Origin of the sequence: Sphingopyxis sp. LC363, from assembly GCF_000756385.1 — a bacterium.
In the GTDB taxonomy this organism is placed as follows: Bacteria; Pseudomonadota; Alphaproteobacteria; order Sphingomonadales; family Sphingomonadaceae; genus Sphingopyxis.
Genome location: NZ_JNFC01000009.1, coordinates 1 through 85847 on the forward strand (window position 1 = coordinate 1; position 85847 = coordinate 85847).

Genomic DNA, 85847 nt, shown 5'->3' on the forward strand with positions numbered 1-85847 from the left:
CTTTTGACGTATTCCTCGTTGGATATCCTTAGCGCGGTACGGCCGCAGAGTCGACGGTTACGGGAGACTTGGCCGCGACACTTACGGCCGGGATCGGCTGCTGCTGTGTTGGCGGAGGGCGTAGCCCGGAGCCAACACAGCAGCAGCCGATGGCCTTTCAAATTCTGGGGTGCAGGGGGTTGCGGGAGCGAGCCTTATGGAGATCCTCAACTTGTCGCGGGCCGGACGGCGCGGTTGAGAGCAGCATAGTTTCGAGCCGCCCTGTTGAGATAGTATCGCAAGCTACGCCAGTCGGAATGCCCAAGTTCTTCTGCGGCGTCGATCAAGATCTGGTGGTCATCGAACAGGATGTCGGAACTCCCCTTTGCCAATGCATACAGCCGGAAGACGACTTCCTCCGCAAAGCAGGCACGCAATCGATGGCCGCTACCCCGAACGTCAGCCACGACGAAGGCATCCTTGACGATATCTCCGACTGCCTTGGCGGTTAATCCATCTTTGGTTTTCAGCGACAGCCACAAATATCCGTGAAACACCGGCCCGGAAGACTGCACCTTGGCGCGTTCCGACCATATAAAGTCGAGGGTCTGGTGGAGTAGTTGAAACGGCACCTTGATTTCGCGGGTCTTTCCGCCCTTCTCTATGATCTCTGCGGTGACGAATGTGCGGCCGCTCTGACGGAAGCGTTCCACCGCGCCGCGCATCTCCGTACGAGATTTCGATGATGTGCCTGCGCGCGTAAAATGTTCGTTGGGCGCGAGAATGCCCTCGGCGACCAGCGACGCCCGCAAGCGTTCGATCGTCAACGAGGCAACGCCCGCACGACGTAAGCCCACGTCTCGCATCCAGCGTGCGATCAGCCAGTTCCTCGCGGCGAGATAGGGATTATCCGGACTGGAAAGCACATCCAGCACCTGTTCGACCGCATCATCCGACGGCGTCGGGCGGCCACCGTTTTTGGCTTTTGCGCTATAACCGAACGTCACCTTGCCTGTGCTGGGGTCAGATAAACGGGCATCCAGACGCGCAACATAGTTTGCCGCGCGCCATTCCTCATGGCCCTGCGAGTAGCTGTGTTCCTGAAGCAGGTAACGATGGAAGCGTGAGATTACGTCGAGGCAGCGCGACAGGCGGCGACGCGTTCTGGCTCCCGGGTTTCCGAGCCTCAGACGTTCGAGTTCCGTTCCTGTCCAGCTGACAATCGAGTCGAGGCTTATGCTGCTCGTCGCGGGTTGCCCGAGTACGAAGTCCCACCAGGCGCAGAGAATATAAGCCTCATCTTCAATACTTCCCGGCGCCAGATGGCGCTGAACGGCCTGGGCGCGCAAATAGTCGAAGATCGGTTCGACCAACGCCCCGCCAGGATCGAGAACGAGCGGGAATCGCGGTAGACGATGCTTTTGCAGCACAAAGTCTTCGGATGCCCGCACGATCCTGGTACGGCCTAAGCTGGCCTTCATCGGATCGGCACAATGCGGGCGAGCTCGGATCGCGCTTCCGCAAGTTGGGCCTGGGCGATCTCCTTCAACTGTCGCTCACGGGTCAGAGCTTGTCCCATAAGTCGGTGCTCGCTGGAGAGGACAGCCATTTGCTGGGCGAGCGCCTGGACCTCTCGTTTCAGAGACTGAAGTTCCGTGCCCGGTCGTTGTACGGGTTTCAAGAGCTTGGCCGCAACCGTATCAAAACGCGCGCGCAATTCTGGATAATGACCGGACGGGGCCGGAGCTGCCAAATTGGGATTCGACCAGGCGGTGAGCCCCCGTTCCATATCGACCCAACGGGCAAGTTCTGCTGGCCCGCGTGGGCAATATTCTCCCTCCGGAAGGCCTCCCTTCGCAGCCCAGGATTCGAGCAATTCAACTTTGCGCTGAAAGGATTCCCTGGCAGCAGATGGTTTCATTTCTGATCGACTCCATGGAAACGGGCCAGGTGATCTTCGGCCGCTTGCCGTCTTTCGGCCATCCTGGCTGCCAGCACTGTTCCCGGGCACATGAGGCAAGCGCTATTGGCGCTTTCTATCACCTTTTCCCAGTATCTCCTGTTCTCGGCCAACTGCACATTGTGCGGGCATCCGGCGCAGATCAGATCTTCAGCGTACCGTAAATCGGGACCTTGGCGTCGTTGTGCCTCCGGATTCTTTCTTCGGGCCGCAATCACACAGCCCGCCACGCTGAGGTCCTTTTCCGAGTTACCACACGCGCAATAGGAATGGCCCTGGCCATTCGGTTCCAGACTTTGCGCCCCCGCAAACTCAATGAGCAGTCGATCGAATGTCGGCCCGTCTGCACCGTAGTCGCCGACCTCGGCGCGTGCTTGCCAATCAGCCTTGAGACGTTGAAGGTCGTTCAGGATCCTTGTCCCGGCCCTGCCGCTGAGTTGCTCATGACCATCGAGTGCCCGACGATAGATCTCGAGACGGAAGTCGAGGCCGACCTCCTCGAATGTTCGCAGCCTCAGGTCTTCGCGTGCAAGCGCACGCCTGGCCTGTTCAAGGTCTGCTCGGGCATGGTCGACAAGCTTGAAGAAACCTCCGAACCGCGCTTCGGTGATGTACGAACGGGTGCTGTCCGGATCATAGTGGCAAAGATATTGGGATAGGGCGGTCAGCGAGCGGTCCCGATACCGATAATAATAGACGACCGCGAAAAACCGACGGAACTGGTGTGGAGCGAAGGACCAATAAGTGCCGTCGGGAAGCGCAGGCACCTTCATCTCCTCGGCAAAGGCCAGCAAGCCGCGGCTGATGTTGGGGGTCTGGACCGACGGGGCCCTGGCGAATGGGTTGTGTAACTGTAGCAGCCACCGTGATCCGGATTCCTTGCGTGCGGTTGCACTCAGCCACATCAATATCTCCACGGCTTTTGCTACCGCCGCCGGGGCCGGAATCCGCTCCCGACCGCGGACGCTTTTGGCGATGAAGGTCTTGAGCCAAAGCTCACCGCCATCATCCTCCAGGCAATCATCTCGTAAGCTGAGAATTTCCTCGATCCTTCTTGCCGAGAAGGCCGCGATGACGATCACGCACGCAGTGGGAAGCAGGCGCAGGAAGATATGGTGGAGGCTGGTCGTGACATTGTTGATAGCCGCGCCATCGAAATGGCCGATGCTGGGAATGCCCAGTGCTCCATCCTCGCGCACATGCTTGAGCGCCGGACTGTTCCAGATGTCGTGGACCAGTTTTGCACGACGCCATTTGCCAGGCTCGTTCCTGAACCCTCGCTCGGCATGACGGACGTCATCGACAAGTGTCTTCAGATCGTCGGCGTAAAACAATACCCATCGAAGTGCGCGATCAATGAGAAAACAGGTTTGGGTTGCCGGCGCGGTCGGGGTTTTGGAAAGCGGTGCACCGAGCTTCCTGGCTAACCGGGCGGAGTCGATCCTTCTGTTGAATGGTCTATATCCAATCGGATCATGTGTGAGTTCTTCCTGGAGGCGGCCAAGTCGTTCCCAAACGCGCATATAGCGATCTAAGGATTGCCCACAGAATGTCTGATCTCTCTTGCGATTGTTTACCCGGTTATGAAGACAGGGGGTGATTTTGAGGCCGTTCTCAACGGCCCAATCAGCAAAAATCTTCGCCGCATTGTCCGATAGCTGTTTGCTATATTCGAAACCGGCCAGCCTGCTGGCCGCTTCGACGGAGAAAGTATTCGGGTCACTTTGTTGAACAGGCGGAGCGCGGCCGGCATGACGACATCTTTTAACGGCTTCTCGCGCCGCAGCTTCAGATCGGATCAGTCCTTCCATGCCGGCGTGCTTCAGGCTGTCGCAAAACTCCTCGAACCAGGCCTGTGTCAGATCCGACATGCCAGGAAGCCCACACGCGGTGCGCCAACGAAGGAATGCAACGAACCCCGCATATTCCTCCCGGATGGTCGAGGCAGAGCGGACCCAGGCATTCGGCCCGGTAAGCGCGTAATAGACGTATTTCTTGGCGGTAAGGAGATCTCGCCATTCGGCGTAGTCCGTCAGGCGTCGGTCTGGTGCGATCAAGATGTCGAACCGGATCGTCGTGCTCGCGTGCCGGCGTATCGTCGGGTTGTCGAGCTCAACCAACCAGGCATTATCCTCGAGAGTGCCGTCCTTGAGCCAGAGCGGCCTCGGGTTTTGCAGGAACTCGCAAAAGGCGGCAGCACCTGCCTCGCGGGCGTGTCGTGGCGGTTGATGGACCCGGCTCACCATAACTCGATGGCCCGCACAGTGCCCGCCGTCAGGCCGGCATCGACTTCGGCCTCCATCATCCTGAGAGCGCGACGGTGATGGGAGGACCGCAACCGATCAAGAATGACTTCGCAGAGAGCCTGGAAATTCAGCCAGACCTCGGCCCATCTTGCAGGATTGTTCGCCTTGAACGCTTCCTCCTGCCGGCCAAGAGATCGTTGGAAAAGGACAAGCGCCCGGATGCTATCGTTGCTCGGCCGGAACTGCCGGAAATGACAAGTCGCGCATTTGTCGATGGCCATGCAGGGTCCTGTATCCTCGTTGTTGGACGTCTTGGGGGCCGTGCAGAGAAAGCCCAGGCCCGTGGTTCTGGCGTGGTCCAAGGCGCTCTCGTGCGTCATCGATGTTCCAAGGGTATCGGCCGCTCCTTCGATGGGTTCGATGAGGCCCGCTTCTAATGCGGCTAGGAATGTCCGCATTTTTGAGGCAAGAAGGGCTTTGAACCACGGACGGCTCAGATACCGCATGGTGGTGGCTGAGTTCTTGTGCTGAGCCAATCGCGCCGCGACCGTATGTTCGAAATTGGCGCGCGCCGCTTCCAGTTGAAGGACCGTGGGCCGGATCATCTGGCGACGTAGCGGTAGCCGGCCAATGACGGGGTGCTCGAAATTCTCGGCCAGCATCGCCTGCCAGTGGTGATCGATGGCAGCGGTTGTCATCGGACCGATACGGTTGCGGTCGGATTTATATCCAGGCACGATCCAGAGCTTATCGGCAGTGGGCAATTCGAGGTATCGGGCCGTTGCCCGAATGCGCTCCGACAGCTTCTGCCAGGCGCGGATCGCTTCGGCACCGCTGAGATCGCCGTCGTTGTGGCGGACGTCAATGTCGGCGCCTTCCCAAAGGGTGCCTTCCTGGATTTCGCCACGGGCGCGCAATTTTGCCGCGGCGACGGTGATGATCCGGACTTTGCCCCGGTGAATATCACCGATGAAGGGATCTGCGGCGAGCCGGTCACAGGTCGATACATTGAATGCGGTGTCGATCATGACGATGGTTTGCGCAGCGAGCAGCAACCGAACGTTGCCCTCAACGTGACTGACGGCTTCCGTCCAGCCACCGAGCGCCGTGCCATGGCAGCCCAGCATCGTATTCTTCCAGTCGTTGAAACTCCGTCGATGCGGTTCCGCCAGCGCGAGATAGCGCACCATGATGGCCATGCCTCGCTGTCTGGCATTGGCACGATTCTCGTCGGAGAGCGTGGCTCTTCGGACGTGAAGCGCGCTCAATTCCTGGAGGAGGTCCTCTGGTGTCCGCGGTGTCGGTAGATCCCGCGCTGCTGTGAAAGCCTGACCAGTTTCCCACTTGGCTATTCCGGCGCGCAGAGTACGCACGCAGATTGCCCGCAGCGCATAAAGTCGTTCATCGTTGAGACGGATGACTTCGCGCCAGTCGAGCTGGTCGTATTTCGGTCGTACCCACCCTTGTAGATCCGTCGGCAGTTCGACCTTGTTGAGTTCGCCGAATGATGGAATGTTCCGTCCCGTCAGTTGCCCCCGGGCAACGGGTGTAAATCTACCGGGATCGCTCCAGAGGCCGGCGCGGGACAGCCGCCGCAGGCAACTGACAACGGCTTCGAGGAGAGCTTTCCTGGAAAGCAGGTTGGTGTTGTTGATGATTTCGAAGCACTCGATGTCGCGTAACCGTGACGCCCAAGCCTCGCCCACCTCGTACATGAGCATTTTCGTCAAGCGCTCTGACCGCCCGAGCTGGATCGAATTGAAGAATAGGGCCTCTGCAGATTCTGCGCATATTTCGGCCCTCAGAGCCACCCAGCGGAGAAAGCGGACGAACGCCCGAAAATAACCCGCAGTTGTCGACGCGGTACAGCCGATGAATTGCTGCTCCCACGCAGACGCGAGGCGCTTGGCCGCCGCGGTGCCATAGAGCGGAACCACCACGGCGAAATCGAAAATCCTGCCGTCGACCTTGACTTCGAAGCTGTCCAACGTACCCTCCAATCAAGCCTGTGAGGATACATATCGAGTCGAGCAGATTCGCTAAGCGGCTGTGTTGATAGCGAAAATCTGATTCGATATCGATCGCAAAACGCCAAAATGCTCCTTGACTTCGAAGCTGTCCAACGTACCCTCCAATCAAGCCTGTGAGGATACATATCGAGTCGAGCAGATTCGCTAAGCGGCTGTGTTGATAGCGAAAATCTGATTCGATATCGATCGCAAAACGCCAAAATGCTCCTCGAACCAGGCTGGCGCGCCGATCGCGCGGTCCAAGGGCTCGGCCGAACCAATCGGACCAACCAGGCACAGCCTCCGATCTTTCGCCCGGTGACGACCGATTGCCGCGGAGAACGCCGTTTCATCTCGACGATCGCGCGTCGGCTCGATGCGCTCGGCGCGCTTACCCGGGGACAGCGCCAGACTGGCGGGCAAAATCTCTTCGATCCGATGGACAATCTCGAAAGCGACTATGCCAAAGATGCGCTGCTGACCTGGTATCGACTCTTGCATCACGGTAAGCTGAAGAGCGTCACATTCGGCGATTTCTGTCACCGTACCGGGCTGCGCCTCGAATATGAGGGTGAGCTGGTCGACAAGCTGCCGCCCATCCAGCGGTGGCTTAACCGCATTCTTGCCCTGCCGATTGCGATCCAGAATGCGATCTTTGACGAGTATCTCGGGCTTGTCGAAACTCGCATCGATACCGCGAAAAAGGCTGGCACCTTCGATGCCGGAGTCGAAACCATCCGCGCCGACAAGCTGACGATCGCCGACGAAATAATCCTCCGCGGCGGGGCGGACACCTCGACCTCGACACGGCTCCTCACTGTGGAGGCTGAGTGGCAGCGCGACGTGCGCTCGCTGGCGGATGTGTCCGCACTGGCCGATCGTTTCGGCAACCGGGCGCTGCGCTTGCGCAACGGCCGTTCGGGTAAGGTTGCGCTGCAGACGCCGGCACGGACGCGCGTTACCGATACGGGCGAGGCCGTGGCGACTTGGCAGCTCACACGGCCCGGGCATCGCCAATACATCACTGCCGGTGACCTCGAAGAGAGCATGTGGGAGCCCGCCGACTTCGGGACATTCGAAATATGCTGGAAGGCCGAGTGCGATGAACTCGTCCAGGAGCCGAACCGCGAACGCTTCTTCCTCGCGGTTGGCCGCTTGCTTCCAATCTGGAATCTGCTGGGCGATGATCCTGAAGTTCGTCGCCTCGTGACCGCCGACGGGCGTGCGCTGCTTGGGCGTATTGTCCCGCGCGGCGATGTGAATACATTGCTCGGCAAGCTCGGCATAACTGGCGCCATCAGTCTAACACCGGAAGAAATTGTTGCGGCCGCCTGGGAAGGCAAGACGGTGGCGATCGGCAACAACACCGGTTTGACGCTCCAGCGAAGACGCGTGAATGGGGAATCGCGCCTCGAGCTCAGCGGATTTGATCCCCGGTCTTTGCCGACGCTAAAGGCTCAAGGCTGTTTCACGGAGATCATCCAGTTCAAGACCCGAATGTTCATCCCGGTGTCACGAGCTGCCGACATTGTCTCGGCGCTCTCTGCTAAATGAACCAGCAATCCGAAGGTAGTCCAGGAAGCAGTGGCGGCCAACAATAGAGGCATATTGTCGGAGTCGTCCGCGGTAGTCCTTGAAATGTCAACGTGTCTTCATTTGATAGCATTATAGACTTACACCCCTGTAAATTGTTGAAGTGTCAAATCATGGCACTTTCCAGCAGGCTCTCTCGCAGGTATAATGCAAAAACTGCTTGCAGGACGGCTCGCCAGTGGGGATTAGGGCACCGGTCGCAACCTAACCAGGAAAAGTCAAATGAACGATGTTCCCCAGGACACGGGTGATCTTCTCACCCTCACCGCAGATATTGTTGCCGCGCATGTTGGGAACAATAGTGTCGCAATATCAGATCTTTCCCTTCTAATCACCAACGTGCATGCCGCACTCTCCGGACTATCGCATCCCGCTGAAAAGCCGGAAGAGCCGCTTGTGCCGGCGGCTTCAATTCGGTCGTCGGTGAAACCCGACTACATCGTATGTCTTGAAGACGGAAAGAAGCTTAAAATGCTTCGCCGACACCTTATGACTCATTATGGGCTGACGCCCGAAGACTATCGGGCAAAATGGGGCCTGCCTGCCGATTATCCGATGGTCGCACCAAGCTATGCCGAGAAGCGGCGGGTGCTGGCAAAAGAAATCGGGCTCGGCACGAAGGGACGGGGTGGCGGCCGTAAACCTGCGCGCGGTGCCGCCAAACCGGCTGCAAAGCGCGCCTGATCACCAATCTGGCTGGCGAGGCGGCCTATGGCGCAGCCTCGCCACCACTTCCTGCCATTCCGCCTCATCGCGCGGCCCAAATTCAACCGTCGGAGCTTCCGACGTTGCCCCGACCTCGACCGGTCGGCGCCGGCAGATAGTGCAGCGCATATGCTCGATGACGTCTGTCGGCCGACTATCCCATCGGTGAAGAGCAAACCAACGCCACAATATTCCGCCGTCCACGACGCCCTGATGGCCACAGAATCCGCATCGCACCGCGACATTTGAGCGGTTTCGCCTGATCTCTTCGAGCGATTCAAAACTCCCAGCCACACACTCTTCCATAGGGGGACAGCGCCAGCGCGCAATGACCCGCGCTGCGCGGAACTATGGCGCGCCTTTGGCACGCCAAGGATGAGAGGGGAGGGGGAAGGAAGGGGGCGAGGCCCCTTGGGAGTTAAGCCCATGAACCGGGTCTCGGTTGTCACCGGAGATTCATCATGCAGAACCAGCCGATTCCTTTCAACAAGCTCCGCCTCTCGCCGGCCAATGCCCGCAAAACCTTTACCCAAGCCGGTATCGATGCCCTCGCGGTTTCGATCGACGCATATGGACTTCTTCAACCGGTCATCGTCAGCCCGGCTACCGACAAGAAGTCGTTCTTCGACGTTCATGCGGGCGGCCGACGCTGGCGCGCGATCGCGCAGCTCATCAAGAGCGGCAAGCTGCCAAAGAATGCGATGGTCGATGCGCGTGTGTGCAATGACGAAGCCGCCGCGCTCGCCGAAGAGATCAGTTTGGCCGAGAACATCATCCGCGAAGCCATGTCTCCCGCCGATGAATGCCGCGGTTATCGAGCGGCCATGGACAAGGGCGAAAGCGAAGAAGAACTCGCGCGGCGCATGGGCGTCACGGTTCGTCACGTTCAGGGGCGCCTCCGCCTCGCCGATCTTGCAGAGCCGATCTTCGACGCCCTTGCCGAAGGGAAAATCACCCTCGACGTCGCCAAGGCTTACGGCAGCACCTCCGATCGGGACACCCAGCTCGCAGCCTGGAATGTTTTCAAGGATAGCTGGCAAGGCGACCAGCCGCACACGATCCGGCGCTATGTCAACGACAGCGCGATCGAGGCGAACAGCGCGGTTGCTAAACTGGTCGGTGAGGAGGAGTATCTCGCCGCCGGTGGCCGCATCGAACGTGACCTCTTCGCCGGCGAGGGCGAAGGTCAATGGCTTGATCGCCCGATCGCCGAAGACATCGCACGCAGGAAGCTCGAGCAAGCTGCAGACGCCATGGCCGTCGGCACACTGGGATGGGTTCGGGTTCTCCTAGCCCAGCATGTTCCCCATTCGGCGACCGAAGGCTTGCACGACTATTACATCCGGCGCGGCGAGCTGAGCGAAGAAGACCAGGCCCGCATGATCGCGATCGAAGAGCGTCTGCAGTCGATCGAAGAAGAACTGGAGGATGCAACCGATCCGGACGTGATTTCACGTCTCGAAGCGGAGAATGAAGCGCTGGACGCCGAGCACACCGAGATCGACAAACGCAGCTATGTCATTCCGGAAGACGAACGACCGCATGTTGGAAAGTTCGTGGTGCTCGCCAGCGATGGCACCCCGAAGGCGTCGCACCGCTACTTTTCGACGAAGGCCCTCAAGCGCGAAAAGCAGTCGCAAAAGGTCACCGGCGGCGGTGCTGACCGCGCTGCCCTGGAGGACGCTCTTCCCCGGTCGCTCGAGGAGCAGCTTGCCAAGGAACGGCGTGACGTGTTGGCGTTGCACATCGCCCATGATCCCGCACTCGCGCTCGATCTGACCATCTTCCGCCTCGCGCGGAAATTTACGGGCCACGCCGCTTACAACGACACGGGCGTCATGGTGACGATCGGCGAGCTCTTTGACCCCGCCGGCGTCCCCGCCGCCCATTCAACGGCCGCACAAGATGGCCTCGACGCGGTCCGCTCCGGTCTTCCGTGCGATTGGGCAGGCGCCGACGACAGTTTCAGCGCGTTCATGGCGTTCCGCGAACTCGACGAAACGGACAAGGCAGCATGGCTTGCGTTTGCCGTCAGTCAAAGCCTTCAGGCGAGCCTCGCCAGCGGCGATCGCGCTAACCGCTTCCAATCCGAGCTTGGCGCGCTGCTCGAAATCGATACCGCCGAACACTGGCGGCCGAGCGCGGATGTCTTCTTCGACAAGATCCGCAAGCCGCAGATTCTGTCGATCCTGGGCAAGCTCGATCCCGAGCTTCCGGGTCGCTACGCCAGCGAAAAGAAGGCCGCCCTATCGTCTGCGGCCGCAAAACTCTGCGCCGGCGAAGCCATCGTCACGCCTGAGGTGAAGGCGCGGGCGCAGAGCTGGATCCCGGACGTCATGATGTTTCGCGCTGCCGGGACCCCGGATGAACCGGAAGCGCCGCTGGTCGACGATGACAGCAGCGAAGAGCAACCTGCCATCGATGACGCTGATGACGAGCAAGCCGACGAGGCCAACCCTGCCGTGAACGAGGTCGACCAGACCGAGGCCATTTTGGCCGACGCAGCCTGAGGCATCGCTGGGCGGCGCGGAAGCAAGGGTCTCGACTTCCAGTTGGAAGCCTGCCTCCGCGCCGCTGTCGACATTCTGAAATTTCTCTATTGGAGTCAACAAGATGCCCGATTGTGCATTTGCATCGATCGTCATCGGCGGCCGCGTGTCCGCCGACGACTTTATCACGCTCTGTCATCTGATCGTCTGTGAGGGTCTTTCCCGCGAGGAGGATGGAGAGGAATTCTCGCCAGAACTTCGAAGTGAAGGCCAGCCACTTCGCCTGTTCGACCATCAAGCGATCGGCGGGCGTTTCGGCGCTCTGGAAGAATGGTGTGAGGATCGCGGCCTTCCGTTCACACGGACGTGCGCCGGCTATCCGGGAGGCTGGCGCGCCGAACGTGTCGTTTTCACGGGGCGCGGTCCCGTGGAAGATTATCCGGCGGACAACGATGGGAACGTCGTCGCTACCAGCGAGACTGTCAAAGCACATGAACACATCTCGACGCTGCGCGCCTGGTTCGCCGCCGCCGAATTCAAGATTCCCCCGCTGGTGATCACCTCCGAAGACGTCACGTCGCCCCGCGACATTTCCCGCGCGAGCGCGGGAAGGGAGGAAAGTGGGGGAGGAGGCGGCGAGCACCGCTCGCAGCTTCAGAAAGGACCAGCGACATGAAACCTCGTCACGATATCTATCAAACCATCACCGCCGAGCTAGCCGCTGCGATCGACGCCGGCGCCGGCCAGTGGCGTATGCCCTGGCACCATGACGGCGGGACGCTGATGCGGCCGACGAGTGCTGTCGGACGCGCTTATACCGGCATCAACCGCCTCGTCCTTTGGGCCTCTGCTGAAGCTCAAGGCTTTCAATCCGGCACCTGGGCAACCTACCGTCAGTGGACTGAGGTCGGCGCACAGGTGCGCCGCGGCGAAACCGGTACGCACGTCATTCTGTGGAAAAAGCAGGAGCGTGACGAACCCACGTCGGCGGATTCCGATGGCGAGGAACGCAGCGCCCGCTTCTTTGCTCGGAGCTTTGTCGTCTTCAACCAATCGCAGGTCGATGGCTCGCCCGAACGGACACTGGCAAGCGCACGGCCGATCGGCGAAACAGCCGCCTCTGCGAAACTGTTCCTCGAAAGCGTTGGCGTCCCTGTGCACTACGGCCCTTGGGACGCGTATTTTCGGCCCGATGAGGACCGCGTCTACATGCCCGACCGCGAAGCCTTCGACAGCGACGAAGGCTTCATTTCGACGCTCGGACATGAAATCGTTCATTCGACGGGAAGCGCGCAGCGCCTCGCCCGCGAAACGCTTCGGGACTATTTCAAGGATCGGACCATCCGGGCCCGCGAAGAGCTGGTTGCCGAGATCGGCGCCAGCTTCTTGATGGCCGACCTTGGTCTGGGCTATTCGCCAAGGGCGGATCACGCTGCTTATGTCTCGAGCTGGTTGACGGCGCTTGGCAACGACACGCGGGCGATCTTTCGCGCGGCCGCCGCGGCACAAGCGGCAACGGACTGGATCCACGCTCATGCCGCCTCAGCCCTCCCGATAGCGGCTTGATCGATGAGCGCGCCTTCACTTCGCACCCATCGGTTGCTCATCCTCGCCTGTTCCGCGACAAAGCGGCAAGATGACGGCTATATGCCCGCCATCGACCGCTATGACGGACCGCTTTGGCAAACGGTCCGTTGCCATGCGGGCGATCGCAAGATGCTGAAAATCACCGTGCTGTCCGCACGATATGGTTTCCTCGACTCCAGGTCGCCGATCCAGAACTACGGCACCCATTTTACTGGAGAGTTCGCGGATCGGATGATGGGCGGTGGACTGGGCCACGCTGGTCACGGCCGCCTCTTCCCTCAAGCCGGACAATTTCGGGATCGGCGCGGCTTGCGAGATGGCTTTGCTCAGGGCGCATGGCGATCGGCCTTTCACCGTTTTCCCCTTCGACTGGTATCAGTTTTAACACCAACTGCCGAACCTAACCTATGACCTAAAGCGTGGCGAGGCCATTGGAGGGTGTTTAGGCGTCGCGCACTCATGTCTGCCTATGACACAAAATCTACGGTTAGCGTTCAACGAACCGTAGATGCAGAGCGGGATAAACCCTATCCAAATAAGACGCCTACGCCGGGATCTCGACTCGTCACACGAGATGAGCAAGCGAATGGAATTGATGCTCAGCATAGCTGCTCATATTGGTATTGAAATGGTATATAACTGTGTTATTGTCGAGACAGGTTTGAAGAGGGGAGTGAGCAAAATGGGACGGATAAAAGGCGGATTCCTGCGTTGCGGGTCGGCGATAGCTTCAGCGATTGCGCTCATGTCAGCAAGTGCCGTGTTTGCGCAAGAAACCGATAGCACAACGAGCGAAGCGCGCGCGGAGACGGACATCATCGTCACCGGCACGCGTGTCCGTACGCCCGGCCTGACCTCCACCAGCCCGATCAGCGCGGTGGAGGGTGAGCAGATTTCGCTTCAACGGGCGGTCACGATCGAAGACTTCTCGGTCAAGATGCCGCAGCTCGCGGGCGGCGTGAACTCGACATCGGTGGGCAGCGACGCATTCGGCGCGCAGACCCTGGACCTGCGTAACCTCGGGCAGAACCGCACCCTCGTACTGATCAACGGAACGCGCGCCATTCCGTTCAGCTTCCGCAATGCGGTCGATGTCAACTCGATCCCGGCTCCCTTGCTCAAGCGCGTCGATGTGCTCACCGGCGGCGCTGCAGCGGTCTATGGCGCGGACGCCGTGGCAGGGGTCGTGAACTTCATCATCGATGATTCGTTTGAAGGGTGGCAGGCGAACGCAAATTATCGAGCGGTGTCGGGTGGAGCTTCGCAATTCGGTGGCCATGTGATGGGCGGCATGTCGCTCGGCGGCCGCGGCAATCTGGTGGTCTATGGCGAATACACCGAGCGCGACCCACTGCTGGCCGCGCACCGCGCCTTTGCGCGGCGCGGCGTGGCGACGTTGCCGATCGGCGGCAATTTCACCGACGTGGCGAGCGGTAGGACCTTTTCCTACGATGCGTTGGGCAATTTCACGCTGACGCCGCAATCGACCGACTACACCCCCGATTTCCTGCTCGTCCAGCCGTTGCGGCGCATCAACGCGAGCGCTTTTCTGAAATATGACGTGTTTGACAATGTCGAGCTCTATGGCCGCCTGATGTACTCCGACCTGCGGACGCGCGGCGGCAGCCGGTCGGGGCAGAATCCTCCGACCACAGGGGCCAATGGGATCAACGTCCAGATCGCCGAGAATAATCCATTCCTCGACCCCCAAGCGCGGGCGCGGCTGACCTTCGTCAACGGTTTCGCTACCGTCAACGTCCGGCGCTCGCTCGGCGAACTCGGTGTGACCTATGCGCAGAACAATCGCGAAACCATCCAGGGCCTGATCGGGCTACGTGGCAACATCACGCCTGCAATCAGCTGGGATGCCTATTATCAGCATGGCCAGTCCAAGGAATCGATCGTCGTCAAGGGCGACGGGACGCGGTCCGCCTTTGCCGGCCTAGCTAACACGACCGACATCTTCGGGCCGGGCGGTGACTTCACCAGCGTGCTGCGCGATTTCAATTTCGGCAACCGCAAACGCACGCAGCAGGTGGCATCCGCCTATGTTGCCGGCGATACGAGCGACTTCTTCGCTGGATGGGCAGGACCGATCGGCTTCACCGCAGGCTATGAATTCCGCCGAGAAACCGGCCGGTTTGTCTATGGCGCTGACCTCGGGACGTCGTTCAACCAGGGAACCGAATCGGCGCCGCTGGTTCCGCCCTTCGTCAAGGTGAACGAATTGTTCGGCGAACTAATCGTCCCCTTGCTGTCGGATTTACCGCTGGTCCAAAAGCTGACCGTCGAAGGCGCGTATCGTCGATCCTGGTATGAAAAATCGGTGGGCGCCGACCGGCGCTACGATACGAACAAGCTTGGCATCAACTGGATCGTCTCCGACGACCTACGGCTGCGCGGCACGCGCCAAACCGTCATTCGCGACGCCAATATTGGCGAATTCGCTAACCCAGTCTTTTCGATTCCCTTCGCTAATCTACGTACGGTTGCACGTCTTTTTCCGCGCTATGCCGGGGATCCGTGCGTGGGCGCGACCAATTCGGCGACGATCACGCAATGTACGGCGCAGGGATATCGGGGAGCCTATGATTCCAACAACCCCGCAAATCTGCAGGGCGGCTATTTCTTCGGTGGCAACGCGAACATCGAAGCCGAAAGGGGCAAAACTTACACGCTTGGCGGCGTCTTCACCCCGACCTTCCTGCGTGGTCTCAATCTTTCGGTGGACTGGTACAAGATCGATATTCGCAACGCGGTCGGCCAGATCCAACCCGTCGATGCGCTTACGAGCTGCTACATTACCGATCCAACGCCGGGCAATCCACTCTGCGCCGCAGTAACCAGGGATCCAACCACCGGTTACATCCTCAATGCCTTTGTCGATGATCGAAACCTTGCGCTTATCAAGCAGCAAGGCATCGACATCGACTTCCGTTATGGATTCGATCTCGATTTCGGTCCGCCGGAGAGCCGGCTCACCCTCGGCTATACGGCGAGCATCGTCACCAAATATTCGATCCAGCGTAACGCCGCGCTAACTCCCGTCGATTGCAAGGGAACCTATGGCGCTGCCTGTTCATCGGACCTTGTGACGCTGGTTGCACCAGATTTCCGGTCGCGCGCTACGATCACCTGGGACAGCAAGCCGTTGACGGTCCAGTTCGGATGGAAACGCATCGGATCGGTTCGCGATTCGACCGCGGGTAGCACCGGTCGGATTCCTGCTTATGATTATTTCGACCTGAACCTGGCGGTTCGTCCGCCCGTCGAGGGGCTGACCCTAGCCTTCGGGATCGACAATCTCTTTGACAAGAAGCCGCCGCTACCGGTCAATCCCGGGGCATACAATACATTCCCGGATACTTACGACGTGCTGGGAACCACCTTTGGCTTCTCCGTCACCCTAAGGCGGTGAGGGCGTGGAGTGGAGGCATTGTAGACACCTAGCCTCCATTCCACCAGGGCGAGTTGTCCAAGGCGCGGCGCATCAGACGATTTCTCAGGTCTGACGTCCGCGCCTCACCGCCATCCGGGGACATTATGCACACGTTACAATTTACTTCGCTGGATTGGTCGATTCTGATCGGATATGTCCTGATCCTCGCTATCGCCGGCTATGCCTCAACGCGGCGCAACATGCAGAATGCGGATGATTATTTTCTGGCCAGCCATCGCGCGCCAACATGGCTGGTTGCGGTGTCGGTTCTGTCGACCGTGCAATCGACAGCAACATTTCTGGGGGTCCCCGACAATAGCTTCAGGGGCAATTATACCTATCTGACGAGCGTGATCGGCGCGCTGATCGGCGCGTGGCTTGTTGCCGCCATCCTGATGCCGCGCTTTTATGCGATGGGCGCCACCACCGTCTATGAACTGCTCGAGGCCCGGTTCAGCCCGGCCGCTCGCCGAGCGGCAGGCGCCATGTATCTGGTCGGGCGGGTGTTTGCCAGTGGGGCGCGCCTCTATCTTGCTGCGATCGCCGTTTCGATGATCCTCTTCCTCGACGTCGCGCCCGAGCATATCATCATCGCCTCGTTTGTTTTGCTGGTCTTCGGCCTCGCCTTCACTTTTATGGGCGGCCTCAATTCTGTGATCTGGAGCGACCTGGTCCAAGTCGTGCTTTATGTCGGAGCGGCGATCTTCGTCGTCCTGTTCCTGCTGTCCAAGATTCCTGCGCCGGCCGCCGATATCTATACCGCGCTTGCGCATCCTCCCTCCGGAGCGAGCAAGTTGCAGGTCCTTGACTGGACGCTCGACCTCGGCACGCCCTTTTCGGTTCTGGCGGCAGTGACGGGGATGGTCCTGATCAACGCGGCGAATTCGGGTCTCGACCAAGATACGACGCAGCGCCTGCTCGCCTGCGATTCGGCGAAACAGGGCAGCCGCGCCCTCTACTGGTCCGTTCTGGCATCGATCCCCGTCATCCTGATCTTCCTCTTCATCGGCTCGCTGCTCTACATCTTCTATGAACGCCCCGACCTGATGGCGGCCATCCCGGGACAGATCGCGCCGACATTCCAGGGCGAAAAAATCACCGTTTTCATGAGCTTCATCCTGAGCGAAATCCCGCCCGGGTTGCGTGGGTTCGTAACGGTTGGCGTCATCGCCGCCGCCGCCATCAATTCGGGCCTGATCTCAATGGCCGCCGTAGCAATCAACGACTTCTACCGTCCTTTCATCGAGCGCAAGAGACCGCGCGACGAGCGTCACTTCATCCTCGCGGGGCGGCTTGCGACAGTTTTGCTGGGCGTCCTCCTCTTCCTGATGTCCATCGTCTGCTTCTATTGGCAGCGATACAGCGACATTCCCCTGCTCGAATTTGTCCTAGGAGTGATGGCATTCGCCTATTCAGGATTGCTAGGAGTCTATATAACAGCGGTGTTTTCAAAGCGCGGATCAACGGCGTCGGTCATCGCGGCCCTAGCGGTCGGCTTCATCGTCGTCATGCTGTTTCAACCGTTCACGATCGACGTGCTTGGCTTGCCCGAAGCACTAAAGAAAATCGCTTTCCCGTGGCACTTGTGCGTTGGCGTGACAGTTTCCACGCTGGTTTGCCTCATCGGCAACGCGAACAAGAAAGAGAGAAGCACAGATGCCGGGTACTGAAGCGATTGACCCACGTTATGCCGAAATCGACAATTGGCCGACGATCGACGCCGTGACCGCAATGATCGAGGGGCAACGAGAAGCGATCGAAGCCTTGAACAGCCAAGCGGATGCGATTGCCGCGGCGTGCGCAGCGGCCGCGCAGCGGCTTTTGTCTTCGCAAGGACGCCTGATCTATGTCGGCGCCGGGACATCCGGCCGCGTCGCGGTTCAGGACGGTGTCGAACTGACGCCTACCTTCGGCTGGCCGGAAGAGCGATTGCTGTATCTTCTGGCGGGCGGGCTCCCGGCACTCATCGAGAGCGCCGAAGGTGCCGAAGACGATGTTGCCGATGCCGAGAGGCAGATTGCCGAGCACGCCGTGAACGCGGCCGATGTCGTGGTAGCGGTGGCGGCGAGCGGGCGTACTCCGTTCACTTTGCGGGCAATCGAGGTTGCGCGGGCGCGCGGGGCGCTTACGATCGCGATCGCGAACAATGCATCGACGCCGATCCTCGAAGCCGCGCTGCACCCCATCTTGCTCGGCACCGGAAGCGAGATCATCAGCGGGTCGACGCGCATGAAGGCTGGCACGGCCCAGAAGGCCGCCGTCAACATCATCTCGACGACTATCATGCTGAAGCTCGGCAAGGTCTATCAGGGCCAGATGGTCGACATGATTGTCTCGAACGCGAAATTGCAGCGGCGGGCGGCCGGAATCGTACAGATGCTGACGAGTTGCTCCGAGGAAGAAGCCATGGCTGCCCTCAAACGGGGCGAAAACAGCATCTCCAAGGCGGTCCTCATCGCAAAAGGCAATACCCCCGAGGGGGCGGCAAAGCTTCTCGGAGACAACGGCGGAATATTGGGCAAGGCCATCGCAGCGCTCGGGGAGAAATGAAATGGCGCGATGTCGCAGAGCGATTTGACGGCATGCGCGGATCCTGACCGGCTGGTGCCATGACGCGATTGGCGCCCGCCCGCGACCTGCCGCTCGATTTCCTGCGGGGAGTCGATGTGATGCTGATGCTGCTGGTCAATTTCCTGGTGCCCGCGGCACCAGCGATCCTCCGGCACGCCGCCTGGCACGGCCTGACGCTAGCCGATATCGTCTTCCCGATATTTTTGTTCATTGTCGGCATCTCTGCATCGCTGGCTTTCGATGGACGTTTGCGGCGGCAGATGCCCTGGGGTGCGATTGCCCGGCGCGGGGCGTTGCTCTTCGCGATCGGCGTCGCGCTCAACTGGTGCCTGCGGCCTGGATTCGATTGGGATCAATTGCGGTGGGCAGGCGTGTTGCAGCGCATAGCCATCGTATATCTCGCTTGCGCGGTGATCGTCTCCGTCGGGCGCGGCGCGATCGTTCCGCTGGGACTGGGGCTGGCGATCATCGCCACTCACACATTCGTTCTGCTGAACATCGGTGCAGAAAATACTGTAGCCAGCCTCGCTCCCGGAGCGGGCATCAGCGGGTGGCTCGATCGGCAACTCCCGCCGGGATTGATATTGCGCGGCAGCTGGGATCCGGAGGGCATTTTGTCCACGCTGCCTTCCATGGCGAGCGGTTTCCTTGGCGTCGCGCTTGCGCGCTGGGCCAGCGCGCCGAGGCCCATCTGGCGCCTCGCGTTCGCCGGCATCCTCCTCGTGCTGACCGGGCTGCTGACGACGATCGTCATCCCGATCAACAAGGATTTGTGGACCGCGAGTTTCGTGCTTGTGACGTCGGGGATCGGCGCGTCGGGTTACGCTGCGGTTCGCGCCGCCTGGCCCGTGCTGCAGCCGCATGGGTGGGCGAAGCAGTTCGTCGCCGTGGGCCAGGCGGCGTTGACCATCTATGTGATCCATATGCTCCTGATCGCCCTGCTGCGCCTTCCGCCGGGCGGCGAGGACCGGCTCTGGGACAGCCTGCTCGCGGGGCTTCGGGCGTCCGGTCTGTCGGCCATGTGGGCGTCGGTGCTATTTGCCGTTCTTGCGGTAATTCTTTGCAGGTTGCTGCTGGCACCGCTTCAACGCCGCGGCCTTTTGCTGCGGGTGTAGGCGGGTCCGCATGACGCCGGCGTGGTCGTCGCGGGCCTGGCGGCTTTCGGCATCATGCTGCGAATATCTTGCCAGGATTGAAGATGCCCTCCGGATCGAGCGCCTGCTTGAGTTGCCGCATGATCTCGACGGAAGCCGTCCCGTTCTCGCGCAGCAGGGAGTCGCGCTTGCCCAAGCCGATCCCATGTTCACCCGTGCAGGTTCCGCCAACCGAGAGCGCGTGATCGATCATGGCATCGTTGATGACCGCCGCCTTTTGCCACGAGGGCTTGTCGTCGGGATGGAGAATGAAGAAGACGTGGAAATTCCCGTCGCCGACATGGCCCAGGATCGGAGCGAACAGCCCCGATGCTTCGATCATCGTTTCCGCACGCGAAATGGCTTCGGCCAATCGCGAAATGGGGACGCAAATGTCGGTGATCCAGGCTTGCGCCTCAGGAACCATTGACCGCGATGCCCAAAGCAGATGGTGCCGCGCCTTCCATAGCAAGTTCCGTTCCTCCGTCGCGGTCGCGGACCTGAGTGTCCCGCCGCCGTTGGCATCTCCCAGAACGCGAACGATTTCCAATTGCTCGGAGATGCTGGCGCCGGAACCGTGGAACTCCAGAAAGAGGGTTGGACATTCGGGGAGACCGAGATGGCTCTGGCGGTTGCACGCGATCATCGCGCGCGTGTCGAGAAGCTCCATGCGCGCGATGGCGATCCCAGATTGGATGGTCTGAATCACGGTATCGACCGCACCCTCTATGCTGGCGAAATCCCAGCTTGCGGAAACGATCTGTTCGGGTTGCCCATGAAGGCGCAGGGTCGCCTCCACGATTAGGCCCAAAGTGCCTTCGGATCCGGCGAAGAGATGAGTAAGGTCGTAGCCCGCCGCCGATTTGCGGGCCCGGGTCCCCGTCTGGATCAGATCGCCAGTTGCCGTAACGACCTTGAGGGCAAGCAGATTGTCGCGCATGTTGCCGTAACGTACAGTCGTCGTTCCGGACGCCCGGGTTGCGATCATCCCGCCGATGGTTGCGTTCGCCCCGGGATCGACCGGAAAAAAGAGACCTGTGGTGCGCAGCTCCTCGTTGAGCTGTTCGCGCGTTACGCCCGGCTGAACCACGACAAGTAGATCTTCCGGGGAAATCTCGACTATCTCGTTCATGCGCGAAAAATCTACGACGAGCGTGTCCGATGTGACGGCGGCCGCGTTCCCCTCGAGAGAAGTGCCGGCACCATAACCCACGATCGGGACGCCCTGCGCGGCAGCTGCGCGAACTAGCTGGCGAACCTCCTCGATCGACACGGGCTGTGCCACCAGTGCCGGAAGTTCGCCCGGATGGTGACCCTCGGTTTGCGTATAGGCGACGCGCGCGGTTTCAGCGGTGATCAGTCGGTCGCCAAGGAAATTCGAAAGCATGTCGCGCAGATGGGTCATGCCGCGAATATATCTGCCTTGCGGATCAAGGTAAACTGGTATTATACAGGTATTATAATGAACGCAGCCCGTCACCCCACCTCCACCCTGATGTTTTCCGAGGCCAGCGAGGCTGGCCAGATCGTGGCCAAGCAGTTGTCGGACAATGCTGTCTTGGCGAAGGAACTGGCGAAGCTGATACTGCGCCCCGCAACGCACACGATTTTCACCTGCGCCCGCGGCAGTTCGGATCACGCTGCCGCCTATGGGAAATTCCTGTTCGAGGCACATCTTCGCAAGACGGTATCGTCACACCCGCCATCGATGGGTTCGGTATACCGCGTACCGATGGAGCACATGGCGGGGCAGCCGTTTATCGTCGTGTCGCAGTCGGGTAAGAGCCCCGATCTGCTTGCGTCCGCCGAGGTGGCGCGAGAGGCCGGGGCGATCGTCATCGCGATGGTCAACGACGAAAGCGCACCGCTCGTACCTCTCGCCGACATCGTCATACCGCTCCGCGCGGGACCGGAGCGAAGCGTCGCAGCAACCAAAAGCTTCATTGCGACGCTTTCGGCCTTCGCCCAGATCATATCCGAATGCGCCGGCGGACAAGCCCTCGACCCCGTCATTGCTGCCCTGCCGGATCAGTTGTGCCAAGCTTGGGCCGTGTCATGGGACGAGGCTCTGGCACCTTTCTCGCAGGCACGCAGCCTCTTCGTCCTCGGGCGCGGCCCGTCATTCGGGATCGCACTCGAAGCGGCGTTGAAGTTCAAGGAAACATGCGGAATTCATGCAGAGGCTTTCAGCACGGCAGAGGTCGCGCACGGCCCGATGGCAGTGATCGATCGCAACTTCCCTATCCTGGTCTTCCCGCCGCTCGATGAAGCCCGGGCGGGGATGGACGCATTGCTTCGCCTGTTCCTCGAAAAAGAGGCAATCGTGGCTGGGGCCGGACCAGTCGGACATGGGGCCATCGAACTTCCCGTCGTCGCAGGCCTGCATCCTGTGACCGCGCCTATCACGATGATCCAGTCCTACTACCGCCTTGCCAACGCTCTTGCGATTGAACGAGGACTTGATCCCGACAGGCCGCCGTTGCTCAGGAAGGTTACCGAAACAATATGACTAGAAAGGCTTTGATCGGCGCGCGAATCCTCTCGGAAAGGGGATGGCGATCAGATCACGCATTGCTGATCGAGCGATCGGCGATCGTCGACATCGTACCCGATAGCGGCGTCCCGACCGACTTTGATCCAGTTCGCTTGGACGGCGGCATGCTCGTTCCCGGTTTTATCGATACGCAAGTGAACGGGGGTGGCGGCGTATTGTTCAACGAATCCCCGACGATCGACGGGATTAGGGCGATCACCGAGGCACACAGGGCATTCGGGACCACGGCCTTGCTTCCTACCCTCATCAGTGATGATTTCGACGTGATTGAGCGCGGGATAGCCGCAGTACGTGACGCTATCGCGATCGGGACCCCCGGCGTTCTGGGAATCCATATTGAAGGCCCCTTTCTGAACATTGAAAAGAAAGGCATTCACGACGCATCGAAAATCCGCAAGATGGATGAGCGGGCCGTGAATCTGCTTTCCTCGCTAGGTGCAGGAAAAACACTTGTGACCCTCGCGCCCGAAATGGTCGCTACCGGCCTGATCGCCGAATTGACGGCTCGGGGCGTCATTGTCTCTGCCGGACACACGCTGGCAACAAGCGAGGATATGGATCGCGCAATCAGCGAAGGGCTTCGGGCAATCACCCATTTGTTCAACGCTATGCCCCCGTTAGCTAGCCGGACGCCAGGAGTCGCAGGGGCTGGATTGGCGTCCCCGCTGATTTGTGGCGTGATAGTCGATGGCCACCATGTTCATCCGACCGCGCTGCGGGCCGCTTTCCGCGCGAAGGGTCCCGACGAATTGATGCTCGTAACGGACTCCATGCCGACGGTCGGCACCGATATCGATACATTCTTCCTTGGCGAGACCGAGATTTTTCGCAACGAAGGTGCACTGCGCTCGGCTGACGGAACCTTGGCCGGCTCCGACCTCGACATGGCTCGGGCCATTCGGAACGCTGTTTCGAACATGCACGTCGAACTTGCGGACGCTTGCAAGATGGCGAGCGCGACGCCGGCGGCTTTGCTGGGGCTGACCGGCACCTATGGATGCCTCGCGCCGCGCGCGCGCGCAGATATCGTGCACCTCTCCGAAGACATTGAGATCGTCCGGACCTGGATCGGCGGCGAGTAGCGAGCACCCTCCAGGCGGCCGACCTCACTTTAGGATTGCCAACGCCTCTTCCACTGCATCGGCAAGAGCGTCGACTTCATCCAGCGTGCTGTACATGGCGAACGATGCGCGGCAGGTCGAACTGAAGCCTAGCATTTGATGGAGCGGTTGAGTGCAGTGCGCGCCGGCACGGACGCAGATACCCTTGGCGTCCAGGATCGCCGCTATATCGTTCGCATGGGCGCCGGCAGAGGCGAACGTCAGAATTGGACCGGGCTTTTCGGCATCGCCGAAGACGGTGATGTTTGGAATAGCCGCGAATCGAGCCCGCGCGTGGCGACCAAGCGCTGCCTCGTGGGTAGCGATAGTCGTACGCCCCACGCCCTCGACATAGTCGAGGGCGGCGACAAGTCCGATCGCTTCCAGAATTGGCGGCGTCCCGGCCTCGAACTTGTGCGGCGCGGCAGCATATTCGACGTGATCGCGGCCGAAGGTTGCGACCATCTCGCCGCCGCCGAGCATCGGTGGCATGCGTTCGAGCCAGCCGGGCTTGGCATAGAGAGCCCCGATACCCGTCGGCCCATAAAGCTTGTGACCGGTGAGCGCATAGAAATCGACGTCGAGCGCCGAAACGTCGATTGCGTGATGTACCACGGCCTGGGTTCCATCTGCGAGCACAGGAACGCCCTTTTCATGGGCAAGCCGAACAATTGCCTCGAGCGGTGTCAATACCCCGAAAACATTCGACATGTGTGTGACCGCCACGAGCCGCGTGCGAGGCGTGATCGCGTCGGCGAAGGCGGTGGGATCGAGATTGCCGAAGGCGTCGGGATCGACCCAGCGCAAGACGATGCCGTGCCGCTCCCGAAGCAAATGCCACGGGACCAGATTGGCGTGATGGTCGAGCGAGGAAACAACGATCTCATCCCCCGGTGCAACGATAGCGGCAAAGGCTGACGCCACGAGATTGATCGCCTCGGTTGCAGATTTCGTAAAAATAATCTGCTCTGCGCCGGGAGCGTTCAAAAAGGACTGCAGCCGGGCCCGCGCGCCTTCGTAGCTCGCGGTCGCGAGGCCGCTAAGCCGGTGGGCTCCGCGATGGACATTGGCATAACGGGTGAAAGCGCCATCGGTCATGCTGTCCATCACGCAGCGCGGTTTTTGCGCCGACGCCGCATTGTCTAAATATATACCCGACAAACCCGCGATCAATGGGAAGTCGCTCCTGATCACATTGGGGTCCCAGACCTTCTGGACTGGCTCGGGGTGCAGCATCGCGAAACCTCCTTCAGATCCGTCCTTGCTCCACAAGCCTGTCGATGTCCCCCTTGGAATAGCCGAGCCACTCCTTTAGGATATCGCCACTATGCTCGCCGAGCCCAGGCGCACCGCGAATGATTTCGGTCGGCGTCCCCCACATTTTGAGAGCCGGCGCCTGAAATGGGACCGAGCCTGCGACGGCATGCGGCACGTCGACGATCTGCCGACGGTGAAGAACTTGGGGGTTCGTGACTGTCCGCCGTCAGCGCCAATGGCACAGATTTGAGGTTGTGATTTAAGGAGGATTTGGGCTTCGTCGTAGTGACGAAGGAACGAAGATGAAGCCCAAATCCTCCTTGAAAAAATCGGCGCCGAAGGCCCCAGCTGAGCGGGTGGTGAAGGACATACGGCGTGCGACGCGCCGGCACTTCTCTGCAGAGGACAAAATCAGGATCGTGCTGGAGGGGCTGCGCGGCGAAGACAGCATCGCCGAGCTGTGCCGCAAGGAAGGCATCGCCCAGAGCCTGTATTACACCTGGTCGAAGGAGTTCATGGAAGCGGGCAAGCGTCGTCTGGCCGGCGATACCGCCCGAGCTGCGACCACCGGCGAGGTGCACGACCTGCGCCGCGAAGCCCGTGCCCTGAAGGAATGCGTGGCCGACCTGACGCTGGAAAACCGTCTGCTCAAAAAAAGCATGATCGCGGATGGGGGCGACGAAGAATGAGGTATCCCGCATCTGAGAAGCTCGAGATCATCAGGATCGTCGAGCAGTCGCATCTGCCCGCCAAGCGGACGCTGGACCAGCTCGGCATCCCCCGCCGGACCTTCTATCGATGGTATGACCGCTACCTCGAAGGCGGGCCGGAGGCGCTGGAGGATCGGCCATCGGCGCCGAGCCGGGTGTGGAATCGCATCGGCAACGATATCCAGCAGCAGATCGTCGAGATGGCGCTGGACGAGTCCGAGCTATCGCCCCGCGAGTTGGCTGTGCGCTTTACCGACGAGAAGCGCTACTTCGTGTCGGAATCGACGGTTTACCGGCTTCTGAAAGCCCATGACCTGATCACCAGCCCGGCCTTCATCGTGATCAAGGCAGCCGATGCGTTCCACACCAAGACGACGCGGCCGAACGAGATGTGGCAGACCGACTTCACCTACTTCAAAATCATCGGTTGGGGCTGGGTGTATCTGTCGACCGTGCTCGACGACTTCTCCCGCTATGTCATCGCCTGGAAGCTTTGCACCACCATGCGCGCCGGGGACGTCACCGACACGCTGGAACTGGCGCTTGAAGCCTCGGGCTGTTCGTCAGCCAGGGTCGTGCAAAAGCCCAGGCTGCTCAGCGATAATGGTCCGAGCTACATCGCCGAGGAGCTGGCCCAATGGATCGGTGCCAACGGTATGAGCCATGTCCGCGGCGCCCCGATGCATCCCCAGACCCAAGGCAAGATCGAGCGCTGGCACCAGACCCTCAAGAACCGAATCCTGCTGGAAAATTACTTCCTGCCCGGCGATCTGGAGACCCGGATCGAGGCCTTCATCGACCACTATAATCACCGCCGATATCACGAAAGCCTCGGCAATGTGACGCCCGCCGACACCTACTTCGGCAGGGCTGACGCCATCATCCAACAGCGCGAAAGGATCAAACGGAAGACCATCGAACACCGACGCTTGCAGCACCGCAAGCTCGCCGCTTAATATCAACCCCAGGACGAGGCCCGCGCTCCGCTAATCTACGCCGCGATCTGCGCCAAATGTTCTGACGACGGACACTCCGTTCCGTCGCGCCGTTCGACTGCTTTCGCCCGTCGATCCGATGCGCCTAATACCAGATTGTAACCAATTTTGGTAGCAGCGCAATCCGACGGAAAAGCGGCGACATCGAGCGGGCCGCGATGGTCGCGCCCCGGGATAGATTCGACGCGCCAGAATGGCCGGAATGGAAGGCGGGTCGCATAATTGGCCCTTGTATTGCGATCTGGGGCCGGGCATCAGCATGGCAATGCGGGGCCCGAAAATTGATACAATAGTATTTGACCTTGACGGGACGCTTGTCGACACGGCTCCCGATCTCATTGCTGCGCTCAATCATTCGCTGGAAGTCCTTGGCCGGCCTACCGTCGAGCCGATGCTCGTGCGCCCCCTTGCCGGCCACGGCGCGCGCGCGCTGCTGGATGCAGGACTGACGCTTAGCGGAGATGCGCCGGAGGAACTGATCGCACGAGCCATTCCCGTATTCTTGGAACACTATGCCGACAATATTTGTACGTTTTCGGCACCCTATCCGGGACTGGAACTCGCGCTCGAAGAGTTGCGGATCGAGGGCTTCAGGCTCGCGATTTGCACCAATAAGCCGGAGGGACTTGCGAACCATCTGGTCGAAGCGCTCGGCTGGGCTGGTGTGTTCGACGCTATTATCGGTGGCGACACATTGCCTGTTCGAAAACCCGATCCACTACCGTTGCTCACCGCAATTACGCAGGCCAAAGGGGCCAAGGCCATCTATGTTGGAGATTCGGCGGTCGATGTAGCGACAGCGAGAGCCGCGGCGATGCCGTCGATTGCTGTCGGCTTCGGATTTTCCGACGTGTGCGCCAGCCAGCTTGGCGCGGATTTGCACATCGATCATTTCGACATGCTCCCCGCCGCCGTGCGGTCGATCATTGCACCCGCCACACTGATCGCACAGCGCGTGAGTCTCGACCTTGACTCCGGTCAGGCGACCGTCGCCGTCTGAGCCTTGTAGAGCTTTCCGGCCGTGGTGGGGCTGGGCGCGCCCGTCGTGTTCGGGAAGGTCACCGGCAACCCCCGAACCGAGCGCGCCGCGATAAATCCGATGGCTTCGGCTTCGATAAAATCTCCGCGCAACCCGAAATCGTCAGCGCTTTCACAAGCGCCAAGCACTTCTCGCAAGGCCTCCATTATGACGGGATTATGTCGCCCGCCACCGCAAATGATCCATAGTTCCGGTTGTTCGGGGAGCTGGCGTGCGCCCAGCGCCACGGAATTGGCGGTAAACGCGACCAACGTCGCCGCTGCGTCGGCGGCCGAGAGATCATCCACGATATCGAGCGGAAAGTCGTAGCGATCCAACGACTTCGGGCCTTCACGCTCGAAATAGGGATGCGCAAGTAAATGACTCAGCACTGCCTGATTGACCTCTCCGCTCGCGGCCAGCGCTCCGCCATCATCATATCGGCCAAGACCGCGCTTCTGGACCGTGAGATCGAGCATCCCATTGCCGGGCCCGGTATCGAGTGCGATGATTTGTTCATCGCTGCCAATGAACGTGAAATTCGCGACGCCGCCTACATTGAGAAAGGCGATTGGACCTGACTTCCCGATCTTCCGTGCCAGTGCGGCGTGATAGATGGGAACAAGAGGCGCGCCCTCTCCGCCAACGGCCATATCGGCCTGCCGAACGTCCGCGACAACGTCAACGCCGAGCGTATTGGCGATTCTTGCAGGGTCGCCAATCTGGATCGTCAACCCGCGGTCGGGCCGGTGAAGGACGGTTTGGCCGTGATAACCGATCAATTCGATCTTACCGGCCCCCGGTTTGGAGAGAAGTTCGCGCGCGCAGCGTACATGCGCGCTGACAATGATATCGTCAGCCTCCGCCAACAGTCTCGGTTCGGCCGTACCGGTCGCCACAAACTGTTCGGTGGCGTCTTTGACGATGGCGCGCTCTGCGGTCGAGAATGAGGTGAGGTGCGTCGGGCCGAAGTCGTCGATTGCTTCGCCATCGGAACTCAAAATGGCCGCATCAACGCCATCGAGCGATGTCCCGCTCATGAAACCAAGAATGCGCATCTCTCGTTCCCCTAACCGTAGTCGATGTTGCGCACCTGCTACCACTATGATACCACATCATCAAGCTGCGATATCGGTCGGCGCGCAGAAGGCCGGTCGCGCGTCTATTTAATGGAGCCGAGATGTTCAACGTCCGTTTGGCGGAGACTCGATCCGGAGCGGCAGCGAATGAGGATGTGGTCGGATATACGGACTTCGCGGCCTGGGTTATCGATGGCGCATCAGGCATTGGGGAGAACCTCGTCTCAGCTGTCAGCGATGCACAATGGTTCGCGCAGCGGGTCGATAGGGAACTCCGCGATCTACTGGCTAGCAAGCCGACGATGCCTTTCGAGGATTTGTTCGCGGCCGTCATACGTCACTGCCGGTCGTCCTATTCGACGCTGGCGCGGCGACCGCCCGCGGGGCGCCATGAACTGCCAAGCGCGGCGATAGCTTTTGTCCGCGCCCTGCCCGAAAAGGTTGAACTGGCAACACTCGGAGACTGCAGGATCGCCTACCGGTCCCTAGGCGGAGAAGAATTCGCCGAACATGGAGACGGCGGCAATATAGGCCCTTTCGAACACCGCACCAAGGCGTTGGCCCGATCGATCCTCGCCGAGCGACCTGAGATTTCGGCGGCCGAACTTTTCGAGGAATTGCGGCCACAACTCGTCCAAAATCGAGCCTTCATGAATGTCGATGGCGGCTATTGGGTGCTGGGTCTTCAAATGGAGGCAATCGAGCGCGCAGATCGCGCCGAACTGCCCGCCGGCGACTGGGCAATCGCGCTAGCAAGCGATGGTTTCCTGCGCCTCGCCGATATGTTCGCTCACCTTGGGGCCAGCGATCTGCTCTCAATCGAGAACCGCGCCGAATTCGAGAAATGCTATTCCGACCTTCGCAATCTCGAGCAAGTCGATGGGTCCCTTCGCCGCCACCCGCGCGCGAAAATTTCGGACGACGTCAGCTTCATAAGGATCGATGTGCATACCAATAGTGTGCCAAATGGTTGAAGCCGGCAACCTCAAGGTGCTATTGGACCTTTATCGGTCAGGCTGACGGGAACGAACAGGCGAAAATGCGATTGTTCCTCGGCCGCTTGCCGGATCGGAATATGTGCGGAAAGGACCAATAATGCGAGACAAGCTTGCCGGATTGAAGGAGAGCAACGCGCCTCTCTACCTTCAATTGGCGCGCAATCTTCGTGAGCACATCCAAAGCGGCGGCGTGGAACCGGGCGAGCCGCTCCCGTCCGAGCGCGAACTCTCGGAACGAATGGGCATGTCCCGGGTCACGATCCGAAAGGGCATCCAGAAGCTCATCGAGGAGGGCTTGCTCTTTCGTCGGCATGGTTCGGGAACATATGTCAGCGATCGTATCGAGGCGCGGGGTGCAATGCTAACGAGCTTTTCTGAAGATGCACGATCGAGAGGTGATGATCCTAGTGTCGTCTGGATGATGCGTAGCTACGCCAACGCCACCGACGAGGAGGCGGCCGCCTTGGAGATTCCGATCGCCACCAAGGTCGCAAGGCTCGCGCGTGTGCGCCTTGCGAATGGCGAACCGCTGGCGATAGAACATGCTGTCGTTCCCGCGGAGTTCCTCCCGGATTTGGATGCCGTGGGTGACTCGCTCTACGCAGCGCTTCAGAGTTCGGGGGTATTTCCTGTGTCCGGCACGCAGCGTATTCGGGCTGCCTTGGCCACTCCGACCGAAGCCGGGATGCTCTCGATTGCGCAGAGCTCGGAGATATTGCGCATTGAGCGCCTGACCCGTGATACGAAGGGTACGCCGGTTGAATTTACCAGGTCTGCGTATCGAGGCGATCGATATGAATTCGTCACTGACATCGCTGCCAGCACAGCGTCGGTGTCACGGCGCGATCCTGTTGGAATGCCGTGACGGAGTTTGAGGTGTGCCCACCACATCGCGCATATCTTGCTCGGTTCCGGGGCAGTTGATTCTCGATGGCGGCACGCCATCACCGGCCAGATGCTAAAGACCCGATGGGCAGGCCGGCGAGAATCAGGGCGCCGTCGAGCGCGTCGCCAAGCGGCGCACTCAGCTTCTCGACGACACGGGCGCGCAGCCATGGCTTGATCCGCGGTGCGAGTCCACCCATCAGCACGCAACGGCTCGCGCCCTTAGCGAATATCGTCTCGATGAAGCGCTCGATATGCTGCGCGGCGTCGCGAACGATCGACAGCGCAATCTCGTCACCTATCTCCGCATATTCCATCACCAGTGGGGCAAAGGCGGCATAATCGGCCGGCGCTGCATCGTCCATCCAAGCGATGACATTCGGGATAGCATGGTCGAACTGCTTGGTCACCGCCTGACTGAGCTGTGTCGGCCGTGTCCGTCCGTCGAGCGTGCGCAGGGCATGGCGGATTGCACTGAGACCCAACGCCGCACCGCTTCCTTCGTCTGAAATGGGAAAGCCGTAGCCGCCGATGCTTAAACTGTCCTCACCGCGCTTGATCAACCCGACGCTTCCGGTACCGAGGATCAAGATCGCACCATCGCCGCCCATATGTGCACCCAGATTGGCGATGATCGAGTCGCTGGTTAACTGAACATTGGCAAAGGGAAAATCGAGCGCCTGGATTTGCTGCTTCATCCCCATCCGATTGATGCCCGCAATTCCCATGCCGACCCGGACGCTCCCATAATCGCTGTCGGCGACACCACCATCCTTGAGCGCCTGGGTGCAGGCGTCGAGCAAGGATCTGTGCAGCGCGTCGAGCCCGATGCGCGTATTGGCGGGGCCGGCCTTCCCCGCACCCAATCGCAGGCCGTTCGCATCGACAAGCCTCGCTTTACTTGCGGTGCCGCCCGCGTCGATGCCTAGATATAAGACCATATTATCGACCCGCTGCCATTGTGATGGGAACCATGAAAGCTCAATCTAGCTACTGATAACAAATTCGCTACGTTATCTCCTGCTTTCCTCACTATGACTCCATGCGTGGATGGCCTCCTGGTCGCAAGAGCTTTTCTGCAGTGAAGACGGCGCGCACGCATCGACGAGGAGACCTGGGTCGGCATGGATGAACCCTGGCGGTGGAGTTCGCGGTTCAACCTGATAGTGCTCGATAGTCCTTTCTTTTCCATCTATATGACCTCGCGCACAAAACTACTGACAGGACCAAGCTCGGACGTCCTTCTTCGGCGTTGCGATCGCGATATCAGCCGCCAACTTCACACCCCGCGCCTCGGTACCTTCAACAATCTTGTCGACGATCGCTTCTATCTCGGCGGCCTCTGACATCCCGTTGGGAGTTCCTTCAGCTCGGCTTGCGGCTATCCTTGAGCACTCGAGGGGCATAACCGTCGCCCTGCCATGCCACCAACTCACGGAGGAGGCCCAGCGCCGATGAAGCCATGACATGCACCGCTAAGCACATCATCGTTTCGATTCAGCATCTCGACCGCAGCCTGCATAAGCCATTCTGCGGCCATCATCTTATCGACAATCGCCATCCAAGCCCCCTGGTGCGGAGTCTCAGTGGGCAGTTGATGTTCCCGCCACCTTTATTGGGGTCGAACCACTCTGCGCAATCTGCAGACAATCACCGGGTCGCCAAGTAAGATGCTCGACGCCTTGCGTCCGCATGAGCTGCTCGAGTGCCTCGTCATACCGCGGCTCAGGCAGGTTGTGTGCGAGATAGACCGCCGTTGCCTCCGCGCCGGTGTCGGTGAGGGTCAAGCTCGCGATCGGCATCTCGAGGCCGAGATTGACCCGCATCCCTTTCACGAAATGGCGCTTCTCTTCGATCGCTTGCGTGACCAGCATTCTCTCTTCGAGCCGCTCATAGGGGATCCATTCACGGGTGACCGGCATCACCGACATCTCGAATATCTGCGCGAGGCCTGACGCACCCATGGAAAAGCTCGCGGCCATGATCAAACTGCCGTCGCGATCGTCGGACCTCCAAAGCTCCTCTTCGGCCGCGAACCGCTTATGGAAGCGGCGCGCCATATCGGCATCCATGAGGAACGGTCGCTGAGGCATATGCTTGATCAGGATCTTCTCGCCATAGCGCGCACTCTCGATCGAACGGATCTCGCCGATCAGGATCATGATCCGGTCGGGCTCCGATCGGGCAATGGCCAGCTCCGCGTCCTGACGGCCCGCGATCGCGTCCTTGTCCTCAAGACGGAATGTCTCGGGCACGAACAGCCGCTGCGCGAGAGGGTCGCCCCGCACCTTGCAGCCGAGCGCTGCATTCAGGAGCTGCCGGCGAACAATGTACCAGTTGCGCTTGCCCGCCATGCGCGGATGCCAGTGGGTGAGCTGCGCTCGATCCCACAGGAAATGCAGCATCCCGCGCATCGACAGCCGCTGACCCGTCGCCTTCACATCGGGCTTGTCGTTCGTGAACGACGCCGGTGCCGCGCGCGCAGGACCCTTCGACAGCGGGAAGCCGAACTTGAGCGTTGTCACGCCATTGTCGATGTCGTCGACGATAGCGCTGCCGAGCACCTGGCCGAGCCCTGTCAGATGATCGGGCGCCTCATAATGATCGCAGTGCGGTGCGTGCCGCGGGCCCGTCCCGGGCCAGCGCGACAGCACATGCCCGCCATGTCGATGGGCAATATAGAGATCGAGCGCGATGTCGCGCCGGCAGAGGCAGCGTACCGCCTGCTTGAGCCTATAGGCTCGCGCCACCATCGCCTCGAACCCGTCTTCGCCTGCGGCCATTTCCCGGTCGAGTACATAGTAGCGCTGCATCGTCAGTCCTCCGGGAGCAATTCTGACGGCAGAAATGGCGTCCAATGTTCGCCGAGCTCGAAGTGATCGCTGAAAGTCGCCGGCGGTCCCTCTGGTCTTGTCGTCCAATAGGGATTGTCCGCCTTTGCCGGTGTCAGCCCTCGATCGTCAGCCTCGACCCAGAGCATCGCCCGAGCAGCCATCAACTTCTCGAGCTCGCCGAACGACGTCGCGACCGCGAGCGGATCGCGGCCCGCGACCGTATACCAGAGGCAGCGCTGGTAGTCGTCGCCGGCACGGCCGAGGATGCTCGCCAGTTGCGCCTTGCCGTCATTTTCGCCGCGAACGATCCGTTCCATTGCGGTGCTGAGCTCGATGACAGCGCGCAGTCCCGCGATCGGATCGATACCGATGCTCGCGCCCGCAAGCGCGCGCACTTCCCACGCCTGCGTGTCGTCATCGCGAATATCGTAAAGCGCCGCATCGACATCGATGCCTTCCAGCCATAGATCCTGCAGCGCCATAATATTCTCCTCGTTTCTCTGCCGAACACGATATGAAGATCGGCATCTTATCAATTGGATCGCATCTGCGAATCCCTAATTCGCATCCGGTCGCACTCGTTTTTTATCGTCCGCCTCCAGCCGCGCTCGCGCCCGTTCAAAGACCACCGGAATTTCGTTGAAGGCGTCCCAGCCCGCTAAACCGCAATAATCATAAAATGCCTGCTCAAGCGGTGTCACCAGTGCATGTCTGTCGTCGGCCGCAAAACCGATTACTGCGACCACCTCCGGGTCTCTGGCATCACTGCCCCCGATGTAGGGGTTCGGCGCATATGCGACGCGTGACTTCTCGATCACCTTCCGCCGAAAAATCTCGTAGACTGGCTCGATCGACTGTTCCCAATCCATATTCCCGATCTCGACCAGACGAGCCTCGAATGCCTTGCGTACCGTGTCCAGCTTGGCAACCTGGACACCAACGAGAGCTTCATAGGCGTCCTGTACAGCCGACCCATATTCGCTCCAATCGTCCTGGAGCGTTTCCCATCGCCTCTCGTCGTCGGCCATGTTCTTCAGGTGAGCCGAGATCGCGTCGCGCGCGATCTCGGATTTGCTGCGACCGGATTTTTTCGCGGCGGCGGCCAACTCCGCTTCATCCTCGCGCGAAAGCCGGACATTGAAAATCGTCATTCGCATCTCCCGATGACAAGTCGGCCATGCGTAAGACAGATTTGGAAGCCCTGCAAGTTTGTATTACGCCCTCCACGAATCGGCATCCGATGCACGGAAGGTGCGAAAATGACGGTGCGAATTTAGCCAGGGGCCTCGCCAAACTGGTCGCAGATCGTCCACATCGAGACGAGAGCGTCGGCAATGCACAATTCGACGGTGCTGACATCTACCCCGACGCATGTCGCAATCTGGCGATAACTCAAATCATGTACTCCGTTGAGGAGATAGACCGATCGCGCCAGCGGCCAAACGAGCTGGATCGCGAGCTTCACTTGGTCGCGGATGTCCGGCGCTGGGCCGATACTCTGCGCAAACGCGGGATAGTGCCTCAATCTGACGTGCAGCCAATAATTGCGCGCGATGCGGTGATGCAAGATCATCGACCTGCTGCCTTGCCTTCGCCGCCAACCAGGTGCGACCGAACCGCTATCAGCAACTGCGAGACCGCGGTTTTAGCCGCGCCGGCGTCAATCGTTCCGGCATCGATGTGACCACCCATCGCCGGCGATCGCCATCGTCCATATGGCGACAGCAACGGGACAATTCGCGCGAAGCTATCGGAATCGAATTGCAGCCCGCCGGCCTTCGCAAAGAAGTGAGCTTTGCCGACGTCCAGTCCGATCCGGCGGCGACAATCCTCGTCCGTCCAACCATCCGCCACGACACACGCCGTCAGGGCGAGCTGCGATGCAATGCCCAACTGATAGAGCAGGTCGCCGGCGCGAACGAATTCTCCCTTCGGGAAAAACGCTCTCGCATTCTGCAGCCGCCACCGCGCAGCTTTGTGTTTTTCATTGTCGAGCGAACTCGGTTCAGCCGAAAGAGAGATCACGCCGACCATACCCGCGGCGATCGGCAATCCGCCAACAAATGTCCGCCGTTCCATTTGGCGCCCTCCAAGCTACGCGCAAATCGTGCACAAAGGAACGATCAGGTTCGGGGCGGCGAAGTCACCCCCTGTAAATTGTTATTCGAATAAATGAGGGGTAACATGAGGGTGAAGTTACGTCGGTTTCGGGCCTTCATTCGAATTCCCGGCGGACCATTCTGACCGACCACAATGCATCAGCGACACAGCGTTCGACGGTCGCCACGTCGACGTCGACCGCGATCGCGATCACCCCATATGGCAGCTCGTCGACCCGGTGCATGAGAAACACACGCCGCGCGAACGGCCACAATAGATCCATCGCCAGATCCAGTTGATCCAGGACAGGCGGATCGGCGCCGAGCCGGCGAGCATATTGCGGATAGCGTTTCACGCGAATCCAGAGCCAATAGGCGCGCGACAAACTATGATGCCATTTCATCGCTCCGCCCCTTCGTTGCTTACCCCGGCGAGCCGGCGCCTCACCGTTCCTAGCAAGCCGTCAAGCGTAGCGGACACTCGAGACGTGTTGATCGTCTCGATCGCCGGTAGATCGGCCGCGAAAGGACCACGCCATTGCCCATAGGGCGAGAGCAGCCCGGCCAGCTCGAGCATGGCGGGATCACGATGATACAAGCCGGCCTCGTTCGCTATCGCCAATGCCTTGTCGACGAAGAGGCCGATCCGCTGCCGGCACCAATCGTCCGAAGCGCCAAGATCGAGCAAATATGCGCCGATGCCGAGCTGGGCCACGATCCCCGCCTGATAGAGAAGGTCGTGCGGATGCCGATATAGCCCCGCGGCTACGCCCCGGTAGAATTCCTCCGCTCGCTCGAAGCGATCGGCGCCGCGGCCTTGCAGTCCACGCCCCCCATCGCTCACACTGTCGTCGATCGGCAATATGCCGGTCAGCAAAAGTCCTCCGCCGGCGCGCACAAGGCCCCGGCGCGACAAGCTCGTTGTCACGATCATCGTCTTCATCCTGCTGTTGTTCGGCCGCTGCCCGGCGAGGGCCTCAAACGACCGAGGTCAATGAAATCAGACTTTTCGCTGTCGCGCTATACCCAGAAAGGGGGGTGTGTCTAACGTCAATAATACGGCTCCGCCGAAGCCTCACTGGCGCGAATATCCCCCGACATTTCGTCTGGAAAGTGCGGAATTCTGCGGCTGATGGATTGGGGGAGGGTGTTGATCGGAGAATTGGATCGCGGAAGTGCGGGCCACCGACCGGCATCCGCCGATCGGTAACCTGCTCTACTCGCTAGGGCCGCGATTCTGCGATCGCGACCAAGCTCGCCGTGCCCCTGCGGGTCTCGGCCCTTCGGGTAACGATCAGGGGCACGGGAAGATGGTCGGCCGCCTTTTGGCGCCCGCAGTCGTTTTCGAGGCCTCGCCACGCTATTCGCGTGCCGAGGCGCCAGGGTGCGCGCAAACCTGTCCCGCTCCCTTCTACGCCGCCTTTCAGGCTCCCGGCGTCGCATCCGGCGGCGCGCGGGGACGCGCCCTGCGGGCGCTCAAGCAGAAAACCGGCCCTGCGGGCCTACGGTTTCCACCGCTACGCGGCGGAGCCTCCGTTTTTCAGCTTGCCCCGCGTTATCCCCCGTCTGCTTCTTGGGGCCTGCGACGGCGGCTCCGAAGGGGATGGACAGGTGAGGGCATTGCATCGCTTCCCCCGACCATAGCGGAACCGGCCCTGGTCGGGCCGGGCGATCTTCGCTGTCCGCGCTCCCGCGCGTCTGTTTGTTGCTCCGGCTCACCAAAGAGGATCGCAATTTCGTCAAGAAAACAATGAGATAGACCGCTATCGATGCCGCCGTTATTAAGTAATTGTCAAGACGGCAACTCTGCTTTGACTTTCTGAAGAGGGGCATCGCCCTAAATTTATGGAGATACTTCATGGCTAATATTGGCAACCTCAAGAAGAATAGCGATGGCGTTTTCATCGGTCGTATCGATACCGTCGCCTTTTCCAACGTCGTCGCGCTGCGTCCGGTCATCAGCCAAAACGAAGCGGCGCCGAAATATGAGGTGATGGCGCTGACCCCGGCACGCACCTGGGCCAAGGTCGGCGCGATGTTCGAGCAGATCAAGAAGTCGACGGGAGAAGTCTTCTATCAGGGCCGCATCGACGATCCGAGCATGGCGAACCCGATGGACATTGCGCTGTGGCATGACCGCGAAGGGGGATTTGCCGTCCTTTGGAGCCGTCGCCGTCCGCGTCGTGAAATCCCCGCGGGTCAGGCCGAACAGGACCTGCCGCCCGTCGGGCAGAGTTCGGACGATGGGATCAGCGGCGACTCCGGTCTCGGCGACAGCACCGCACCCGACGCGCCGCAGGGAAGCAAGGGCAAGGGCGCAGCAGGGAAGGGGGGTGAAACCGCCGACAAGGCAACCGCCTAAATGAAGGAGGCCGGGAGAGGGTCTAGCTCTTCCGGCCTCTCATGGCTGAACATTGGTCAATGTCCGCTTCGATGCTTATCCATTTTCCGAAGCGGCGAACAGGAAATTTCATCATGGCCCGCTTCGATAACTTCGCCGACCTTGCAGAACATTACGCCAGCCTTACCAGCGCCGACGCCTTCGCGGGCGCTTTCACCAGCGAAATTGCCGCCAGCCAGCTTTCCATCCACGACGAACCCACGGCCGACGACTTGCCCGACGGCGATGCAGCGCGCGCCGTTGCTGCCCACGTCACCGGCGAGATTTTCAACCTCTTCGCCGATACGCGCCTTGCACCTGTCGCACCTCGCATCGCTTGGGGGATCGTCAACAGCTTCCACAAGGTGGCGCAGCAGCTTTCACGCCAAGAGGATGACGCCGCGCGCGAGCTTGGCGAGCTGGCGCGCATCATGGACCCTTCCGAAATCCACGCGGTGAAGGTCGAGGAGACGCAGCGCCTTTGCCAGTCGCTTCATGAAGCCGTCGCGGCGATCTGCGCGATGCGCGACCACGCCGCCGAGATTTACCGCGTCGAATGCGGCCAGCCTTGGTCCGCTACCACCGGCAGCCGAACGGGCCGCACCTTGACCGCCTCGCAGATCGACGCGCGCGACTTTCTCGCAGCGCGCGCGGTGGAAAAACGGGAAGCACACGCCCCGACTGGTCCGGTTGTCGTTTTGTCGGGCGGGCAGGACTGGACCGAGCATAAGGCGCTTTGGGATCGTCTGGACGCGATCAAGGCCCGCATTCCCGCGATGACGCTTGTCACGACTGCGCAGCACAAGGGCGCCGACGCCATCGGCGCCGCATGGGCCGCAGCGCGCGGGGTGCCGCTTGTCGCCTTCCGGCTCAATCGCCAGCTTGGCAACCGCGCCGCGTTCGAGCGTAACCGTTCTATTCAGCGATTGCTGCCAGTTGAAGCCGTTATTTGCGAAGGCAGCGGCGTCCAGATCAATCTCGCGCAGAATCTTCGCGCCGCTGGCGTCCCGCTCACCATCTTCAAACACGCAGATTTTGCGATCCGCGATCAGGCTCACGCCTGATCGCATTTCGCCCACCCGGAGAATTACGATGCGCCTCTATCTGACCAGCACTGGCGAATGGACGGGAAATCAAAGTGACGCAGCGGGCTTGGTCCGCGCGAACGGCGGGACCTGGGAACAGATCGACGTTCCGACCGACAAGCCGGGCCTGATTGCTTGGCTCACCCAGCAGTGGACGCGTTTTCCGACGATTGCGGCACCGTCGGCGCCGATAACGGCGCCGACCGAAACCGACGCGCAGCGAGCGGAAAGCCTCCGCCGGATCAGCATCGAGGAAGAGATTCAGAATTGCGACCTTCCCCACCTCGCAGTGCTCGCGGAAAATGTCGCTTGGCGCTTCCACGAACTGGCGCGGGCCTCGAAAGACGATTGACCCCAAAAACTGACGACATTCGATTTTCTTGATACACGGGCCGAAGGAGCCGAACCGATGAATGTAGAAATTCTCGCTCACCCCGAGTTGAAGTCCGCGCTTAACCGCCTGATAGACCTTGCGCGCGCCGACACCGGCCAATCGGCCCGCGTCACGAATTTTCTCCTCGCATGGTGGGACGGCGACCAGTGGGGAAACTTCCCGCTGACTGACCTGTTCGGCGTTGACCGGGACGTTGCCGCTGACATGGCTACCGTCTTTGCGTTTCTCGGTCAGCATGGCGGGGCCGTCTACATCGATGCTTTCGGCGACCAGTATCGCGGTCAGATGGCCGATCTGGTCGACCGTTGGCGCCCCGACTAGGGCGCCTGCCGTTCGCGGCGCCACTTCGTAATTTTCCCAGCCCTTATTGTCGCAGCAGCCGTGGGAGCATCCACCCCAGCGTGGCCGCGCTGCGTCGGATATCGTGTTATGCGCTTCACACCCCATCAGGGAATCTATGCCTACGAGCGGACGAACCGGAAATTGAAGGCGGCGGAACGCCGCCTGCGTCTGGATCGCGAGAAATTCCCGCTCTTCGCCGCCGAGATCGCCGAGAGCCAGCCCACACCGGAGGAATTGCTCGACGCGCGCGGCAGAGCATTCGTCGAGAACCAGCAAGCGAACCGCGATCGCGAGGCTCGAAACTGGTGGCGCGCGCGCGCCGAGCTGCGCGCGATCGCCGAACCGGATCGCGCCGCATTCATCCGCTATTGGGGTCGCTGCAAATGTCCCGGCAACGCGTGCTATTTGCTGACCTACATCAATATGTTTCGTGACGGCCGACTGATCGTTCACGAGGGCGAGGTACGTCCGCGTAGCGATGTCGAATGGGAGCGTGATCGCAAAGCCAAGATCGCGGCGATGTCGGACCTCGAACTGGACGTGATGATCCAGACGCACATCAGTCCGCTTCTTGCCGAATGGGGCCGCGAGGAACGTCGGCGCCGTGCGGAATTGAGCGCGGCCGTCCCGCCCGCGCGCTCCAGCTCGATGCGCCGCAAGCGGCGCGGCGTGCGGTGATGACCCCCCGCGCAGTTCCGCGATGTCATCTTGCTGAAGCACGACGGCGCCGAGCTGGTCGGGCGGCTGTTCGACTAGTCGTCGCCCGCAGTGGATCCCGGCGTAGAGGGCCGAGCCCTCATGCCGTGATCCAGCCCGCACACGGGCGGGGGTTGAATTCTCACATTCCGTAGATTACGTATGTTGGCGATTCCGATGATGATGATGACTTTCGAGACGATGAGAGCCGCAAGGTTCAGTTTGCCAGCATGACGATGAAGATGATGAGGGAATCATGGAACTGCCAATCGAAAAGGTCACTTCCAGTGAGGTTTCGAAGCGCTTCGGCTTCTATTACGACGAAGCCATGACGCACCCCATCGGGATCGAGCGCAACGGCGCCACCCGCGTCGTCATGTTGCCCGCGTCCGAATATGAACGCCTCGCGCGCCTCGACCATATCGCTGTCACGCCCGAGGAATTGAGTGATGAAGCAACCCGAAGCCTCCGGACCGCCACGGCGCGCCCCGAAGCCGTCGCCCTTAACGAGCTCATGGACTGAGCCGCTCCCCACTGACGTCATCCAGTACGTGTATCTCTGGCGCGCCGAAAAGGAGCGCGGGCTTGAGGACGGCCGCAAGATTCGGCCCTGCCTCGTTCTCAGCACGTTCCGGGCTCGGGGCCAGCTACGCGTCATCACCGCGCCGATAACGACGCGTAACTATGACCCTGGCCTCTCGATAGCGATCCCGCCCCGGGTGACGGAGCACCTGGGACTGGACGACCGTTCGCGGATCGTATGGAACGACCTCAACGAGTTCACCTGGGTTGGACCTGACGTACGAGGCGCAGCTGACGGCTCGCCCTTCATCGGCATCATGCCCGAGGCACTTTGGCGGCGGGTGCTCGATAATGTAATCAGCGCCCGCATCAATCCAACGCACCGCTCCGAATAGCCAGTCTGCCCGATACTGTCGAAGGCTGTCCGATGCGCTGCGTCGCGATCGGCGAAGATCAGCAATCCGGCCCGACGGGTTGGCCGCTGTGCCTCCGATGACCGTGCGGACCAAAGTGCGGCGGTTCCACTTTCGCCCCCATCGGGGATCGATGCGCCACCATAGGCAGGACCGTCCCGATCGATCTTCAGCGAGCGCGGCCAGCCTGAATGGCTCCCTGCAGCTCGCCTCCTTGGGCGGCCTCGTTGCTGTCTGACGCACGTAGACAGCTCGCCCGCCTTTCGCGGGACGGGTCTATCGACCCTCAAGCAGAAAACCAGCCCTTTGGGCCTACGGTTTCCACCGCTGCGCGGCGGAGCCTCCGTCTTTCAGCTTGCCCGCGGCGAGCGGCCGCCTCCTCGAAGTGCGTCAGCAACGACACCACCCAAGGAGACAAGCCATGAAACAGAAAGCCGACTTCATCATCACTGGCCGTATCGGAAAGATCGACGCCAAGGAGAAGGTCGCGCACATCGATGTCGCCACCAAATATCCCTACAAGGACAAGGATGACAACTGGAAGGATCGCACCGTCTGGAACCGCGTCACGCTCTTCAAGAAACAGCATGAACGCGTAACAGAAATCGGCGTCGGCGACCTGGTGACCTTCGAAGGTCGCGTTGGACAGAGCAGCTACGAGCGGAACGGCGTTCGCCACTATAACGTGGACCTGACCGTCAACGACTTCACCATCGAGCGCCGGAAGGGCGAACAGGCGACGACCACGAACGATACGCCGCCCGCTGAAGACGACGATCACGTTCCCTTCTGAACCTCTCGGGGCGGCTACGTCCGCCCCTTCAGTTTTCCCAGGAGACGCATCATGGAAACCGAACTCTACGACGATTATCGCGCGCTCGCATATGACGCAGGGATCAGATCGAGATGAATTTCGACGATCCCGACGAACAGCCAATGTTCGCCTTTGCCGAGAGTCTGGCAGTAAGGTCAGCCAACGGCGAAGATCTCCCGACGCCATTTAACGAACACCCATGTGTGGGCCGGCGACGACCGACCCTTTCGCTTTGCAAGCCGCGCGCCTGTGACCGCCTCGCTCACGGCGGGAAGGTGCCCGCCGGTTCGCATCGGCGGCACGCGGCCCTTCGCCATTTGCGCATCTCTCCGGGTATAGGCACGATCGCCTTCACTCGTTGCCTCGGTTTGCTCGCAACCAGCACATCGCCGATCGCCTCAGAGCGTGTCCAACTTCTCCGCGATCCTCTTTGCGCCATGCTTCTCGATCGCCTTCGCAATGGCCGTAGCTTCGCTTCGATCCATCCGGGCAATCTTCACCTTTCCCAGTGCGGCGAGAAGTACATCACGTCCCGCATCGCGCTCCGCTTCGCGGGCTCGGCGTTCCGCTTCCGTCACCCGCGCAAGTTCGGCTTCCAGCTCTGCGCGTCTCGCCGCAATCGCATCCAGATTGCCTTCGATTTTCTTCGCCCTTGGCATCGTTTTACTCCGCTTCAGCCTATCCAATCTTTGCGCACTGCTATCACGATACGGGCGATAATCCAGCACCGAAACAGGTACACGACGTCTGTCCGCGGCGTTACGAAATCGGACAGGGAATGGACACGGAAGGGTGCCGGTTTGACTCCCCGCCGGCGACAGAATGAGTTGCGTTTTGGGTTCACGCTTCGCGCTCCCAAAACGCAATGCGCTTGTTGGCGATCGGTCCAACAGGGCGTCGCGATCGATCGGTCATCCGACCAAGCGGATGATCCATATCGTGGTTCCAGCAGGCAACCTATTCGGCATCGTCAATCAAACGAGCGTTGCCGATTACGCTGCCCGCATGCGGACAAGCGATCAGCAAATGTCTGGCGGGGCTAGCGCCTCATGCAGGCCTGAACTCTCGTGCCCGAACCGGGCACGAATGTGCCCAGATTACAGGCAAGCTGACGGGCTATGCCCGGATTCCCTCCGATAAGCAGAATGAGAGACCCGCTTCGGGGATATCTCATTCTGAGATGCACACGGTATGCGGCAAGCCGCAATTCGCGAAGCTCAAAACCCAGCGGAAACGCAGGGAAATGTGAGGGTGCATAACGCACCCGAAGGGGTGCATGTGCCACCCTATATCGGGGTGCAATCGACACCCGCCAAAAGTGGCGAATTCCGGTCGGTTTGAAGACCTGATCGGGGTGCAAATTGCACCAGCAATTTCTGCGACTGTCGGCCAGCTTGACCCTAGTTCCGGTCGCTGATATCCGAGTTTCGCCTTTCGCAAGAACCCACCGCCTACCCCTGAGAGGGAGGGTGGTTTGGAATTTCATCGTCGTTCTGTTGCGCTCTCGCCTTCAGCTTGGCTTGCTCTAAACGAGCTCGCCAAGTCGGAAGGCATTACCAAGTCAGAGCTTGTCCGTCGCATCGTAAACAGCTTCCTGGCGGACCGGGATCGTCCCCAGTTCAATCCGCAACGGATGGCTATCATATGCGAGTATGTGCAGCTCGTTGCCGATGAATGGGTGAGGACGAACGCGCCTGATCGGCGTGACGAATTTCTCGCAATGGTGGATGCACGAATGGACCGTCACCATGACAGATAGGCCGTCACGCCCCCGCCATCCGCGCTCATGGTCAAGTCACGGCGAAGCCAATCGCAACTCTGGCAACTTCACCCGCGGTTCGCAGCTCATAGGGCATCAGTTCTCGATGTGGTGGCGCGGCGCGCGCGTGCCCTTGTTCGTCTGGTTCGGTCTGCTGGCCGCATTCACCTGGGTCAAACTGACACTCATTCTCGATGATTATGAGTTCCAGATGCTCGGCACCAAGGCGCTCGCGGCAACCTGGGACTTCATTGGCCTCGACGAAATGAAGCGCGCCAACGTCACGCTTCGTGACGGTAGCATCTATCCAACCTACATGGGCTATGTTCCCTATATCCCGGACGTGCAGGTTGCGTGGGCAAAGCTGATGAACGCCTTGTTCGGAAGCTTGTTCTTCGCGAGCGCCGGCGCCGGGGCTTTCGCGTTGTGGTTCATTCCGTGGGCACGCGATCGGGGAGAGTCCATTCTTGCCGATCACCACGAACGCGGCGTGGAGATCGTCGAGTATGACGTTCTCAAGATGATGCTCGATCGTCATAACCTTGACCGCGTTCGGACTCGCGCGAAGGAGGCGTTCCCCGATTTGACGCTCGCTCAGGTCGAAGCCTTGCCGCTTGCGGAGCGCAAGGCTGCGGGGGTCATCTTTCCGTACAAGATTGCGACGTTGCCGTTCCCTTATGGCTTCGAACAGAGCCATGTCATGCTCACGGGCACGACAGGCACGGGCAAGACCACGCTCATTCGCCAGCTCGTGGCGCAAGCGATAGAGCGGGGCGACCGGTGCGTGCTATTCGATCTTACCGGCCATTATATGGAAGCGTTCTACGACCCCGATCGGGACCATGTTCTGAACCTTAATGACGCGCGCTGCGAGTCATGGTCGCTGTTCAATGATTGCGAATCTCGCAGTGAATTCGTGAACGCCGCGACAGCACTTATTCCCGCCGACCATGGATCGGACGGAGGCTTTTGGGAGAAGGCCGCGCGTACCCTGTTTGTCGAAATGTGCGATAATCTGAAGAAGAAGGGGAAGGGAACGAACCGGCACCTCTCAGATGAACTGTTGAAGGCGAGCCTCAAGAAGATCTACGAAAGCCTAAAGGGCACGGTTGCCGATCCGCTCATTTCTCCCGACGCGGCAAAGATGGCGCAATCGATCCGGGCCGTGCTCAACGCCCATGCTGAAAGCATCCGCTTTCTGCCCGATAACGGTGAGCCGTTCTCCATCAAGAATTGGGTCGAACGCGACGATGGTAAAGCGTCGATCCTGTTCATCACGGCGCGATATGCCGATCTCGATATGTCGAAGTCGCTGCTGACGCTTTGGATGAATATCGCGATCAATACGATCATGACGCTCCCCCATTCGCGCCAACTTCGGACCTGGTACATCTTCGACGAATTGGCGGCGCTCCACAAGTTGCCGGCTCTTGAGCGCGGGCTTCAGACAGCACGCAGTTTCGGCGGCGCGTTCGTTCTTGGGCTCCACAATTTTGCCGGGCTCCGGGCCCCATATGGTGAGGATGGCGCCCGCAATATCATCAGTTTGACCAACACGAAGATCATGCTTCGCACCACCGATCGGGATACGGCCGAGGAATGCTCGCGCCTGATCGGGTTTCGCAAAGTTCGTACAATGGACGAATCCTACAGCTACGGCGCGCACCAAACTCGCGACGCGTCGACGATCTCGCCGACGACCAAAGAGGAAGCGCTGGTGATCGCCGATGACATCACCAGCCTTCCCAATCTCAACGCCTATGTTCGGTTTCCCGAGAAGTTTCCTGCGACTTTAGTGTCGTTCCCCTATGTCGGCTTTTCGCCGGTTGCCGAAGGGTTCATCAAGGCTCCGGCGCCGCCCGAGCTGGAGCCGATCGTAGAGGACGATAGTGAAGGCGATGGGGAAGAGGGGGGCGGTCAGGACATCGCGAACGACCGTCCCGAACCCGGAACCACTTTGGCGGCGGAATGGAGCGGCCGTCCCGAAGCCGCAGACCTGCAGGAGGGGCGCGGGATCCGCGCGCGCGACGTACTGGATGTTGGTCGTGGGAGTTCGGATAGTCGGTCGGATCTGATCGGGGAGCCAGTCAATCTGCATCCCGCCGGTTCATTGGCCAAGCGGTCGATCGACGACGTTGCGCCGAATGGTGCCATCCCTCGCAATGCGGCCACCGGCAGTAGCGGCCGGCAGGATGCGCTTTCCTATAAGGAGCGGCTTCGCGGCGCCAAGGATCCGACTGAAGAGCGAAGTGGCGAACTGGCCCGCCGCGAATCCCGGATGGACTTCGGGGAGAGTGAGCATCGCCGCGCCGGCGGTGCCGAGCTCGGCGCTGACGGCATGGCCCGCGGCAGCGACGACCTCGGCATGGACATGGATTGAGCGCGATGACGGTTTCGATCGGCAAAGTGCATTCCGCGGGAGGGGCCGCGGCCTACTTCGCGGCGGACAATTATTATACGGCCGAACAGTCGGAAGCCGTGTCAGCCTGGGCGGGGGAGGGGTCGAAGGATCTCGGACTGTCTGGGACCGTCGATACCGCCACGTTCGAACGCATCCTGAACGGCGAGCTGCCTGACGGAAAGCAGATCGGCGATCCAGCGACACGCGTCAGCGGTCGCGACTTCACATTTTCGATGCCGAAGTCAGCCTCGCTCCTTGCGCTGGTTTCGGGCGACAAGCGGATCCTCGCCGCGCATATGGAAACAGTCAAACAGACGATGGCCTGGGCAGAGAAGAACCTCGCCGAAGCTCGCGTTCATGTTGACGGCAAGGATGTCGCTGTCCGCACCGGCAACCTGGTCTACGCGCTATTTCCGCATGACACGAGCCGGGCCACCGACCCGCAGAGCCATATCCATGCCGTCATCGCCAATCTGTCCCGGCTTCCCGAGCGATTCCGGAATCCCGATCGCGTCGACGAAAAGACCGGCGAAGACATCCGCGACGATGGCTGGCGCGCCTGGCACAACGGGACGATGTACAAGGCCAGCGCAACGCTCACCTCGATGGCAAACGCCATCCTCCGTGAGAAAGTCGAGGCGCTGGGCTATAAAACCGAGATCACGGGTAAACATGGCGCTTTCGAGCTTCTTGGCCCCAATGGGGAGAAGATCAACAAGGAAGCTCTCGATGGCTTCTCCAAGCGCGGTAACGACATAAAGGCAAAGGCCGAGGAGCTCGGCGTACATAGTCCGGAAGGCCGACGCGCCATCACGCAGCGCACGCGCGATCCGAAGATGGATGCCGGCGATCGCGCGGAACTTGCCGAGCGTTGGCGCGCCGAGGCGCGAGACTATCGCTACAATGGCGACCAGATTTACGCCATGGCTCTCGAGAGGTCGCGGGATCGCAGCTCTCCGATCGAACGCGGAATATTGGCCGTCAGCACCGCCATTCGGGATAGTCGCGACCGCCTTGTCGACTATCTGAAGCGGCCCGAGGATCCATTGGTCGATTCCGGCCTCGCCAAACTGACACGCACGCCGGCGACCGCCCGAACCCAATATGCAACCGCGAGCGCCATTCGCATTTTGGGCGAACGCGAAGCCGTCTTCAGCACGGCCGACGTCATAAAGACGGCTGTGGATCTTGGCGAGAAGGGTGTGACGCCCGAACGCATCGAGCGCCGGATCGCCGAGCTCGTCGAAAAGGGCGAGATCGTCCCCGAAACTTCGCAACGGCTCGACAAAGCGATCGACATGATCACGACGCGGGAGGCGATCGAGCAAGAGCGCCGCATATTGAAGGCGATGGACACAGGCGCCGGTGAAGCGCGCCCGCTCATGTCGGCCGACGTCGCTCGCGACCGTCTGCAGGAGCTCGCGGTCCCGCGCGAGCTCAACACCGAACAGCTCGCGGCCGCGATCCAGATCGTCTCATCTCCAGACCGCATCGTGCTCGTCCAGGGCCGTGCCGGCGCGGGCAAGTCGACCATGCTTCAGCCCGTCGCCAAGGCTGAGGCCATCGATGCCACAGCGCGATTGATAGGCGCCGAAGACGCCAAATCGATCCTGCTAACCGCCGATATGCGCGGCGATGCGCAGGCCCTCGCTTTCCAGAACAAGATGGTCGCGGATCTGAGAACAGACACCGGAATGGAAGCGCGCACCGTCGACAGCTTCATCTATTCGAACGAGAAGTTTCTGAATGGCGAGGCGTCGGCCGAAGCCTTCGCCGCGCGTAAGGCCGACCTCGCCGGCACCTATCTTATCCTCGACGAAGCATCGATGATCTCGAACGAGCGGATGGACAAGCTAACCGCGATCGCGAACCTGATGGAGGTCGGCCGCCTCGCCATCATCGGCGACCGCAAACAGCTCAACCCGATCGACGCGGGCAAGAGTTTCTCGGTCATGCAGGCGCGCGCCATCCAGGACCAGCTTCCGGTCAGCGAGGTCAACATAAACATGCGCCAGAAAACCGAAGACATGCGCTTGGTTGCCGATCTCGCCGATGCCGGCAACGTGCGCGGCGCGATCGCGATCCTGCGGGATCGCGTCATCGAGAGCAAAACCCGGATCGCCGACGCCGCCGGCGCCTGGCTCGCGCTGCCGGCAGACGAGCGGAACAAGACCACGCTCCTGCCTTCGAGCCGCGATGGACGTGCGGAGGCCAACCAGATCATTCAGGAGGGGCTGAAAGCCGAAGGCACGCTGAAAGGGGACGGGCGCGTATTCAATGTTCGAGAGACTCTGCAGCTCACCCGCGAGGAGTATCGCTACGCCCGCAACTGGAAGGCAGCGCAGTTCCTCGAAGTCGGGAGTCGCGATAATGGGCTAGGTCTACCGAAGGGCGATTATTATATCGAGCGCGTCTTCGAAAACGGCCGCGTCGAACTCCGCGACATGCGCGGGCGCAAGCACCGTGTCGAACCGTCCAAGATCGACCCTGGCGGCAAGCTTAATCGTCTGAAGCTCAGCAACGAAAAGCGCATCGAGGTTCACGAGGGCGAGCGCATCCGCTGGACTGACAGTGATAAGCGCGATGGACGCGGCATGATCAACGCGACGATCGCCAGCATCGAAAAGGTCGACCGGGACGGAATCGTTGTGAAACTCGCCGACGGCGAGGTCCGCGAGCTGAAGAACGCCGACCCGATGCTCAAGCGCATGGATCTCGCCTATGCGATCAACACGCATATGGCACAGGGCATCACGAACGAGGCCGTATTCTCGGTTATGGGAGCGGGCGAGACGAACCTATCCAACGCTCGCGCCTTTCTCGTCAATCATACGCGGCAGCAAATGGATGTCAGGCTGTTCACCGACGACAAGGTCAAACTGATACGTCAGCTCGAGAGCAACCGCGGCGACAAGACCTCCGCACTCGAGGCGATCGGCGAGCTGGCGGTGGAACGCATCCTGTCTGGTAAAGACGGGGTACGCGACACATCGACCGGGGAGGAGGCGGACAAGCCGACTCTCGCTGACCTCGAGCGCAAACTCGATCTCGGCAACAGCCTTGATGTCGCTGCCGCCGCCACAGCGGAAAAACCCGAAACCAAGGAGACGGATATGGGCGGTCCCAGCCCCGCCGAAGGAAAGGGTGCCGGAAGGCCCGTGGCTCCAGCGCCGCGCGAAGAGCCTCAACTCGATCGGTCGAAAGGGCTTGAGCTGTAAATGCGCCGATCGCTCTGCCTTGGCCACGCTCAATAGAATGTCGGCAATGACACTTTACCCGCCGGCAAAGTGTCATTGATGACAAAGTGTTCGATTTCTTGGATTGGGGATTCACTTTTCGTTCTAGATATGCATGATTCTTACATGCTTCAGAACCTTGCGCAGCACGGCGATAATGGGCCGCCAGTGAACATGCCGACCATGATGGAAGCGTTGGCGCAAAACTCAGCCCGCCCGCGCTATGCCTTCATGGTTCTAAACCTCATTGCGAGTATCGCCGGCCCGGATGGAAGGGCGGGGCCGCTAGTTGTCACCGATGGCACTGCGGCGACCATTCGGGATTGGCTTTGCGACGCTTTGGCTCCCATGGGCTCTCGCGATCCGCGTCGTCAGGCGCTAGCTGCCCGCGTGAAATCTGAACTTTGGAGCACTGGGCGCCTCCCCACCGACGCTGTTGCCGCGAAAACCATCATCGACGACGAGCTGCGGCAGCGCATTCGTACGGCGGGAAAGGCCAACGTCAGCCGCGCAGTCTCGGACCTCGTGCGCGCGGGACTGCTGCACCGGCATTATCAAGGCTATCGCGTCGACCATTACAATCGCGGCGCGCGGCGCCAGGCGGTCTACACCCTGTCGCGGGTTGCACGCGAATTGCTGCAAACGGCGAGGGTCCGTCATTCGACGATCGGCGCGCCCCATCAAGACAGTTTGCCGCTTTTTTCGTACGCTCGCTAGTTGAGGTCGTGGCAATTGCTCCGGGACCAAAAAATGGCCCTTCGCACTTGCAACATAAACTGACGCTTCCCATATGCCATTCGCCTTTCAGGCATCCTCTCCCAAAACTTTTCAGGGCCGGCGTAAGCTGGCCCTTCTTTTATCCGCGTTCTGCTCGCATTTTGCCTGGGAACAGAGCGCTGCTATAATTGATCACAAGCTAGAAATTTAACATAATCTTTATTATCGAACAATTATTTATCCCACATTTGACAGACTTTGGAAATTGTGGGATAACTCCTCATGGACACCCTTCGCACCTTCAGCGATGAGCAATCCCGGCTTCTCGTCAACCTCCGGCAACGATATGAAGCCTGGGTCGTAACCGAACGCGCCCGGGCCGCGCTGCCTTATGATTTGCGCCGCAAGACAGTGGGCGAATATGAATATCTCTATCAGATCCATGATCGCAGCGGAAACGGCAAGTCGCTCGGTCGCATGGACGCTGCGCGGGAAGCCGAGTTCCAAAAATATCGCCAGCAAAAGGCGGAGCTGAAAGAACGTGGCGCACTACTGAGCGCCAAACTTGCCGAAAGCGCCGCTCTGTACCGGGCTCTGCGACTTCCCCTGCTTTCCAGCGATGCCGGTCCCATTCTTCGAGAATGCGATCGTCGCGATCTTCTTGGCTCGCACCTCCTCGTCGTCGGCACCAACGCGATCGCGGCCTATATGATAGAGGCCAATGGCTTCATTCTCTTGCCCGACGAAACCGAAGACTTCGATCTCGCCTGGGTCGCCGCCGAGCAAGACAATTCCGAACAAACCGTCTGGCAGATGCTGAAGACCGTCGACCCGACCTTCACAATCAACAGCGAGCGTGATTTCCAAGCACGGAATGCCCGGGCGTATGAGGTCGAGCTGCTCGTAGCGCCGTCTCGTGCCGAAACACTGAGCGACCGCGATCAACCGCGGCCGATTCCTTTGGAAGAGCAGGAGTGGCTGCTGCTTGGTCGACCGGTCGATCAAGTCGTCGGCTGCCGCGATGGGTCCCCTGCCCGGATCGTAGCGCCGGACCCTCGATGGTTTGCGCTCCACAAACTCTGGATGTCAGAGCAGGCCAAGCGCAACCCTCTTAAGCGTCCGAAGGACCGTAAGCAGGGGCTGGCGCTGCTCGACGCCGTCGTCGAGGCCATGCCACATTATCCGCTCGATGAGGCATTCGAAGCGGCGATCCCGCCCGATTTGCAAGAAATTTTCGAGAATTGGCAGAAAAATACCACGGCTGGACGCAAGTCCAATTGGTGATGTGAGAGCGCCTTTCGGAAGAGGTTATGCGGCTTTGTTTACGTCGTCGATCAGCGCCTGAACCTTCCCAATCGGTGTTTCGTCAATTGGCCGGATCGTCTCGCCGCAACCTTGGCATTCGACCGTTCGCCGCAAGCGCAACGTCTTGTAAGTGAGGTTCAGCACGAAACCGCATGCCGGGCAGTTCGCCTGCGCCCTGATGTCGTCCAGTTCGTTCGCCATAGGTCATAATACCACACTGATGGTGCCCCGGCTACGCAGCGATGTCCTCAGCCTTTGGTGATCTCGTTTAATTGCTTCTTTTCGTCGGGTGAAAGCTCCCAACGCTCAACCGTGTCAGGCTCGGAAAATTCTGCACCGATGCTGCACGTCGTGTTCGACCCGAGAACCATATAATGGGAAACTAGCAATATCCGACGCTTATCCGAGAGATTTTTCTGAAAACTGGCGATAAACGTCGTGCCGTCGAGATAGTAAGAATATTCACTACCCTTGGCTGTCTTGACGATTTCTACGCCCTTTTCCTTCTTCTGCTCGAAGGCTCCGAAGTCCTTCACGAGCCAATCAGCCGTCCGCTCATGGATGGCTCTACAATCTTCCAACGACATCTTCTGGTCCGGGTCGTCGATCATCTCGCGCTCGTATTTGAGCGAGATGTCGGTCAGTTTGTCAAACCGGTTGAAGGACAGCGCGAGCGTGTATGGGATGCCATCCACACTGGTGTAGGAGATAAGATTATTGTCGGGCGTAAGATAGCAGCCGCGCACGGCTAGTTCGAGCAAGCACCCTTTGACGGCTGCTGGATTGAAGCGGCTCAAGCCGGTCAGCCCGGTCGATTCTGCGAACGACATTCCAAACTTCAAATTGCCGTAGCCACCGATCCCGGAAGGTTTTGCGTTTTCCGATTGGGCGGCTGGTGCCGTGGACCCACAAGCTGCAAGAGCAAGTGCGATAGGTAACAGCCAACGAAAGCGGCGCGCAAAGCCCGTCACTTCCAATCCAAGCCTGCCGTGTCGAAGGCGAATTGCTGGTTACCCTGCTGGTAGAATTCGGCTTCGATGATGACCTTCTTCGACTTTTTCAGGTTGGCAAGAAATCCGGATTCGTTGCTGAGGAACGCGATGTCCGAACTCCCGTCGCTGGCACCGTCGCAAGCATAGCGCTTGATAGGCTGATCGTCGAACTTCACCGACACATGACCATCGCTGTAGCTACGGCAGAGGATTTGCCCTTTATCGACAAGGAACATCACGTTCAGTCCGTCAGTCGGGCGCTTGCGAACTTCAATATATCCGCTGACCGTTCCATACGGGAATTGAAGGTTCACTTCGTTCGAACTGGTCAGGCGCGCCGTTTTCGTGACGGTCCCGCGCATTTCGTCCATCTGTTCGTTGTAGGTCCACTTCGACGGCAGCGCAGAGGGCGCTGCGTCCTCACCCTTCGCGCTCGGCTCTGTCGTGCTGGCGACTGGATCACTTGCCGCCATTGTGGTGCTTGCCTTCGGATCAGCAAACGAGCCGACAAGGATCAGCGAGACGATCGCAGCTATGGCGAAATGCCAACGCTTGAGGCTCCCAATGTAGGGTTTGAAAACCCCGACGACAGCCGCCAAGAAAATGATCGCAAAAAGTCCTGACACATCCGCCCCCGCGTGTTGAATTCATCACGGAGCATTACCCGGACAGGCGTTAAAGGGCAATTACGTCGGCGACACAGATGCCGATGATCTTACAACCAGAATAGCTGTGTCCCGACGTTAAGGGAGGATCGGGAGGCACGAACGTTCCGGGCACGTATGTTTCTACCCGTGTACAATCGGATTACATCTTCAGCGACAGAAGCTGTTCACCAATTGCTGCTAGGGCTGAGACTCATTCAGAGCCAGAAGGCCAAGGTAGTGACCAGCGCGACGGCTGACAGGAAGTTGGCGGCGAGCTTGTCGTAGCGTGTGGCGATCCGACGGAAGTCTTTGATCCGGCAGAAGGCATTTTCGATGAGGTGCCGGCTACGGTAGCGGTGCTGATCGTATCGGATGGCTCGCTTGCGGTTGCGGCGACCCGGAATGACGGGGCTGGTGCCATTCTCGCGCAAGGACGTCCGCAGCCGGTTTGCGTCGTAGCCCTTGTCGCCGAGCAGGTAGCGCATCGGTCCGGCGCGTTCGAGCAGTGCCGGTGCAGCCTTCACATCGCTGACATTGCCCGCCGTCAGCATAAGGGCATAGGGGCGGCCGAGAACGTCGGTCAGGGCATGGATCTTGGTTGTCCAGCCGCCGCGAGAACGACCGATCGCCTGCGTCTGGCGCCCCCTTTTCCACCAAAGGCCGAGCGCTGGGCTTTGATGTAGGTGCTATCGATCGCCGTGCTCTTCGTCACCGCACCCGCCCCTGCCAAGGCATCGAGCAACTTCGTCCAGAACCCCCGCCGCGACCAGCGGTTGAAGCGGTTGTAGACCGTCGTCGATGGTCCATAGTCTGCCGGACAGTCGCACCACCGGCAGCCGGATTTCAGTACATGAAGGATGCCCGAAATCACCCGCCGGTCATCGACCCGTCGCGCACCAGGCTGGTTCCGGGGCAAGTACGGCTCGATCGCCAGCCAAGCTTCGTCCGACAACCAGAATAAAGAACGCGACATCGTGAAGGGCCTCCCGCTGCGGTGAAGGCCCTTTGAATCAATACATACAAGCAATTTCAAGAGGCTGATTGGGTTTTAACCCTAGTGTGTGCCCATGATGGAACTTGCCGATCACGACCGAGCCTTTTGGGACGATGGCGAATGGGTCAGCTGGGACGAGATTAATCAGCAGATCGAATACAAGGAATGGCGGGCGAAATATCCAAACGCCGACATCTCCCTTGTCCCGATCTTCGAAAGCCTTCTCTCAACGGCATGTAGCTACAATGCCCACACCGGGAAGCATTTGCACGTCTACGGCGATATCGGCGAATTATACGGCGCGATCACCCACGGTATCCGGTTGAACCGAAACTACGCGCAAGGGTCCGACGGACGACTTGGCAACGACCTGATCGAAATCAAAACGATCACGCCGTTCAAGCGGACGGACACCGTTGAAATCAACATGGCGCGGAACTTCAGCAAGGTTCTGATCGTCCGCATCAACGACGAGTTCGATATCAGCGGGAAGCTGATCGACCGGAAATCACTCCCCAAGGCGAAGGGGAAAATCCGCGTAAGCTGGAGTGAGGTTTCCGGTCAAGCGATCATCTAGTCGAACACCATCTTCCGGGTGACAGACGTCGTTCCCAACGTCGCATAGGAACCGTCGTCCAATAGCTTGGCTAAGCCCACGCAGTTGAACCATTTGGCGCTGATGCCATTGTCCGCCAGATATTTGGTCACATACGCCTTCGACCAACCCTTGCTGGTCGATGCCAACCGGTTGCCGCGACCTACGATTGTCTCTTCCGGATTGCCGATGCCTATCGAAGAGCAACGGTAGGCGTCCGGTATGATCAACTTGTCGCCCTCGAAACCGATCCCGCTGATGTTGCCATCGTTCGGCAGGGTCTTCACTTCCCCCGCAGAGATGTCGATGGTCTGAGACATTTGCGCCGCATGAACGCATTCGTAGCCGTCTTTGATGGACCAGCAGCGGGTCAGCGCGTCAGAGAAGCCTCCGACGCCCGATTGCGCAACAAAGCTTCCATCCGCCATCTTCTCCCAAGTCACCTGCTTGCCAGCCGATGGCGGCATATCGACCGGGCGCGACAGGAAGTTCCAAGCGCCGTAACCGGTGGCGATGGTCGCGACGGCGGCTACGCCGATCCAAATCTTGCTCATTCAACTCCGTCCCTTTCCGAACCAACCATGGTGTCTTCTGCCGCTGTCGCCGCGATATTGTCCGCGCTTGCCAGCAACCCCAGTCTCATTCCGATCGAGCGATCCAAGCCAGCGCGAATGTCCGCGGCGGTGGTGCCAGTTAGTTCCGCAGCGGTAAGGCCGAGCAGTTTTATCATCAGCACCCGAAGTTTTGAGACATATGGCAGGAAGTCGCGATTTGCCCGATTGTTCGGCATCAGTGCTTCAATGGCGTCGAGCGCCCAAAGCGAGGTTACCCAGCATTCCATAAAGTCGACCGGCATTTCGCTATACTCTCGTGCCATCATGAGCCGCGAGATAGCTGGCGATTTACCGCCAAAGAATGCGACGAGCGCCCGTGCGACCAGTCGGGGCCATGACTGGGGTGCGCTCGAGCAATCGAGCCCCTTGGGGAGATCGTTGCAGCGCGCCTTGAAGAGCAGGAGCAGGATCCAATAGCGAAGACGGAGGACCTCGGCTGATCCGATGGCATCCCCGTCATCTTCGATTTCCTCTGCATAGGCCCAGATATAATATTCGAACTCTTTGGCATCTATTTTCCGACGCTCGACGGGTTCCGGGTTGACCGAAGCTAGCGCTGCGGACTCGACGTCGGCATCCGGCACGTCATCTATATCATCCGTTTCTTCGCCCATATCGAGCCAGCCGTCATCGTCGCGATCGGCGCTGGGCTCACTGCGCCCGGTCAACAGATTGAGGAAATCGCGAATGCTGTCGGTGTAGGTGCCCGCGAGACTATTGGCTCCGTTCCCACTCCCCCGCGCACTGCCTGGGCGCGCTTCGGTGAATTCCTCATAGCTGAGATTTGTGGGGTCCGCCGCCGCCCCGACTTCTTTCGGTTCTCGCGGGCGGGCGCTTGCGATCGCGGCACCCTCTTTGCTCTGCGAGAAATCGGCCCGGACCAGCGTTTCGAATGCTTCGTGCATCCATAGCTCAAAATCGGTTCCATCGGTGAATTGAGAAAGCGCACGAGCAACGCGGCCGCTGGCTGCTTCCCGGCGACTTTCTCTCAGCGCCTGACGGTGCGAAACATGGGCCGTCGTTGACACAAATTCGCCGCGGACAATGCGCGCAAAGAACAGCTTCTGCTGAAGTTCCGAGGTGATCGGCACTGCTAGTCGAGAGCCCGCGCTTGCAAAGGACGCCGCTGGAATGTCGTCTAGCAGTGCGCCGGCACGGTCTAGGAGCTGGATGATACCGTCTCCCGCATCGCCGATAGGTGGCTGCCAGAACAGGGAACCTTGATCCGTTTCAAAGGAGCCAGGACGCCGCGCCTCCAAGATCGCCAGCGGGATTTCAGGCAGGTCTTCGCGGTCCGCCAATTGGGAAAGCTCAAGCCGATCAGCGTCGATCCAGCGATCGAGGCCCAATGCTTTGACTGCGGTCCCCGCGGGCAGCCGCCGATAGACGCAGGCCTCCGCGTTGCTGCCGGCGCTACTAAGCGCCGCAGTCGTGCAATTCGCGCTCCCAAAAAGGATATGGTCATGATGCTTCGTCAGCGCGACGAAGACTTTCGCATGAGTGAAGCGCGAGTTCGGGGAATTGAGATCTACGAGCCGAACCTTTTTTGCGAAGGCAGCTTCGGCGGGGAATTCGTGGTGTTCGCTGTCGATAGGAAGGATGATTTCTTTGGGCGAGAGCTCCGCCGCCAATTCAGAAAGGGCGCTGAGGTTGCTATCCCAATAAGGGCTGACAACGAGCAGCTTCCGCACCTTCTCGTTGCCGATCCATTCCACAAACTGGTTCGAAATTCCGCGATCGGTTGATGAAGGAAGAAAGCCAATCGCAGAGCCGTCGTCGAGTTCCTTGAGCGGCGCTCCGACCGGCCCTTCCAGCCACGGCGCCCGTTCGCGTGCCCAGCGCAGCGCATCTCGTGCGGGCGACGCTTCCTCTGAAACTAAGGAGTTCAGATACTGCCAGATGGCGCGTAGGATTTCACGTTCGGGTCCATCTTCATTGCCAGACTCGATCTCGATGGCGATTTCCACGTTTCCGCCGAGGCCGGCGCCGGTGGCGTTGGCCGAGCTGACAAATGCCCTTCCCGTTTCGCGACCGAGTTGCAGAATGATCTTCGGGTGGAAGATGCCGTCACTCGCTGGTGGGCTATGGAGTGCGTAATCGCGGCCGAGCGCGACGGGCAATCTCGAGCCGTCGGTAAGCGCCATAGCCGCCATGCGATCGTCGGCCACCAAGAGAAGATTGTTGGCGCCGCTGGCCCTAAGCTGCGGCAGCAGGATTTCTTCAACCGCCGCGAATTCGACCGCGAATGTGGTTGTGATGGCACTATGAAAAGGCTTGCGGGGTCGACGGCCCAACCGTTCAGGTAGTTTCATGCGGCTGCCTCCAGCAAGGGAAGCGCGCGCGAAGTCGGACCATCTTCATTCAAGAGGTGAATGTCTTCAAGAAACTGGATCGCAGGCATAAGGCGAGGTGTCGTCGCGACCGGCTGATAGTTTTTGAGATAGATCAGTCGGCCGTCCCGTACCTCGAACAGGAAGGTATAATCTCGCTGCCGGCGCAGCTTCTGCATCGCAACCCAGCTATGACGTCGAACTACACGTTCGATCATATAGTCGGCGATCTTCTCGATGACGGTCTGATCTTCCTCCGAGGCCAGCCAGTTTAGCTCGGTGCGCAGAGAATGCGCCATGCCGCGGAGAGGAAAGCCTCGATTGATCCGGTCAGCGAGATCGGGACGGTCCAAGGTCCGTTGATGGAGCGCCGCCATGAGCTGAACGGCCGCCATCGCCTTCTCATCAGGGGCGCCGCGCCAGTTTGTAATCTGGTTCCAGGTCTCTCTAAAGTCGTAGGTCTCGCGGACATTCCTAGACCGGAATTCACGCCATGATCCGGCGAATCCCAGCTCGGATTGCGACGTGAGCTCGTCGACGACTTGCGCGCGGATTTCGAGAATCGGCAATCCGCCGTCGGCGGAATTGAGCAGCGAGAGGGCCCAAGCCAGCAGGGACGCGGCCGCCACCTGCATCAGGTCCTGACAGTTGTAGACTTCCCAGTTCAGTCGTTGAGCCTCAAGCTCGGCGGGCAGAGGATCCGCGGGCACATCGAAGAGGTGCCATCGGACATCTTCCGGTCCGGGAGCCGCTTCGATGGCGCGCGCTGTATGGAGGACGAGCCGCAGCGATGCGCTTCGACTGTGCGCGTTCTCCGAGGCAGTGTCACCTTCGGCGAAAAGGAGCATTTCGTAAAATTCGCGCTCGGCGCCGTCTTCGTCGATTTCGGACGGAGCAATTGGGCTAAGGCGCTCGAGTTCGCGAGCACTCACGCTGGCGTCGGCGATCTTCTTCCTGAGCAGCTTTGCGACGTCTGGGCCGATCGCATCGGCGAATAGGGTCGCGGCTCGCTTGCCGAGTTCGCGTGTGGCGACTTGGATGCCATGCTTATTGTAGGTGAAGAGCCCCATCTCTTCCATCTGGGAAAAATATGCGCCTCCGAAGACGCCAAGCGCTTGGCGCAAATATAGCTTCTGCGATCGATCGGTTGAAGCGGCGGCGGCGAAGTCGATGACCTTCTTGTCTACGGCGAGCCGGCCATTTGCCCATTCCGTTCCGCCGACACCCGTCTCTTCGGCATATGCGGCGACGAGGGCGTAGAGCGCCTCAGCTTTGCGGAGCCAGGTTCGCCATGCCTCGAAATCGTCGGACGCTCCGCTACGCGCATAGGTTTCGCTGACCCAGCAATAATAGCAGTAATAGCGCATTCTGAGGGTAACATTGCTGATACCCGGCAAAAGGGCTTGGTAGAGCAGCACGCCGCTATTTTGGATGCCTAGGGGGTCTAGGCCGCGCTTGTCAGCCTTCTCCGTCCACTGCGGTAATAGGTCCAAAATTTCCCCCTATTGAGGGCTCCAAGACTTGGTCCCCCTTATCGTATAAGACGTCTCGCGCGCCGTTTTCCGGAAGTTAGATCGAGACTGTGTAATCTGGCGTAGCGCCCCCAGACGCTGCCTCGACATATCGAATTTGGATCGCAGCGCCATGAAGATTTGCGCCGTTGCGGAACGATATCGAGCGCGACGGTGCGGCCAAAAGGTAGTGCTAGCCCGAAGTGAGGTCAGTTGGTGATTGCAAGCTCAATCAGGTTTCGGCTGATATCCCTTGAATGCGCGACGAGGCTGCGCGTGTGTTCGCGCAGCATGAGCTGCCCGATGATCCCTTCGACATAGGCCGGGTTGGTCTTGTCGATGACTTCCAGCGCAGTCTTGCATTTGTCAGGCGGGCATTGCTTGAGGGCCGATAGCACGTAGTCGGACCCAAAATGCTCAGCGACCGCGGCGAGATCGAACATGTCTCGCGGTTGGAGACTCCAACCGCGATAGAACACCTTTTTTGCAATAATTTCTGCCGGAGTTTCAAGCGCGACAGCGTGACCTCGTACATCGGTCGCTGCGGTCGGGTCGAGCAGGATATTGTCGCAGCAAATGAAGTCGATTTCGCCCAACTCCTCATATGCGAGCTTTAAGACATCCGTGCCGGCCTGATAGCTATCGGGAGCCCGTTCGAGTTTGATACCCTGTGTTTCCGGGTTCAAAAACGGTAAATATTGTGGATCGTCCAGAAACAGATCGATGTCGTGACTCTCCCGATGGTCGATCTGCAGCATGAGCGCAGTCCCGCCGCCAAAACTCCAACTGGGTGAAAAGCCGTTCGCTTCGTTGAAGTGCTTCAGGATATCGATTGCGAGATCGAAAAGGGCCGGCCATTCGCTTGGCCGCTTCTCGGGCACGGCGTCAGGCCGCCAGCGGCAATGCGTAACCCGAAAGCTGGGAGACTTGCTCAGCGACTTGGCTCGCTAGTTGCTCATCCACATTCATGGCCCACATGAACTGCTTCTGGACCTGAAGCGGAACTTCGGAGAAGAATGCGAAAACTGGCGCATTAAAGCTAATCGCGCTATCGGAATCGACGATCATAGCGGCAAGCTGATGTGCAGAAACAGCCGCCCCGTAAGGGGCGTTCACCGTAGTAAGCACTTGAGTTACAGCGTTTGCCATCATCCGACTCTTAACGCGACCCTCTCTGGATCGTTGCTCCTATATAGCTCTGAGCTGTTATCAAAACAAGAATGGCGGCTTTCCTGGGCAAACCCGGCTCAAATTCCGCTGCGTCGGAGCTTATCTGTAACCGCAAAACATGCAGAAACTTGCCGTTCTTGGGTGTTTCCTGTATGTTCGCATCGAAGGATTGGCCCATGAATGACGACGACAATTTCGCGAGGCGACTCTACGATCCGTCGCACCCGCTGTACGTTTCGTCAGCAGCGGAGGATGGACTCGCACGACTAACCAAGAACCGTGGCGACATGAAGGAGCTTGGGCCTTGGGGTGCGCGCCTCTTGTATGCCGGGCTGGCGGTAGTTGCCGCCTATTTCGGGTTCATCCTTGTCTTCGGAACACATTGACCACGGCCAGCGGTTAATTCCGCTGGCCGCGGGCGTCAGCGCTTGCGACCCTTCCCGCCACGCGGCTTTGGATCATGTTCGATGTGAAGATGATTGTTCGCCGGATTGTCGCGGAACGTCTCAAAATTGACGTCATAGTCCGGTCCGAGGCGTTCGCGAACATCGCGAGCCCACTGGCGGCCCTGCGCAATGCTGATGTCATTCCCGCGCAGATCAAGCCCCTTCCCTTCGGGATGCAAACTACCGCGAGAATGCTGACTGTCGCGGGCAGACGTTACGATGCGCTGCGGCAACCCGAGCGCGTGAGCCGAGGCAGCAGCGGCGGTCAACGCCGGCGCCATGCTCGAGTCCATTGAATTGAGATTTGCCCCGCCCTTAACGCCGAGGCCGGCGGCGGCGGCTACTCCTCCCAGATTTACCCGGTGCCCGCCGAGAGGCGCGTCCGCCGCGTTATCGAGCCCGAGCGCCCTCATCGCCGACGCCACGCCTGGCATGGTGCGGATGACCCACGAATCGTTCCGAGCCTCCGCCGTTGCACCCAGGCTGTCTGCCTGCCGCCGATCGCCGAGCAAGGTTGCCCTCATGCCGTGACCATATTCATCGAGGCGCGCGACGCTCCCATCGAGTCGACCGCTCACATTATCCTCGAGCGCTACGTCACGTGCCGTACCGGAAACATCGACCGCAGGGCCGCGCGCTGCGATCTCGGCCATACCGGCAGCGCCGATCGCGCGTATGTCGTCGGCGGTAGAGAACGAGGGTCCCACAATCGTGCCGGCAGGAGCGTCCGGAACCACGCCGAGGTCGCGGTGCATCTGATCAACGCGATCGTCCATGAACTGCTTCAGCAAAGCGTCTTGCGTCATCGCCTGCGTCGTCGTCATGTTGACCAGGCCCGGGTGATAGCTCTGATCGAGATGACGATTTTGCGGGTCCATCATTGCAGTTTGAGCATAGCGGACGAATTCCTGGCTCAAATTCTTGTTCAAGGCATAGCCGTCGCGCTCGAACTGCGAGAATTCGCTCGACCAACGCTGATACCGTTCTTCCGCGCGCGAAGCTTCCTCGCTGAGGCTTTGTGAGTGCCTCAGATCCTGCGATACTTCCTGCCCCAGACCACGGACCTGACTGTCGGTCGACGACGTGGTTGCACGATAGAAGCTCTCGCGCGCTTGCCGAGCAGCCTCCGAATTCGATTCCCTTTCAAGCCACTGATAGGCGTCAGTGTTTGCGTTCTGAGTTGAAACGCCCTGTTCTGTGTTCCTTCTGTCGCTCGAATTGCCGTCGATGCCGATCTTCCCATCGACTTGACCTGAGAGCGGCCCGCGTTTTCCACTTACCGCACCCGACGCACCAACTCCCGCCCTTCCGGTCAACACCGTATCACGAGCCAATTTATCCGCTTCGCTTTTCGTCATGCCAAATTGGGTCTGAAGCGTATTCGACCACTGTGACGAAAGATCTTGGACCTGAGCGATCGACGACTGCAGCGAGCGACCTTCTTCGGTTGTTGAGCTCGCCGACGTCTGCGCCGTGTCGAACAGCCGCGCCGATTCCGTGCGCGTCGTCGCCCAGCTATCGTTCGCCGCAACGCGCTTCTGCTCGACGACACCCGACCCTTGGCTAAGCCCCTTCTGCAGCTGCGACCCATAATCCTTGCTCGCCGAGATCGCGAAGCCAAGGTTCGAAATGCCCTGACTAGTGTCGTAAGCGAAACTTCCATCTTCGTTATAACGCATGAACGCGCCATCCCCGGCGCGCTGCTGGATGGTCGCGGCGCCAGTGCTGAAGCTCGGGGCTGTCGTGTACTGGTCCCGCTGCAGCGTGTTGACTTGCCGGTTCATCAGCGAAGCGTTGCCGTACGAATAATTGCCCGTGGTCGCTTCGGCCGCGGCCTGCTCAGCCGCATTCTGGCTTGGCGAGAGAAAGCTCGCGGAATGCGACGCGATCGCCATTGCGCCTTTCGCCATGCCGGCAGCGATGAACGGCACGGACATGATCATATAGCCGGCGAGCGCGCCGACGTCCTGGTTGACAGCCGAGATGCCGGAGAAGTTGGCGGCCGTCATCCCACCATTCGCGCCCCACGATGCAAGAGAATCCTGCCAACGCGACATGAAGATCATGTTCAAAATGACGAACAGCGGCCCCCAGGCAGCCAGATAGAAGAAGCCCGTGATATAGCCTTTGGCAACGGTCATGCCGTTGGTGGGCAGCAGCATCAGCAGGAACAGGATTGGGAAGAGCGAGTAGAAAACGACCGTCAGAACGATGTTCAGCAAGGGAACCCATTTCATCGCGCCCGACGCGATCGTCGAATAGGTATTGCGGGTCTGAATGTCCGCGCGAGTCTGCGCGAACGCATCGATCGAACCCTGCGCGGATCCGCTAGCAAAGCTGTCGCGCGCCTCCGTCAGCGCATTGATGAACATCGCCTGCCGAACGAGCTGACCGCTGCTCGAGCCCATTCCTGCGGCGTTCATATTACTGATGTCGTTGTTCAGGCGGGTCGACGCTTGCGCAACCGGAATGCCGGGGAAGAACTGAGCTGCAATTTTGGGAGCTGCGATGGCGTAGTAGTTGCTCCAGCCATTGCGAATGAAATTGTAGGCCGTCTCGCAGGTGACGATGCCCGATGTGCCATCGGGATAGATATACTGCTGCGAAAGCGCGACCGACCCCGGCCCCATCGCAGTGAGCAGATCCGAGGACTTCAGGGTGTCGTCATAGGTTTTGCGGCCGAGCAGGATGTCATAAAAGACGCACTGCTTGAAATGCTCGTTCAGGTTGGTCGCATAGACCGGATCGTCGATCCTCAGGCCCTGCGTAGCATCGAGCAACTTCGCGCCATAGATCATGCCTCCGGTCGAATAATTGAGCACTTGGGGCATGGCGAACACGGTCTCGGCGGCTCGCGTGAGATAATCGCCGATCTGGCTGGTGAAGCCGGCGACCAGGCCGAGGCCGACCGGAACATTGTCGACGACCGCCGCCGTCACGCCTGGGTTGGTGCGATCGGTAACTTTTACCGAGATCGTGGGCACCATGACGACCAAATACATCAGGGTCGCCTGCATGAACCATTTGAGGAGCGCCCGCGGATCCATATTCCACGCCGTGACGAGGAGCGCCCAGGTGAACGCCATGACCATGACAACGCGAATGAGGCCACGGTAACCACCGGAGCCTGACCACGACGCCACCGCGTTGAAGACGTTGACGAGATACTCCCCGCCCCCGACCGTGAACACCTCGATCATCGCACGCGCTCCTTCAGCCCGGAATCAGGGCCGCAAACCTTGCGCCGACAAAGCGCGGGAGAAATTCAGGGATGCCGCCATCCCCGGCGCCATGCGCGTCTGCAGGGTGCTTTCGATCATCATCGCGCGATCGACGATCTCAAAGGTCCGCGTCACGCGCTGGTTCACCGTGCTTTCGCGCTCGAACAGCCGCTGGCGCACGCGCGCAAGCTGTTCGTTGAACTGGCGCAAATTTTCGGAATCGGCTTGATTGCTGTTGTTCGACTGGCCCGAGGCCACCTGATCGAGCATCCGCTGGACGATCGAGTTGAGCAGGTCGATCGCGGTGACTTCGGCGAGCGAGTTGAGCTCGCCCGGCGACAGGTTGAAGCCCGAGGCCGCCTGTACGGCAACAACCTTGTAAAGCGGGATGCTGGCAACGCCGAGGAGGTTCTTCTCTTCGGTCGTCAGTGCCGCATTGCTCCGCACCTTGTCGCTCATCGACTGGATCAACATTGCAACACGAGGCCGCAATGCCGTAGCCCCAAGCGCCGGGATCGTCCGCTTGCCCGGATTGAGGCACTTGTCGGTTTCGTCACAGCCGAGGACGTCGATCTCCTTGTCGCCGTCAAGCAGCGCATCGAGGATCGCGGGATCGCCCTCCCCCCTATAGATGATCGGGAGCGGGTCGTTGTCCGATGGACGCTTGCCCACGACGATCGTGCCCGTAAGCGTCATGACGAGCTCGCGCATCTGCCGATCCGAGCTTTCAAGCGGCGATTGCTTGATCATGTCCCAGGCGTAGTTTTTCGGGCCCGGGGTCATTGCCGCAAGCGCCAGGTCGGTATTCGAATTGATCGTCGACGATCGCTCGCCGCCATTACCGCATCCGCGACGCGACTTTGCCCAGTCGGAGAAGCGCCCTGCAGACGTGCCGATCGACTGGCAAATTCGATCCTCCGCCGCGTCGACCTTCGGCCATACGGCGCCGACGGCCGCGGCGGCTGCCTCGCAGCTCTGCATGTTGAACTGGTTCACTTTGTTGGCGATGTCCTGCATCTGGTCGATCACGCCGCCGATTTGCGGACTGATGCTGTCGATTGCGAGCTTGAAGGCAAAGCCGATGGCGTTATTCGCGATCGCCTTCAGGTTGGCGACGAATTCCGACATGTTGATGAAGGAGAAGGAGCCCGAGAAGATGTCGATGCCGCCGCAGCCAGCACGGACTTTCGGAAGCTGGATGTTGGCGGGATAGACGCTCTTTTGCGGGAACCGGGCCCATACGGAGCCGAGCGAGTAATAGCCCGCGGACTGGCCCTGATAGGCCGTCGCCCCGGTAGCATTAGCCGACGCGCCCATATCGTTGAAGAAGTCGCTCATCTCGTCGCCAACGCCCGCCTGTGCCGGCGCCGCGGCTACGGAAAGCGCAATGATGCCAATCCCGATCCGGGAAACGGCCACGCGGATCCGCGCGATGAATTTGATGTCGACCATCAGAAGTCGCTCCCCACTTTGGTGCTCGTGAGCATGAAAATGCGTTCGGTGATTTCGTCGGCCGACAAGATGCCGGTGCCGATCGGTATCGGGCGACGAGTCACGGTGTCATAGAGCACCAGCGTCGGGGTGGCCTTGGTGGTGAGGCCCATCTTGGCGTGCTGCCCGACGTCGACGACGTAATTCGGGAATTCGCGGTTCGGTCCGCCGTCCATCGAGACGGCAACGACATTGAAGCCGCTGTTCATCGAAAGCGATTTCAGAATGGGTGCAAAGATCTCGCACGCGCCACAGCTCTGCGCGTAGAAATAGAAGATCCCGTAGCGTTTCGAGAGATTCCGGAGCGCCTGCTCCTGTTCAGCCTTGCGATTGTCGATCCAGGCGCGCTTGGCGAGCGTCGAAACGGGACGCTGAAGCGTATAGTCGAGCTCTGGGTTCTGCCACATCGACCGCTGCCAGACATCGGAGAACATCGAGGCCCGATCGAGCTGCTCGCGCTGGAAACGAATATAGGCTGTCACATTCACTTCCGACGGCTCGAGGATTGCCCGCGCCTTCAGCTCGTCGAGCTCCTTGGCGATCGCAGCCAGCCGTTCGCTCGCGGCTGTCGACGGCGGCGGCGGGGCATTCGGATTGGGTCGCGGTTTCGGTTTGTCGCAATAGAACCAAGTTCCGAGTTTGCGGGCGCCGCAGTAGAAGTCTTGGCTGGGAGAGGGCCTAGTCGCATCAGGAGAGCGATCTTCGACCGAAGATTGTGCTCGAATAGGTACGCCGGAAACGACGAGCAGTGCGCCGGCAAGAGCAATCGCGCTACGGATCGCCGTCTTCATCATTCTTCTCCGTTTTGAAAGGCTGCTTTGCCGCGATCGCAGCGCCGCCTTGGCGAGCGACGATTTGTGCATTTCGAGAACTTCGCGCCCGAGCGGGGTTGTCTGAACCTCGCGCTCCTCGCCTATGTGATCCACCGCTCTGACGAGGACCGAAAGCCGTCGGGATGGAATCATCTCGTCAATTTCCTCCCGGTCCATGCTGCTTATAATAGGCATCGATCTTCGCCTGGATGTCGCTCGCCATCTGCGCTTCATCGGGAAGCTTCACGGCTTCGAGGAAGTCCGCATAGATGTCGGAGAAATCCATCTTGCTGAGGTCGAGGCGCGAGAATTCGTCGACCGTGAAACCGGCGCATTGTCCTTCCTTGGGCTTCCCCCACGGCTTGTTGATTTGCGGCCGCCCCTGCTCCTGCAGGATCCGCGTCAACTTCGATTCAAAGCAACAATAGGCCTTCCGCTTCGTCTGGCAGACGCCGAGGAAGCTCGATGAACAATAGCTGCCGATCGAGACGCAAAGACCGAGGCGATCCTTTACGTCGAGCTGCTTTTCTTCATTCGAGCAAAGGAACGTGGTGAGAAACTGGGTGGCGACGCCTGCGAGCGCTGCAGGTCCGCCACTGAGCCCCGCCCAGGCGGCCGCCGCGGCGACGCCGCCGGAGAACAGGCCCGACACCTTACCAGCGCAGCAGTTGACCAAACCGAATACGGGCTTGTGACACGTCTCGCGCGTGCCCTTGAAAAGCCCCATCGTATCGGGATCGAATTCCTTGCCGACCTGATCGATCGCGCCCATCGCAACGAGCGCATCCTTGAATTCGTTCGAGGCTTCCTCCTCGATCTCGCTGCAGCTCCCGTTGATGCAATACATCGACCCGCCGCAGACATATTCCTTCACATCGGTCGGCGGAGAATTCGGAATCGGGCATTTGAAGGTGCGCTCGGTGACCTTGCAGGGGCCGTTCGGCTCCTCATCAAGGCACGTGTCCCGCACGTGACTGCATTTGGGATTTGACTCGAGCTCGGCGCACTCGCTCTGCCCCGCGCTCTCGCCGTAGCAGGTGCCATTCTGTTCGGTGGCGCCGGGCGGGCAGACCATCGTGACCCTCGCCGGCAGCGAGAGGGTCATTGAACAGGTCGTACCCGACAGCGTGTAATTCGCCGGGCAGCTATAGTTGGGCTGCGCCGGATAGGTCTTGGTGCAGGTCGTGCCCGAAAGGGTGAAGTCGGTCGGGCAGCTATAATTCGGGGTCGCAGGCTGCGTTTCCGTCTTGCTGCACATGTTGCCGCTGAGGCTGTACCCAGACGGGCAGGAATAGATCGGCGTCGCCGGCTGCGAGAGGACCGACTTGCACTTGTCCCCCTGAACTTCCCATCCGGTCGGACAGCTATATGTCACCTCCGCAGGCTGCGCGAGGTCGATCGTGCAAACCGAACCGGACAGCGAGCCGCCATTGGGGCAGCTATAGGTAACCGGCGCGCTCGTCTCATCGGTCCGCGAGCACGTCGTTCCCGAAAGATTATAGCCAGACGGGCAATAATAGACCGGGGTAGCAGACGTCGACGTGACGATCGTGCACGTCGTACCGTTGAGCGTGCCGCCACTCGGGCAAGTATGCGTGACCGTCGCCGGCAGCGAGCTGCTCGTATTACAGATGCTTCCGGCGAGCGTGCCGCCACTCGGACAGCTGTAAGTGACCGTCGCTGGGCTGCTCGAGCTCGTCTGGCACTGCGTGCCGTTAAGCGTCCCTCCGTTCGGACAGCTATAGCTTACGGTCCCCGGCGTCGCGGTCACCATCGTGCACATCGATCCCTCGACGACATAAGCGCCAGGGCAGGTATAATTGACCTTCGGGTGGAAGAAGCACTTCGTCCCGCTGTAACCCTGCGCTTTTCCTTCCTTATAGAAGCCGGTCCAGGTAGTCGGGCAGGTCTTGCCCGTCTTGGCGAAGCCGCAGTAGGGCGCATTTTCGAAGGTATAGAGATCCATCGGCAACGCCCAGCCACTGCACTGATAGACCGGCGTCCCCGGCGTCTGAGTCGTCGTCATGCAGTTGGTGCCGTTCGGCGTACCCCCGTTCGGGCAGCTATAGCTCGCTGTTGCGGCATAGCTCCCGGAGGTAACGCATTCGGTGCCCTGCAGCGTACCGCCGTTCGGACAGCTATAATTGGGTGTCGCGCCATAGCTTCCGGTTGCCGTGCAAGTCGTTCCGACGAGGGTATAGCCTGATGGACAGCTATAATTCGGAATCGCCGTATAGGTCCCGGTCTGGGTGCAGGTCGTGCCATTCAGATCGTAACCGGCAGGGCAGGTATAATCGACGTCAGCCGGCTGCGAGAGCGTGCGCGAACAGGTGGTGCCCGAAAGATTATACCCGGCGGGACAGCTATAGCTTGCCGTGGCGGCATAGGTCGATTTCGAGCGACAGGTTGTCCCTTCAAGGACGTAACCGGTGGGGCAGTTATAGTTCGGCGTCGCCGACTGCTCGAGCGTCCGCACGCAGCGATCGCCTTCGAGCATATAGTCAGCCGGGCAGCTATAGCCGGTAATCACCGCGGGCTCAGTCGTCGTGCGCGTGCAGTTCGTGCCCTGCAGGGTGAACCCGGCGGGGCAACTGTGGCTGGATACCGAAGCGGGCTGAGTCACGACGCATGTCGTTCCCTGCAGCACACCGCCGTCGGGGCACGTATAGGTAACGTCCGCAGGCTGGGTCAGCGTCTTCGTGCAGGTCCGACCGACAAGGGTATAGCCATCGGGGCAGCTCAGCTCCTCGACGCGATCGGGCGTCGTGACGGTGACGCCAACGTCGCACGTCGCGTCATAATAGTCCTGCTTCTCACCAACCTTTACTTCCTCGCAAGTGCCAGGCGTGTTGCTGATGTTCTCGCCGAGCTCGGAGCTCCCGGCGTTCTGATTGATCTCCTCGCCCTTCTTCATGATGTCTTCGAACGACGAAGGATCAACGGTCGCGCGATTGGCGTCCGCGCCCATCATGAATTCCCAGGCTTCGTTACCGACCGCATTGCCGCCCGCGGAATTGAGCGCCCCATCGTCGGTGCCGAAAAGGCTCGAAAGATCGCTCGGCGCCGTCGAATAGCCCGGAATGACGTCGCCGGTGACTTCCTGATCGGGAATCGAGGCGGCTCCCTCTTTCCCTGATTTGGCGAACGCTTCGCCATCCTTGCCGGCAGCCGAAATCTCTCCGGATGGCTGCGATGTTTGCGCCTGAACAACCGGGATAGGACCGACCACCATGGCGACCGCCGCGACGATCGCGACGAGTGAACGGCCCAAGCGCCGAACGCCGGCGCCAGCGACGCCTTCAGGTTCGATCGAAGTTGCTGGTCCAGAGCTGGCGTCGATCATGACCCCTGCCCTTTTTTCAGGCGCGCCAGCGCTTGGCCCGCGATCGCCGAACCGGGGCCACGACCGTCGACGAATGTCTCGAGTGCATATTCGAGCGGCACATTGCCGCTCATCCGATCATAGGGCGGCACGGACGTCCGGCAGTTGAACCCGTCACAAAGTTCGAATTCCGATGTCACGACGACGATCGCCGGCACCGCCGTCACGTCGAATGCGCGAAACAATCGCGGATCGATGCCGATGCTGCCGTAAGCATCCTGGTTGTCGACAACCTTCATGATCCCCTGTTGAAACGCCTTCATGGAATTCCCGGGGAAACCATTAAACACGACAGTGCCGCCTGCTTTCGCCGTATCGCGAATGAGCTGCTTCAGGCTTTGCTCCGGCATCGACAGCGATGCGAAAACGATGAGCTGAGGCGCGCCCTTGTCGCTGGCCTCAAGCTCTTTGGAGGCGGCCAGCATCTCGTCGAAATCTATCGCCCCGGTTGGCGCTCCCCCGAGCACAGCCTTATTCTCGCTGAGGTTGCGGTTCCCGCCGTCGGCCGCCTCGCGCGCATCGGCGCGCATTTCATCACCCCGGCGCGCCACTTCGCGGATGAGCGCCTCCGCGTCGGGATCGGCCGCTTCACCGCGGCTCAGGATATGCTGAATATCGAGGCCATCGACATTCTGCGCCAGCGCGATGCTGCCGCCGCAAGCCGCCAGCAGCACGGCCGCGGAAACAAATTTCCCTTTTCTGGAAAGGTTTTTCAAAGGACGCAGCAATTTCGCTTCCTCCACACGAGATAGCCCATGTCTTCGCCAACGGCGGGATAGGTGTTGCCGGAACCCGGCTTCATGTCGGAGGCGCCGATCGGCGGGCACGCCCAGCGGCCCTTGACCATCGGCGACGGCACCGTGGCCTGGAAGCGATATTGCTGCTTCTTCATGATCGGCATGATGTATTTGCCGCAGAGGCCTTTCTTGCCCATCGTGCCCCAGGCAATGCCTTGCCGGTGAAGCTTGAAGGCGAAGCGCGAGAGGGCCAGCCGGCTCGACTGGACGTGGCCGATGTGCCCCGAGATGTTTCCGTTCATCGGGTACATTGGCCCTAGGCAGCCCGCGCACCAGAAGAGCGGATCGAGCGGCAGCTTGCCGGTGGCGGCACCGCAGTCCGCCGCGCACGCCGTCTGCGCGAGCGGATTGGCGAAGAGCGCCACTTCCGGATTGATCAGCGCTGTCAGCGTATCATCCTGCCAGAGCGGGTCGATTTCAGTGACATAGGCGATGTCGAACGACGACTGCTCGAGGCAGGCCATGTCCGTCAAAATCTCCATCCAGTAGAGGAGCGGATAGACGTACCAATGGACATGCCATTTCGCGCCGCGATCGTGACCGTCGACACTATCGGCCGCGCGGCCGTGCCCAATGTTGAATCCCGGCGAGATCTTCTTGCCGCCGAGGCTGGCGAAGCACCACGGCTTCATTGTGACGTCCGCGAGCCTCACCGGCTCCCAAAAACCCATCGCAACGCCGATGCGCGGAAGCGGCGAGCCGCAAGCGCAGATCGGCAGATCGGGATTGTCGGTGTCGGGCCGATCGGACGGAAAAATCTTCAGCCCGCCAACCGAAAGGGGAAAGAGGCAAGACCAGCACACGTCGGTCACGGGGTTCACGAACTTGCCCGTGCACTTCCCTGGCGTGCCATCGATGCCGGCAGCGCTGGCAATAGCCGGCGCCGCCATTGCCACACCAGCGGCCGCGAGCGTCATGAACGCGGCCGACCGAAGTCGCCGCAGGCCCGACCGGAGCGAGGTGCGAATAAGGCCGATCATTTCCGCCCGACCCCGAGCGGAATTTCGGAAACCTTCATCGTCCTGCCATTCGGTTCCACGACCGCCGGCACCGCGCGGATCCCGAACCGCCCGACAAGAAATCCGCCCTGGTCGAAATAGAAGCGGCGCTGATGCAAGGTCATCGCGTCGAGCGGAGCGCCCTTCACCATGATGAGCTTCGCGGACTGATCATCGAACCGGCGCAAGGCCCAGCTCATTTGATCCTTGTCGTCGCCGTCGATGAAGACGAGCTTCTGGCGCACGGTCACGAAATCGAGCGGATTCACCCGCTGGCCCGCGCGGGCGATCACATTGCCCTTGTGATCGAGAATGTCCTGTTCAACGCGCATCGCCGGATCGAAGATCCAGCTCCGATCGCGCACCGCGAGGCTTATACCGGCGACGGGGCGTGGCCGACGAACACCGGCTTCGGTTTTGCGGGTCAACTCGGCATTCATCCGCTCGATGCCGCCGCTTGCTTCCAGCGTTCGAAGCTTCTGCTCGATAGTCCGCAGAAGATCCGGCTCGGAGATCCGGAATACGGCGCCCTGCTGACCATAATCCTTGGCGCTGGCGATCGGCGCCATGCCGATGATCGCCATTGCCACGACGAACGAAAGAGCCACGCGGTTCACAGCAACGACCACTTCGATACGCCGACAATCTGCCTGGCGCAGACAAACCCGATTGCAGCATAACGGCTGTCAAATCCGTCAGGATGGGGACTACCCATATAATAGCAGTCGTTCGGGATCACGCCTGTCGGCCCGGGCTCCAGTTCTTCGCCGGCAGACGACACGGGCTTGAGCTTTGCGACCAGCTGTTCCGACGGAGCTTCGTTGCCGGCGCCGGCGGCCCAGCTCACAACCACATCCGCTCCGCGATGCGTCACAATATCACCGGGCAGACCATAAACGATCTTGCCGAACACGGGCGGCTCGGCTCCAAAATGGGCATGGACGAGGGCATTGGACGGCGGCGCAAAAAACGCCACTTCGCCGCGCTTCACAGCCTTCCCGCGCTCGAAATAATAGGCCCAGTTCGGCAAGGAGGGCGAACGATTAATGAAGAACCCATGGCTCTGCGCGTAGGCGTCGAGCGACAACCACGCGCTCGTTCCTGCTACCAGGCCGACAGCAAACAGCGAATTTCGCAGCATGGGCGAGCGAATGCGTCCCATGATCTCACTGCCCGCCGCCGGGCAGCAGACCGCCGCCACCGAACACCGGATTCGCCGCTGGCGGCGCCTGCACCGGCGCTGTCGGCATCATTCCGGGCATCGCCGGTGCAGGCGCCGGCGCAGCGGTCGCTACGCGCGGCGGCGGGTTGCGCTTGATGAACTCGCCGACCGCCGCGCGGATCTCCGGTGTGATGTCGGGCATCGAGGCCGCTACAACTGCCTCGCTCACGACGATCGTCTCGCCGGCGGCCGCGCGCTCCTGAAGGGTGCGCTGCATGGCGGCCATGAAATGGCGCGTATCGGAATCAACCTGCTCGGGGCTCGCGCCCGATCGGGCCTCCGCCATGATGAAATCATTCGCCATCCCGGCGAGGCTGATCGACACGATCCGTCGTTCCTTCAGGATCATGAGCTCGCGCGTGGCCCATCCACCCCAGAGCAGTGCCGCGACAAGGGCGGTGCCGCCCGCAATTTGCCCCCATGAGAAGCCGGCGAAACCGCGGCGACGGGAAGGGGGCGCCGCCGCGGCCTCAGTCGGAGGAACGAGCGGTTCCCCGCCGATGGTCAAAGCCAGTTGCTCAGTCATTGGACATGTCCCCCTTGGATGTTGCGGTGCCCGAGAGCAGCGCAGCGCGCCGCGTGATGCAGAAGAACAGCACCAGACCGCCGAAGAGATACAAAAGGATCTCGGAGAATTCGGAGCGGCGCTCGCTGTCGGCCGCGAGATAGTGATTGGAGAGATTGGCCGTTTCGGCGAAAAACTGGTCGACGCTGAGATTGGCCATCAAGGCGAAGAAACCGAGCATCACCCCTGCAGCAGCAAGGCAATTGATCGCCAGCCAGCAACTGACCGAAACGAGCGAATAGGCGATGTCCTGGAACAACCGCCGAGGCGCGATAGCGGGCTTCCGCATCCGCGAGGTTGCCAGCGCCGTCATTCTGCAGCTTCCGCATAATCGGCGCGGACGCCCCGCTGTTCCTGCACCGATCCGGGGAAGGCGACTTCCTCGATCGCCTCCGCCATGCTCATGCCGGCGGCGGTCTTCGCGTCGATCGCGGCGAAGACCTGAGGGCTCGAGGAATAGAGCGTCGCCGAATAGGGATCGAGCACCAGACGGCCCATCGCGAGCATCTCGGGCCCCTTGATGAGCACGTCCGAATATTCGGTGCCATTTCGTTTCAGCGACCGCATCATCGCTTCGACCGCATCATTCATGTCGAAGCGGTCGAGCTTCTTGAAGTCCGCGATGGTCTCGGGCTTCTGCTGAAGGATCAGGAACCAGTCGCTGTTCTCGAGCGCCGCGATCGATCCTTCCGACTTGTAATAGTCGTTGAGCGATTGGGTGGCGGTGATGAGCGACGCGCCATATTTGCGGCAGGTTCGGGCGTAGGTCTCGACGAAATCGGCCATCGACCCGCCCTTTAGGAGCTGCCAAGCCTCGTCGAGCAGCAGTGCCTTGCGGGTGCTGCGATCCTTCCGCATCGCCTGGCTCGACAGGAACATGATGGCCGTCAGGACCACCGAACGCAGCTCTTCGCGCGCCGACAGGTCCGAGAGCTCGAACACGGTCAGATCGGCGCCGATCTTCAAGGTCGATTGCCCTGTGAAGAAGCGGCCATAGGTTCCGGCGCTGGAAAATGGTCGCATCGCGATCGCGAGCTCTTCGCCCTGGATATGCTGCCTTGCGATCAAGGCTTCGATCACCCCGTCGATCGAACCTTCGGCGCCATTCTTTTCCCATTCGGCGTTGACCGCGGCGTCGATCAGGCCGCGCTCGGTATCGTTGAGGCGGTCGATATGGCGACCCATCTGACCGATGATCGCCTTCAGCATGGCGATGCAATCGAGCCGATAATCTTCGTCGCGCTCCGCCTCCGCCGCGTCGATCATCGAGAAGGGATTGAGGCAGAAACCAGAGCTCATCGTGAACTCGACGAATGCGCCACCCTGCAGCTTGCAGCTATGCTCGAAGCTGCGGCCGTCATCGATCACGATGACCTTCGCGCCGGCGCCGACCAGCGCCGAGGTGATTTCCTGCAGGGCCACGGACTTGCCCGAGCCGGACTTGCCGAAGACCGCGACATTATGGTTGCCGGCGCTGTTCTCGAATGGCGACCAGAAGAAGGGCTGACCGCGGCGACCTAGGAGCAACAAATGGGGGATCGGCCCGCCATTATATTCGCCCTGCAGCGGCGCAATATTGGCAACCGTCGTGGTCAGCATCGTGCGGAAGCGTTTCAGCCGCTCAAAGTCCTTCGCGAGGCCGTTGGCCATCGTGAGCGGCATGACCGAGATCAGCCCCGCCATCTGCAAATAGCGTTCGTCCTGAAGCTCCCAACCCGCCGCCTTGTAGACCGCCTTGAGATTGCGTTCGTGCCGATCGCCCTCACCGTAAGGCGAGACGCTCATCACGCTGTAGAAGACGCGCACGAGCTTCTGTCCCTGCCGGAGCTGGTCCTGGACATATTCCCACTCGCGAGACTGGTCGCGGATTTGCGGAGTAAACTTCGCGCTCTGCGAATTCGCGAGGCTGGTGGTCCGCATGAACTTGAACGCCGCGCGCGACGTCGCCGCCTGTTCGTCGGGATAGGTGATGGTGAGCATCGTCGCCACCGGACAGGGCATCCGAAGCTTGTCGAAATAGGGATCGCCGATGAGCTTTACCGTGTCCCAAGGCGCCCAGCGCGGCGGGAGGTTGCGGATCGCGTAACAGCGAATGTCGAAGCGATCGGGCACGATCTCGCCGATGTCCGGCACGCCGTCCTGCAGCGCGCCGAGCGCGCGAAAACGCTCCGTTCGGATCAGGATGCGATTGGGATCGGTGACGATCTCCATATCGCGGCGCACCGCTTGGTCCGCGATCGGATCGAAGCGATTGTAATCAACGACATCTTCCCCCGACACTGTGGTTGGCGACGTCAGATCGTCGACGAGCTTCAGAAGGCCAACGGGATCGAGAATCTGCGCCTCGACGTCGATCGAGCGAAGCATCGACGCCATCGACTCCCGAAGGGTGATCAGCTCCTCGTCGCTGACCTTCGCGCCCTCCGGAACGCCAAGCGAAACGAAAACGCGGTGCGAACGGAGATGAAAGGGCGCGTCCGCCGACAGACTCGACCACACGCCGCCCTCGAGATAATCGGCGCGGTGCTGAGCAATCCGCTCATAGACGCCCTTCGCCATCTGGCGCGGGATGAACCATTGGACCATCCGTTCCGCGATGCGCGGACTCATCCATTGCAGGATCTGGATCGACGTCTTGTCCGGGATGCCTTCGGACAGAAACTGCGAAATGATCTCGCTCGTCCTGTCGTCGGCACCGACCAGCGGAGACACCTCGAGGATCCAGCCCCGCGATGCGCTGTTGTAATATAGTCCGTTCTTCTGGTCGAAGCTCCGATAGGGCAGCCAATCGGCGAACATCGGGATCGACGTCGACGGGACGGCCTTGTCGACCTTGCGCGGCCCGCCGAGCAGATCACCGAGCAGCTTGTCGAACCACCCCGCCATTACTGGCCATCCGGAGCGGGTTGAGCAGCCAGTGCAGGCGCAGACACGACCGCATGGTCGGCGGCTGCAGCGGCGGCTTCGCTTTCGGAGGGCGGCACCGCCACCGGCTCGGGACCCTTGCGACCAGCAGCCAGCCGGCGTTCAACTTCGGCTCGGAAATTTTCGCCTGAAACCGGCTTGCCCGACGTCGGTACCGACGCGCTCGCTATCTCGGCGGGCGCGGGCGCGCCCGCCGCGAGCTCGACCAGCGACAAGCGTGCCGGGGCCGAGGAAACCGAGGCCGCCAATCGGCGATCGTCGCTTGCTGCGCCGGCAAGCTGCGGTTCGACGTACACGACCGTTTCATCGCGCCAGCGACCGAACCGGTCGGTTCGCGCCGGCAGCACGACCTTCAACGACCCCGCCGAACGCGGCGCAGCGGGATCGGCGGTTACTGCACCGGCAACCGCACCCGATGCCACGCCGCCGGTCATCGAGGCGATCGCCTGGTCATCGATGTTCGATGTGGGCGAACAAATCCCGTCGGGCGCACGGCAAATGAAATTGCCTTTGACGTTGCCCCCCAGCGAGGCACACCCGCCGAGGCAAATGAGGCAAGCACCTGCAAGCAGACCCAAGCTACGCATGTCGTCAGCTCCTTCCGTTGCCGATTTCGAAAATCTGAACGCGCCTCGACCGAAGGGCCCGCAGCGCCATCGCTCCACCCGCCATGCTGGCGAACAGGATCATGCAAATCGCCAAGGCCTTGAAAAAGGCGAACATGAGAGCAAAGCGGCCAGCGGGTCCGAACTCCGCGAAGTAGGAATTGACGATGATGATCATCCCGACCTGGCTCGCGAGGAAGAGGACAAAGATCGCGCCGCCCAATCGATCGACCGGAGCCATCACCGGCCTCCCTTCAGCCAGGTCTCGAGGACCGCTCGCGGGCGATAGCCCTCGAGAACCGTTCCATCGGACCGGACGAGGACGGGCGTGCCGCTGAACCCGTTCGATCGGGCAAAATTCTCATTCGCATCGAGGCCGCTGGTGTCGCAGCTCGCCGGGGCCACTTCCGCGCCTGCATAGGCTGCCCTCAGGGCACGCGGCTTGTCCTTGGCGCAATAGACGCGATTGGACAGATCGCGCGTCCCGAGGGTCGAAATCGGCCGTTCGATCACCCGGACATTCATTTGCTCGAGCTCGTTCGCGAGCGCACGGCAGAAACCGCAATGAAGATCGGTGAAGATGGTGACGGGCGTGCCCGATGGATTACCCCAGACGATCGCGCCCGAGGCAGGCAGTTTCGAGAGGTCTACCTTCTGCGCGGCAGCCGGCGGCTGGGCCGCCCGTCCTGCAGGACCAGCCGCCGCCATCTGCGGGACCGGCGTTTCGCTTTCCTCCTCGAGACCAGCTTTCGCCGCACCACCGAGCAGCATGTCCGGATTCATCTCGAGCAGCTTTGCCGCCGTCAGGTCCTGACGCGACTCCATATCGTAGACGCGGCCGACGATCAGATACCGCGCGGTCCCGTCGACGTAGAACAATGTCTTGCCGGCAACGACCTCGCAGAGCCCCGCAACCTTGTCGCAGTCGATCTGCGAGACCTGCGTTTTCGGGAGGCGAGTCTTGAGGAGCGCCGAAACGCGGGTCGGCTCAAGCCGATCGGCGGCATAGACTGCGGTCGCTGCGCCTCCGAGGAGCAATGCGGCGACCAAACCAACTTTGAGCTTCATGTTCAGCCCTTTCCTCAATTGCGAATGAAGGCGCCGTCGAGAAACACGATCTCGACTTCAACGCCGGTGGGCATCTCGATGACGGGCTGATATTGTTCAGCGCGCTCGATCAGATATTGGGAGAGCATGTCGCCGGCCTGGCTTACGCCTTCACCGATACCGCCCTTGGCGATGTCGCCGGTCGACAATTTCTGGCGCTCGCCGTTGACGACGGTCGTGGTCCCCGAGAGGAAGCTGTTCGAGTTGGCCGAGAAGCCGCGACCGATCCCGCCGACCAGACCGGCGAAGAATGCTTGCATCGTCAAACTGCCTTCGCGGCTCACCACGCGGCCACGGACCCCGGTCTTGCCGCCGAACGCGATGAAGCCCTTGACCTCGCTTTCGGCATAGCGGCCACCCGGTTGCGGGCAGGTCATCTTGGCGAGCTTCACATAGACTTTCTCGGATGAGAGATCGCCGCGCGCTGCGCCGTTGACCAGACACCCATCGATGCGCGTCGTCAGCACCTTGCCGTTCTGCGCAACCGACCGCGCGGGCCCCACGATACGGAGGACCACCGGAAGCGGATCCGACTGCGATTGAACATTCGACGCTGCATCGACCCCGACGATGACCCGGGCTTTCGCATAGCTATTCGCCGGGAGATAATTGGGGCTGTCGGACGCGAAGAGATTGCTGGTCGGCGCAGATTTGCTGCCGCCACCGGTCGCTGCCGGCGTCGCCGCGAAACTGATCACCTTGAGCTCGCGCCGCGCTTGCGCCCCCGCGATCGCACCGCCGCCGGCTGCATCATAGGCTGCAGGACCACCGGCACCATAGAGCGCCGTCGGGCCAGCGGAGGGCCGCGACGACGCTTGCGCCGCCGCGAGCTGTTCCTTCAGCTGGCGATTTTCATCGTCATAGGCCGAAAGGACCCGCGTACCTTCCGATGCCATGTTGGAATTTTCAGAGCGCAGCGCGTCAATCTGTGCCTGCATCTGCTCGAGCTGATCGCCCTGCCCTTGCATGCGGCGAAGCTGGTTATCCTGGCTGTTCAGCCGGTTCTCCGACATCGACAGCCATTCCTTTTCGGAAAGGTTGCGCGCCGCCAGATCGTCGGTCGAAACCTTGATATTCTCCGATGCCAGATCCTTGCCCGGCGCATTCGGACCCTCGTCCGTATTGCCGGTGAAGAACAACCAGTAGACCGCTGCGGTCAGGAGGAGACCGCCGACACCGAACAAAAGCATCCGCTGGCGCTTTTCGACGCCTTCGTTGACCGACAAGCTCGCGCCTTCGGGAACTGCCGGCGCTACGGCCGCCTCACCGCGCGGCGAACCGCGTTTCAGGAATGACCCCAGACCTGTCATGATTAGCTCCCTTGCTTCCGGGTGACGACGTAGGCCGACGTCGCCTGTCGCGGCGCCAGCTTCGGGTTGGCGATCGACACCGCGATCGCGTCGACGGGGGCTATCCGCCCCTCAGTGATTTCGACGGGAGCGGGCGAGCTGTTCTCGATCCGGACGACGCGGCCGACGACATCGAGGCCCTCATATTCGGCGACGAGCTGCACGGTGAGATCGCCGGCCTGGACGGGGACAAGAGCGGAGCGACGCATCCGATAGCCCGGGACGATTTCCTGCGACGCCATCGCCTGGATGAGGCGCACTGCCGTCTCGTCCGCGTCGGGCGCGTCCTCTTCTGATTCCGTGACCGCCTCCGCCTTTGCCAAGGCGAGCGGGTTCGACACGAATATCTGCTGGGCCTCGATCGCCTCGATCCGGCAGCCGAACTTGTAGACATAGCCCTTCTTCGTCGTCCCGAAGAACGACAGGACTTTCAGGCGAAAGCCCTCCGGGACCGACAAATAGATGTCGCCGCGCGTCGGCTCGTTGACGACCGAGAAATCATCCAGCGGGTTCGTCGGCTGTACCTTCGACACGCTCGCGAACTCGTCACCGATAAGGCTGATGCGCGTCAGATCCTTTTCCGACGCGACGCACGCGACACGGGAATTGTCCTCGACCATCACAGTCTCGTCCGCGCGGGCGCTTTGCGCGGTTAGGATAGCCGCGCCGATCATCGTCACGCCGAGAACGCGCTGGAGCCGATCCATTGGGCGCGACGTAAACAGCACGCCGCCGGTGCCGAGTGCCATAGGCATGAGCATCTCCATCATTGGGGAGCGGGTTCAGTGGCGCCAATGGGCGCGTCTTCACCCGGCTTGTTCGGGACCACGATGCCGAAGCCGATCAATCGGAGCTCGACGCCCGTGTAATTCCAGTCGAAACGGAAGGTGCGCTTGACCGCGCCAACCTCTTGACGGCCGACCATCGTGTGGAGCGTGCCCGTCGTCTCCGACATCAGGCTCTGCGGATCCACCCGCATCGATTCCATCGTGAAATATTGCGACACACTGGAGCCGCGCTGGTCGTTGACGATCTTGAGCAAATCGCCCTTGATCCGACCGTAGGCGGAGGGGTGAACGATCTTGAGGACCGAATCCATCCAGTAATCGAGGTTCTGCGGACTGCGATTGAGCATCATCACGGCCGCGTCGCGCGTCACCAGTTCCAGATACTCTCGGCTGACGCCCGCGCTGCTCAGCTCGAGCTGCCGCGTCAGGACCGGCTGCAGAACAATCGCCCGATCACGCTCGGAGGCCGCGATCAGCGAGAAGATGGTAACGATCGCAAGGCCCGCGCTCGCCATCACGAGCATATTGCGCTGTTTGAGAACGCGCTGCGCCTGCGCCTGGCTGAATCCCGCTTCCATCGCTTACCCCGCCATCAATCGAAGATATGAAGGCGGGACGGCCCGGATGCCCATGACACCGCTGGGAAGATACCAATAGGCCATATGGAGGAGCCACGAACCAGCACGGCCTGCTTTTGCCTTTCGCAAGACCCACCAACCCAGGATTCCGAAACATATGCCCCAGATGATATGCTGTGCGAGGATCCCGATAAAAAAGGGTCCGGCCATCGCGACGAACTCGTCCATGGTCCAGAGCCCGATCCGTTCGGGTTCATCCAGCTTCCCGGGAATCACATAGCGATCCATAACCGCCCCGCCCCAATTGCCCGGTTAAGCGCGCTTGGCGCACTCCCGGGACGCCCACATCAGATGATCGCAGTCACAGCCGAGGTGACGATCGGAACGCCCGTGCCGACACCGATGCCGACGCCGACGGGAAGAGCGATCTGACCGAGGCTGAAGCGGCCCGAGGCCATGCCGGCGAGGCCGAGCGCCAGCGAGATGATCGTGATGATCTTGCCGCCCGAGCCTTCGAGAAACGCGGTGAATTTGTTAAACGCGGTGTCGAAGGTCGTATCGGTGCCGGCGAACGCCGGCCCTGCGAGCAACACGAACGCAAGGAGCGTTACCGCGGCCAGAAGCGGAAGATGATCGCGACCGAACGCCCCCTCCCGGTCTTTCATCAGTGACATGGTTTGCATGATTTTTTCCCATCTTGTGAACGACGCCCGGAACGGGAGCCGCTCAGAAAGGGAAACCGTGGCAAATGCTGGTCAAGCCAGCGCTGACCGATTATTACCTGATTTGCGTGGATATGGGTATTTTTGCTTCAAAAATCTGTATAAATGCGAACGAAATATTCGTCAGTTTGACCATGAAATTCGTTACTCGGATGAAGTTTCTGCTCGCGGCAACGAAAATTTCAGGCACTTTGGACTCGAAGACTGTGTGTGAAGATCGAAGTGCATAGTTACGAGGCCATCGAAAGCTTATGGAATGCCAAAGACTCAAACAGTGACCCTGCGCTACAGGGCTAGCGAGGCGTTCTGGGAGATACAGTGTCGGGCGATATGCGAATTATCCATATGCGAACGACGGGCCTACTCCCTGCCAAGCCTGCTAGCGCACGTGGCCGAGAAAAAGCTCGGTGAATTGGGAAAACTAACCCCGAAGGACCTGCTATATTTTGCGAGCACGGACTCGGTTTGTGGTGATATCCCAATCAACATCGGGGTAGATAAATGGGTCAACGACCGGCTCAGGAGGGTCCGGTGGCGCCTCTCTGAATCGTCTGGCACCCGCGTTACCAATATTCAGCTACATCGACTCGCATTCTACATCATCACAGGGGCATAATATTCAAACCAGATTTGGGGCTTTCTCAACTTGACATTTCAGCGCTCTGTCGCTGCCCTATATAGGAACGAATTAGTTCATATGATGGAATTTATTCATTTCTCTGGGGCACCGAATGTCATTGTCAAATCTCTACCGTTCTCTTTGTCAGGAGCAACAATCGAGGACCGGTCTGTCGATCCGGCAGGTCGCCAGCACCGCAAGGTTGAGCCCTGGAACAATCGATCATTTTTTGGCGCACGGCGGAACGCCGAGTTATGATCGCCTGCTAGCGATCAGTGACGCTTTGCGGATTGATCGACTTAGAGCCCAGATCGCTCTCCAGGTGCTTGGTTGCCCGGGATCATATTACGCGCCAGGCACCATATTGGCTTCGCGCTTGGTAGCCAGACTAGCCGAAGCGATTTCTCACCCGGACAATGAACCCGAGGAAGAATTGAATAGCTGGCAGACGGAAGCAATTCTAAATCAGGCCGAGCAAGCGGTTTGCAAAGGCCTTGAGGCAAACAGACAGATTAAACAGCGCTTCCTGGCCCTCGGTCGATGAAACGATTTCTGCTTACTTCGACTGCATTGATCTTCGCCCTCCAAACAGGAGTGGCAGACGCGGAGGAAATGGTAGTCCGACAGGCCCAGCTGATCGACTTTGCTCGACCTCTGCCACAGAAAGAGAATATTCCCGCCGTCGAAAACGATATGCGGAACCAATTCGCAGCGATCGCCCCAGAGGAGATGAATCGTGACCCCGCCCGCCTGCGCCTTGGTCGGATCAAATATCTCCGGCCTTCGCGAGGAGCACCAAGAGCACCCACGCATACCCAGTCGCCGCCCCTAGGAATTTCAGATCGCTTCGCGGCCGGAGATTGCGCGGTCAAGCCGTACCGCCCATCTCCAATTCTGGGTCAACGCGCCGATCGACGTAGGGAGCTGCTCTACCCTTTAGTGCGGCGAGCAGCGTGCGAAGCACGCCTCCCGGTCGGACTGATAGACGCCCTCATCATGCAGGAGAGCCGTTACAATCCGTCAGCTCTAAGTCCGAAGGGTGCCTTTGGACTCGGTCAGCTCATGCCGGCGACAGCGCGGCAGCTTGGCGTTGACCGCTACGATCTGATGCAGAACCTTACCGGAACAGCAATGTATCTCGCGCAGCAGCTCGATGAGTTTGGCAGGGTCGACTTCGCGCTTGCAGCATACAATGCGGGGCCTGGCCGGGTACGATCAGTACGACGCATCCCAAGAATAGCAGAAACACAAAACTATGTTCGCCAAATCATGGCCAATTGGCGTTCCATTGAAGCTGGCGGCGCAATACCAAATCAGCCCTCCATCGTTCGGGCTGCGGGGATTCTCTCTTTTCTCTCAGCCCCGCAACTTGTCCAAAGTCATAGCATGTCTGGTCGCAGCACCGAATTCTCAGAAGGGACATAGCCTGTGCCGGCGAACACTTCGAGAAGAACGATGCGCGATCCCAGAAAGATCAGTTCCTGATCTTTCACCAGCGTAGACAAGCGGCCGCTTTCGATCGGATCGGTCTGCGAGCGCAGCGTCAGGTCTCGCACATCGCGCGCACCACTTGTCCTCGGCCACCAATGCCCGACGGTCGAGCCGATTCTCAGCGGTGAAGCGCTCAAACGCGCCGGCGCATCTGCCCAGCAATCCAGATCATACGGTTTTTCGAGATAGGAGCCCATCAAAGGCGTGTGATACCCACCGTCCAGCCGTAACCGGCTTGCTCGAACCGCCATTCCTCCCCGCTTGTCGAGTGTAGCCAGAAAATCAACCATCAGCGCCCGGGGGCCCACAAAATCCATGACGCCTACGTTTCGCCGGTCCTGCAAATATATGCCCCCGTCAAACTTCTTGCGAATCAACTCGAAAACCTCTTCGACTTTCCAGTCCGATTCCGAGAAGTCGATGCAGCATGCGCTAACCCCCTGCTCGCGATTCCGCAGAGCATGATTTGCGACTTCGAGATTCAGGTCGGCAACCTCGGCAGGGAAACTCGATGCCGTGAAAATCTCGGCTGCGAGCAACCCGGGCTGTATACCGCCCGAATATCCTAAGATGCCAGTGATATCGGGGCGCTTCAGCAGCAACGCGCGAGCGAGCATAGTGTAGAATGCATATTGGAAGTGGTAGATTTGGAGTGGGCTGCGCGCTTTTTGATGGCCGCCCGCGAGCATTTCAGTAACCCTGGTCCCGTATTTCGCGACCGTCGATGCATCGGAGGCCCGAATGACAGGGTCTCCTTCGTAGGCCGAGAGGCCGTCAATCCATTTCGGCGACGCCTGGATTGCTTCGCGTGGGCCAGCTGCGATGAAGCCGATGAACAGGATCATGTCGGTATCTTGTTTCGCCCCATAATATGTTCCGCATTCGCGATGGCCGCGGATACATAAGCTTCCGCGCCGGACTCACTGAGCATTGATGCCGCCGGTTCATAACCTCCCTCGCCATAATGCTCACGTGTGGGCAGATACCCGACATAGTCGTTGGCATAGCTCACGACCAGACAGTCTCCAACCGCGCTTTCGATTATTCGGGCGGTGTCGAAAAGACACTCTCCGCCCATCGCCACGAAAGGCATATTGCCCAGCCGGAGCACCTGACTTTCGACATACAAGCCCCCTTCCTCGCTGGTTCGCAGCCGCTGCTCCACGGTCAGGTAGGGGTGCGATCGCTCTTCATAGACTCCATCGAGAATTCGCGATCCCATAGTCTCGACTGCGAACGGACGCGCCGAATTCAAGGCTTGCTCAGCGCAGTCCGCCGCGGCGCGCGCAACGCTGCACATTGCGTCATAGTTGTTATGACCGCTCCATATCTTCGGGTTGTTGTCCCCTGCGGCGCCGTTCAAAAACAGCCAGATCCCACCCGCTCGCGTGCCAAGCTCTGCCATCGCGATACCGCACCAGTCGCCGCTAATCGCGTGGCTGTCCGCGCCGAGAACAACGGGGTGCATTGCTGCATGAACGATTCCTCCGAGGCTGCGATCTCCCGCAGAAAATTGGAGTATCGACAGGCGCTGGTCGGTATGACCCATTTCATATGGCAGGCGATAAATTTGTCCGTCCACCGGGCGCCGTCGATTGACAGCGAGATCGAATCTGGCCTGGCCTCTGACCGCAGTGCAATCGTCAACGTTGTTTAGGGCAAGGTACACGGTGCTCGCGACCATCTGCGCTAGCCATTCCATCCACCAGCCGGCTATCGGCGGCGCGAAGGCATACCAGTTAAGTGTGTCGGGCCCGGAATGTGTATGCGTGCATGCAATCATCACGTTCTCGGGACGAATGGCCGAGGAACGCGAAATTAGGTCCCGAACCTTGCGAATGAAGCGGCGCGGTAACCAGATGAGATCGAGCGAGACGATCGCGTAGAGGGTATCACGGTCGGAACAAACCAACGCTTTTGCTAACAAATCGTCGCCAATCGAAGTGGCCATGCGCGGCCCGCGATGTCCTGCCAATTGGATCGGCAGCGGCGGCGTGATTACTGATTGGGCAAATCCCGCCTTCATCTCCATATCCTATCGCTGAAGCTTACACGCTTTCGCTGTCCGGCAACCGAAGCGCTGCTCGAAATCTAATTTGCGATTTTGTCGGGGGTCAGTTGATCGCGCAAGTCGATCGGGGCGCGCGGGGGGCGCGGCTTTCCCGACACTTTGAAACAGGATGCGCACAGCGAAAATGATTGGCGCCCGTCGATTTCGAGCCGCTCTCTAAACGCGGACGCTCTGCCGATGATAGCATCCATGGAATCATTGCGGAGATTGCCAAGGAGCGCCTCCGGATTGGCAATTTGCGTGAGGATGCATGGCGACACGTCCCCCGTCGGCGACACGGATAAGCTGTAGCCGGCCCAAAAACAGGCTCCATTGGGCTGCGGGCCGCGCGCGTCCGCCTGCCAATGGAGCGTCGGATCGAGGCTGTCGTTGTAGGGTCGTGCGGCTGAGCGGAACAGGAAAGTGTCATAAGGCACTGTTTGGCTCGATACAGCGATAGATGGTGGCCGGGTGAACGTTGAAGGTCCTTGCGACGGCGCTAATGGACTTACCCTCGAGAAC

Annotated in this window: 83 protein-coding genes; 35 read left to right on the plus strand and 48 right to left on the minus strand. The window is 60.3% G+C overall.

The features are described from left to right. Positions 1 to 206 precede the first annotated feature (206 nt). The 4 genes from FG95_RS04400 to FG95_RS04415 are packed head-to-tail and all read right to left on the minus strand — an operon-like array spanning position 207 to position 6173. Entirely contained in the window at positions 207 to 1460 is a 1254-nt protein-coding gene (locus FG95_RS04400; RefSeq protein WP_037554234.1) for a site-specific integrase, read from the minus strand. Next, positions 1457 to 1900 carry a hypothetical protein gene (locus FG95_RS20440; protein WP_152567572.1) on the minus strand — a complete coding sequence of 148 codons (444 nt, stop codon included), beginning with the start codon at positions 1898 to 1900 and terminating at the stop codon, positions 1457 to 1459. The genes FG95_RS04400 and FG95_RS20440 overlap by 4 nt, the downstream gene beginning before the upstream one ends. Beyond that, on the minus strand, positions 1897 to 4185 hold the full coding sequence (locus tag FG95_RS04410) for a site-specific integrase (RefSeq protein WP_037554237.1): 2289 nt from the start codon (positions 4183 to 4185) through the stop codon (positions 1897 to 1899). Before FG95_RS04410 ends, FG95_RS20440 begins: the two co-directional genes overlap by 4 nt. Next, positions 4179 to 6173 (minus strand): hypothetical protein, encoded by a 1995-nt coding sequence (locus FG95_RS04415; protein ID WP_054946292.1) that lies wholly within the window; start codon positions 6171 to 6173, stop codon positions 4179 to 4181. The genes FG95_RS04410 and FG95_RS04415 overlap by 7 nt, the downstream gene beginning before the upstream one ends. 165 nt (positions 6174 to 6338) lie before the next feature. On the opposite strand from FG95_RS04415, the gene FG95_RS04420 reads away from it, so the two are divergent. The 10 genes from FG95_RS04420 to FG95_RS19775 all read left to right on the plus strand — a co-directional run bounded on the left by FG95_RS04420 (position 6339) and on the right by FG95_RS19775 (position 19693). Next, positions 6339 to 7748: a strawberry notch C-terminal domain-containing protein gene (locus tag FG95_RS04420; RefSeq protein WP_268746856.1), complete on the plus strand. Its 1410-nt coding sequence runs from the start codon at positions 6339 to 6341 to the stop codon at positions 7746 to 7748. 261 nt (positions 7749 to 8009) lie between these two features. Continuing rightward, on the plus strand, positions 8010 to 8471 hold the full coding sequence (locus tag FG95_RS04425) for a MucR family transcriptional regulator (RefSeq protein ID WP_037554241.1): 462 nt from the start codon (positions 8010 to 8012) through the stop codon (positions 8469 to 8471). A 482-nt stretch (positions 8472 to 8953) separates the two neighbouring features. Further along, entirely contained in the window at positions 8954 to 11002 is a 2049-nt protein-coding gene (locus tag FG95_RS04430; protein ID WP_052182079.1) for a ParB/RepB/Spo0J family partition protein, read from the plus strand. A 103-nt stretch (positions 11003 to 11105) separates the two neighbouring features. Further along, entirely contained in the window at positions 11106 to 11657 is a 552-nt protein-coding gene (locus FG95_RS04435) for a hypothetical protein (protein WP_052182080.1), read from the plus strand. Next, the gene (locus FG95_RS04440) at positions 11654 to 12547 is read left to right on the plus strand and encodes an ArdC family protein (protein WP_037511914.1); all 894 of its coding nucleotides are present in this window, start codon (positions 11654 to 11656) and stop codon (positions 12545 to 12547) included. Before FG95_RS04435 ends, FG95_RS04440 begins: the two co-directional genes overlap by 4 nt. Positions 12548 to 12628: 81 nt before the next feature. Next, entirely contained in the window at positions 12629 to 12979 is a 351-nt protein-coding gene (locus FG95_RS20895; protein WP_176473679.1) for a hypothetical protein, read from the plus strand. Between the two features lie 175 nt (positions 12980 to 13154). Beyond that, entirely contained in the window at positions 13155 to 15986 is a 2832-nt protein-coding gene (locus FG95_RS04445; protein ID WP_161785621.1) for a TonB-dependent receptor plug domain-containing protein, read from the plus strand. Between the two features lie 125 nt (positions 15987 to 16111). Further along, positions 16112 to 17677 carry a sodium:solute symporter gene (locus FG95_RS04450; protein ID WP_037511917.1) on the plus strand — a complete coding sequence of 522 codons (1566 nt, stop codon included), beginning with the start codon at positions 16112 to 16114 and terminating at the stop codon, positions 17675 to 17677. Beyond that, positions 17664 to 18557 (plus strand): N-acetylmuramic acid 6-phosphate etherase, encoded by an 894-nt coding sequence (locus tag FG95_RS04455; protein WP_037511919.1) that lies wholly within the window; start codon positions 17664 to 17666, stop codon positions 18555 to 18557. Before FG95_RS04450 ends, FG95_RS04455 begins: the two co-directional genes overlap by 14 nt. 59 nt (positions 18558 to 18616) lie before the next feature. Further along, entirely contained in the window at positions 18617 to 19693 is a 1077-nt protein-coding gene (locus tag FG95_RS19775; protein ID WP_052182082.1) for an acyltransferase family protein, read from the plus strand. A 52-nt stretch (positions 19694 to 19745) separates the two neighbouring features. On the opposite strand, the gene FG95_RS04465 is transcribed toward FG95_RS19775, so the two are convergent. Next, on the minus strand, positions 19746 to 21116 hold the full coding sequence (locus tag FG95_RS04465) for an FAD-binding oxidoreductase (RefSeq protein ID WP_037511921.1): 1371 nt from the start codon (positions 21114 to 21116) through the stop codon (positions 19746 to 19748). A gap of 57 nt (positions 21117 to 21173) precedes the next feature. Here FG95_RS04465 and FG95_RS04470 point away from each other — a divergent pair, with 57 nt between their 5' ends. Next, positions 21174 to 22220 carry an SIS domain-containing protein gene (locus FG95_RS04470; protein WP_037511924.1) on the plus strand — a complete coding sequence of 349 codons (1047 nt, stop codon included), beginning with the start codon at positions 21174 to 21176 and terminating at the stop codon, positions 22218 to 22220. Continuing rightward, on the plus strand, positions 22217 to 23347 hold the full coding sequence (nagA, locus tag FG95_RS04475) for an N-acetylglucosamine-6-phosphate deacetylase (protein ID WP_037511927.1): 1131 nt from the start codon (positions 22217 to 22219) through the stop codon (positions 23345 to 23347). Before FG95_RS04470 ends, nagA begins: the two co-directional genes overlap by 4 nt. Before the next feature lie 24 nt (positions 23348 to 23371). On the opposite strand, the gene FG95_RS04480 is transcribed toward nagA, so the two are convergent. Beyond that, positions 23372 to 24601, minus strand: a complete 1230-nt coding sequence (locus FG95_RS04480; RefSeq protein WP_037511931.1) for a cysteine desulfurase — start codon at positions 24599 to 24601, stop codon at positions 23372 to 23374. A gap of 323 nt (positions 24602 to 24924) precedes the next feature. Between FG95_RS04480 and FG95_RS04490 the strand changes: the two genes are divergently transcribed. Beyond that, a protein-coding gene (locus FG95_RS04490; protein ID WP_407695120.1) for an IS3 family transposase occupies positions 24925 to 26288 on the plus strand; the annotation gives its coding sequence in 2 pieces (ribosomal slippage) (positions 24925 to 25272 and positions 25275 to 26288; 1362 coding nt in all). Positions 26289 to 26520: 232 nt separating this feature from the next. Then, positions 26521 to 27327 (plus strand): phosphoglycolate phosphatase, encoded by an 807-nt coding sequence (gph, locus tag FG95_RS04495; RefSeq protein WP_235211457.1) that lies wholly within the window; start codon positions 26521 to 26523, stop codon positions 27325 to 27327. Here gph and FG95_RS04500 read toward each other — a convergent pair. Beyond that, the gene (locus FG95_RS04500; RefSeq protein WP_037511939.1) at positions 27306 to 28403 is read right to left on the minus strand and encodes an anhydro-N-acetylmuramic acid kinase; all 1098 of its coding nucleotides are present in this window, start codon (positions 28401 to 28403) and stop codon (positions 27306 to 27308) included. The genes gph and FG95_RS04500 overlap by 22 nt on opposite strands. A gap of 122 nt (positions 28404 to 28525) precedes the next feature. Here FG95_RS04500 and FG95_RS20105 point away from each other — a divergent pair, with 122 nt between their 5' ends. Further along, a complete protein-coding gene (locus FG95_RS20105) occupies positions 28526 to 29398 on the plus strand; it encodes a protein phosphatase 2C domain-containing protein (protein WP_040110192.1) in 873 nt (290 codons plus the stop codon). A gap of 121 nt (positions 29399 to 29519) precedes the next feature. Then, positions 29520 to 30287, plus strand: coding sequence for a GntR family transcriptional regulator (locus tag FG95_RS04510; protein ID WP_052182083.1), 768 nt, complete (start codon positions 29520 to 29522; stop codon positions 30285 to 30287). A gap of 79 nt (positions 30288 to 30366) precedes the next feature. Here FG95_RS04510 and FG95_RS04515 read toward each other — a convergent pair whose 3' ends face one another. Continuing rightward, positions 30367 to 31248, minus strand: coding sequence for a BadF/BadG/BcrA/BcrD ATPase family protein (locus FG95_RS04515; protein ID WP_037511945.1), 882 nt, complete (start codon positions 31246 to 31248; stop codon positions 30367 to 30369). A 183-nt stretch (positions 31249 to 31431) separates the two neighbouring features. On the opposite strand from FG95_RS04515, the gene FG95_RS20450 reads away from it, so the two are divergent. Beyond that, positions 31432 to 31653 (plus strand): hypothetical protein, encoded by a 222-nt coding sequence (locus FG95_RS20450; protein ID WP_040110191.1) that lies wholly within the window; start codon positions 31432 to 31434, stop codon positions 31651 to 31653. Positions 31654 to 31739: 86 nt separating this feature from the next. Here FG95_RS20450 and FG95_RS21205 read toward each other — a convergent pair whose 3' ends face one another. The 8 genes from FG95_RS21205 to FG95_RS19780 all read right to left on the minus strand — a co-directional run bounded on the left by FG95_RS21205 (position 31740) and on the right by FG95_RS19780 (position 36174). After that, the gene (locus FG95_RS21205) at positions 31740 to 31868 is read right to left on the minus strand and encodes a hypothetical protein (RefSeq protein WP_255247304.1); all 129 of its coding nucleotides are present in this window, start codon (positions 31866 to 31868) and stop codon (positions 31740 to 31742) included. A gap of 22 nt (positions 31869 to 31890) precedes the next feature. Then, positions 31891 to 33165 (minus strand): DUF1173 domain-containing protein, encoded by a 1275-nt coding sequence (locus tag FG95_RS04520; RefSeq protein ID WP_235211458.1) that lies wholly within the window; start codon positions 33163 to 33165, stop codon positions 31891 to 31893. After that, entirely contained in the window at positions 33123 to 33623 is a 501-nt protein-coding gene (locus FG95_RS04525; protein WP_052182085.1) for a hypothetical protein, read from the minus strand. Before FG95_RS04525 ends, FG95_RS04520 begins: the two co-directional genes overlap by 43 nt. 75 nt (positions 33624 to 33698) lie before the next feature. Further along, positions 33699 to 34292 (minus strand): ribbon-helix-helix protein, CopG family, encoded by a 594-nt coding sequence (locus FG95_RS04530; protein WP_037511949.1) that lies wholly within the window; start codon positions 34290 to 34292, stop codon positions 33699 to 33701. A 122-nt stretch (positions 34293 to 34414) separates the two neighbouring features. Then, positions 34415 to 34714: a hypothetical protein gene (locus FG95_RS04535; RefSeq protein WP_037511951.1), complete on the minus strand. Its 300-nt coding sequence runs from the start codon at positions 34712 to 34714 to the stop codon at positions 34415 to 34417. Next, the gene (locus tag FG95_RS04540; RefSeq protein ID WP_037511954.1) at positions 34711 to 35220 is read right to left on the minus strand and encodes a hypothetical protein; all 510 of its coding nucleotides are present in this window, start codon (positions 35218 to 35220) and stop codon (positions 34711 to 34713) included. Before FG95_RS04540 ends, FG95_RS04535 begins: the two co-directional genes overlap by 4 nt. A 136-nt stretch (positions 35221 to 35356) precedes the next feature. Next, a complete protein-coding gene (locus FG95_RS04545) occupies positions 35357 to 35644 on the minus strand; it encodes a sigma factor-like helix-turn-helix DNA-binding protein (RefSeq protein WP_095389401.1) in 288 nt (95 codons plus the stop codon). Next, positions 35641 to 36174, minus strand: coding sequence for a hypothetical protein (locus FG95_RS19780; RefSeq protein WP_152567573.1), 534 nt, complete (start codon positions 36172 to 36174; stop codon positions 35641 to 35643). Before FG95_RS19780 ends, FG95_RS04545 begins: the two co-directional genes overlap by 4 nt. 924 nt (positions 36175 to 37098) lie before the next feature. Between FG95_RS19780 and FG95_RS04555 the strand changes: the two genes are divergently transcribed. The 8 genes from FG95_RS04555 (at position 37099) to FG95_RS04590 (ending at position 41865) form a co-directional block, all read left to right on the plus strand. Further along, positions 37099 to 37602 carry a DUF736 domain-containing protein gene (locus FG95_RS04555; RefSeq protein ID WP_037554243.1) on the plus strand — a complete coding sequence of 168 codons (504 nt, stop codon included), beginning with the start codon at positions 37099 to 37101 and terminating at the stop codon, positions 37600 to 37602. A gap of 113 nt (positions 37603 to 37715) precedes the next feature. Next, positions 37716 to 38684 (plus strand): SLOG family protein, encoded by a 969-nt coding sequence (locus tag FG95_RS04560; RefSeq protein WP_037554245.1) that lies wholly within the window; start codon positions 37716 to 37718, stop codon positions 38682 to 38684. A gap of 28 nt (positions 38685 to 38712) precedes the next feature. Then, positions 38713 to 39057 (plus strand): hypothetical protein, encoded by a 345-nt coding sequence (locus FG95_RS04565; RefSeq protein ID WP_037554247.1) that lies wholly within the window; start codon positions 38713 to 38715, stop codon positions 39055 to 39057. Positions 39058 to 39114: 57 nt separating this feature from the next. After that, complete coding sequence (locus tag FG95_RS04570; RefSeq protein ID WP_052182087.1) at positions 39115 to 39420, plus strand: DUF7673 family protein; 306 nt, start codon at positions 39115 to 39117, stop codon at positions 39418 to 39420. A 108-nt stretch (positions 39421 to 39528) separates the two neighbouring features. Beyond that, positions 39529 to 40119 (plus strand): hypothetical protein, encoded by a 591-nt coding sequence (locus FG95_RS04575; protein ID WP_037554248.1) that lies wholly within the window; start codon positions 39529 to 39531, stop codon positions 40117 to 40119. Positions 40120 to 40393: 274 nt separating this feature from the next. Then, positions 40394 to 40660 (plus strand): type II toxin-antitoxin system Phd/YefM family antitoxin, encoded by a 267-nt coding sequence (locus FG95_RS04580; protein ID WP_037554249.1) that lies wholly within the window; start codon positions 40394 to 40396, stop codon positions 40658 to 40660. Next, positions 40587 to 41054, plus strand: a complete 468-nt coding sequence (locus FG95_RS20455) for a type II toxin-antitoxin system PemK/MazF family toxin (RefSeq protein ID WP_141237237.1) — start codon at positions 40587 to 40589, stop codon at positions 41052 to 41054. Before FG95_RS04580 ends, FG95_RS20455 begins: the two co-directional genes overlap by 74 nt. 439 nt (positions 41055 to 41493) lie before the next feature. After that, positions 41494 to 41865 (plus strand): single-stranded DNA-binding protein, encoded by a 372-nt coding sequence (locus FG95_RS04590; RefSeq protein WP_081933004.1) that lies wholly within the window; start codon positions 41494 to 41496, stop codon positions 41863 to 41865. A 419-nt stretch (positions 41866 to 42284) separates the two neighbouring features. Here FG95_RS04590 and FG95_RS04595 read toward each other — a convergent pair whose 3' ends face one another. Next, a complete protein-coding gene (locus FG95_RS04595; protein ID WP_037554250.1) occupies positions 42285 to 42545 on the minus strand; it encodes a hypothetical protein in 261 nt (86 codons plus the stop codon). Between the two features lie 1068 nt (positions 42546 to 43613). On the opposite strand from FG95_RS04595, the gene FG95_RS04600 reads away from it, so the two are divergent. The 4 genes from FG95_RS04600 to FG95_RS04615 all read left to right on the plus strand — a co-directional run bounded on the left by FG95_RS04600 (position 43614) and on the right by FG95_RS04615 (position 51283). Further along, a complete protein-coding gene (locus FG95_RS04600) occupies positions 43614 to 46025 on the plus strand; it encodes a type IV secretion system DNA-binding domain-containing protein (protein ID WP_200880148.1) in 2412 nt (803 codons plus the stop codon). Positions 46026 to 46030: 5 nt separating this feature from the next. After that, positions 46031 to 49264, plus strand: a complete 3234-nt coding sequence (gene mobF / locus FG95_RS04605) for a MobF family relaxase (RefSeq protein WP_037554295.1) — start codon at positions 46031 to 46033, stop codon at positions 49262 to 49264. A gap of 129 nt (positions 49265 to 49393) precedes the next feature. Next, positions 49394 to 49999 (plus strand): hypothetical protein, encoded by a 606-nt coding sequence (locus tag FG95_RS04610; protein ID WP_081933005.1) that lies wholly within the window; start codon positions 49394 to 49396, stop codon positions 49997 to 49999. 282 nt (positions 50000 to 50281) lie between these two features. After that, the gene (locus FG95_RS04615; protein WP_037554251.1) at positions 50282 to 51283 is read left to right on the plus strand and encodes a GSU2403 family nucleotidyltransferase fold protein; all 1002 of its coding nucleotides are present in this window, start codon (positions 50282 to 50284) and stop codon (positions 51281 to 51283) included. A gap of 24 nt (positions 51284 to 51307) precedes the next feature. Here FG95_RS04615 and FG95_RS04620 read toward each other — a convergent pair whose 3' ends face one another. The 4 genes from FG95_RS04620 to FG95_RS20110 all read right to left on the minus strand — a co-directional run bounded on the left by FG95_RS04620 (position 51308) and on the right by FG95_RS20110 (position 53859). Next, positions 51308 to 51505, minus strand: coding sequence for a hypothetical protein (locus FG95_RS04620; RefSeq protein ID WP_037554252.1), 198 nt, complete (start codon positions 51503 to 51505; stop codon positions 51308 to 51310). A gap of 47 nt (positions 51506 to 51552) precedes the next feature. Next, positions 51553 to 52281: a hypothetical protein gene (locus FG95_RS04625; protein WP_148309295.1), complete on the minus strand. Its 729-nt coding sequence runs from the start codon at positions 52279 to 52281 to the stop codon at positions 51553 to 51555. Beyond that, positions 52272 to 52895 (minus strand): hypothetical protein, encoded by a 624-nt coding sequence (locus FG95_RS04630; protein WP_095389291.1) that lies wholly within the window; start codon positions 52893 to 52895, stop codon positions 52272 to 52274. The genes FG95_RS04625 and FG95_RS04630 overlap by 10 nt, the downstream gene beginning before the upstream one ends. A gap of 263 nt (positions 52896 to 53158) precedes the next feature. After that, a protein-coding gene (locus FG95_RS20110) for an IS5 family transposase (protein ID WP_234716168.1) occupies positions 53159 to 53859 on the minus strand; the annotation gives its coding sequence in 2 pieces (ribosomal slippage) (positions 53159 to 53583 and positions 53583 to 53859; 702 coding nt in all). Between FG95_RS20110 and FG95_RS21020 the strand changes: the two genes are divergently transcribed. Both FG95_RS21020 and FG95_RS04640 read left to right on the plus strand, forming a co-directional pair. Continuing rightward, positions 53801 to 53941: a hypothetical protein gene (locus FG95_RS21020; RefSeq protein WP_234716212.1), complete on the plus strand. Its 141-nt coding sequence runs from the start codon at positions 53801 to 53803 to the stop codon at positions 53939 to 53941. The two genes, FG95_RS20110 and FG95_RS21020, sit on opposite strands and share 59 nt — an antisense overlap. A gap of 69 nt (positions 53942 to 54010) precedes the next feature. Continuing rightward, the gene (locus tag FG95_RS04640; protein ID WP_037554255.1) at positions 54011 to 54514 is read left to right on the plus strand and encodes a hypothetical protein; all 504 of its coding nucleotides are present in this window, start codon (positions 54011 to 54013) and stop codon (positions 54512 to 54514) included. Here FG95_RS04640 and FG95_RS04645 read toward each other — a convergent pair. The 5 genes from FG95_RS04645 to FG95_RS04665 form a co-directional block, all read right to left on the minus strand. After that, complete coding sequence (locus FG95_RS04645) at positions 54511 to 55086, minus strand: hypothetical protein (RefSeq protein WP_037554256.1); 576 nt, start codon at positions 55084 to 55086, stop codon at positions 54511 to 54513. The two genes, FG95_RS04640 and FG95_RS04645, sit on opposite strands and share 4 nt — an antisense overlap. After that, positions 55083 to 57458: a hypothetical protein gene (locus FG95_RS04650; RefSeq protein WP_037554257.1), complete on the minus strand. Its 2376-nt coding sequence runs from the start codon at positions 57456 to 57458 to the stop codon at positions 55083 to 55085. The genes FG95_RS04645 and FG95_RS04650 overlap by 4 nt, the downstream gene beginning before the upstream one ends. Further along, a complete protein-coding gene (locus FG95_RS04655) occupies positions 57455 to 58969 on the minus strand; it encodes a hypothetical protein (protein ID WP_141237228.1) in 1515 nt (504 codons plus the stop codon). The genes FG95_RS04650 and FG95_RS04655 overlap by 4 nt, the downstream gene beginning before the upstream one ends. A 227-nt stretch (positions 58970 to 59196) precedes the next feature. Further along, positions 59197 to 59868 (minus strand): nucleotidyl transferase AbiEii/AbiGii toxin family protein, encoded by a 672-nt coding sequence (locus tag FG95_RS04660; protein WP_037554259.1) that lies wholly within the window; start codon positions 59866 to 59868, stop codon positions 59197 to 59199. A 4-nt stretch (positions 59869 to 59872) separates the two neighbouring features. Continuing rightward, on the minus strand, positions 59873 to 60139 hold the full coding sequence (locus tag FG95_RS04665; protein WP_228383955.1) for a hypothetical protein: 267 nt from the start codon (positions 60137 to 60139) through the stop codon (positions 59873 to 59875). 194 nt (positions 60140 to 60333) lie between these two features. Between FG95_RS04665 and FG95_RS04675 the strand changes: the two genes are divergently transcribed. Further along, on the plus strand, positions 60334 to 60543 hold the full coding sequence (locus FG95_RS04675) for a hypothetical protein (RefSeq protein WP_037554261.1): 210 nt from the start codon (positions 60334 to 60336) through the stop codon (positions 60541 to 60543). 35 nt (positions 60544 to 60578) lie between these two features. Here FG95_RS04675 and FG95_RS04680 read toward each other — a convergent pair whose 3' ends face one another. The 19 genes from FG95_RS04680 to FG95_RS04770 form a co-directional block, all read right to left on the minus strand. Next, the gene (locus FG95_RS04680) at positions 60579 to 63803 is read right to left on the minus strand and encodes a conjugal transfer protein TraG N-terminal domain-containing protein (RefSeq protein WP_052182091.1); all 3225 of its coding nucleotides are present in this window, start codon (positions 63801 to 63803) and stop codon (positions 60579 to 60581) included. 24 nt (positions 63804 to 63827) lie between these two features. Beyond that, positions 63828 to 65276, minus strand: a complete 1449-nt coding sequence (locus FG95_RS04685; RefSeq protein ID WP_052182092.1) for a conjugal transfer protein TraH — start codon at positions 65274 to 65276, stop codon at positions 63828 to 63830. Beyond that, positions 65276 to 66109, minus strand: coding sequence for a conjugal transfer protein TraF (locus FG95_RS04690; RefSeq protein ID WP_037554262.1), 834 nt, complete (start codon positions 66107 to 66109; stop codon positions 65276 to 65278). Before FG95_RS04690 ends, FG95_RS04685 begins: the two co-directional genes overlap by 1 nt. Before the next feature lie 175 nt (positions 66110 to 66284). After that, the gene (gene traN, locus FG95_RS21330; RefSeq protein WP_052182093.1) at positions 66285 to 69470 is read right to left on the minus strand and encodes a conjugal transfer protein TraN; all 3186 of its coding nucleotides are present in this window, start codon (positions 69468 to 69470) and stop codon (positions 66285 to 66287) included. Then, entirely contained in the window at positions 69467 to 70225 is a 759-nt protein-coding gene (gene trbC, locus FG95_RS04700; protein WP_037554264.1) for a type-F conjugative transfer system pilin assembly protein TrbC, read from the minus strand. Before trbC ends, traN begins: the two co-directional genes overlap by 4 nt. Continuing rightward, positions 70222 to 71223, minus strand: coding sequence for a conjugal transfer pilus assembly protein TraU (gene traU / locus FG95_RS04705; RefSeq protein ID WP_081933013.1), 1002 nt, complete (start codon positions 71221 to 71223; stop codon positions 70222 to 70224). The genes trbC and traU overlap by 4 nt, the downstream gene beginning before the upstream one ends. A gap of 59 nt (positions 71224 to 71282) precedes the next feature. Next, on the minus strand, positions 71283 to 71921 hold the full coding sequence (gene traW, locus FG95_RS04710) for a type-F conjugative transfer system protein TraW (RefSeq protein WP_235211459.1): 639 nt from the start codon (positions 71919 to 71921) through the stop codon (positions 71283 to 71285). Next, a complete protein-coding gene (locus FG95_RS04715) occupies positions 71918 to 72445 on the minus strand; it encodes a S26 family signal peptidase (RefSeq protein WP_235211460.1) in 528 nt (175 codons plus the stop codon). The genes traW and FG95_RS04715 overlap by 4 nt, the downstream gene beginning before the upstream one ends. Before the next feature lie 25 nt (positions 72446 to 72470). Beyond that, positions 72471 to 73052: a TrbI F-type domain-containing protein gene (locus FG95_RS19790; protein ID WP_052182094.1), complete on the minus strand. Its 582-nt coding sequence runs from the start codon at positions 73050 to 73052 to the stop codon at positions 72471 to 72473. Beyond that, positions 73045 to 73404 (minus strand): hypothetical protein, encoded by a 360-nt coding sequence (locus tag FG95_RS04725; protein ID WP_040110187.1) that lies wholly within the window; start codon positions 73402 to 73404, stop codon positions 73045 to 73047. Before FG95_RS04725 ends, FG95_RS19790 begins: the two co-directional genes overlap by 8 nt. After that, complete coding sequence (gene traC, locus FG95_RS04730; protein ID WP_037554269.1) at positions 73401 to 75977, minus strand: type IV secretion system protein TraC; 2577 nt, start codon at positions 75975 to 75977, stop codon at positions 73401 to 73403. The genes FG95_RS04725 and traC overlap by 4 nt, the downstream gene beginning before the upstream one ends. After that, on the minus strand, positions 75977 to 76603 hold the full coding sequence (locus FG95_RS19795) for a hypothetical protein (RefSeq protein WP_052209038.1): 627 nt from the start codon (positions 76601 to 76603) through the stop codon (positions 75977 to 75979). Before FG95_RS19795 ends, traC begins: the two co-directional genes overlap by 1 nt. Before the next feature lie 4 nt (positions 76604 to 76607). Beyond that, positions 76608 to 76799 carry a hypothetical protein gene (locus FG95_RS04740; RefSeq protein ID WP_148309294.1) on the minus strand — a complete coding sequence of 64 codons (192 nt, stop codon included), beginning with the start codon at positions 76797 to 76799 and terminating at the stop codon, positions 76608 to 76610. Between the two features lie 62 nt (positions 76800 to 76861). Further along, positions 76862 to 77689 carry a DsbC family protein gene (locus FG95_RS04745; RefSeq protein WP_037554272.1) on the minus strand — a complete coding sequence of 276 codons (828 nt, stop codon included), beginning with the start codon at positions 77687 to 77689 and terminating at the stop codon, positions 76862 to 76864. Between the two features lie 14 nt (positions 77690 to 77703). Further along, entirely contained in the window at positions 77704 to 79038 is a 1335-nt protein-coding gene (locus tag FG95_RS04750; protein WP_081933007.1) for a TraB/VirB10 family protein, read from the minus strand. Positions 79039 to 79040: 2 nt separating this feature from the next. Then, a complete protein-coding gene (locus FG95_RS04755) occupies positions 79041 to 79832 on the minus strand; it encodes a type-F conjugative transfer system secretin TraK (protein ID WP_228383952.1) in 792 nt (263 codons plus the stop codon). Between the two features lie 11 nt (positions 79833 to 79843). Next, positions 79844 to 80443 (minus strand): type IV conjugative transfer system protein TraE, encoded by a 600-nt coding sequence (locus tag FG95_RS04760; protein WP_052182096.1) that lies wholly within the window; start codon positions 80441 to 80443, stop codon positions 79844 to 79846. A gap of 3 nt (positions 80444 to 80446) precedes the next feature. Continuing rightward, the gene (traL, locus tag FG95_RS04765) at positions 80447 to 80731 is read right to left on the minus strand and encodes a type IV conjugative transfer system protein TraL (protein ID WP_037554274.1); all 285 of its coding nucleotides are present in this window, start codon (positions 80729 to 80731) and stop codon (positions 80447 to 80449) included. Between the two features lie 59 nt (positions 80732 to 80790). Continuing rightward, positions 80791 to 81117: a TrbC/VirB2 family protein gene (locus tag FG95_RS04770; RefSeq protein WP_167702750.1), complete on the minus strand. Its 327-nt coding sequence runs from the start codon at positions 81115 to 81117 to the stop codon at positions 80791 to 80793. Positions 81118 to 81124: 7 nt separating this feature from the next. Between FG95_RS04770 and FG95_RS04775 the strand changes: the two genes are divergently transcribed. The 3 genes from FG95_RS04775 (at position 81125) to FG95_RS21210 (ending at position 83209) form a co-directional block, all read left to right on the plus strand. Next, positions 81125 to 81379 carry a hypothetical protein gene (locus FG95_RS04775; RefSeq protein WP_152567575.1) on the plus strand — a complete coding sequence of 85 codons (255 nt, stop codon included), beginning with the start codon at positions 81125 to 81127 and terminating at the stop codon, positions 81377 to 81379. Positions 81380 to 81902: 523 nt separating this feature from the next. Continuing rightward, entirely contained in the window at positions 81903 to 82328 is a 426-nt protein-coding gene (locus FG95_RS21030) for a hypothetical protein (RefSeq protein WP_148309292.1), read from the plus strand. A gap of 185 nt (positions 82329 to 82513) precedes the next feature. Further along, positions 82514 to 83209: a lytic transglycosylase domain-containing protein gene (locus FG95_RS21210; RefSeq protein ID WP_081933014.1), complete on the plus strand. Its 696-nt coding sequence runs from the start codon at positions 82514 to 82516 to the stop codon at positions 83207 to 83209. Here FG95_RS21210 and FG95_RS04785 read toward each other — a convergent pair. From FG95_RS04785 to FG95_RS20125, 3 genes are all read right to left on the minus strand, one after another. Beyond that, positions 83164 to 84120, minus strand: coding sequence for a hypothetical protein (locus FG95_RS04785; protein WP_037554281.1), 957 nt, complete (start codon positions 84118 to 84120; stop codon positions 83164 to 83166). The genes FG95_RS21210 and FG95_RS04785 overlap by 46 nt on opposite strands. Then, a complete protein-coding gene (locus tag FG95_RS04790; protein WP_160292465.1) occupies positions 84117 to 85301 on the minus strand; it encodes a neutral/alkaline non-lysosomal ceramidase N-terminal domain-containing protein in 1185 nt (394 codons plus the stop codon). Before FG95_RS04790 ends, FG95_RS04785 begins: the two co-directional genes overlap by 4 nt. 65 nt (positions 85302 to 85366) lie before the next feature. Continuing rightward, on the minus strand, positions 85367 to 85847 hold a 481-nt coding region (locus FG95_RS20125; protein ID WP_235211461.1), incomplete at its 5' end, for an SPASM domain-containing protein.

Bases quoted from the DNA above. Each gene is read 5' to 3' on its own strand.
- FG95_RS04400 (WP_037554234.1), bottom strand. From the start codon at position 1,460: ATGAAGGCCAGCTTAGGCCGTACCAGGATCGTGCGGGCATCCGAAGAC.
- FG95_RS20440 (WP_152567572.1), bottom strand. From the start codon at position 1,900: ATGAAACCATCTGCTGCCAGGGAATCCTTTCAGCGCAAAGTTGAATTG.
- FG95_RS04410 (WP_037554237.1), bottom strand. From the start codon at position 4,185: ATGGTGAGCCGGGTCCATCAACCGCCACGACACGCCCGCGAGGCAGGT.
- FG95_RS04425 (WP_037554241.1), top strand. From the start codon at position 8,010: ATGAACGATGTTCCCCAGGACACGGGTGATCTTCTCACCCTCACCGCA.
- FG95_RS04430 (WP_052182079.1), top strand. From the start codon at position 8,954: ATGCAGAACCAGCCGATTCCTTTCAACAAGCTCCGCCTCTCGCCGGCC.
- FG95_RS04435 (WP_052182080.1), top strand. From the start codon at position 11,106: ATGCCCGATTGTGCATTTGCATCGATCGTCATCGGCGGCCGCGTGTCC.
- FG95_RS04440 (WP_037511914.1), top strand. From the start codon at position 11,654: ATGAAACCTCGTCACGATATCTATCAAACCATCACCGCCGAGCTAGCC.
- FG95_RS20895 (WP_176473679.1), top strand. From the start codon at position 12,629: ATGCCCGCCATCGACCGCTATGACGGACCGCTTTGGCAAACGGTCCGT.
- FG95_RS04445 (WP_161785621.1), top strand. From the start codon at position 13,155: ATGGAATTGATGCTCAGCATAGCTGCTCATATTGGTATTGAAATGGTA.
- FG95_RS04450 (WP_037511917.1), top strand. From the start codon at position 16,112: ATGCACACGTTACAATTTACTTCGCTGGATTGGTCGATTCTGATCGGA.
- FG95_RS04455 (WP_037511919.1), top strand. From the start codon at position 17,664: ATGCCGGGTACTGAAGCGATTGACCCACGTTATGCCGAAATCGACAAT.
- FG95_RS19775 (WP_052182082.1), top strand. From the start codon at position 18,617: ATGACGCGATTGGCGCCCGCCCGCGACCTGCCGCTCGATTTCCTGCGG.
- FG95_RS04465 (WP_037511921.1), bottom strand. From the start codon at position 21,116: ATGACCCATCTGCGCGACATGCTTTCGAATTTCCTTGGCGACCGACTG.
- FG95_RS04470 (WP_037511924.1), top strand. From the start codon at position 21,174: ATGAACGCAGCCCGTCACCCCACCTCCACCCTGATGTTTTCCGAGGCC.
- nagA (WP_037511927.1), top strand. From the start codon at position 22,217: ATGACTAGAAAGGCTTTGATCGGCGCGCGAATCCTCTCGGAAAGGGGA.
- FG95_RS04480 (WP_037511931.1), bottom strand. From the start codon at position 24,601: ATGCTGCACCCCGAGCCAGTCCAGAAGGTCTGGGACCCCAATGTGATC.
- gph (WP_235211457.1), top strand. From the start codon at position 26,521: ATGGCCGGAATGGAAGGCGGGTCGCATAATTGGCCCTTGTATTGCGAT.
- FG95_RS04500 (WP_037511939.1), bottom strand. From the start codon at position 28,403: ATGCGCATTCTTGGTTTCATGAGCGGGACATCGCTCGATGGCGTTGAT.
- FG95_RS20105 (WP_040110192.1), top strand. From the start codon at position 28,526: ATGTTCAACGTCCGTTTGGCGGAGACTCGATCCGGAGCGGCAGCGAAT.
- FG95_RS04510 (WP_052182083.1), top strand. From the start codon at position 29,520: ATGCGAGACAAGCTTGCCGGATTGAAGGAGAGCAACGCGCCTCTCTAC.
- FG95_RS04515 (WP_037511945.1), bottom strand. From the start codon at position 31,248: ATGGTCTTATATCTAGGCATCGACGCGGGCGGCACCGCAAGTAAAGCG.
- FG95_RS20450 (WP_040110191.1), top strand. From the start codon at position 31,432: ATGGATGAACCCTGGCGGTGGAGTTCGCGGTTCAACCTGATAGTGCTC.
- FG95_RS21205 (WP_255247304.1), bottom strand. From the start codon at position 31,868: ATGGCGATTGTCGATAAGATGATGGCCGCAGAATGGCTTATGCAGGCT.
- FG95_RS04525 (WP_052182085.1), bottom strand. From the start codon at position 33,623: ATGGCGCTGCAGGATCTATGGCTGGAAGGCATCGATGTCGATGCGGCG.
- FG95_RS04530 (WP_037511949.1), bottom strand. From the start codon at position 34,292: ATGACGATTTTCAATGTCCGGCTTTCGCGCGAGGATGAAGCGGAGTTG.
- FG95_RS04535 (WP_037511951.1), bottom strand. From the start codon at position 34,714: ATGATCTTGCATCACCGCATCGCGCGCAATTATTGGCTGCACGTCAGA.
- FG95_RS04540 (WP_037511954.1), bottom strand. From the start codon at position 35,220: ATGGAACGGCGGACATTTGTTGGCGGATTGCCGATCGCCGCGGGTATG.
- FG95_RS04545 (WP_095389401.1), bottom strand. From the start codon at position 35,644: ATGAAATGGCATCATAGTTTGTCGCGCGCCTATTGGCTCTGGATTCGC.
- FG95_RS19780 (WP_152567573.1), bottom strand. From the start codon at position 36,174: ATGATCGTGACAACGAGCTTGTCGCGCCGGGGCCTTGTGCGCGCCGGC.
- FG95_RS04555 (WP_037554243.1), top strand. From the start codon at position 37,099: ATGGCTAATATTGGCAACCTCAAGAAGAATAGCGATGGCGTTTTCATC.
- FG95_RS04560 (WP_037554245.1), top strand. From the start codon at position 37,716: ATGGCCCGCTTCGATAACTTCGCCGACCTTGCAGAACATTACGCCAGC.
- FG95_RS04565 (WP_037554247.1), top strand. From the start codon at position 38,713: ATGCGCCTCTATCTGACCAGCACTGGCGAATGGACGGGAAATCAAAGT.
- FG95_RS04570 (WP_052182087.1), top strand. From the start codon at position 39,115: ATGAATGTAGAAATTCTCGCTCACCCCGAGTTGAAGTCCGCGCTTAAC.
- FG95_RS04575 (WP_037554248.1), top strand. From the start codon at position 39,529: ATGCGCTTCACACCCCATCAGGGAATCTATGCCTACGAGCGGACGAAC.
- FG95_RS04580 (WP_037554249.1), top strand. From the start codon at position 40,394: ATGGAACTGCCAATCGAAAAGGTCACTTCCAGTGAGGTTTCGAAGCGC.
- FG95_RS20455 (WP_141237237.1), top strand. From the start codon at position 40,587: ATGAAGCAACCCGAAGCCTCCGGACCGCCACGGCGCGCCCCGAAGCCG.
- FG95_RS04590 (WP_081933004.1), top strand. From the start codon at position 41,494: ATGAAACAGAAAGCCGACTTCATCATCACTGGCCGTATCGGAAAGATC.
- FG95_RS04595 (WP_037554250.1), bottom strand. From the start codon at position 42,545: ATGCCAAGGGCGAAGAAAATCGAAGGCAATCTGGATGCGATTGCGGCG.
- FG95_RS04600 (WP_200880148.1), top strand. From the start codon at position 43,614: ATGCACGAATGGACCGTCACCATGACAGATAGGCCGTCACGCCCCCGC.
- mobF (WP_037554295.1), top strand. From the start codon at position 46,031: ATGACGGTTTCGATCGGCAAAGTGCATTCCGCGGGAGGGGCCGCGGCC.
- FG95_RS04610 (WP_081933005.1), top strand. From the start codon at position 49,394: ATGCATGATTCTTACATGCTTCAGAACCTTGCGCAGCACGGCGATAAT.
- FG95_RS04615 (WP_037554251.1), top strand. From the start codon at position 50,282: ATGGACACCCTTCGCACCTTCAGCGATGAGCAATCCCGGCTTCTCGTC.
- FG95_RS04620 (WP_037554252.1), bottom strand. From the start codon at position 51,505: ATGGCGAACGAACTGGACGACATCAGGGCGCAGGCGAACTGCCCGGCA.
- FG95_RS21020 (WP_234716212.1), top strand. From the start codon at position 53,801: ATGCCCGAAATCACCCGCCGGTCATCGACCCGTCGCGCACCAGGCTGG.
- FG95_RS04640 (WP_037554255.1), top strand. From the start codon at position 54,011: ATGATGGAACTTGCCGATCACGACCGAGCCTTTTGGGACGATGGCGAA.
- FG95_RS04645 (WP_037554256.1), bottom strand. From the start codon at position 55,086: ATGAGCAAGATTTGGATCGGCGTAGCCGCCGTCGCGACCATCGCCACC.
- FG95_RS04650 (WP_037554257.1), bottom strand. From the start codon at position 57,458: ATGAAACTACCTGAACGGTTGGGCCGTCGACCCCGCAAGCCTTTTCAT.
- FG95_RS04665 (WP_228383955.1), bottom strand. From the start codon at position 60,139: ATGATGGCAAACGCTGTAACTCAAGTGCTTACTACGGTGAACGCCCCT.
- FG95_RS04675 (WP_037554261.1), top strand. From the start codon at position 60,334: ATGAATGACGACGACAATTTCGCGAGGCGACTCTACGATCCGTCGCAC.
- FG95_RS04680 (WP_052182091.1), bottom strand. From the start codon at position 63,803: ATGATCGAGGTGTTCACGGTCGGGGGCGGGGAGTATCTCGTCAACGTC.
- FG95_RS04685 (WP_052182092.1), bottom strand. From the start codon at position 65,276: ATGGTCGACATCAAATTCATCGCGCGGATCCGCGTGGCCGTTTCCCGG.
- FG95_RS04690 (WP_037554262.1), bottom strand. From the start codon at position 66,109: ATGATGAAGACGGCGATCCGTAGCGCGATTGCTCTTGCCGGCGCACTG.
- traN (WP_052182093.1), bottom strand. From the start codon at position 69,470: ATGATCGACGCCAGCTCTGGACCAGCAACTTCGATCGAACCTGAAGGC.
- traU (WP_081933013.1), bottom strand. From the start codon at position 71,223: ATGACGCTCGCGGCCGCTGGTGTGGCAATGGCGGCGCCGGCTATTGCC.
- FG95_RS04715 (WP_235211460.1), bottom strand. From the start codon at position 72,445: ATGCTGCGAAATTCGCTGTTTGCTGTCGGCCTGGTAGCAGGAACGAGC.
- FG95_RS19790 (WP_052182094.1), bottom strand. From the start codon at position 73,052: ATGACTGAGCAACTGGCTTTGACCATCGGCGGGGAACCGCTCGTTCCT.
- FG95_RS04725 (WP_040110187.1), bottom strand. From the start codon at position 73,404: ATGACGGCGCTGGCAACCTCGCGGATGCGGAAGCCCGCTATCGCGCCT.
- traC (WP_037554269.1), bottom strand. From the start codon at position 75,977: ATGGCGGGGTGGTTCGACAAGCTGCTCGGTGATCTGCTCGGCGGGCCG.
- FG95_RS19795 (WP_052209038.1), bottom strand. From the start codon at position 76,603: ATGCGTAGCTTGGGTCTGCTTGCAGGTGCTTGCCTCATTTGCCTCGGC.
- FG95_RS04740 (WP_148309294.1), bottom strand. From the start codon at position 76,799: ATGATCATCATCGTCAATTCCTACTTCGCGGAGTTCGGACCCGCTGGC.
- FG95_RS04745 (WP_037554272.1), bottom strand. From the start codon at position 77,689: ATGAAGCTCAAAGTTGGTTTGGTCGCCGCATTGCTCCTCGGAGGCGCA.
- FG95_RS04750 (WP_081933007.1), bottom strand. From the start codon at position 79,038: ATGACAGGTCTGGGGTCATTCCTGAAACGCGGTTCGCCGCGCGGTGAG.
- FG95_RS04755 (WP_228383952.1), bottom strand. From the start codon at position 79,832: ATGCCTATGGCACTCGGCACCGGCGGCGTGCTGTTTACGTCGCGCCCA.
- FG95_RS04760 (WP_052182096.1), bottom strand. From the start codon at position 80,443: ATGGAAGCGGGATTCAGCCAGGCGCAGGCGCAGCGCGTTCTCAAACAG.
- traL (WP_037554274.1), bottom strand. From the start codon at position 80,731: ATGGATCGCTATGTGATTCCCGGGAAGCTGGATGAACCCGAACGGATC.
- FG95_RS04770 (WP_167702750.1), bottom strand. From the start codon at position 81,117: ATGTCACTGATGAAAGACCGGGAGGGGGCGTTCGGTCGCGATCATCTT.
- FG95_RS04775 (WP_152567575.1), top strand. From the start codon at position 81,125: ATGATTTTTTCCCATCTTGTGAACGACGCCCGGAACGGGAGCCGCTCA.
- FG95_RS21210 (WP_081933014.1), top strand. From the start codon at position 82,514: ATGAATCGTGACCCCGCCCGCCTGCGCCTTGGTCGGATCAAATATCTC.
- FG95_RS04785 (WP_037554281.1), bottom strand. From the start codon at position 84,120: ATGATCCTGTTCATCGGCTTCATCGCAGCTGGCCCACGCGAAGCAATC.
- FG95_RS04790 (WP_160292465.1), bottom strand. From the start codon at position 85,301: ATGAAGGCGGGATTTGCCCAATCAGTAATCACGCCGCCGCTGCCGATC.